General features: G+C 48.0%; 108 protein-coding genes, 2 pseudogenes, 1 riboswitch and 1 other annotated feature (1 of these 112 running past the window's edge). Of the genes and pseudogenes, 9 read left to right on the top strand and 101 right to left on the bottom strand.

Annotated elements, in window-relative coordinates:
- Window positions 1-677: 677 nt before the first annotated feature.
- Window positions 678-2,177 carry a serine hydrolase domain-containing protein gene (locus I2G42_RS10205; protein WP_055227711.1) on the top strand — a complete coding sequence of 500 codons (1,500 nt, stop codon included), beginning with the start codon at window positions 678-680 and terminating at the stop codon, window positions 2,175-2,177.
- Between the two features lie 144 nt (window positions 2,178-2,321).
- Here the strand turns inward: I2G42_RS10205 and I2G42_RS10210 are convergent, their stop codons facing one another.
- From I2G42_RS10210 to I2G42_RS10455, 50 genes and pseudogenes are all read right to left on the bottom strand, one after another.
- Window positions 2,322-2,501 (bottom strand): hypothetical protein, encoded by a 180-nt coding sequence (locus tag I2G42_RS10210; protein ID WP_055227713.1) that lies wholly within the window; start codon window positions 2,499-2,501, stop codon window positions 2,322-2,324.
- 13 nt (window positions 2,502-2,514) lie between these two features.
- Window positions 2,515-2,892 (bottom strand): annotated as a pseudogene (locus I2G42_RS10215) (IS1634 family transposase); the annotation flags it as partial.
- Window positions 2,893-3,036, bottom strand: a pseudogene (locus tag I2G42_RS10220) (transposase); the annotation flags it as partial.
- A gap of 64 nt (window positions 3,037-3,100) precedes the next feature.
- Window positions 3,101-5,176, bottom strand: a complete 2,076-nt coding sequence (locus I2G42_RS10225; RefSeq protein WP_055220731.1) for an efflux RND transporter permease subunit — start codon at window positions 5,174-5,176, stop codon at window positions 3,101-3,103.
- 228 nt (window positions 5,177-5,404) lie between these two features.
- The gene (locus tag I2G42_RS10230; protein WP_055227718.1) at window positions 5,405-6,283 is read right to left on the bottom strand and encodes a NifB/NifX family molybdenum-iron cluster-binding protein; all 879 of its coding nucleotides are present in this window, start codon (window positions 6,281-6,283) and stop codon (window positions 5,405-5,407) included.
- 121 nt (window positions 6,284-6,404) lie between these two features.
- Window positions 6,405-7,643: an aminopeptidase P N-terminal domain-containing protein gene (locus tag I2G42_RS10235; RefSeq protein WP_055227720.1), complete on the bottom strand. Its 1,239-nt coding sequence runs from the start codon at window positions 7,641-7,643 to the stop codon at window positions 6,405-6,407.
- A 119-nt stretch (window positions 7,644-7,762) separates the two neighbouring features.
- Window positions 7,763-9,022, bottom strand: a complete 1,260-nt coding sequence (locus tag I2G42_RS10240) for a S41 family peptidase (protein ID WP_055227722.1) — start codon at window positions 9,020-9,022, stop codon at window positions 7,763-7,765.
- Window positions 9,023-9,105: 83 nt separating this feature from the next.
- The gene (gene ftsX / locus I2G42_RS10245; protein ID WP_022461639.1) at window positions 9,106-10,020 is read right to left on the bottom strand and encodes a permease-like cell division protein FtsX; all 915 of its coding nucleotides are present in this window, start codon (window positions 10,018-10,020) and stop codon (window positions 9,106-9,108) included.
- Complete coding sequence (ftsE, locus tag I2G42_RS10250; RefSeq protein ID WP_022461638.1) at window positions 10,010-10,693, bottom strand: cell division ATP-binding protein FtsE; 684 nt, start codon at window positions 10,691-10,693, stop codon at window positions 10,010-10,012. Before ftsE ends, ftsX begins: the two co-directional genes overlap by 11 nt.
- Before the next feature lie 26 nt (window positions 10,694-10,719).
- Entirely contained in the window at window positions 10,720-11,808 is a 1,089-nt protein-coding gene (locus tag I2G42_RS10255) for a PucR family transcriptional regulator (protein ID WP_022461637.1), read from the bottom strand.
- A 185-nt stretch (window positions 11,809-11,993) separates the two neighbouring features.
- Window positions 11,994-12,863, bottom strand: coding sequence for a YitT family protein (locus I2G42_RS10260; protein ID WP_022461636.1), 870 nt, complete (start codon window positions 12,861-12,863; stop codon window positions 11,994-11,996).
- Between the two features lie 5 nt (window positions 12,864-12,868).
- Window positions 12,869-13,657: a WecB/TagA/CpsF family glycosyltransferase gene (locus I2G42_RS10265; protein WP_055220739.1), complete on the bottom strand. Its 789-nt coding sequence runs from the start codon at window positions 13,655-13,657 to the stop codon at window positions 12,869-12,871.
- 104 nt (window positions 13,658-13,761) lie between these two features.
- Window positions 13,762-15,876 carry a glutamine synthetase III family protein gene (locus tag I2G42_RS10270; RefSeq protein ID WP_055220741.1) on the bottom strand — a complete coding sequence of 705 codons (2,115 nt, stop codon included), beginning with the start codon at window positions 15,874-15,876 and terminating at the stop codon, window positions 13,762-13,764.
- Window positions 15,877-16,290: 414 nt separating this feature from the next.
- Window positions 16,291-17,154, bottom strand: a complete 864-nt coding sequence (fba, locus tag I2G42_RS10275; protein WP_022461579.1) for a class II fructose-1,6-bisphosphate aldolase — start codon at window positions 17,152-17,154, stop codon at window positions 16,291-16,293.
- 179 nt (window positions 17,155-17,333) lie between these two features.
- On the bottom strand, window positions 17,334-18,233 hold the full coding sequence (locus I2G42_RS10280) for a diacylglycerol/lipid kinase family protein (protein ID WP_055227725.1): 900 nt from the start codon (window positions 18,231-18,233) through the stop codon (window positions 17,334-17,336).
- A 186-nt stretch (window positions 18,234-18,419) separates the two neighbouring features.
- Window positions 18,420-18,956: a bL17 family ribosomal protein gene (locus I2G42_RS10285; RefSeq protein WP_022461577.1), complete on the bottom strand. Its 537-nt coding sequence runs from the start codon at window positions 18,954-18,956 to the stop codon at window positions 18,420-18,422.
- A 104-nt stretch (window positions 18,957-19,060) separates the two neighbouring features.
- Entirely contained in the window at window positions 19,061-20,023 is a 963-nt protein-coding gene (locus tag I2G42_RS10290) for a DNA-directed RNA polymerase subunit alpha (RefSeq protein WP_022461576.1), read from the bottom strand.
- A 72-nt stretch (window positions 20,024-20,095) separates the two neighbouring features.
- Window positions 20,096-20,689 carry a 30S ribosomal protein S4 gene (gene rpsD / locus I2G42_RS10295; protein ID WP_022461575.1) on the bottom strand — a complete coding sequence of 198 codons (594 nt, stop codon included), beginning with the start codon at window positions 20,687-20,689 and terminating at the stop codon, window positions 20,096-20,098.
- 16 nt (window positions 20,690-20,705) lie between these two features.
- The gene (gene rpsK / locus I2G42_RS10300) at window positions 20,706-21,098 is read right to left on the bottom strand and encodes a 30S ribosomal protein S11 (protein ID WP_022461574.1); all 393 of its coding nucleotides are present in this window, start codon (window positions 21,096-21,098) and stop codon (window positions 20,706-20,708) included.
- Window positions 21,099-21,148: 50 nt separating this feature from the next.
- Window positions 21,149-21,517, bottom strand: coding sequence for a 30S ribosomal protein S13 (rpsM, locus tag I2G42_RS10305; protein WP_022461573.1), 369 nt, complete (start codon window positions 21,515-21,517; stop codon window positions 21,149-21,151).
- Between the two features lie 295 nt (window positions 21,518-21,812).
- Complete coding sequence (gene rpmJ, locus I2G42_RS10310) at window positions 21,813-21,926, bottom strand: 50S ribosomal protein L36 (RefSeq protein ID WP_003022746.1); 114 nt, start codon at window positions 21,924-21,926, stop codon at window positions 21,813-21,815.
- Complete coding sequence (locus I2G42_RS10315; RefSeq protein ID WP_147398420.1) at window positions 21,916-22,209, bottom strand: hypothetical protein; 294 nt, start codon at window positions 22,207-22,209, stop codon at window positions 21,916-21,918. The genes rpmJ and I2G42_RS10315 overlap by 11 nt, the downstream gene beginning before the upstream one ends.
- 10 nt (window positions 22,210-22,219) lie before the next feature.
- Window positions 22,220-23,692 carry a VanW family protein gene (locus I2G42_RS10320; RefSeq protein WP_195531017.1) on the bottom strand — a complete coding sequence of 491 codons (1,473 nt, stop codon included), beginning with the start codon at window positions 23,690-23,692 and terminating at the stop codon, window positions 22,220-22,222.
- Window positions 23,693-24,376: 684 nt separating this feature from the next.
- A complete protein-coding gene (infA, locus tag I2G42_RS10325; protein ID WP_022461642.1) occupies window positions 24,377-24,595 on the bottom strand; it encodes a translation initiation factor IF-1 in 219 nt (72 codons plus the stop codon).
- Between the two features lie 3 nt (window positions 24,596-24,598).
- Complete coding sequence (locus I2G42_RS10330) at window positions 24,599-24,850, bottom strand: KOW domain-containing RNA-binding protein (protein ID WP_022461643.1); 252 nt, start codon at window positions 24,848-24,850, stop codon at window positions 24,599-24,601.
- Window positions 24,847-25,617, bottom strand: coding sequence for a type I methionyl aminopeptidase (gene map, locus I2G42_RS10335; RefSeq protein WP_022461644.1), 771 nt, complete (start codon window positions 25,615-25,617; stop codon window positions 24,847-24,849). Before map ends, I2G42_RS10330 begins: the two co-directional genes overlap by 4 nt.
- Window positions 25,618-25,620: 3 nt before the next feature.
- A complete protein-coding gene (locus I2G42_RS10340; RefSeq protein ID WP_022461645.1) occupies window positions 25,621-26,265 on the bottom strand; it encodes an adenylate kinase in 645 nt (214 codons plus the stop codon).
- Window positions 26,266-26,432: 167 nt separating this feature from the next.
- The gene (gene secY, locus I2G42_RS10345) at window positions 26,433-27,749 is read right to left on the bottom strand and encodes a preprotein translocase subunit SecY (protein WP_055220749.1); all 1,317 of its coding nucleotides are present in this window, start codon (window positions 27,747-27,749) and stop codon (window positions 26,433-26,435) included.
- Complete coding sequence (gene rplO / locus I2G42_RS10350) at window positions 27,749-28,189, bottom strand: 50S ribosomal protein L15 (protein ID WP_022461647.1); 441 nt, start codon at window positions 28,187-28,189, stop codon at window positions 27,749-27,751. Before rplO ends, secY begins: the two co-directional genes overlap by 1 nt.
- A 12-nt stretch (window positions 28,190-28,201) precedes the next feature.
- Window positions 28,202-28,384, bottom strand: coding sequence for a 50S ribosomal protein L30 (rpmD, locus tag I2G42_RS10355; protein WP_022461648.1), 183 nt, complete (start codon window positions 28,382-28,384; stop codon window positions 28,202-28,204).
- Window positions 28,385-28,398: 14 nt separating this feature from the next.
- A complete protein-coding gene (gene rpsE / locus I2G42_RS10360; RefSeq protein ID WP_022461649.1) occupies window positions 28,399-28,908 on the bottom strand; it encodes a 30S ribosomal protein S5 in 510 nt (169 codons plus the stop codon).
- A 20-nt stretch (window positions 28,909-28,928) separates the two neighbouring features.
- Window positions 28,929-29,297 carry a 50S ribosomal protein L18 gene (gene rplR / locus I2G42_RS10365; protein WP_055220751.1) on the bottom strand — a complete coding sequence of 123 codons (369 nt, stop codon included), beginning with the start codon at window positions 29,295-29,297 and terminating at the stop codon, window positions 28,929-28,931.
- 17 nt (window positions 29,298-29,314) lie between these two features.
- Entirely contained in the window at window positions 29,315-29,854 is a 540-nt protein-coding gene (gene rplF, locus I2G42_RS10370; RefSeq protein ID WP_173812638.1) for a 50S ribosomal protein L6, read from the bottom strand.
- An 81-nt stretch (window positions 29,855-29,935) separates the two neighbouring features.
- Window positions 29,936-30,337: a 30S ribosomal protein S8 gene (rpsH, locus tag I2G42_RS10375; RefSeq protein ID WP_022461652.1), complete on the bottom strand. Its 402-nt coding sequence runs from the start codon at window positions 30,335-30,337 to the stop codon at window positions 29,936-29,938.
- 24 nt (window positions 30,338-30,361) lie between these two features.
- Entirely contained in the window at window positions 30,362-30,547 is a 186-nt protein-coding gene (locus tag I2G42_RS10380; protein WP_022461653.1) for a type Z 30S ribosomal protein S14, read from the bottom strand.
- 16 nt (window positions 30,548-30,563) lie between these two features.
- Window positions 30,564-31,103, bottom strand: a complete 540-nt coding sequence (gene rplE / locus I2G42_RS10385; protein WP_022461654.1) for a 50S ribosomal protein L5 — start codon at window positions 31,101-31,103, stop codon at window positions 30,564-30,566.
- 20 nt (window positions 31,104-31,123) lie between these two features.
- Window positions 31,124-31,465, bottom strand: a complete 342-nt coding sequence (gene rplX, locus I2G42_RS10390) for a 50S ribosomal protein L24 (RefSeq protein ID WP_022461655.1) — start codon at window positions 31,463-31,465, stop codon at window positions 31,124-31,126.
- A gap of 10 nt (window positions 31,466-31,475) precedes the next feature.
- Window positions 31,476-31,844, bottom strand: a complete 369-nt coding sequence (rplN, locus tag I2G42_RS10395; RefSeq protein ID WP_022461656.1) for a 50S ribosomal protein L14 — start codon at window positions 31,842-31,844, stop codon at window positions 31,476-31,478.
- A 35-nt stretch (window positions 31,845-31,879) separates the two neighbouring features.
- Window positions 31,880-32,137, bottom strand: a complete 258-nt coding sequence (gene rpsQ / locus I2G42_RS10400; RefSeq protein WP_022461657.1) for a 30S ribosomal protein S17 — start codon at window positions 32,135-32,137, stop codon at window positions 31,880-31,882.
- Window positions 32,138-32,153: 16 nt separating this feature from the next.
- Complete coding sequence (gene rpmC, locus I2G42_RS10405) at window positions 32,154-32,363, bottom strand: 50S ribosomal protein L29 (RefSeq protein ID WP_022461658.1); 210 nt, start codon at window positions 32,361-32,363, stop codon at window positions 32,154-32,156.
- Entirely contained in the window at window positions 32,353-32,790 is a 438-nt protein-coding gene (gene rplP / locus I2G42_RS10410) for a 50S ribosomal protein L16 (protein ID WP_022461659.1), read from the bottom strand. Before rplP ends, rpmC begins: the two co-directional genes overlap by 11 nt.
- 2 nt (window positions 32,791-32,792) lie before the next feature.
- The gene (rpsC, locus tag I2G42_RS10415; RefSeq protein WP_022461660.1) at window positions 32,793-33,449 is read right to left on the bottom strand and encodes a 30S ribosomal protein S3; all 657 of its coding nucleotides are present in this window, start codon (window positions 33,447-33,449) and stop codon (window positions 32,793-32,795) included.
- 12 nt (window positions 33,450-33,461) lie between these two features.
- The gene (rplV, locus tag I2G42_RS10420; RefSeq protein WP_022461661.1) at window positions 33,462-33,848 is read right to left on the bottom strand and encodes a 50S ribosomal protein L22; all 387 of its coding nucleotides are present in this window, start codon (window positions 33,846-33,848) and stop codon (window positions 33,462-33,464) included.
- A gap of 33 nt (window positions 33,849-33,881) precedes the next feature.
- Entirely contained in the window at window positions 33,882-34,163 is a 282-nt protein-coding gene (rpsS, locus tag I2G42_RS10425; RefSeq protein WP_022461662.1) for a 30S ribosomal protein S19, read from the bottom strand.
- An 11-nt stretch (window positions 34,164-34,174) separates the two neighbouring features.
- Complete coding sequence (gene rplB / locus I2G42_RS10430) at window positions 34,175-35,020, bottom strand: 50S ribosomal protein L2 (protein ID WP_022461663.1); 846 nt, start codon at window positions 35,018-35,020, stop codon at window positions 34,175-34,177.
- A 61-nt stretch (window positions 35,021-35,081) separates the two neighbouring features.
- Window positions 35,082-35,381: a 50S ribosomal protein L23 gene (rplW, locus tag I2G42_RS10435; protein WP_022461664.1), complete on the bottom strand. Its 300-nt coding sequence runs from the start codon at window positions 35,379-35,381 to the stop codon at window positions 35,082-35,084.
- The gene (gene rplD / locus I2G42_RS10440) at window positions 35,381-36,001 is read right to left on the bottom strand and encodes a 50S ribosomal protein L4 (protein WP_022461665.1); all 621 of its coding nucleotides are present in this window, start codon (window positions 35,999-36,001) and stop codon (window positions 35,381-35,383) included. The genes rplW and rplD overlap by 1 nt, the downstream gene beginning before the upstream one ends.
- A gap of 26 nt (window positions 36,002-36,027) precedes the next feature.
- A complete protein-coding gene (gene rplC, locus I2G42_RS10445) occupies window positions 36,028-36,663 on the bottom strand; it encodes a 50S ribosomal protein L3 (RefSeq protein ID WP_022461666.1) in 636 nt (211 codons plus the stop codon).
- Window positions 36,664-36,856: 193 nt separating this feature from the next.
- Window positions 36,857-37,174 (bottom strand): 30S ribosomal protein S10, encoded by a 318-nt coding sequence (gene rpsJ / locus I2G42_RS10450; protein WP_022461667.1) that lies wholly within the window; start codon window positions 37,172-37,174, stop codon window positions 36,857-36,859.
- A gap of 509 nt (window positions 37,175-37,683) precedes the next feature.
- Window positions 37,684-38,730 (bottom strand): hypothetical protein, encoded by a 1,047-nt coding sequence (locus I2G42_RS10455; RefSeq protein WP_055227729.1) that lies wholly within the window; start codon window positions 38,728-38,730, stop codon window positions 37,684-37,686.
- A gap of 187 nt (window positions 38,731-38,917) precedes the next feature.
- Between I2G42_RS10455 and I2G42_RS10460 the strand changes: the two genes are divergently transcribed.
- Window positions 38,918-39,673, top strand: coding sequence for a GNAT family N-acetyltransferase (locus tag I2G42_RS10460; RefSeq protein ID WP_055227731.1), 756 nt, complete (start codon window positions 38,918-38,920; stop codon window positions 39,671-39,673).
- Between the two features lie 99 nt (window positions 39,674-39,772).
- On the opposite strand, the gene I2G42_RS10465 is transcribed toward I2G42_RS10460, so the two are convergent.
- From I2G42_RS10465 to mtaB, 5 genes are all read right to left on the bottom strand, one after another.
- A complete protein-coding gene (locus I2G42_RS10465) occupies window positions 39,773-40,036 on the bottom strand; it encodes an HPr family phosphocarrier protein (protein WP_055227733.1) in 264 nt (87 codons plus the stop codon).
- Complete coding sequence (gene whiA, locus I2G42_RS10470) at window positions 40,033-40,971, bottom strand: DNA-binding protein WhiA (protein WP_055227735.1); 939 nt, start codon at window positions 40,969-40,971, stop codon at window positions 40,033-40,035. Before whiA ends, I2G42_RS10465 begins: the two co-directional genes overlap by 4 nt.
- Window positions 40,972-40,981: 10 nt before the next feature.
- Window positions 40,982-41,863, bottom strand: a complete 882-nt coding sequence (gene rapZ / locus I2G42_RS10475) for an RNase adapter RapZ (protein WP_055227737.1) — start codon at window positions 41,861-41,863, stop codon at window positions 40,982-40,984.
- A gap of 29 nt (window positions 41,864-41,892) precedes the next feature.
- Window positions 41,893-42,804 (bottom strand): UDP-N-acetylmuramate dehydrogenase, encoded by a 912-nt coding sequence (gene murB, locus I2G42_RS10480; protein ID WP_373141650.1) that lies wholly within the window; start codon window positions 42,802-42,804, stop codon window positions 41,893-41,895.
- Window positions 42,805-43,064: 260 nt separating this feature from the next.
- On the bottom strand, window positions 43,065-44,399 hold the full coding sequence (mtaB, locus tag I2G42_RS10485; RefSeq protein WP_118741769.1) for a tRNA (N(6)-L-threonylcarbamoyladenosine(37)-C(2))-methylthiotransferase MtaB: 1,335 nt from the start codon (window positions 44,397-44,399) through the stop codon (window positions 43,065-43,067).
- Between the two features lie 162 nt (window positions 44,400-44,561).
- Between mtaB and I2G42_RS10490 the strand changes: the two genes are divergently transcribed.
- Window positions 44,562-44,795 (top strand): HPr family phosphocarrier protein, encoded by a 234-nt coding sequence (locus I2G42_RS10490; protein WP_022461844.1) that lies wholly within the window; start codon window positions 44,562-44,564, stop codon window positions 44,793-44,795.
- A 134-nt stretch (window positions 44,796-44,929) separates the two neighbouring features.
- On the opposite strand, the gene thiI is transcribed toward I2G42_RS10490, so the two are convergent.
- The 10 genes from thiI to I2G42_RS10540 all read right to left on the bottom strand — a co-directional run bounded on the left by thiI (window position 44,930) and on the right by I2G42_RS10540 (window position 55,365).
- Window positions 44,930-46,108 (bottom strand): tRNA uracil 4-sulfurtransferase ThiI, encoded by a 1,179-nt coding sequence (thiI, locus tag I2G42_RS10495; RefSeq protein WP_082424694.1) that lies wholly within the window; start codon window positions 46,106-46,108, stop codon window positions 44,930-44,932.
- A gap of 9 nt (window positions 46,109-46,117) precedes the next feature.
- Window positions 46,118-46,774, bottom strand: coding sequence for an FAD-dependent thymidylate synthase (gene thyX, locus I2G42_RS10500; protein WP_117813019.1), 657 nt, complete (start codon window positions 46,772-46,774; stop codon window positions 46,118-46,120).
- 16 nt (window positions 46,775-46,790) lie between these two features.
- Window positions 46,791-47,945, bottom strand: a complete 1,155-nt coding sequence (locus I2G42_RS10505) for a cysteine desulfurase family protein (protein ID WP_195531018.1) — start codon at window positions 47,943-47,945, stop codon at window positions 46,791-46,793.
- Window positions 47,945-48,697 (bottom strand): 16S rRNA (uracil(1498)-N(3))-methyltransferase, encoded by a 753-nt coding sequence (locus I2G42_RS10510; RefSeq protein ID WP_022461848.1) that lies wholly within the window; start codon window positions 48,695-48,697, stop codon window positions 47,945-47,947. Before I2G42_RS10510 ends, I2G42_RS10505 begins: the two co-directional genes overlap by 1 nt.
- 42 nt (window positions 48,698-48,739) lie before the next feature.
- Window positions 48,740-49,696: a 50S ribosomal protein L11 methyltransferase gene (gene prmA, locus I2G42_RS10515; protein WP_055227747.1), complete on the bottom strand. Its 957-nt coding sequence runs from the start codon at window positions 49,694-49,696 to the stop codon at window positions 48,740-48,742.
- 112 nt (window positions 49,697-49,808) lie between these two features.
- Entirely contained in the window at window positions 49,809-51,170 is a 1,362-nt protein-coding gene (locus I2G42_RS10520) for an MFS transporter (protein ID WP_243277171.1), read from the bottom strand.
- A gap of 494 nt (window positions 51,171-51,664) precedes the next feature.
- Entirely contained in the window at window positions 51,665-52,534 is an 870-nt protein-coding gene (rfbD, locus tag I2G42_RS10525; RefSeq protein ID WP_022461851.1) for a dTDP-4-dehydrorhamnose reductase, read from the bottom strand.
- Window positions 52,535-52,714: 180 nt separating this feature from the next.
- On the bottom strand, window positions 52,715-53,605 hold the full coding sequence (gene rfbA / locus I2G42_RS10530; RefSeq protein WP_022461852.1) for a glucose-1-phosphate thymidylyltransferase RfbA: 891 nt from the start codon (window positions 53,603-53,605) through the stop codon (window positions 52,715-52,717).
- Between the two features lie 265 nt (window positions 53,606-53,870).
- Window positions 53,871-55,094: a chloride channel protein gene (locus tag I2G42_RS10535; protein WP_022461853.1), complete on the bottom strand. Its 1,224-nt coding sequence runs from the start codon at window positions 55,092-55,094 to the stop codon at window positions 53,871-53,873.
- A gap of 37 nt (window positions 55,095-55,131) precedes the next feature.
- Complete coding sequence (locus I2G42_RS10540) at window positions 55,132-55,365, bottom strand: helix-turn-helix domain-containing protein (protein WP_022461854.1); 234 nt, start codon at window positions 55,363-55,365, stop codon at window positions 55,132-55,134.
- Window positions 55,366-55,532: 167 nt separating this feature from the next.
- On the opposite strand from I2G42_RS10540, the gene I2G42_RS10545 reads away from it, so the two are divergent.
- Window positions 55,533-55,961, top strand: coding sequence for a hypothetical protein (locus tag I2G42_RS10545; RefSeq protein ID WP_022461855.1), 429 nt, complete (start codon window positions 55,533-55,535; stop codon window positions 55,959-55,961).
- A gap of 131 nt (window positions 55,962-56,092) precedes the next feature.
- Here I2G42_RS10545 and I2G42_RS10550 read toward each other — a convergent pair whose 3' ends face one another.
- A complete protein-coding gene (locus I2G42_RS10550) occupies window positions 56,093-56,737 on the bottom strand; it encodes a DUF4317 family protein (RefSeq protein ID WP_195531020.1) in 645 nt (214 codons plus the stop codon).
- Between the two features lie 203 nt (window positions 56,738-56,940).
- On the opposite strand from I2G42_RS10550, the gene I2G42_RS10555 reads away from it, so the two are divergent.
- Window positions 56,941-57,858 (top strand): metallophosphoesterase family protein, encoded by a 918-nt coding sequence (locus I2G42_RS10555; RefSeq protein WP_022461857.1) that lies wholly within the window; start codon window positions 56,941-56,943, stop codon window positions 57,856-57,858.
- Window positions 57,859-57,927: 69 nt separating this feature from the next.
- On the opposite strand, the gene I2G42_RS10560 is transcribed toward I2G42_RS10555, so the two are convergent.
- The 10 genes from I2G42_RS10560 to I2G42_RS10605 all read right to left on the bottom strand — a co-directional run bounded on the left by I2G42_RS10560 (window position 57,928) and on the right by I2G42_RS10605 (window position 71,665).
- Window positions 57,928-59,946 (bottom strand): beta-galactosidase, encoded by a 2,019-nt coding sequence (locus I2G42_RS10560; protein ID WP_055266955.1) that lies wholly within the window; start codon window positions 59,944-59,946, stop codon window positions 57,928-57,930.
- Window positions 59,943-62,009 (bottom strand): beta-galactosidase, encoded by a 2,067-nt coding sequence (locus tag I2G42_RS10565; protein ID WP_022461859.1) that lies wholly within the window; start codon window positions 62,007-62,009, stop codon window positions 59,943-59,945. The genes I2G42_RS10560 and I2G42_RS10565 overlap by 4 nt, the downstream gene beginning before the upstream one ends.
- 4 nt (window positions 62,010-62,013) lie before the next feature.
- A complete protein-coding gene (locus tag I2G42_RS10570; protein ID WP_022461860.1) occupies window positions 62,014-63,735 on the bottom strand; it encodes a glycosyl hydrolase 53 family protein in 1,722 nt (573 codons plus the stop codon).
- A gap of 21 nt (window positions 63,736-63,756) precedes the next feature.
- On the bottom strand, window positions 63,757-64,731 hold the full coding sequence (locus tag I2G42_RS10575; protein ID WP_055227760.1) for a LacI family DNA-binding transcriptional regulator: 975 nt from the start codon (window positions 64,729-64,731) through the stop codon (window positions 63,757-63,759).
- A 188-nt stretch (window positions 64,732-64,919) separates the two neighbouring features.
- Window positions 64,920-66,503: an ABC transporter substrate-binding protein gene (locus tag I2G42_RS10580; RefSeq protein ID WP_022461862.1), complete on the bottom strand. Its 1,584-nt coding sequence runs from the start codon at window positions 66,501-66,503 to the stop codon at window positions 64,920-64,922.
- A gap of 210 nt (window positions 66,504-66,713) precedes the next feature.
- Window positions 66,714-67,634, bottom strand: coding sequence for a carbohydrate ABC transporter permease (locus I2G42_RS10585; protein WP_022461863.1), 921 nt, complete (start codon window positions 67,632-67,634; stop codon window positions 66,714-66,716).
- A 12-nt stretch (window positions 67,635-67,646) separates the two neighbouring features.
- Window positions 67,647-68,576 (bottom strand): ABC transporter permease, encoded by a 930-nt coding sequence (locus I2G42_RS10590; protein ID WP_022461864.1) that lies wholly within the window; start codon window positions 68,574-68,576, stop codon window positions 67,647-67,649.
- 390 nt (window positions 68,577-68,966) lie between these two features.
- Window positions 68,967-69,728 carry a 4-hydroxy-tetrahydrodipicolinate reductase gene (gene dapB, locus I2G42_RS10595; protein WP_022461865.1) on the bottom strand — a complete coding sequence of 254 codons (762 nt, stop codon included), beginning with the start codon at window positions 69,726-69,728 and terminating at the stop codon, window positions 68,967-68,969.
- A gap of 35 nt (window positions 69,729-69,763) precedes the next feature.
- Window positions 69,764-70,654: a 4-hydroxy-tetrahydrodipicolinate synthase gene (gene dapA / locus I2G42_RS10600; RefSeq protein ID WP_195531021.1), complete on the bottom strand. Its 891-nt coding sequence runs from the start codon at window positions 70,652-70,654 to the stop codon at window positions 69,764-69,766.
- Between the two features lie 151 nt (window positions 70,655-70,805).
- A riboswitch (Lysine riboswitch) is annotated at window positions 70,806-70,980 on the bottom strand.
- A 55-nt stretch (window positions 70,981-71,035) separates the two neighbouring features.
- On the bottom strand, window positions 71,036-71,665 hold the full coding sequence (locus I2G42_RS10605) for a single-stranded DNA-binding protein (RefSeq protein WP_055220802.1): 630 nt from the start codon (window positions 71,663-71,665) through the stop codon (window positions 71,036-71,038).
- Window positions 71,666-72,070: 405 nt separating this feature from the next.
- Here I2G42_RS10605 and typA point away from each other — a divergent pair, with 405 nt between their 5' ends.
- Window positions 72,071-73,900, top strand: a complete 1,830-nt coding sequence (typA, locus tag I2G42_RS10610) for a translational GTPase TypA (protein WP_055220803.1) — start codon at window positions 72,071-72,073, stop codon at window positions 73,898-73,900.
- Between the two features lie 87 nt (window positions 73,901-73,987).
- Here typA and I2G42_RS10615 read toward each other — a convergent pair whose 3' ends face one another.
- The 15 genes from I2G42_RS10615 to I2G42_RS10685 all read right to left on the bottom strand — a co-directional run bounded on the left by I2G42_RS10615 (window position 73,988) and on the right by I2G42_RS10685 (window position 98,639).
- Window positions 73,988-75,064 carry a polysaccharide deacetylase family protein gene (locus tag I2G42_RS10615; RefSeq protein WP_195531022.1) on the bottom strand — a complete coding sequence of 359 codons (1,077 nt, stop codon included), beginning with the start codon at window positions 75,062-75,064 and terminating at the stop codon, window positions 73,988-73,990.
- Between the two features lie 283 nt (window positions 75,065-75,347).
- Entirely contained in the window at window positions 75,348-76,562 is a 1,215-nt protein-coding gene (locus I2G42_RS10620) for a hypothetical protein (protein ID WP_195531023.1), read from the bottom strand.
- A gap of 21 nt (window positions 76,563-76,583) precedes the next feature.
- Window positions 76,584-76,820: a hypothetical protein gene (locus I2G42_RS10625; RefSeq protein ID WP_055266947.1), complete on the bottom strand. Its 237-nt coding sequence runs from the start codon at window positions 76,818-76,820 to the stop codon at window positions 76,584-76,586.
- Between the two features lie 308 nt (window positions 76,821-77,128).
- Entirely contained in the window at window positions 77,129-80,845 is a 3,717-nt protein-coding gene (gene rpoC / locus I2G42_RS10630) for a DNA-directed RNA polymerase subunit beta' (RefSeq protein ID WP_195531024.1), read from the bottom strand.
- Window positions 80,846-80,883: 38 nt separating this feature from the next.
- The gene (gene rpoB / locus I2G42_RS10635) at window positions 80,884-84,723 is read right to left on the bottom strand and encodes a DNA-directed RNA polymerase subunit beta (RefSeq protein WP_055266943.1); all 3,840 of its coding nucleotides are present in this window, start codon (window positions 84,721-84,723) and stop codon (window positions 80,884-80,886) included.
- 353 nt (window positions 84,724-85,076) lie between these two features.
- On the bottom strand, window positions 85,077-86,627 hold the full coding sequence (locus I2G42_RS10640) for a carboxylesterase/lipase family protein (protein ID WP_117761434.1): 1,551 nt from the start codon (window positions 86,625-86,627) through the stop codon (window positions 85,077-85,079).
- Window positions 86,628-86,792: 165 nt separating this feature from the next.
- A complete protein-coding gene (locus I2G42_RS10645) occupies window positions 86,793-89,291 on the bottom strand; it encodes a GH39 family glycosyl hydrolase (protein ID WP_195531025.1) in 2,499 nt (832 codons plus the stop codon).
- Window positions 89,292-89,403: 112 nt separating this feature from the next.
- Window positions 89,404-91,077 (bottom strand): alpha-glucosidase, encoded by a 1,674-nt coding sequence (locus I2G42_RS10650; protein WP_195531026.1) that lies wholly within the window; start codon window positions 91,075-91,077, stop codon window positions 89,404-89,406.
- 149 nt (window positions 91,078-91,226) lie between these two features.
- The gene (locus I2G42_RS10655) at window positions 91,227-92,921 is read right to left on the bottom strand and encodes a CocE/NonD family hydrolase (protein ID WP_195531027.1); all 1,695 of its coding nucleotides are present in this window, start codon (window positions 92,919-92,921) and stop codon (window positions 91,227-91,229) included.
- Between the two features lie 3 nt (window positions 92,922-92,924).
- Window positions 92,925-93,224, bottom strand: a complete 300-nt coding sequence (locus I2G42_RS10660; RefSeq protein ID WP_022462826.1) for an AtuA-related protein — start codon at window positions 93,222-93,224, stop codon at window positions 92,925-92,927.
- 4 nt (window positions 93,225-93,228) lie between these two features.
- A complete protein-coding gene (locus tag I2G42_RS10665) occupies window positions 93,229-94,581 on the bottom strand; it encodes an acyclic terpene utilization AtuA family protein (RefSeq protein WP_195531028.1) in 1,353 nt (450 codons plus the stop codon).
- 195 nt (window positions 94,582-94,776) lie between these two features.
- Window positions 94,777-95,259, bottom strand: coding sequence for a helix-turn-helix domain-containing protein (locus I2G42_RS10670; protein WP_055220827.1), 483 nt, complete (start codon window positions 95,257-95,259; stop codon window positions 94,777-94,779).
- 270 nt (window positions 95,260-95,529) lie between these two features.
- Window positions 95,530-95,904, bottom strand: coding sequence for a 50S ribosomal protein L7/L12 (gene rplL, locus I2G42_RS10675; protein ID WP_022462823.1), 375 nt, complete (start codon window positions 95,902-95,904; stop codon window positions 95,530-95,532).
- 71 nt (window positions 95,905-95,975) lie between these two features.
- Window positions 95,976-96,485, bottom strand: a complete 510-nt coding sequence (rplJ, locus tag I2G42_RS10680) for a 50S ribosomal protein L10 (protein WP_055227784.1) — start codon at window positions 96,483-96,485, stop codon at window positions 95,976-95,978.
- Window positions 96,486-96,522: 37 nt separating this feature from the next.
- Window positions 96,523-96,667 (bottom strand) — a sequence feature (ribosomal protein L10 leader region).
- Between the two features lie 415 nt (window positions 96,668-97,082).
- On the bottom strand, window positions 97,083-98,639 hold the full coding sequence (locus I2G42_RS10685) for a DUF5605 domain-containing protein (protein ID WP_195531029.1): 1,557 nt from the start codon (window positions 98,637-98,639) through the stop codon (window positions 97,083-97,085).
- A 298-nt stretch (window positions 98,640-98,937) separates the two neighbouring features.
- Between I2G42_RS10685 and I2G42_RS10690 the strand changes: the two genes are divergently transcribed.
- On the top strand, window positions 98,938-100,653 hold the full coding sequence (locus I2G42_RS10690) for a sensor histidine kinase (protein WP_195531030.1): 1,716 nt from the start codon (window positions 98,938-98,940) through the stop codon (window positions 100,651-100,653).
- Between the two features lie 35 nt (window positions 100,654-100,688).
- Window positions 100,689-102,269: a response regulator transcription factor gene (locus tag I2G42_RS10695; protein WP_195531031.1), complete on the top strand. Its 1,581-nt coding sequence runs from the start codon at window positions 100,689-100,691 to the stop codon at window positions 102,267-102,269.
- A gap of 63 nt (window positions 102,270-102,332) precedes the next feature.
- Here the strand turns inward: I2G42_RS10695 and I2G42_RS10700 are convergent, their stop codons facing one another.
- The 5 genes from I2G42_RS10700 to I2G42_RS10720 form a co-directional block, all read right to left on the bottom strand.
- The gene (locus I2G42_RS10700; protein ID WP_117761443.1) at window positions 102,333-103,232 is read right to left on the bottom strand and encodes a carbohydrate ABC transporter permease; all 900 of its coding nucleotides are present in this window, start codon (window positions 103,230-103,232) and stop codon (window positions 102,333-102,335) included.
- 10 nt (window positions 103,233-103,242) lie between these two features.
- Complete coding sequence (locus I2G42_RS10705; protein ID WP_195531032.1) at window positions 103,243-104,190, bottom strand: ABC transporter permease; 948 nt, start codon at window positions 104,188-104,190, stop codon at window positions 103,243-103,245.
- A 127-nt stretch (window positions 104,191-104,317) separates the two neighbouring features.
- Window positions 104,318-105,868 carry an ABC transporter substrate-binding protein gene (locus I2G42_RS10710; protein ID WP_195531033.1) on the bottom strand — a complete coding sequence of 517 codons (1,551 nt, stop codon included), beginning with the start codon at window positions 105,866-105,868 and terminating at the stop codon, window positions 104,318-104,320.
- Between the two features lie 166 nt (window positions 105,869-106,034).
- Window positions 106,035-107,648, bottom strand: coding sequence for a glycoside hydrolase family 140 protein (locus tag I2G42_RS10715; protein WP_195531034.1), 1,614 nt, complete (start codon window positions 107,646-107,648; stop codon window positions 106,035-106,037).
- A gap of 147 nt (window positions 107,649-107,795) precedes the next feature.
- Window positions 107,796-109,259, bottom strand: a complete 1,464-nt coding sequence (locus I2G42_RS10720; RefSeq protein ID WP_195531035.1) for an alpha/beta hydrolase domain-containing protein — start codon at window positions 109,257-109,259, stop codon at window positions 107,796-107,798.
- A gap of 388 nt (window positions 109,260-109,647) precedes the next feature.
- Here I2G42_RS10720 and I2G42_RS10725 point away from each other — a divergent pair, with 388 nt between their 5' ends.
- Window positions 109,648-110,919 carry a prolyl oligopeptidase family serine peptidase gene (locus I2G42_RS10725; RefSeq protein ID WP_195531036.1) on the top strand — a complete coding sequence of 424 codons (1,272 nt, stop codon included), beginning with the start codon at window positions 109,648-109,650 and terminating at the stop codon, window positions 110,917-110,919.
- Between the two features lie 116 nt (window positions 110,920-111,035).
- Here I2G42_RS10725 and I2G42_RS10730 read toward each other — a convergent pair whose 3' ends face one another.
- From I2G42_RS10730 to hisC, 5 genes are all read right to left on the bottom strand, one after another.
- The gene (locus tag I2G42_RS10730) at window positions 111,036-111,839 is read right to left on the bottom strand and encodes an alpha/beta hydrolase (RefSeq protein WP_118699798.1); all 804 of its coding nucleotides are present in this window, start codon (window positions 111,837-111,839) and stop codon (window positions 111,036-111,038) included.
- A 202-nt stretch (window positions 111,840-112,041) separates the two neighbouring features.
- Complete coding sequence (locus I2G42_RS10735; RefSeq protein WP_195531037.1) at window positions 112,042-112,242, bottom strand: small, acid-soluble spore protein, alpha/beta type; 201 nt, start codon at window positions 112,240-112,242, stop codon at window positions 112,042-112,044.
- 233 nt (window positions 112,243-112,475) lie between these two features.
- The gene (locus tag I2G42_RS10740; RefSeq protein WP_195531038.1) at window positions 112,476-112,763 is read right to left on the bottom strand and encodes an HPr family phosphocarrier protein; all 288 of its coding nucleotides are present in this window, start codon (window positions 112,761-112,763) and stop codon (window positions 112,476-112,478) included.
- 188 nt (window positions 112,764-112,951) lie between these two features.
- Window positions 112,952-114,328, bottom strand: coding sequence for an MATE family efflux transporter (locus I2G42_RS10745; RefSeq protein WP_173827095.1), 1,377 nt, complete (start codon window positions 114,326-114,328; stop codon window positions 112,952-112,954).
- A 160-nt stretch (window positions 114,329-114,488) separates the two neighbouring features.
- Window positions 114,489-115,343, bottom strand: partial view of a histidinol-phosphate transaminase gene (gene hisC / locus I2G42_RS10750; RefSeq protein ID WP_195531039.1) — the 3' portion only. The gene runs 225 nt beyond the window's last position; only the last 855 of its 1,080 coding nucleotides appear in the window; the start codon falls outside the window, past its right edge; it ends in the stop codon at window positions 114,489-114,491.

The following is a 115,343-nucleotide window of genomic DNA, read 5'->3' on the forward strand; positions in this document are numbered from 1 at the left end:
ATATTTTATCAATTAACACAATTGTTATTTTGTCCATCTTCAATTACTTGCGTAAATTCGATGGACGCGTCTTATATATCCCCATAGCTGAAGCAAGGGGTTTTACGACGCATTGGATAAAAATGACTAGTCAATATTACTAAATTCAAAGGTTAATTCTCCTATATCTTACAATATACTATCTATGATATCCTTCAGATAAGTAAAAGCGCGCGTAAAAAACTTAAAATAATCTTGGAGGATCATCACAATGAGAGATAAGAATAATGGAGAGATTGCAAAATCTCAAATGTTTGGATACGCACTTTTTGGCTGTGGAGCTAATTGTCTGGGTGGTATTTTTGGTTCTTTTTAACACTGTATCTGACCGACAATCTGCTGTTGTCCATGTCGTTTATTGCTTTTATGATGTCTGCCGGACGTATTATCAACGCAGTGACAGAATTTTCAAGCGGTTTTATCATTGACCAGACACACACTTTGTCTCTGTGTAAATATGACGCTCAAGCTGCAAATAATGGCATTGCACAATCTTCTGTCACCCTGTTTGCTGAAAGATGCGGATATGCAGTCGTTCCTTTGGTCTGTAGCATTTTGTTAGTTTTGATTAGTAACTTTATGAATCCAGATGAAGAAGTTATAAAATTGAGAAATACCCAATAAAGGAGAGAATTCTAATGACACAATTATTCAATAAATTTTATATTCCTGAAGATGTAGGCATTTCCTCTGTAGCTATTGCCCAGTTTCTGAAAGAATGTGATGCAATAAATTATAAATTGCGGACTCTTCATATTGTTCGCCATGATAAAGCGATAGCAGAAGTTTCCAAATATCCGTTTTGTGCACTTGATAAAAGATTGGTATATTCCGTAAGCAAAACATTTACATCCACGGCTATAGGGATTGCGGTAAAAGAAGGTTTGTTGCGGGTAGATGATTTCCTTCTTGATTATTTTCCGGAATGTCGAGATTTGGACATGGATGATGCAGCCCGTACCATAAAAATTTGCCATCTTTTGACTATGAGTACGGGTCATGGCGTGGATACAGTGGGAGATATGTGCAATGGCATAAGACCCTGGCCGGAAATCTTTTTTACCAGAAAAATAGTATATGAGCCAGGAACTCATTTTGTCTATAATTCCGGAGGAACTTATATGCTGTCAGAACTTATCAGCCGTGTGACTGGCATGTGCCTGAAAGATTGGTTACAGACGCATCTATTTGATCCTCTGGAGATTACAGATGTCAGTTGGGATAAACATGGAGATGTTAACACTGGAGCATGGGGGCTTTTGATTGCTCCACGTGATCTCACAAAACTGGGACTTTTGTACTTACATAAAGGTGTTTACAATGGCATACGCATTCTCACGGAAGAATGGGTTACGGAGGCATCATACCCCCACATTTCCACAAACGTGCAGGGATGTGCCGGATGGGGCCGCCACTATGGATATCAAATTTGGGAGAACAGTCCGGGGAGCTATCGTGCTGATGGAGCATTTGGCCAGTATTGCATGGTATTTCCGAAAATGGATATGGTTATCACAACTACTGCTGAAGAAACGGATGGAAGCAGAATTTTCCCTCTGCTTGAAAAGTATATCCTTAATAACATAACTGAGCAGCCGAAACCTCGTGATGCATGGTGTTACCAATACATGAAAAACGTAATGAACCAGTGGGAAACTCCTGTTGTATATTCGCCGAGTGCTTCTTATCTAATGCATATGCTTCAGGGAAAAGAATTTGATTTACGCAGTCGTACATCAGATGAAAAACATACTCTTCGCTTTGAGATTGGCAACAGCCGTATGGAGTTTGTAATCGATGAAATACAGACTATTCACAGTTCCTGTACTGTTGATTTGTTTGGAGAAACCACATATGCAATTGAAATTCCGTCAAATAGCCCACTTATTGGAGACGAACAGAGAAACCGTATTTGGAAATATGCTGCCCATCACAGTTGGGTAGACCAGAGTACCCTTATTTTGACTATATGCTGGCAGGAAACCGGGCATTCACAAACATGGAAATTCTATTTTCATGAAAATACCTTGACTTTGATTGTCACAGATAGTACTAAAGGAATGTTTGAATTGTCTGGTGCGGTGAGTGACCGGAATGTAAGATTTGCTGATATGATTTTTGATGGTGCTTTTAGATAGAAACACGTAAAAATACTCCGGGGATTTTTATTTTTCCCCGGAGTATTTCTGTCAATATAATGTTCATTATTTTAGAAACCCTTAATTTTCTCACCACACACAGAACACATTTCCAGAATATACTATATTTATCAAATGAAACAGTTACCTAGATTCTAATGCTTTTAGAAGTTCATCTCTCTGATATGCTTTTCGGATATCATATAACTTTTTCAGTTCATCCACCGCTTTTTCATGGGCTTCTCTTGTTCTTGCTACTTTTGCTTCAGCCTGTTCGATCTTAAATTCCAATGTCTGCTCACTGTTTCTACGTATTCTTGCCATTTTTTCTTCTCCTTTAGTCCTTGTCCGTCCTATCTTGCAGTGTCTTTCCGATTTCTTTTGCCTGATTCCGTACACTTCCTTCACTTAACCCGAATTCGTCCAGGATGGTCTTCTGTGTTGCTGTGACGGCATGATCCAGCCTATAAAAGCCGTCCAAATGCCTTATCATTACAATCTTTTCCAGTTCTTTCAGTGCTGCCGGTACCGTCATATAATTCGGTTTTTTCAGCATCTTTTCACATTTATCTTTTAACGCAGTATAGATTCTGCTTCGCAGAATCAGAGCAATAAACTGAATGAATATCTTGGAAGAAAGTGCTTCCTCTGAACAGACCCGCATGCTTTTATTTCCAAGATAAGACTTGTCACTTCGAAATAGTTTTTCTGATGCATAAGCAGCAAGCTTTCGGGTCACGCCATTATCCCTTACAGAATAATGGATTGCATCGATGTAGAGAATAGGATAGACCTCGTCCAGTGGCCGGTTCTACCAGTCTTCAATCCGTGGCAGAATCTTATCCGTCACATCAGAAATTTGAACGCAAAGCAAAAAAATTCCCCCGCACCAGCTACTTCCGGTACAGGGGATTTGTCATACTTTATTTTGTTTTCTTCTTTAAAAATCCAATCGATGTCTTACAGATCAGTTTATCGAAAATCATAAACATTGCCGGCAGAATCAGGATAACAACGACCATACTGATGATCGCGCCCCGCGCAAGCAGGGTACAGATGGAACCGATCATCTCAACCTGAGAGTAGCAGGCTACACCGAAGGTTGCGGCAAAGAAACTCAGGCCACTGCTGATGATGGACGGCATACTGGTCTTATGCGCAATACTGATAGCTTCTTTTTTGTCTTTTCCATTCTGGCGCTCTTTCTGATAACGGGTTGTCATCAAGATAGCGTAGTCCACGGTTGCACCGAGCTGAATCGCTCCGATTACGATGCTGGCCACGAATGGAAGGCTGGTTCCCTGATAATACGGGATTGCCATATTCAGCATAATTGCAAACTCGATGACTGCTACCAGAATAATCGGCAGAGAAATCGATTTGAAGATCAGCAGAATGATGATAAAGATTGCACCAATGGAAAGCACGTTTACGTTGACAAGGTCAGCATCGGTAACATCCTGCAGATCTTTCATCAACGGTGCTTCACCGATGACCATTCCATCTTTATCGTAGGATTTTACGATTTTGTCAATCGCTTTGACCTGTTCGTTTACTTCATCTGTTGCGGACTCATATTCAGAGCTCACAAATGCAAGCTCATACTCATCGCTCTGCAACATGCTTCGGAGATTTTCCGGGATCATGGATTCCGGAATCGTCGGTCCAAGCAGGGAACTCATGCTGATGGTCGATTTGACACCTTTTACGTTGCCGATCTCCTCCATCATTTTCTTTTTCTGTTTGGAATCCATATCGCGATCCATCATCACAATATGCATGTTGCTTACGTCAAACTGCGCTTTTACCTCATCATTTGCCACGTTGCAGTCCAGGGTAGCCGGAAGAGAACGCGCAATGTTGTAGTAAATCTGGGTATGATTGTTTCCGTAGATCGACGGGAACAGCAGGATCAGGAAGATCACAACCCACGCCTTATAATGTTTGGTGATAAAAGCGGATGGTTTATCCAGACTCTTTACCAGCGGTCTATGTCTCGTTTTCTCAATTGCCTTGTCAAATACCAGAACCATGGCCGGCAGGACGGTGACACAGCAGACAACGCCGATCAAAACACCTTTTGCCATAACGATACCAAGGTCGCGGCCAAGGGCAAAGGTCATAACACACAGTGCCAGGAAACCGGCTACGGTGGTAACGGAGCTTCCGGCTACGGATTTGAACGTGTTGGCGATTGCATGGCCCATCGCACGCTCTTTGTCATCCGGGAAACGCTTTTTATTCTCCTCGAAGCTGTTCAGCAGGAAGATGGAGTAGTCCATCGTAACACCAAGCTGCAGCACGGCGGTCAGCGCTTTTGTGATGTAGGAAGTCTCACCAAGGAACACGTTGCTTCCCAGGTTGTAAAGGATTGCAAGTCCGATACTTAACAGGAACAGGATCGGAACAACGAAGGAAGTCGATGTCAGCTCGATGACAACGAGGCTCAAAACTGCGGCGATGACAACGTAAACCGGCAGCTCTTTTAATGCTACGTTTTTGATATCGGTAACAACACCGGTCATACCGCCGATGAAGCACTGCTCGTTCGCAATTTTACGAAGATCCTCGATTGCCTCCATGGAGTCATCGGAAGAAGTCGTATTGTCGAACAGAACGAGCATCATGGTTGCATCCCCATTGTAGAATGCTTTCCGGAGTTTTTCCGGGATCATCTCAACCGGCACGCTGATGTCTGCCACATCGTCATACCATAAAACTTCTTTTACGTGGTTTACCTGCTCGAATTTTTCTTCGAGTTTCTGTACGTCCTTCATTTCCATGTTTTCCACGACAACCATGGAGAACGCACCCATGCCGTATTCATCTACCAGAATGTCCTGTCCTTTTACAGTTTCCAGATGCTCCGGCAGATAGCTGAGCAGATCATAGTTTACTTTCGTTGCTGCCATTCCGATGACTGACGGAATAATCAGCAGAAATCCAATGATCAGCATCAGAATCCTGTGCTTGGCAATCCATTTGCCAACTTTAACCATTTTCATTCATCTCCTCTGATTCATTTTTAACTTGTTTTTCTAGTACCACATCTTACAACTTAAATGACTATTAGTCAATATTTGAAATGGCAAAAAATGAATTTTGGTCATTTTTTGTTTACTTTTACAAAAAATAACGGAAATCGGAAATGGGAATCGTTGATTTTTCTGCGCATCAAAAAAGAGTGCCTGGCTCCTTCGTCCTGACACTCTTTTTTATGCATTTTTTTATTTCACTTCAACCAGCTCAATCTCAAAATTCAGCTCTTTTCCAGCCATCTCATGGTTGGCATCAAACGTGATATTGGTCTCGTCTTTTGCGGTAACTTTTACCGGGAACGGCTGGCCGTACTGGTTCTGCAGATAAACCTGCTGTCCGACCTCTACTTCCTCTGCTCCCGGAAGCTGTGCGATCGCAACGGTGAAAATTGCGTTCGGATCCGGCATTCCGTAAGCCTCCTCCGGCATCAGATGGATGTTGACTTTTTCGCCGACTTCCATCTCTGCAACGGCTGCATCGAAGCCGCGGATCATCTGGCCCACACCGCAGATGAACTCGAGCGGTTCGCCGCGGTCGTAGGAAGAATCAAACTGGGTTCCATCGTTGAAGGTTCCTCTGTAGTGGGTACGGCAGGTTTTTCCGACATTCTTACCTTCCATAACCGGAGTCGGTGCACCGCATCCGCCGCCGCAGGTTCCGCAGGAACCGCCGCAGGAGCTCTCCTCTTCCTCATGGCTTCCGCAGTGATCCCCGCAGGAATGACCTTCCTCGTGATCGTGATGATCACACGTTGCACCCGCAGATGTGAGGGTTCCATTTAAGTAAGCTTCAACTGCTGCATCCACATCTCCTTCCGCTCCGGAGCAAAGTTCCACGCCTGCCTCGGCAAGTGCCGCCTGTGCTCCGCCGCCAATGCCGCCGCAGATCAGAACATCCACGCCCTGCTCGGAAAGAAGGCCTGCCAGTGCGCCGTGGCCGGTTCCGTTGGATCCGATCACTTCGCTGGAAACCACTTTATTGTCTTCTACTTCATAAACTTTAAAGTTCTCTGTTTTTCCAAAGTGCTGGAAAATATTCCCGTTATCGTATGTGACTGCAATTTTCATCTTGTTTTCTCCTTTTCATCTGTTCCTGACCTTTTCCTGCTTTTCCGGAAAATTTTCAGGATTTTTTGCGCCTCTTTTCTTTGGGCTTTGTTTCGGTTTGGCATCTTCCGATGTCATTTTTTTACTTTTCCTGCATAAACGCTTCAATCTGATCCGGATCACGCATCACGGCTTCAGAAAGAACCTCGCTGCCGTTTTCTGTAATCAGAATATCGTCCTCAATCCGGATACCGATTTCCCATTCGTCAATATACAGACCCGGTTCGTCGGTAATAATGGCACCCGGACGCAGCTTATCATTCCATGCCGCGGTCACATCGTGTACATCGATGCCGAGGTGATGGGAAACGCCGTGCATGTAATAGGTTCCGACATCCTCTTTCTTCTCGATCAGGCCAAGTTTCACACAGCCCTCGCCGAGAACATCCTTTGCGATATCGTCGAGCTCTTTTAATGTCATACCCGGTTTTGCTGCTTTTGCAACGGCGCGGTTTGCTGCCAGAACAACGTCGTAAACCTGTCTCTGACGGTCCGTATATTTTCCGTTGACTGGATACGTTCTGGTGATATCTGCGCAGTAGCCCTGGAATTTTGCTCCGAGGTCCATCAGAAGCAGGGTCTCATCCTCGCACACGTCACGGTTGGTGTCGTAGTGCAGCATCGTTCCGTTTGCACCGCTTCCTGCGATCGTCGGGAATGCGGTTCCGTCTGCTCCCTCGTGGAAAATCTTGTACTCGAAATCAGCCTGTGCCTGATACTCGGTGCAGCCCGGTTTCAGATTCTTCATCACGAATTTCAGCGCGTCGTCGGTGATCTTGATTGCCTGGCGGACGAGAGCGATCTCATCCTCATCTTTCTGCATCCGCAGTGCTGCGATGACAGGAGCAATGTTTTTAATCGGTCTGCCTGGAAATTTCTTTGCGAACTCCTCTGCCTTTACCATGTTGTAATCCGGCAGATCCTCGACCTGATAGCGGTAGCAGTCGAAATACAGGGTTCCGATGTCCTCGCGTGCCATCAGACGGTTTACCATGCCCTCAAAGGAATCCAGGAAACGAACGTCATCGATTCCGGTGATCTCCTGTGCCTCGGATACGGTTACTTTTCTTCCAAACCATCTCTCCTGGTTCAGATCCACTTCCTCGATAAACAGAATGGATTTCTCCTCTTTTGCGGTCTTTTTCATCATCAGGATCATGTGATCTCTGCGAAGGCCGGTCAGATAGAAAAAGTTGCGGTTTGCTTCAAACGGCAGATATTCGTCTGCGCTGACATGCAGCTCGATTCCAGAAAACAAAAGCAGTGCAGAATCCTGGTCCATTTTATCAAAAACCTGTTTTCTTCTTTCTGTAAAGTTCATCTGTCTTTCCTCACTTTCTTTTAGAGCCTGCCAAGATCTGTTTTCGGCTCCTCTACTAAGATAACACGTTCGTGCTTTTTTTCCTACCTTTTTCCTGCTTTTCTGTGAAAATTCTTATTTTATTCCGCACTTTCCAGTCCTTTGACAACTTCCAGCGCTTTTTCGAGCTGCACATCGCTCGTCGCGTCATCCGGCAGCTCCACCTCGACATCCGGCGTAATGCCGACCTTGTGGATGTCGTTTCCGAGCGGCGTGTAATAATGAGCAATCGTCAGTTTCACCACGCTGCCGTCCGAGAGCTGGAATGTATTCTGGACAATGCCTTTTCCGAATGTCGTCGTTCCGACAATCGTTCCGATGCCGTAATCTTTGACTGCTCCCGTGAAGATTTCTGCCGCACTTGCCGTATTTTCATTGACCAGCACGACGAGTGGAATCGAGATCGGGGTATCGCCGTCGCAGGTATACTCTTCCCGTTTTCCATTTGTATCCTCGGTATACACGATGAGTCCCTCCGGCAGGATCTGGCGCAGGGTATCACAGACTGCCGTCACGAGGCCGCCCGGATTACCGCGCAGATCGATGATCAGGCGCTCCATGCCCTGATCCTGCAGTGACTGGTATGCTTTCTGGAACTGCTCGGAGGTAAGCCCTGTAAACTCGCTGATGGCCAGATAGCCGATCTTGTCGTCCAGCATTTTACCGTCTGCCACAATCGCCGCAAGCTTCTCTTTTGTGACTTCCGTTTCAATCAGACCCGCCTCGCCTTCCCGCTCGATGGAAAGCGTCACGGTATCGTTCTCGCTGTTTTTCAGAAGACCGACCGCATCGTTGAGGCTTAAGCCTTCGAGTGTCTGCCCGTCAATCTTTACAATGCGGTCATCCGCCTGAATACCGGCCTTCGCCGCCGGGGTATCGTCCTGTACGCCGGTGACCTGCAGCTTATCGCCGTCCAGCGTCACCGTAACACCGATGCCCTGATAGTAACCCTCCTGCGCTGTCTTGATCGCTTCGTATTCCTCTTTCGTGTAATACGTAGAATACTTGTCGCCGAGGCCGCTGATCAGCCCTTTATACATCGCATCCGACAGCTCTGTGTCATCCACATCGCCCGCGTAAAGCTGGCTGATCATCGCTTTGATCGCCGCCGTCTTCCGCCACGCCCAGAAGCCGCCGGGGTGGTCCGCACTGCTTCCCGGCCAAAGAAACGTTGTTCCGACAAGCACGATCATTACAATCGCCAGCATGGAAATCATGCCCGCAAAGTAGCTCTTCCGCATCTCATTTTTTCGGTTTTTCTTTCTGTTTCTGCGCTTTTTCGGTTTTTCCTGCTCTGCCGCTTTTACGCCCTCTTTTTCTTCCTTCATCAGTTCTTCCAAAATATGCCTCCCAATCGAAAGATCCCGGAATCTTTTGACGGATTCCGGGACTTATTTTTACTTTATTATATTGTCTAATCCTATCAGACTTTCAAGTGTTTTCGAATCGTAAAGATACTGCCGACAAGTCCGATTCCCATACCGAGAATGAGTCCGACCGGAAGCAGAATCCGGAATACGGCCGATACCGGCATGAATGCCATAAAGTTCGACAGTACGCTGAACTCCGTCATAACGTAGCTGATGACTCTGTTGTATACAACGTACAGCAACCCCAGCGGAATCGCTGCTCCGACAAGACCGATCAGGATACCCTCGATCAGGAACGGAGCCCTTACAAACAGGTTCGTCGCACCGATCAGCTTCATGATACCGATCTCCTCTTTCCGGACCGAAATACCGATCGTGACGGTATTGCTGATCAGGAAAACAGATACGGCAAGAAGAATCAGGATGATCGCGATGGAAACGTAGCCAATGACACGGTTCATCGTCGTCAACGTTGTTGTTGCACCCTCGGCCTGTTTAACCTCACGGACACCGTCCAGCGAGCGGATATACTCAGCCAGTGCATCCTGCGTCTCTACCTGGTATACGTAAACCTCGTAGTGAGCAGAAGTTGCGAGCGGGTTGTCGTTTGGCTTAAAGCCGTCCTTGTATTCCTCTTTTCCTTCGAAATACTGTTTTGCAAAGTTTTCCCACGTCTCATCCGCGGAAACATACTTACATTCCTTGACCACATCGGTCTTGGCCTTGATCTCCGTTCCGATCTCATCGATTGTCGCCTGATCCACATCTTCGTTGAAGAAGACGGTCATGGATACGTCTGTCTCGGCATTTTTTACGATGTAGTTAAAGTTGATGACAACCGCAAAGAAGATACCGAACAGAAAGATACAGGCTCCCATGGTTGCGATGGATGCCAGCGAGAACATCTTGTTTCTCCAGATGTTTTTGACACCCTGTTTGATGCTGTAGCCCAGTGTACTAAACCTCATGGTACTCGCCCTCCTTCTCATCGCTGACTACCACGCCTTTTCGCATGGTAATAACGCGTTTTTTCATGGAGTTGACGATCTCACGGTTGTGGGTTACCACAAGAACGGTCGTTCCTCTGTTGTTGATTTCCTCCAGGAGCTTCATAATCTCCATGGAGTTTCCCGGGTCCAGGTTTCCGGTCGGCTCGTCCGCCAGAAGAATGTCAGGCCGGTTGACAATGGCTCTTGCCACGGCAACTCGCTGCTGCTCTCCTCCGGAAAGCTCCTTCGGGAAGGATTTGTACTTCTCTGCCAGTCCGACCAGCGTCAGGACTTCCGGCACGCGCTTTTTGATGACGCGGTTCGGTTTCTCGATGACACGCTGTGCGAATGCTACGTTTTCATAGACATTCCGGTCTTTTAAAAGGCGGAAATCCTGGAATACGACGCCGACACCGCGGCGGTATTTCGGCACTCTCCAGCGTTTCATTTTATTTAAGATCTGTCCGTTTACCTTAATGGTACCGGATGTGGGCTCGAGTTCTTTCAAAAGGAGCTTGATCAGCGTCGATTTTCCAGAACCGCTGTTTCCCACGATAAAGACGAATTCCCCCTTCTCGATGTGTAAGGATACGTTGTTGACGGCCGGCTGGCCTTTCGCGTAACTCTTACTTACACTATCCAATGTTATCATGCAATTCCTCCTTCAAGGGTTCTCGCTTAATAATCGAGCGTTTCCATGTATTTCATGTACTGCACAACCATAAGCGCAATCTTGAATGTGATCGCATCTTCAAAAACTCTAAGATCGAGTCCCGTGCTCTTCTGCAGCTTATCCAGCCGATAGACAAGGGTATTTCGGTGTATATAAAGCTGTCTCGAGGTTTCCGAGACATTCAGAGAATTTTCAAAGAATTTATTGATCGTTGTCAGTGTCTCTTCATCAAAGTCATCCGGCGATTTGTTGCCAAAAATCTCTTTGATGAACATTTTGCACAGTGGGATCGGAAGCTGGTAAATCAGACGGCCGATACCCAGTGAGCTGTATGCATAGATATCATTCTCAGCGGAGAAGATTTTTCCGACGTCCATCGCCATTCTGGCTTCTTTGTAGGAACGCGATACTTCTTTGATCTCCTTGACAATGGTACCGTAAGCAACGTGGGTTTTCCCCTCCTCATCTCTTCCTGCTGCTTCCAGAATGGTGGCTGCCACTTTGTTCATCTGGGCATAATCCTCACCTGGAGCAAGTTCCTTGACGATGATAATGTTTTTCTCATCGACGGCAGTTATAAAGTCACCGGATTTGGTACCGAGCAGACTCTTGACGCTTTCCAGCGCCCCGCTGTTTTTATCCGGATTTGTCTCAAGAATAAATACAAGGCGGCGTGCTTCCACTTCAATATGTAACTTCTTCGCCCTGTTGTAGATGTCGACCAGCAGCAGGTTGTCGAGCAGCAGATTCTTGATAAAGTTGTCTTTATCGAAGCGCTCCTTGTAGGCGGTAAGGAGGCCCTGAATCTGGAAGGTAACCATTTTCCCGATCAGGTGAATGTCATCGTTTCCGCCTTTTACAACCAGAACGTACTCCAGCTGGTGTTCATCGTATACTTTAAAAAACTGATAATTTTTCATGGTCTGGGAATCTGCCTGAGACTGCGCAAACGTTACAATATCATTCTGGCTGATCTCAACCTCCGGAAACGTCGTTACCAGAACTTTTCCTTCTACATCAGTCACGCAGAGTTCGACACGCGAAATATTTTTGATTCCCTCAATGGTACTCTGTAAAATCTGATTTGAAATCATATTTTCTTCCCTCTTTCATCCTATAGTTTGTCTCCGGCTGCACCCGCTTTCATTGCCAGGCATATCCACACCCCTATGGTTCTGCGCCTGATGCAAAGTACCTCACAGATATAATTATTTTAATACAAAATAGACAAAAAAGGAAGAGAAAACACAACATTTATACCACAAAATACGTAAAAAGGTCAGGAGAAATCCGTCTGGAAGCCCTCTCCTAAGACCTCTCTTGCATCCGACACAACGACAAACGCGTCCGGATCGATCGTTCCTACGATCTGTTTGAGCTGCGGGATCTGTTTTTTGCCCACAACACAGAATACCATCATACGCTCTTCGCCCGTGTACATTCCCTTTATGTGGATGCCGGACGCGCCGCGGTCGAGTTCTTTCATGAGCTCATCGGCTACCTGCTCCGGATGCGCGGTAATGATAAACGCAGATTTCGCATAATTCATACCTTCCATCAGGGCATCCGTCACTTTCGTCGTCACGTAGATTGCCACGATCGCATAGAGCGAAGCGTGGATACCGAAGACAAAAATACCGGCGATGACGATGATTCCATCAAGCACCTGCATAACCTGTGCAACGGAATAGTGGCGCAGCTTTCTCTGGATCAGAGCCGCCATCATATCCGTTCCGCCCGTCGTACCGTTTCCGATGAAGACGAGCCCGATGCCTGCTCCCATCAGAACGCCGCCGAACAGTGCGGAAAGCATCCTGTCATCCGGCACCAGCTGCAGCACCGGGAGAACGGCAATCCAGAACGTATTCATCAGGGTTCCGAAGATGGTTTTCACCAGAAAATCGCGGCTCATGCGGATTCCGAACAGAAAGAGCGGAATGTTCAGCACAAGGTTCGTCACCCAGAGCGGAACTCCTTTTCCGAACAACATCTGGCTCAGTTGTTTGATGACGATTGCAAGACCGGAAAATCCTCCGGTAACAAGCCCCGCCGGGTCGTAAATCGAGCTGGTCGCAACCGCCATGACCGCGGTTCCCAGCGTAATCAGCAGATAATCTCTCCACTGCTGTTTGTTCCGTATCCAGTTCATGAACTTCAACCGTCCTTTTCGCTGTTATATTTTGTTACCATCCGCTTGAACGTATTCTTCTTTAGCAGAGTTCCCCACCAGCTCGTTTTTATACCGGCCTCGTTCTGCAGCGTCGAATGCTCGCCAAGGCTCAGCCAGATTTTTGCGCTGATTTTGCTGCTGTTTTCCAGAACGAAACGATCCTGCCGCGTTCCTGCAAGGCCGCTCACAATCACGTCCGTCGTCTGGCTGTTGATCTCGTTGACCAGGCTGTCAAACGCGGATTCCTCCAGCGTCTCGACAACAGCACCGCCTCCGATCTCAATGCCGGGATACGTTTCTGTCAGATATTTCTGCAGTGTCTGCAGTTCTTCCTCAGTGTCGCCCAGTACGAAAATCCGGCTTTTCGTCTGAATCAGTCCCCAGAAAAAACGGGCGATGAACTCGTTCGTCTCCACTTCCTCATAGGACGGCGTCTCCGGGTCAATTCCTGCTGCCTCCAGCACCTCGGTTTCCCCGATGACCGTCAGATCCAGATCTTCGATATACTGTTTCCACGTCGGTTCCTTGCTCGCCTGCATCAGCATCTGCATCGTAACAATCCCGATGGTGTTCAGCTTATCGTTCGAGAGGTATTCCTCTGCAATCTCCATTGCCGCATCGACGCGGTAATGTTTCAGCTTCACACCTAAAATTTCCAGTTCTGCATTCATAGTTCTGTATGCTTCTGTTTTTCTCCGAAATTCCAGAAGCGTTTCCTCCATGTTTTCCTGCCGCTTGTTCCGGCAGCGCTGTCCGCCCTTTTCTTCTGGCAACAACTAATCTCCATTATACTAAAAAAAGAGGCTGTTGTCAAAAACAGCCTCTTTTTCTGCCCTGTTTTCACAGAATTTTTACAATTTATCGGACCGTCTGCGGATTAAACCTCAAACATCAGATCGCCGTAAGACGGCATCGGCCACATCTCTTTGTCTACGATCATCTCCAGTTTGTCAACCGGTGCACGGAGTGCCTCCATAGCCGGAGTAACTTTCTCGTAGTAGTATTTTGCTTTTGCTTCGCCGTCTTCCATCTCGCATCCTGCATTCTCGATTGCGATCAGCTCGTCGAGTGCTTTCTGAGTTTCCTCAAGCAGTGCACTTGTCTCGTTCAGCAGATTCTTCTGTACACCAACTGCCGTAACACCTGCTGCGGTGATGGTGTTGATGGATCCAGCCAGGGAAGTCGCATATTTGATGACTGCCGGGATGATCTGTTTGCTTGCCATGTCGATCATGGTCTTTGCTTCGATGTTGATGGTCTTTGCATAGTTCTCGAATTTAACTTCTGCACGGGATACCAGCTCTGCCTCGGTGAATACTTTGAAATCGCCGAACAGTTTGATTGCGGTATCAGTGGTCAGTGCCGGGATTGCGTACACCATGGATTTGATGTTCGGAAGTCCTCTTCTCTCTGCCTCAGCTAACCACTCATCTGCATATCCGTCGCCATTGAAGATGATTCTCTGATGCTCACTTAAGTTCTTCTTGATCAGATCATGGACAGCGTCCTCGAAGTTTTCAGCGCCTTCCAGTACATCGCATGCATCGCGGAATGCTTCTGCAACGATGGTGTTCAGTACGATGTTCGGAGCTGCAACGGAGTCACGGGAACCAACCATACGGAACTCGAATTTGTTTCCGGTGAAGGCGAACGGTGAGGTTCTGTTACGGTCGGTAGCGTCTTTCTTGAGATCCGGAAGTGTCTTAACACCAGTCTCCAGAACGCCCTCTTTTTTACTCTTGGTTGCATTTCCGGTGCTGATCAGCTGCTCAACAACGTCCTCCAGCTGCTCGCCAAGGAATACGGAAATGATGGCCGGCGGTGCCTCGTTGGCTCCCAGTCTGTGATCGTTTCCTGGATCGGCTGCGGACTCACGGAGCAGATCTGCGTGAACATCAACAGCTTTCAGGACGCAGCTTAACACAAGCAGGAACTGAATGTTCTCGTGCGGTGTTTTGCCCGGCTCAAGAAGGTTGATGCCGTCATCTGTGGTGATGGACCAGTTGTTATGTTTTCCGGAACCGTTGACACCTGCGAACGGTTTCTCATGCAGCAGGCATTTCAGTCCGTGCTGGCATGCAATTCTCTTTAAGGTCTGCATTACGAGCTGGTTGTTGTCAACTGCTACATTTGCCTCGGAATAGATGGAAGCCAGCTCATGCTGTGCCGGTGCAACCTCATTGTGCTGTGTCTTTGCGGTAACGCCCATCTTCCACAGCTCAATGTTGACCTCCTTCATAAAGGAAGCAATTCTCTGACGGATGGTTCCGAAATAGTGATCGTCCATCTCCTGTCCTTTTGGAGGCATTGCGCCGAACAGGGTACGGCCGGTGTAGATCAGGTCTTTTCTCTGCAGGAATTTCTCTGCATCTACCAGGAAGTATTCCTGCTCCGGTCCTACAGAAGGAGTTACTTTCTTGGAAGTGGTGTTTCCGAACAGTTTTAACAGACGCAGGGACTGTACATTCAGAGCTTCCATGGAACGAAGAAGCGGTGTTTTCTGGTCAAGCGCCTCTCCTGTGTAGGAGCAGAATGCAGTCGGAATGCAGAGGGTTGCGCCTGCTGCGTCCTGACGAACGAAAGCCGGTGAGGTGCAGTCCCATGCTGTATATCCTCTTGCCTCAAAGGTAGCACGCAGTCCACCGGACGGGAAAGAAGATGCATCCGGCTCGCCTTTGATCAGCTCTTTACCGGAGAAGCTCATCAGTACTTTGCCGTTCGGCATCGGTGCTGTGATAAAAGAATCGTGCTTTTCTGCAGTTGTACCAGTCAGCGGCTGGAACCAGTGTGTATAGTGTGTTGCTCCTTTTTCAATTGCCCATTCTTTCATCTCATGTGCAATCGTATCTGCAGTAGCAAGATCCAGCTCACCGCCTTCTTCGATGATCTTTTTCAGCTTCTTGTAAACATTTTTTGGAAGACGTTCCTGCATTACAGTGTCATTGAATACATTTTCGCCAAAGATTTTGGCCGGATTTACATATTCTCCCATTTTCTTTCTTCCTTTCCATTTGTGAATTTTGCGATGCGACCTTCCCGCCGGACTCTAAAAAGGTCCTGATACAAGAAAAAGGGGTTCTCAAAAAGCAGCTAAGGAAAGCTAAGTTTTTGTAGAACGCCCTTGTTTTACATTCGCATATGGATTTGATTTCCAACTGATACTAAAATAACTCAAAAACTTAAAAAACGCAAGTGCTTTTTTGAACTCAGTCCCTTTTTCGTATTATTTTACAAAACTTTCCTAATTCAGGCGAAAAAATTAGCGGATTCGATGAAAGCTTTCGCGGCAGTCGTCAAGGTCTCGTGCAAGCACGGACTTTGACTCGTTGCTCGCGAAAAAAAATACTGTGCGGACCCTGAGGAGGAAGTCCCCCAGGAATCCTGCACAGCATTTTCGTGCTTAAACTCAGGCTTTGTTTGCAGAACCGAACAGTTCGATTTTCTCTCTTACAGTAGCTTTGATAGCTTCTGCGCCAGGAGCAAGCAGTTTACGAGGATCGAATCCTTTACCCTGCTGATCTTTTCCCTCTTCGATGTATTTACGTGTAGCTGCTGCGAATGCAAGCTGGCACTCTGTATTTACATTGATTTTGGAAACGCCAAGATCGATGGCTTTCTTGATCATGTCATCCGGGATACCTGTACCACCGTGAAGAACGAGCGGCATAGTTCCTGTCAGCTCCTGTACAGCTGCCAGAGTCTCAAAGCTCAGTCCCTGCCAGTTAGCCGGGTATACACCGTGGATATTGCCGATACCTGCTGCAAGCATATCTACACCGAGGTCTGCAATCATCTTGCACTCGTTCGGATCAGCGCATTCGCCCATACCTACAACACCATCTTCTTCTCCACCGATAGAACCAACTTCTGCTTCCAGAGACATTCCTTTCTCTTTGCAGACAGCTACCAGTTCTTTTGTTTTTGCAACGTTCTCTTCGATCGGATAGTGAGATCCGTCAAACATGATGGATGAAAAACCTGCTTCGATGCATTTGTAGCATCCTTCGTAGGTTCCGTGATCCAGATGCAGAGCAACCGGAACAGTGATGTTCAGCTCTTCGATCATAGCTTTTACCATGGCAGCTACAGTCTTGAAACCTGTCATGTATTTTCCTGCACCCTCAGATACGCCAAGGATAACCGGAGAATTCATCTCCTGTGCGGTAAGAAGGATGGATTTTGTCCACTCCAGGTTGTTGATGTTAAACTGACCAACTGCATAGTGGCCGGCTTTTGCTTTGTCCAACATTTCTTTTGCTGATACTAACATAGCTCAAATGACCTCCTGTGTCTGTAATTGTGCCGTGTACCGTTTTCAGGCTTACGGCATACTTGTTACTTTCATAACTGGTTTTATTATACAACATCTTTCTGCAAATGCCAAATGGTTTTCGTGGCGAAATCCATTTTTTTGCACTTTTTTGTGAAAAACTTATCAAAAAGCCGTGCCTACTTATTGTTCAGAACCAGTTCCATGGCATGTTTGTGCGCTTCGATGCAGACATAGCCGTGATCTCCGCCGTATTCGCCGTCCAGAGTCCAGGAAATCTCCTGGTTGGACTCGATGATGATGCGGTCGGTCTTGAACGAATCGATGAGGTCTGTGTGATCCTCCTGCATCAGCAGGGACGCAATGATCTCATTCAGTTCCAGCGGGTTTTTCGGGCGTTTGATCAGGGTTACCTCGAAGAGTCCGTCATCCAGGCGTACATCCTGTCCCGGCAGGTTTTTGAAGCCGCCGACGGACTTGGCATTCGTCACCATACCGTAGATATACTCTCCCTCAAAGGTTTCCCCGTTTGCCTCGACTTTAATCCAGTACGTCGGCACATTCCAGATCCGTTTGGATCCCTCCAGCAGGTATGCCAGATGGCCGAGAATGTTTTTCATGTGCTGGTCTGTCTCATAGGAAACATCCGTGAAAAGGCCGAATGCAGCGATGTAGACAAAGCTGTCGTTGTTGAACGCTCCCACATCACAGGAATACAGGTTTCCCTCGATGATATCCTTTGCCGCCTGTACCATATCTTTCGAAATAGAAAGACTGTTTGCAAAGTCATTGGTGCTTCCGGCCGGAATATAACCGATCGGAACGCGCTGATCCACTTCCATCAGACCGCTGACAACTTCATCCAGTGTTCCGTCGCCCCCGCTGCAGACAACGAGATCCACCTGCGGCGCAAGCTCCTTTGTCTTTTCGAAACCATCTCCGACTGCCTGCGTCGGGTGGACAATGACTTCATATCCGCCTTTTACAAAAACATCGATAATTTCAAACAGTTTACTTTTAATCTGTGCTTTTCCGGAAAACGGATTAAAAATAAACAACATTTTTTTCTTGCTCTCCATGCAAATGCTCTCCTTTGTATCCCATTTTAGCTGTTCTGTATTCTGTATTGTACCTTATTCGCAAAGCAGATGCAACCCCGTACATTGCCACAATTTCGCAATTGTGTCATATAAAATATGATATGCAACAAAACAGGAGCTACCTACTAAGAGGCAGCCCCTGCGAATTTCAAAACTATTTACAGATTAAACCAGCTCGATTACAACTTCCATAGCTGCATCACCTTTACGCGGTCCGATCTTGATGATACGGGTATATCCGCCGTTACGGTCTGCATATTTCGGAGCGATCTCATCGAACATTTTCTGTGGCATATCGATGGACTTGGTGTTTTTCTTGCGTCCTGCTGCTTCGGTCGGAACCTCTGTTACAGGATAGAAGAAGCTTGCCATCTGACGTCTAGCGTGAAGTCTGGACGGAAGATCTTTTTTGATCTCTTTCTGAACTTCATCGTATACGGTAACTTTTTTGCCGTCTTTTACTTCTTTCACACGTTTGCCATCAGCATCTTTGCGAGCTACTTTAGCAGTAACGGTAACGGTCTCAAAGTTATCTTTCTCTTTTACAGCCAGTGCGATCATGCTTTCAGCGATCTTGCGGATCTCTTTCGCTTTGGTCTCAGTGGTAACGATTTTTCCGTGATACAGAAGGTTGGTTACCTGGTTTCTTAATAATGCTTTTCTCTGGTCAGATGTTCTGCCAAGTTTTCTATATTTTGCCATTTTAAATTTTCCTCCATTTGTGGAACCCGCAAGTCATGCTGCCTCGGACTTACTGACAGGGGGTTTTCGTCTACAAATCAAACGGAAAGATAAATCGCTGTGATTTATTCTCCGTCCCCAGGACTCAGTGACAGTCCCAGTTCTTTCAGCTTTGCAAGTACCTCTTCCAGAGACTTGCGGCCCAGGTTACGAACCTTCATCATGTCTTCGGAAGTTTTGTTGCACAGCTCTTCTACGGTATTGATACCGGCACGTTTCAAGCAGTTATAGGAACGCACGGAAAGCTCAAGCTCGTCGATGTTCATCTCCAGAACTTTCTCTTTCTCATTGTCCTCTTTCTCGATCATAACTTCTGCTGTCTTCGCATTCTCAGACAGATCGATGAAGAGTTTCAGATGCTCGCTTAAAACCTTAGCTGCCAGGCTGACTGCCTCGTCCGGATCCAGTGTTCCTCTGGTGTAAACATCCAGTGTCAGTTTATCGTAATCGGTAATCTGACCTACACGGGTGTTCTCCACTTTGAGGTTTACACGCTCAACCGGTGTATAGATAGCATCCACAGCGAGAACGCCGATCGGCATGTCATCGCTCTTGCCTTTGTCAGCACTGATATAACCGCGGCCTTTTGTGATCGTCAGCTCCATGTACAGCTTGCTGTCCGGGCCGCCGTTCAGGGTTGCGATTACCTGATCCGGATTCATGATCTCAATATCCTGATCTACCTGAATATCGGATGCTCTTACAACTCCCTCGCCCTCGAACTCAATATAAGCAACTTTTGCTTCGTTGGTTTCGCTGTTATTGCGGATTGCAAGGCTCTTCAGGTTCATGATGATTTCTGTAACGTCTTCTTTTACTCCAGGGATGGAGCTGAATTCATGAAGAACGCCCTCGATTTTAACCTGGCTTACTGCTGCTCCAGGGAGGGAAGAAAGCATAATTCTGCGAAGAGAATTACCTAATGTGATACCGTAGCCTCTTTCCAGAGGTTCAACCACAAATCTGCCGTACTTCTTGTCATCAGAAATCTCAGTAATTTCAATTTTCGGTTTGTTAAAATCAAACACTCGAAAGCCCCTCCTTTTAAATTGGTTGGCTCATTACTCATGGGAATAAAGCCTTCCGCGTATGGCGATTCTTTATTTAGAATACAGCTCGACGATCTGCACTTCGTCAACCGGAACATCGATCATTTCGCGGGTAGGACGCTCTTTTACAACACCTTTGAGTGCCTCAAGATCAGCCTCGATCCATTCTGGAGTCAGACGGCCGCCTGTAACCTCTACGATGTCTTTATATCTCTGAGAGGATTTTTTACCCTCTTTGATTTCGATGGTATCACCAGCGCTTACAAGGTAAGACGGGATATTTACCTGTTTGCCGTTAACCAGAACGTGTTTGTGGTCAACGATCTGACGTGCTTCTTTTCTGGTTCTAGCCATTCCCATACGGAACAGAACGTTGTCCAGACGGAGTTCAAGAAGGATCATCAGGTTCTCACCAGTCTGTCCTTCCATTCTGTCAGCCTTTTTGTAATAGTTAACAAAAGGTTTCTCCAGAACGCCGTAGATGAATTTTGCTTTCTGTTTTTCTCTTAACTGAAGACCATACTCAGACATTTTTCTGTTTGCTCTTTTCAGCTGTCTTGTGGACTTCTTATCAATTCCAAGATATACAGGATCCATTCCGAGGGATCTGCATCTTTTCAGGACTGGTACTCTATTTACTGCCATGTTCTTAACCTCCTAATCAGACTCTTCTACGTTTTGGTGGGCGGCATCCGTTGTGCGGAACCGGTGTTACGTCGCGGATGCTTGTAACTTCAAGACCGCATGCCTGAAGGGCACGGATTGCAGCTTCACGACCTGATCCTGGTCCTTTTACCATAACGTCAACAGTCTTTAAGCCATGAACCAGCGCTGCTTTGGTAGCAGTTTCTGCAGCCATCTGAGCTGCGTATGGAGTAGATTTTCTTGAACCTCTAAATCCCAGACCGCCGGCACTTGCCCAAGAAAGAGCATTTCCTTCTGCATCAGTCAGTGTTACGATTGTATTATTGAAGGAAGACTGGATATGTGCCTGTCCGTGTTCAACGTTTTTTCTGACACGACGTTTTGTCGTTTTCTTTGTCACTTTTGCCATTTTAAAACTAACCTACACTTTCTTAATCTTATATTGGACTACTGGTTAAATTATTTCTTCTTATTTGCAACAGTTCTCTTAGGACCTTTGCGGGTTCTTGCGTTGGTCTTTGTTTTCTGACCACGAACCGGAAGGCCTTTACGATGACGGATACCTCTGTAGCATCCGATCTCCTGCAGACGTTTGATGTTCATAGCGATTTCTCTACGAAGATCTCCTTCTACAACCTGACTCTCATCGATAACTGCACTGAGTCTCTTTACTTCATCGTCTGTCAAATCTCTGCAGCGTGTGTCCGGATTTACTCCAGCTTCTTTTAAGATACGATCTGCACTTGTTCTACCGATTCCGTAGATATAGGTCAGACCAATCTCAACACGTTTGTCTCTTGGTAAGTCTACACCAGCTATACGAGCCATGTACTTTGTCCTCCATTTTTCTAAAACATTAATATTTTCCTAATTGGGATACAGGTATGCGTGTATCCAGCCGTGTTCGCACGACCTTTCTCCTTCTGCCACCTGACAGATCGGAGTATTAAGCAATATTATAAGGGATGTCTGCGCTCCGCGCGTCCACCCGCCGGAGGTGTCCTGGCTGCAACTTGCCAGGTGTCTCACTTTATAATATTAACAGCAGAACAACGCATTCACGCGCGTCCTCGCTGCAGCCGCACTTAAAATCTGCACAATTACGATCAAGCCTAATGACGGATTAGCCCTGGCGCTGTTTGTGCTTTGGATTCTCACAAATGATTCTGATGCTACCTTTTCTTTTGATAACTTTGCATTTCTCGCAGATCGGTTTTACAGAAGATCTAACCTTCATGATGAATCCTCCTTTCTTTGCTCCTAGCGCCCCGTGTAGGGGAATTTTCTGTTGTAAACTTTTGGAATGCGTTTTCTTTTTGTGGGTTAGAAAAAAGTCCACGCGCAAAAGTTCGTTTTATAGTATAGCATTTTGTTCCCGGAAATGCAAGAAATTTTTTACATATTTTTTCATTTTTTTTTGCTCTTTTTCTGTGCATTTTTTCATCTCTCCCACCGGTAAGAAAAAAAACAGGCGGGACAGATTTCTCTTCTCTGTCCCGCCTGTTTTTTACAGGTAACATCTTTTTTGCATCATGATCCTGAGTTCAGCGGTTTGTATTTGCTTGCGCATACGGATTCTGATTTTACTACATTTCCGCTTGCATCTTTATAATCACGATACGTTACATTACTCATCTCATCGATCTGCTCTACCCTTGGCTCAATGGTATAGTCGTTTTCTTTTGTTCCGAGAATTTTTACGGTCAGTGTATCACTGCTGTCCATATTCATCACAATTTTCACCGGATACTTATGATTATTTTCAAATTTGAAATCCGGTGAATCCCAGAATACGGTTGCATCCATTCCTGACGGCACATAATGTACCGGCATCGAATGGTTGGCTCTTTCCAACACATCAAGGTCTGTATACAAAATAGCGGAAAACAGTGTGGAAGACACCTGGCATTCGCCTCCTCCAAGTACCTGGACGACTTTGCCATCCTGATAGCCTGCTGCCTCCTGGTATCCTTTTTCTGCCGTTGTATCACCTACGACACCATTAAAAGAGAAGGTTTCTCCCGGCAGAACGATCTGTCCGTTGCAGATAGATGCCGTAAGTCCGACGTTGTGAATTCTTCCGCTCGTTCCACCTGCTGCGCTGGAGCTGTAACTTCCAAGCGTGTCTTTAAACAGATTTGCGTTCATCTTCTCGGTTGTAATCTCCGGCTCGGTAAAGGTAAACGGAATCGTGATATCCGTATTTTCTTCTGCACTCTCATACTCGGCTTTCGCACTGTCCGCATCCATTGAGGTTCCGTTTTTCGATGCCACAACGGAATATCCGTTGTCCGGATCCAGCGTCGCATTGACCGGCTCGGTATAAATCTGGCTTGCAATTCCGGCAAAATCCGGCTCCGTCAGCTGATTTTCTGCCGTCGGGCAGGAAATTACATCCTGGAAATTCATTGCTGTCACATTCGTCTGGATCTGCTGTTTTAAAGCATCCACATCCGGTCTGGTTCCGGAAATGCCTTTATGCACGATCAGGCCGGTATCTGTTACTTCATATGTAGTATCCTGCATGGAGTTGTAATCCTGAATGCCGGATGCCTGTACAATTCCTTCCACCTCATCTGGATGGGCCACAGTCGGCTGCACATCATAGGAAAGTTTCTCTGCCTTTCCCCGTTTCATCTCGACCCACTCCAGACCGCGAACCAGAAGATTTCCATGGCCTTTTTCATATGCTTTTTCAATTTCTGCGGAAGCATCCATCCCCAGCATTGGAAATACGTTCATCGTATACTGCTGACCATCCAGCTCAACGGTAACAGCTGTATCTTTATAATCTTCTTCAAACTTCTGTTCCACTGTCTGTGCAGCTTCTTTTTTGCTCATTCCCTGAATGTTTACTCCGTTAATAGAAGCATCTGCCCAGATTTTGTCATCCTCGATGATCAGACAGAAGATTCCATATGCAGCGGCAAGTAAAACAATCACTGCAATTACGCAGAGTGCTGCAACAAGGCCTTTTTTCTTTTTCTTTCCCATTTTTGTCATTGCACATTTTCCTTTCCTGTTATCTGTAAGGAACAGCGATGCCATTGCTGCAGATCCGAATTATTTTTCAGACTGCAGCCTGCTGTTTCATAAAATGTTTCCCTGATTTCTGCCGGTGCATGGATTTTACCGCACCGCCCAGGAGACCCTTCCCGGTAAAATTTCCCCGTAAAGTTTCTCTATTGCATTGTATCACATTATTTTGAGAATTCAACCAAATATTTCAACTTCACACAGAATTCACGAACATATATTCTTCTGTCGCTTTCGAGCCCTCATCTGTCATTTTCACGGTTTTCCGGCCGCTCTTTTCTCCTGTCTTTTCACTTTTTCTTTTTCTTCTGACGGTTTAAAAATTTTGTTTCAAAAGTGCACAAATTCTCCTGGTTTTCACAAAAAGTTTTCATAAAATTTTATACTTTTTTCATTGCTTTTTCTATTAAAATATTGCATAATACATCTGGAAGGTTTCAAAAGGGACTGAAAAGAAATTCAGATGCCCGCCGCCGCGGATGCTGCAGGGTTTGCAGACTGGTGCTTGCTTTGTGGCTGTCAGAAATCTGAAGGCCGGTGATCGAAATCTTTGTTCTGTAGAACGGTTACTGTTATTGGGGATGAATACAGAGAAACACATACAGAGAAAAAGCCATCCGGCATGCCGGATGGCTTTTTTTATCGTATTTCTTATTTATCTCTCCAGATAATACGTCCCTTGTCCAGATCGTATGGGGACAGCTCGATGGTTACTTTGTCTCCCGGGAGAATACGGATAAAGTTCATACGCAGCTTTCCACTGATATGAGCTAATACAACGTGTTTATTTTCCAGTTCTACTTTAAACATTGCGTTTGGTAATTTCTCGAGGACAGTTCCCTCTACCTCAATTACATCTGCCTTAGACATTGATTAATCCTCCTTCAACTCTTTGCAACTTTTTTCTTTTAATGCCTTACGGATATCTTCATCACGAACCGCATCCGTCATTTCGTAATCCGGCTGTACGTGAATCAGCTTCTTCTTTTTCGGCCGGTTGGCGGTACGGATTTTTCCGTCCACCAGGAATACGTATGGCTCCTGTACATCCGAAATCACATACAGCTTTCCTTTATCGTGGCCGGCCAGGCTTCTGGCAAACATTCCTTTCACAATCGGTTTCATAAATCCTCCTCCGTATGCGAAAGTGTCAGAATTTCCGGTTCTCCCTCCGTAATCAGAATCGTGTTCTCATAATGTGCGGCAAGAGAGCCGTCTTCTGTCACAACGGTCCAGTCATCATCCAGCCATCTGACTGCATAGCCTCCGGCTGTGATCATCGGCTCGATGGCGAGCGTCATGCCAGGCTGCAGGCGGACGCCGCGGCTTGGCTGTGCGAAGTTCGGCACTGCCGGATCTTCGTGCAGGTGCGTTCCGATGCCGTGGCCTACCAGGTCGCGGACAACGCCGTAGCCGAAGCTCTCTGCGTATGCACCGATCGCCGCCGAAATCTCATGAAGATGATGGCCTGCTTTTGCGTATTTGATTCCTTCAAAAAAGGCCTGGCGTGTTACTTCCACCAGTTTTCTTGCCTCCGGCGAGATCTCACCGACCGCGTGTGTGCGGGCTGCGTCGGAATGGTATCCTTCATAGATAAGTCCCGCATCCAGGCTGACAATGTCGCCCTCTTTCAGAATCCGTTTTTTACTTGGGATTCCGTGAACCACTTCTTCGTTCACAGAAACGCAGATCGAAGCCGGATACCCATTATAGTTTAAAAAGTTGGGAGTGCATCCGAAGCTGCGGATCATCTCTTCTCCGAGCTTGTTGATTTCCCAGGTTGACATTCCCGGATGGATGGCGCGGCCTAATTCATCGTGTACCTTCTCCAGCAGTTCACCGGCACGGCGCATTTTTTCAATTTCCCGGGCAGTTTTAATTGATATGGACATCCTTTACGCTCCTAAAATCTTTACTATATCCTGAAATACCACGTTGATATCCTGGGTTCCGTCAACTTCCACCAGAACATTGGCTTTCTTATAGTAGTCAATCAGAGGCTGTGTCTGAGCATGGTATACAGACAGTCTCTTCTGTACGGTCTCAGGTTTATCGTCATCACGAAGAACCAGCTCGCCGCCGCAGGTATCGCATACATCTTCTACCTTTGGTGCGTTAAATTCTACATGATACGTTGCTCCGCATCCGATGCAGGCACGGCGTCCGCCCATACGGTGAACGATATTTTCATCCGGTACTTCTACATTGATTGCGTAGTCAATTTTCTCTCCGCGTGCTTCCAGGGCTTTGGTCAGTGCCTCGGCCTGCGGAATCGTTCTTGGGAAGCCATCCAGCACGTAGCCCTTTGCTGCGTCCGGTTTGGAAATACGGTCTACAACAAGATCGCAGGTCAGCTCGTCCGGAACGAGTTCTCCCTTGTCCATGAATGCTTTCGCCTTCTTTCCAAGCTCGGTTCCCTCTTTGATATTTGCGCGGAAGATATCGCCGGTTGAAATATGAGGAATCTCATATTTTGCAGCGATCTGTTTTGCCTGTGTACCTTTTCCGGCACCAGGTGCCCCCAACATAATAATTTTCATGCGCTTTTCCTCCCATGTTTGAATTTGCAGCAATCCGCTGCGTGTAATTTACCTTATTATACCATAAAGTAAACCACAATAGCAAAAATTTTCTCTGCTAAAGCCTCTTTAAAAGCGCTTTAAACAAAAGAAAGGGCCTGTCTTATCCAGACAGTCCCTCTTATGCCTTAATCGTTTAAGAATCCTTTGTAATTGCGTACCAGCATCATGGATTCAATCTGTTTTAAGGTTTCCAGAATTACGCTGGCAATAATGATCAGAGAAGTACCTCCAAAGGATACATTCGCTTTGAAAAATCCATTAAAGAAAAATGGAATCACTGCAACAATGGTAAGACCTGCTGCACCGATAAAAATAATATAGCTGAGCAGATTGTTCAGATAATCTACCGTGGATTTACCCGGGCGGATGCCTGGGATAAAGCCGCCCTGTTTTTTCATGTTATCTGCAACTTCCATCGGGTTGAAGGTGATGGAGGTATAGAAATAAGCGAAGAAAACAACAAGGACAATGTAGAGAATCAGGCCCAGCGAAGCAACTGGATTGGTTTTGTCAAACCAGTTGTTGGAATTCAGCATCTTGATCAGCGTTCCGCCGATGCCTTTGATATCCGACTTTCCGACAAACGACAGGATAATCGATGGGAAAGACATGATGGATGATGCAAAGATGATCGGGATAACGCCCGCTGTATTTACCTTCAGCGGAATATTGGATGACTGTCCGCCAACCATTTTTCTTCCGGCCATTTTCTTGGAATACTGTACCGGAATTCTTCTCTCAGCGCCATTCAGGATCAGTACCAGCACAACAACAGCGATGATCACAACAGCGATGATAATCCACATCAGCAGACCACGCGCGATGGTTTTGCCTTTTACGAAGGTTTCGTAAAGGGTTACCATATCCTGCGGGATTCTGGAAAGGATGTTGATTAACAGGACCATAGAAATACCATTTCCAACGCCCTTGTCGTTGATCTGTTCTCCCACCCACATAAGGAAGGCAGAACCAGCTGTCAGAGCTGCCACTACAACAATCACATTAACTGCGTTAAAAGTGGTGAGGAGTCCCTGGCGTCCAAAGCCTACTGCCATGGCAACAGACTCAAACAATGCAAGACCTACTGTCACATAACGAGTAATCGCAGTCATTTTCTTTCTTCCCTCTTCGCCGTCACGCTGCATTTCCTCAAGTTGTGGAATTGCAATGGTGAGCAGCTGAATAATGATGGAAGAAGTAATGTACGGTGTAATACTCAGAGCAAAGATGGAGAAACGGTCGAAACCGCCGCCCGTGAATGCATTCAGGAAACTGAATGCCTCATTCGTATTATTTGCAAAATAATTCGCAAAAAAGCTTGTATTGACACCCGGTACAGGCATCTGAGAGCCTAACCGGATGACAACAAGCATCATAAGCACATAAAATATTTTGCGACGAACATCTTTGACCTTAAATGCATTGATAAAGGTCTTAAACATTAGATCACCTCGACTGTTCCACCTGCCGCTTCAATTTTTGCCTTTGCGCTCTCGCTGAAAGCATTTGCTTTTACAGTGAGTTTTTTGGTGACTTCACCGTTTCCAAGGATTTTTACGCCATCTCTCGGATTAGAAACAAGACCAGTCTCAATCATAGTTTCTACGGTTACAACAGCTCCGTCCTCATAACGATTCAGAGCATCTACATTGATTCCAACGATTTCCTTAGAGTTTCTGTTTTTGAAACCTCTCTTCGGAAGACGTCTGTATAAAGGCATCTGACCACCTTCAAATCCCGGTCTCGGTGCTCCGGAACGTGCTTTCTGTCCTTTGTGGCCTTTACCTGCTGTTTTACCATTTCCTGAACCATGTCCACGGCCTCTGCGGAAGTTATCGTTCTGTCTGGAACCTTCAGCCGGCTGTAAATTAGATAAGTCCATTACGGTACCTCCTTATGCTTCTTCTACTTTAACCAGGTAAGAAACCTGATTAACCATGCCGCGAACTGCTGCGTTATCCGGCAGTTCTACCGTCTTGTTAACTTTTTTCAGACCCAGTGCTTCCACGGTTCTTCTGTGTTTCGGAACACATCCGATCGGGGATTTCACCAGTGTTACTTTTAATTTATCTGCCATTTTTCACATCCTCCTTAAGCAAAGATCTCGTTTGTAGATTTGCCGCGAAGTCTTGCTACTTCTTCTGGAGTCTTCAGCTCAGACAGACCAGCGATGGTAGCCAGAACTACGTTCTGCTTATTTCTGGATCCAAGGGATTTTGTACGGATGTTCTTAATACCAGCTAACTCGATTACGGCACGGGCTGGGCCACCAGCGATGACACCAGTACCTTCAGGAGCTTTCTTTAACAGAACCTCTGCGCTTCCGAATTTACCTACGTAGTCATGAGTGATACTTCCGTTCTCATTGATTGCTACGCTTACCAGTTTCTTCATAGCGTCTTCTTTACCTTTGCGGATAGCTTCCGGAATCTCGGCTGCTTTTCCAAGGCCTGCGCCTACGTGTCCATTGCCGTCGCCGACAACTACTAAAGCTGTGAAACGGAAGTTACGACCACCTTTAACAACTTTTGTAACACGCTTAATTGATACGACTTTTTCTTCCAGTTCGAACTGGCTTGCATCAATAATTGTATGCTTCATGTGTTCTTTTCCTTCCTTTCTTAGAATACCAGCCCAGCTTCTCTAGCTGCGTCTGCGAATGCCTGGATTTTTCCCTGGTAGATGAATCCGCCACGGTCAAATACAACTTCAGTAATACCTGCTTCTACAGCTTTCTTTCCAAGAACGGTTCCAAGATATGCTGCTGCATCTACATTGTTGGTTTTCTCAAGCTCTGCTTTCACTTCTTTCTGAAGAGTAGAAGCAGAAACTAAAGTATTTCCAATCGTATCGTCGATAATCTGAGCATACATATGGTTATTGCTGCGGAATACACACAGACGCGGACGCTGTGCAGTACCTACGATATGATTACGTAATCTTCTATGCTTTTTCTGGCGCATCTGCGCTCTTGATACTTTACTAATCATGTTCACACTCTCCTTAATTATTTCTTACCAGTCTTACCAACTTTACGTCTGATCACTTCATCAGCATACTTGATTCCCTTGCCCTTGTATGGCTCAGGTCTTCTCTTGTCTCTGATTTCAGCAGCATACTGGCCAACTTTCTCTTTGCTGATACCGGAAACAATGATCTTGTTGCCGTCTACAGCGGAGGAGAGTCCTTCCGGATCGATCATCTCTACCGGATGGGAATATCCAAGAGACAGAACTAATTTGTTGCCCTGTTTTGCAGCTCTGTAACCTACACCGTTTACTTCCAGTGTTTTGGTATAGCCTTCGCTAACACCAACTACCATGTTGTGGATCAGAGTTCTGGTCAGACCATGAAGAGCTTTCATTTTCTTCAGATCGCTCGGTCTTGTAACTACTACATGTCCGTCTTCCAGTTTGATGCTCATTTCAGCCGGGAGAGTTCTCTCTAATGTTCCTTTTGGTCCTTTTACTACAACGTGGTTGTTTTCCTGGATGTCTACTGTTACACCTGCAGGAATTGCCACTGGCAGTCTTCCAATACGTGACATACCAATTTCCTCCTATTAACTTAGATTTTCGGAGAGAGCCTTACGCTCTCTCTGTTTTCAGTTGCTTTGTTTCGTTTCAGATTACCAAACGAATGCCAGAACCTCGCCGCCAACCTGCAGCTTGCGAGCTTCTTTATCGGTAATAACACCCTGGTTTGTGGAAAGAATAGCGATTCCAAGTCCGCCAAGTACTCTCGGCAGCTCATCTTTGCCAACATAGATTCTCAGACCCGGTTTGGAGATTCTCTTCAGACCGGTGATGATCTTCTCGTTTTTGTCAGCGCCGTATTTCAGGGTGATGTGCATATTCTGGAATGCACCCTCATCGCTGAGTTCATATTTTGCAATGTATCCCTCGTTTACCAGGATATCAGCGATTGCGATTTTCATTTTGGATGCCGGAACATCTACTGTATCATGTTTTGCAGTGTTAGCGTTACGGATTCTTGTAAGCATATCTGCAATCGGATCACTCATACTCATTTGAATTTGCCTCCTTCTAAAATTTTACCAACTAGCTTTCTTAACGCCAGGAATCTGGCCTTTGTATGCTAATTCACGGAAGCAGATTCTGCAGATTCCGTATTTTCTTAAATATGCGTGTGGACGGCCACAAATTCTGCAACGATTGTATTCTCTTGTAGAGAATTTAGCTTTGCGCTGCTGTTTGATTTTCATTGCTGTTTTAGCCATGAATCAATTCCTCCTATTACTTTGCGAATGGCATGTTGAATAATGTCAGTAATTCACGAGCTTCTTCATCTGTGTTAGCAGTGGTAACGAAGATAATGTCCATACCTCTGACTTTATCAACTTTATCATACTCGATCTCTGGGAAAATCAGCTGCTCTTTGATACCAAGAGCATAGTTTCCTCTGCCATCGAAAGCGTTCGGATTTACGCCGCGGAAGTCACGTACACGAGGCAGTGCCAGGTTGATCAGGCGGTCTGCGAACTCGTACATTTTCTCGCCACGAAGGGTAACTTTGCATCCGATCGGCATACCCTCACGGATTTTAAAGTTTGCTACGGAATTTTTCGCTTTGGTGGTAACTGCTTTCTGTCCGGTGATAGCTTCCATATCACTGATTGCAGCGTCCAGAAGTTTAGCGTTCTCCTTAGCTTCACCAACACCCATGTTGATTACGATTTTGGAGAGCTTCGGCACTTCCATCACGTTTTTGTATCCAAATTTTTTGGTCATTGCATCAACGATCTGCTCGTTGTAAAGATCTTTCAGTCTACTCACGGTTTTGCCTCCTCTCTTCCTTAATCAATTACTGCGCCGTTCAGCTCTTTTGCTTTTGCAACGCGGGTTCTAACAGCTTTTGTTTTGCCGTTTTTCTCAACCATCTCAACTTTGATTCCAACGCGGGTCGGAACTCCTTTTACAACCAGCATTACGTTGGATGCATCGATAGGAGCTTCTTTGTTAACGATTCCGCCCTGCTGATTGCTCATAGACGGTTTCTCATGCTTTGTAATCATGTTTACGCCTTCAACAACAACACGGTTGTTCTTTACGTCAACGCTGACTACTTTGCCGGTTTTGTCTTTATCTTTGCCGGCGATTACCTTTACGGTATCGCCTTTTTTAATCTTCATTGACATAGCTGTCCTCCTATAATACTTCCGGAGCTAAGGAAACAATCTTCATGAACTGTTTCTCACGAAGCTCTCTGGCTACTGGTCCAAAAATACGGGTTCCTTTTGGAGTTTTGTCATCTTTGATAATAACTGCTGCGTTCTCATCAAATTTGATGTAAGAACCGTCTTTACGACGAGCGCCTTTTACGCTTCTTACAACAACAGCTTTTACTACGTCACCTTTTTTAACAACGCCGCCTGGTGTTGCATCTTTGACCGAAGCAACGATTACATCACCAATGTTGGCATATCTTCTTGTAGAACCGCCCATAACACGAATGCATAAGATTTCTTTTGCACCGGTGTTGTCAGCGACTTTCAGTCTAGTTTCCTGCTGAATCATGCTGGTATTCCTCCTTTAGCATTCTGATCTCTTATTTATTTCGCTTTCTCAACGATCTCCACAAGTCTCCATCTCTTATCTTTGGATAAAGGTCTTGTTTCCATAACTCGTACGGTATCACCTACATGGCACTCGTTGTTTGCATCGTGTGCTTTCAGCTTATATGTGCTTTTTACAATTTTCTTGTACAGAGGATGTTTTACATGGTCTTCGATGGCAACCACGATAGTCTTATCCATCTTATCGCTGACAACTTTGCCCACGCGAGTTTTTCTAAGATTTCTTTCTTCCACGATATTTTCCTCCTAATTACTCAGCTGCGTTTGCCTTCTGGGCAATAACAGTCTGGATTCTTGCAATATTTTTGCGAACCTCTTTGATTCGGCTTGTATTGTCAAGCTGGTTGGTTGCATTCTGGAATCTTAAATTGAAGAGTTCCTTTTTAGCAGCTACTAATTCGTCATTCAGCTCAGCTGCGCTCTTTGTATTTAAATCTTTTACAAATTCGTTAGTTTTCACTGTTATCACCGCCTTCTAAGTCTGCACGAGAAACAACTTTGCATTTACATGGTAACTTATGCATGGCAAGACGTAATGCCTCGCGGGCTGTTTCTTCCGGAACACCTGCGATTTCGAACATTACACGGCCTGGTTTTACTACTGCTACCCAGTACTCCAGAGAACCTTTTCCGGAACCCATTCGGGTTTCAGCCGGCTGTGCGGTTACTGGTTTGTCCGGGAAAATTTTGATCCAAACTTTACCACCACGTTTGATGTAACGTGTCATGGCGATACGGGCTGCCTCGATCTGGTTGGATTTGATCCAGCATGGCTCAAGGGCTACGAGACCAAATTCACCGTAGTTAATTTTGTTTCCTCTGAGGGCTTTACCCTTCATGGAACCACGGAACTGTTTACGACGTTTTACTCTCTTCGGCATTAACATAATTAATTCTCGCTCCCTTCCTTTTTAGTTCTGGTTGGAAGTACTTCGCCATTGTAGATCCATGCTTTTACGCCAACTTTACCGTAAGTGGTATCTGCTTCAGCGAATCCATAATCGATATCGGCACGCAGGGTCTGCAGCGGAATAGTTCCCTCGCTGTAGAACTCGGTACGAGCCATATCAGCTCCACCAAGACGTCCGGATACAGATGTTTTGATTCCCTTAGCGCCAGCTCTCATCGTACGCTGCATGGTAGACTTCATAGCACGACGGAAGGAAATACGGTTTTCCAGCTGTAATGCAATGTTCTCAGCAACGAGCTGTGCATCGCGGTCCGGTCTTTTTACTTCTTTGATATCTACGATAAGCTTTTTGTCAGTCAGTTTCTGAACTTCAGCTTTTACTTTCTCGATCTCTGCTCCGCCTTTACCGATAACAACGCCCGGTTTTGCGGTGTAGATGATAACTTTTACTCTGTCAGATGCTCTTTCGATTTCGATCTTGGAAACACCTGCGCTGTACAGTTTCTTCTTCAGGTATGTGCGGATGTTGTAGTCCTCTACGAGGTTATCTGCGAAATCACCCTCGGCATACCATTTGGAATCCCAGTCTTTAATAACACCGACTCTCAGGCCGTGTGGATTAACTTTCTGTCCCATGACATGTCCTCCTTATTTCTCGTCTAACACAATCGTGATGTGGCTGTTTCTCTTCAGGATTCTGTAAGCTCTGCCCTGTGCTCTCGGATGAATTCTCTTCATGGTCGGAGCCTTGTTAGCGAAGCACTCAGCTACATACAGGTTTTCTCTGGAAAGACCGTTGTTGTTCTCAGCGTTTGCGATTGCGGACTCCAGCAGTTTTTTCACTACGCTGGAGGCATATCTCGGGTTATAAGTTACAATACCAAGTGCGGTTGTTACGTCTTTACCGCGGATTGCATCTAAAACAAATCCAGCTTTCTGCGCAGACATTCTAGCGTAGGATAACTTTGCAGACGGTCTGGTATCTTTGTTAGCATTTCTTGCTCTTTTAATCTGACTTCTATGTCCTTTAGCCATTGCTAAAAAACCTCCTCTCTCAAATCATTCTACTTAGCGGACGCCGGATTTCTTCTCGTCCTTGCCGTGACCTCTGTAGGTTCTGGTTGCTACGAACTCACCGAGTTTGTGTCCAACCATATCCTCTGTAACATATACCGGCACATGTTTTCTTCCGTCATGAACAGCGATTGTGTGTCCAACGAATGACGGGAAGATTGTAGAACGACGTGACCAGGTTTTAATGACTGTTTTATCTCCTGAAGCGTTTGCAGCGTCAACTTTCTTTAACAGGCTTTCATCTGCAAATGGTCCTTTTTTTAATGAACGAGACATCGTTTACCTCCTTATTTCGATAAAGCTTTTCCATCGCGTCTTCTTACGATGTACTTGTTAGACTGCTTGTTCTTTGCTCTGGTCTTCAGGCCAAGAGCCGGTTTTCCCCAAGGAGTAGACGGGCCCGGACGTCCGATACCGGTCTTTCCTTCTCCACCACCATGTGGATGGTCATTCGGGTTCATGACAGAACCACGTACAGTCGGGCGGATACCCATGTTACGTTTCCGTCCTGCTTTACCAATGTTGATCAGGCTGTGCTCGCCATTTCCAACAACACCGATGGATGCGCGGCAGTTGATCGGAACCATTCTCATCTCTCCAGACGGAAGACGAAGGGTTGCGTATTTGCCTTCTTTAGCCATCAGCTGAGCGCCATTACCAGCTGCACGAACAAGCTGTCCGCCTTTGCCTGCATGAAGCTCTACGTTGTGAACCATGGTACCAACCGGAATCTCGGACAGCGGCAGGCAGTTTCCAGGTCTTACCTCGGCGCTAGCGCCGCTCATAACCTTCATGCCAACTTTCAGTCCTTCCGGAGCCAGGATGTATGCTTTCTCGCCGTCTGCATAGCAGATCAGAGCGATGTTTGCTGTTCTGTTCGGATCGTACTCGATCGATTTAACGGTTGCCGGAACATCATCTTTTCTTCTCTTGAAGTCGATGATTCTGTATTTTCTTCTGCTTCCGCCTCCGCGGTGTCTTACAGTGATTTTACCCTGGTTGTTACGACCAGCGTTTTTCTTCAGGGACACTACCAGAGATTTCTCCGGTGTGCTCTTCGTGATTTCGTTGAAATCAGAGGAGGTCATGTGTCTTCTGGAAGGTGTATATGGGTTAAAGCTTTTGATTCCCATTACTTTGTTCTCCTTTCATTTCGTATCGCACTTATGTGTGCATATTTCGAACAGCTGCTAATTAAAGTCCTTCGAAGATTTCGATGTCTTTGCTGTCCTCGGTCAGAGCAACGATTGCTTTCTTGCTCTTTGCAGTTTTTCCAACTACCATTCCACGACGTTTGTTCTTTCCGTCCATGTTCATGGTGTTTACGCTTTTTACTTTTGTTCCTTCGAACATTTTCTCAACTGCTTCTTTAATCTGAGATTTGTTTGCTTCCGGGTGAACCATAAATGTGTATTTCTTCTCGCCCATAGCGTTCATGCTCTTCTCAGTTACGATTGGTTTCAGGATTACGTCGTAATATCTGATATCTGCCATTATGCGTACACCTCCTCGATAGATGCAACACTGCTCTTGGTTGCGATGATGGTGTTGTATTTCAGCATGTCGAATACATTGATGGTATTAACAGATGCAGTCTGAACGCCAGCAATATTTCTTGCGGAAAGTGCTACGTTTTCGCTGTCATCTCCGATGATTACCAGTGCGTTGTTTACTTTGAGGTTATCAAGCACTTTCTTCATCTCTTTTGTTTTAACCTCTGCAAGTTTCAGCTCATCAAGAACGATGAATTTGTTCTCCTGAACTTTGCTTGTCAGAACGGATTTTAATGCAGCTCTTTTCTCTTTCTTGTTCATTTTGAAAGAGTAATCTCTTGGTACTGGAGCGAATACAACTCCGCCGCCTGTCCACTGAGGAGCTCTTGTTGAACCCTGTCTTGCGTGACCTGTTCCTTTCTGTCTCCACGGTTTTCTTCCGCCACCGCTTACTTCGGAACGGGTTTTAGCTTTCTGAGTTCCCTGACGATTATTTGCAAGCTGAAGCACTACAGCCTGATGTACCAGATGTTCGTTGATTTCTACACCGAACACTGCATCATTAAGCTCCATGCTGCCAACTTCTTTGCCTTCCATATTTAATACAGATACGTTAGCCATTACGTGTGTTCCTCCTTTCAACGAACTTATTTACCGCATTTTACTGTCTCTTTGATGGTAACCATGGATTTCTTCGGTCCTGGTACAGCACCTTTGACTAACAGTAAATTGTTCTCTACGTCAACTTTTACGATTTCCAGGTTCTGTACGGTGATTTTCTTTCCGCCCATCTGTCCTGGCATTCTTTTTCCTTTGAATACCTTACTCGGATCGGAGCAAGCACCATTGGAACCTGCGTGACGATGATATTTGGAACCATGAGCCATAGGTCCTCTGGACTGACCATGTCTCTTGATGGCACCCTGGAATCCTTTACCTTTGCTTGTTGCAGTAGCGTCGATTTTGTCGCCTGCGCCAAAGATATCGGCCTTGATTTCCTGTCCTAATGTATAGGTTTCAGCATCTTCAAATCTGAACTCTTTCAGATATCTCTTGCAGGAAACACCTGCTTTTGCGAACTGACCTTTCATTGGTTTGTTCACACGGTTTTCTTTCTTCTCGCCGAAGCCTACCTGAATTGCACTGTACCCGTCGTTGTCTGCGGTTTTCACCTGTGTTACAACACACGGACCTGCCTGCAATACAGTTACCGGTACTAAAACACCGTTTTCGTCGAAGATCTGAGTCATTCCGACTTTTGTAGCTAAAATTGCTTTCTTCATTCCTTTTACCTCCTGTTTTATCTACAGCGGAACTTCCTATTATAAAGAAGTTCATTCTAGCGAACAGTTGATATAAGTGGAACACTATGACCCTTAGGGATGTTGATTCCTTCGAATGAGTGTTGCTTCTATATCATCTATTGCTTACTTAATTGATGGCCGGGGGCTGATCCCGGACTTTTTACAGCTGATCTTATTTGTTTTTCATCTTGATATCGATGTAAACACCAGCCGGCATTTCCAGTCTTGCTAATGCATCCACTGTTTTCTGGGTAGGTGCGATGATATCAATCAGTCTCTTGTGGGTTCTCTGCTCGAACTGCTCACGGGAATCTTTGTACTTGTGAACTGCACGAAGGATTGTTACTACCTCTTTCTTCGTTGGAAGCGGTACTGGTCCGCTCACCGTTGCTCCGTTCTTCTTTACAGTTTCGATAATTTTCTGTGCAGATGCATCTACTAACTGATGATCATACGCTTTCAGTGTAATTCTCATTACTTGACTTGCCATAAAAAAAGTCGCCTCCTTTTCGCACTTTTACGAGTACGACAAGCGGTGACTGTACACTTACCCGTGTGTGTCCTGATGTTTGCACACGGTCGTTTCCACTCTTACAGGTGGACTTAATTGTGGGTACAGTGACTTGTCGCCAGTTTCTTTAACTTGACATTCGCTCCACGGAAAACCCGCTGTTTCTCAGCGGCAACCTCGCGCTTCAACGCTATCAATGTCACAACAGTTGTTAGTATACAAGAAAGCACGCGAAAAATCAAGGTTTTTTTTTATTTTTTTCGATTTATCCGTTTTTATGCAAAAAGAGAAATACAGGGGTGCCGTGTTGTGCACTTTTCCTATATTTCTCTCTTTTTTGACGTTTTCCAACTATTCAGAGCCCCATCTCGATTCCGCTGCGATGCATCTCGATGTGGCTTCTTGCCATATGAACAAAAAGAAAAGAACGTTCATTCATGCAAGCATGATTCGCGTTCTTTTCTTTTCGTTCGCATGGCTCTGAATAGTTACAGAATGTCGGAATAATCTAAGATTGTGATGCCGGTTGCAGGATCTTCAATGACTTTCGGGTCATCTCCGGCTGCGTGGGCCTTCTGGAGGAGTTCTTCCGCCGTGTAAACCGGCATGGCAAGTTCGATCGGCTCGGACGGTTCCGGTTCCGGCTCTTCGATGGTTTCTTCAAACTCTTCGATTTCTTCCACAGTTCCCGGCTCTGCAGATTCCGTTTCTTCGGTTTCTTCTGTCACTTCTTCCGCTGTTTCTTCTGCGGCAGCTTCTTCGACAATTTCCGTTTCTTCCACGGCTTCCGGAATTTCTTCGGTTTCTTCTCCTCTTACAAGGTTCTGCAGATCGACGGTATGAAAGGACACCTGCTCCGTTCCTTCTTCTTCCAGATCCGGAATTTCAAATTCGTCCTGTTTCTCTTCTTCTGCCGTTTTCTGGTCGGCTGCTCTCAACTGTTCGGTCATTTCCTGTTCTTCCCGTTTCTTTTTTTCTTCCAGGGCAGCTTTCTTTCTGCTGCGAAGCTCTTCGGACGCTTTCTCATCGTCCTCGTCTTCGTCTTCTTCCTCTTCTTCCTCATCCTCTTCTTCATCACGTTTCCATACCTCGGAAAGGATGAACAGAATGACCAGAAACAGAATGGCAAGTCCGATGATCATGATTCCCTCTCTGCTCTGCGCCGCCATCGACAGAAAGCCGATCACCGGAATCGTGACGATCACTTTGCTCACGGTTGCTCTCACGGTAATTTCCGTCGTGTCTCCACTGATCACATTTTTTACGGATGCGGTTCCGGCAGCGGTGTCGAGGGACTGTATCGTATAGATATACTTTCCGGAATTGTCATCAACCAGGATTTTGTCTCCCGCCGCAACCGATGACGTATCTGTCTTCTTTGCGTACGTGACAGCGCCGCGGGAAATGTTGGTATTTCCCATCCCGTCTGAGACAAGTGTCGTGATGCCGGCAAACGGCGGAATCACCAGTGCGCCTGCTGACAGGATTGCAAGCAGAAGCAGCGTATTCACAATTACCTTCAGTAATTTTGACATATTCAATTCTCCTTGTATTCTCAGTCTTTGCCCCCTATTATAACCCCTTTTCTTCGATTATGCAAGAAAACGTTACGCATCGTGCCCCGGCCGCCCGGTTCCGCGTGCCGAATTTTTCGATTTTTTCTTGAAGATCCGTCCTGTTTCTTCTATACTATATACATAACCAAAGGGGGAATACTTTCATATGAATACACTGATCAAAACCATCGAAGATCTTTCCCTGAACGCATGGCCGTCTCACCAGATCGAGCTGTACGACGGATGGATTCTTCGTTTTTCTTATTTTTATACACACCGGACCAACAGCGTCGAGCAGATCGGGCCGTCCACGATTCCGGTGGAAGAAAAAGTGCAGTACTGTGAGGAGATCTACCGTCGCTGGGGTACACCGGCAATTTTCAAGATCAGTCCGCTTGTCAATCCCGGCTTTGATGCAATGCTCGCCGACCGCGGCTATGTAGTCCAGCACACGACGCACGTCATGACAATGGATCTGGCGAACTTTGCCAAAAAGGATCCTGCCATTGCCGTGACCGTCAGCAGCTTTATCCCGCCGAAATGGATTGACAGCCTCTTTGCTTTAAAGAGCACGACGAACGTGATGCACCGCATGGTCGTTCCTTCGATGTACCGCGCCATTCCAAAAGAAACCATCTGTACCTCCATCCAGGATGAAACCGGAACGATCGTTGCCACCGGCCTTGGCATCCGCGACCGCGATTACGTCGGTGTCTATGCCATCCATGTGCATCCTGCGTACCGCCACCGCCACTACGCTTCCTCGATCTGCCGCACAATCCTCTCCGAGGGAATCCGGCTCGGTGCAACGAAAGCGTATCTTCAGGTTGTCGAGGGAAACACGCCTGCGATCACACTGTATGAATCGCTCGGTTTTTCCTATCTCTATACCTACTGGTTCCGCGCGAAGAACGTGGTCTGATTTTCGTCTGTTTTCGCATAAAAAAGCATAGCAAAACGGCATGTCAAAATTTTCTGACATGCCGTTTTGCTCTATGTTTATGCTATAAGTGCAGTAAGATTATTCAGCAGAAGGACTGCTTAAATATTTTTCAACGCCGTCCATGGCTTCGCTCTCGTCTTTTCCGTTTGCGGTCACGGTAACTTCCTCGCCATTGTCCAGACCAAGTGTCATCATACCCATAATGCTCTTCGCATTTACTTTTTTTCTGCCGCTCTCGACGTAGATTTCACTTTCGTACTGGCTCGCTACCTGTACCAGCATGGCAACTGGTCTCGCCTCCAGGCCGCTTGAAAGACGAATTGTGATTGGTTTCTTAATCATAATACTTCTCCTCCTTGTTTCCTTCGCAAATCTTCTGCAATCTCTTTTAGTTTCCTTAATCTATGATTAACTCCGGATTTACCAACAACCGGCGTTAACATCTTGCCCAGTTCCAGAAGCGATGCTTCCGGGTATTGTAAGCGGAGCCTTGCCATCTGCTCCAGCGGTTCCGGCAGAGAAGAAAAGCCTGTGGTTTCTTCGATATACCGGATATCTTCGATCTGGCGGATCGCCGCGCTGACCGTTTTGTTGATGTTGGCAGTTTCACAGTTCACCTTTCGGTTGACACTGCCGCGCATTTCTTTTAAGATCCGCACGTTTTCCAGATTCATAAGTGCGATGTTGGCTTCCATGATGCCAAGCATCTCCACAATCTGTGCGCCTTCTTTCATATAAACCACATGGTGGTTTTTCCGGAGAACGATCCGTGCATCAATTCCAAAGCTTTTCAGAAGTTCCTGCACCTGTTCTGCTCTCGGCGCATCGGGGCAGACAATTTCGAGATGGTAAAACCGGTTGGGATCGCTGATGGAACCGGACGCTAAAAATGCGCCCCGCAGAAATGCCCGTTTGCAGCACTGACGCTGTACCACAACAGCCGGAATCGGCATTGTTAACTGCCGGTCTGTCTCGTGTAACTTCACTGCCTGCAGAATCTGACGGGTTTCTTCCCTGTCATTTGCGCGGATCAGATACGTATTTTCCTTCTGATTCAGCTTAACTGCAAGCTCTGCCTCTATATTAAATGTTTTTTTCAATAAAGTAAAGTACTTTCTTGCCACATACGCATTCTCTGTCTGAATCCGTATCGTCCCGTCCTTCTCGGAAATCTGTCCGCAGAGTGACAGGATCGCCGCTGTTTCCGCAATCTGGCAGTGGCGTGCCGTCGGAAGATGTCTCGATAATTCCTCTTTTACCTCGCTTGAGAATGACATCCTTCCACCTCTAAATTCCTTTTCGGATGGCGTCTTTTTCCAGATCCCGGTGCTCAATCCGGATTCCATAGTCCTTCGCGTTGGAAAGACGCCGGTACAGCTCGTTGGCAAGGGTTACGGAACGGTGTTTTCCGCCGGTGCAGCCGATGCTGATAATGAGCTGATGCTTGCCCTCGGAAATATAATTCGGAATCAGAAAACGGATCATATCCTCTAATTTTTCCGCAAACACCTGCGCTGTCTCAAATCCCATCACATAATCCCGCACCGGAGCATCGTTGCCGGAGAGCGGGCGCATGCCTTCTACGTAGTAGGGATTCGGCAGGAACCGCACATCGAAAACAAGGTCCGAATCCGCCGGGATTCCGTATTTGAATCCAAATGAGAGCACGGTGATCATCAGATTTTTGAATTTCTGATCCTGCACGAAAATCTTATCGAGCTCCGCTTTCAGCTCTCTTGTGAGAAGCTGGCTCGTATCGAGAATGTAGTCCGCATCTTTTTTCAGGAACTCAAGTGCTTTGCGCTCTTTTCTAATTCCCTCATCCACCCGTCCAAGACCTGCCAGCGGGTGCGTTCTTCTCGTCTCTTTGTATCGTTTGACCAGCACGTCATCGGACGCGTCCAGAAACAGGATCTCATAGCAGATTCCGTTGATGCTCATCCACTCCAGAACACTCTGCAGGTCCGGGAGCGCCTGGCCGCTTCGGATATCGATTCCGACTGCCACTTTCTGGATTTCTCCGGAAGTACCGTCGGCGGTAAGCTGTGCAAATTTTTCAACCAGCGGGATCGGAAGGTTATCGACGCAGAAATATTCCGCGTCCTCCAGCATTTTCAACGCTGTACTTTTTCCCGCACCGGACATGCCGGTCACAATTACAAAACGCATGTTTTTTCTCCTTTGGTGGATAACGAAAATCAGAATTCCCCGAGGAACTGGATTTCCGGCTCAAGCTGTACGCCAAACTGTTCTTTTACTTTTGCCTGGATCTGACGGATCAGTTCCATCACATCCGATGCGGTTGCACCGCCTGCATTGATCAGAAAGCCGCAGTGTTTTTCCGATACTTTTGCACCGCCGACTGCGTAGCCGGAAAATCCGGCATCCATCACAAGCTTGCCTGCAAAATAGCCTTCCGGCCGCTTGAATGCGCTGCCGGCGCTCGGATACTCGAGCGGCTGTTTCTCTACCCGCTTGTTTTTCAATTCCTGCATGCGGGCAAGAATTTCTTCTTTATCTCCCGGAACAAGCATAAGTTCTGCTCCAAGTACGACGTAGCCTCTGTCTTTGATGACGCTGGCACGGTAGCCGAAGCCGAGCTCTTCTTTTTCCAGTTCCCGGATCTCACCTTCTCTTGTGAGTACAGTGACATTCTGTACAATATCCTTCATCTCTCCGCCGTAGGCTCCCGCGTTCATACGGACGCCGCCGCCTAAAGTTCCAGGGATTCCGGAGGCAAACTCCATACCGGAAAGACCGGCTTCTCTTGCCGCCCGGCTGATGGATACGAGCATGCTTCCAGCTTTCGCCCGGATTCTGTTTCCTTCCACTTCGATTCCCTGAAAGTTTTTGTAAACCGAAAGAATCACACCGTGGTAGCCCTCGTCACTTACAACGAGATTGCTGCCGTTTCCGGTGACGAACCACGGGATCTCTTTTTCTTCGCAGAGAGCCACGATTTTTCTAATTTCTTCTTCTGTATGAGGAGCGACGAAATAATCTGCCGGACCGCCCACACGGAAGGTCGTATGATTTTTCATCGGTTCTGCGGTCTGTACCGCATCTTCCCCTGCAATTGCATAAAGTTCTCTGACAATCTCTTCTTTGATCACGATTTTTACCCTTTGCCGCATCTGCGGCCGAACATTTCATTACGAATTACTACGAATTACAGATTATACTTTTTAGACGCGAAAGCAGCCGACATCCCTCACTTCTTCGTTCGTTCTGCCAGCCGCTGTTTTTCTTCTTCGTCTGCCCGCCTTTTTGCAGGCTCACGGGGTATTCTACCACGAACCCTCAAAAAGTGCAACGAACTTTTTCGTTCCGGCTCTTTTTTCTATCAGATCTTCCGGATCAGTATCATTTCCTACATCAGACAGTCTTTTCCATGGATTCTCGCCGGGGTGACAAGCACCATCTGATTCATGAGATTTTCTTCTGAAAGAACAGCAACGCGCAGATATTCTCTCGTGTGTCCCGTCCAGTAACGGACGCCGTCGATCTCGACTTCTTCTTCCATGAGCACTTCCAGCTCTTTTCCGAGGAAGCCTTCCATATATTCCTGTCTCCGTCTCTCGTCCAGTTCCAGCAGAACGTGGCTGCGCTTCGTCTTCTCCTGCTCCGGAATCTGGCCTGCCATCGCTGCGGCGCGGGTGCCTTCTCTTCTCGAATACTTGAAGATGTGAGTCTCGAAGAAATGAATGTCCTCGACAAAGGCGCGCGACTCTTCAAACTCCTCCTCACTCTCCTGCGGGAAACCGACAATCACATCGGTCGTCAGCGCCGGATTTCCATATACCTTACGCAGCAGATCGCATTTGTGTTTGTATTCTTCTGCGGTATATTTCCGGTTCATCCGCTTCAGTGTTCCATTGCTTCCGCTCTGCAGCGAAAGATGGAAATGCGGGCACACCTTCGGCATTGCGGCGATCGCCTCTGCAAACTCTTCGGTGATGATGCCCGGCTCCAGGGATCCGAGACGGATTCTTCTGATGCCGTCCACTGCATCAACAGCGCGGATCAGGTCGAGCAGCGTCTCTTTTTCGCCCTCCGGGAAATCGAGTCCGTAGGAGGAAAGGTGGATACCGGTCAGCACGACTTCCTGGTATCCAGCCTCCACCAGACGTTTTACTTCTTCTACCACATCACTCTGGCGGCGGCTTCTGACTCTGCCGCGCGCGTACGGGATAATACAATAAGTACAGAACTGATTGCATCCATCCTGTACTTTCAGGAATGCTCGGGTGTGCTCCGCCGTTTTGCTGATCGAGAGTGTCTCGTACTCACGGTTGTGTGTCATATCCACGAGGAAGCTCTTACACTCCGCGTCGGATGGTTTTCCACCATCCTCACGTTCTGCCAGAAAGTTTTCCAGAATATCCACAAGATCTTTCTTCTTATTATTTCCGATGATCAGATCAATCGCCGTATCCTCTTCGAGTTTTTCCCCAGCCGCCTGCACATAACAGCCGCAGGCCACGACAACCGCATCGGGATTCATCTTTTTCGCTTTGTGCAGCATCTGCCGCGATTTCCGGTCCGCAATGTTCGTCACGGTACACGTATTGATAATGTAAACATCCGCTCCCGGTGCAAAAGGCACGATCTCGTACCCTCTGTCTTCGAGGAGCTGCTGGATGGCTTCCAGCTCATATGCGTTCACTTTACACCCAAGATTATGCAAAGCTACCGTTTTTTTCATGCCATACTCCTTTCTTCTTCATCTTTATTATTAAAAATCACGAAGATTCCACTTTATCTTTGTATGTTTTCGCATTGACTTTTTCCCCTCCAAACGGTAAGATAAAGCTGTTAAATGAGGGTAATAAATAATGTTAACCAAATAACAGGGAGGATTACAAACATGAAAACAGTACAGATTTCTCTTAATTCTATCGACAAAGTAAAATCTTTCGTCAACGACATTTCCAAATTCGATTTTGATTTCGATCTGGTATCCGGAAGATACGTAATCGACGCAAAATCCATCATGGGAATCTTCAGTCTCGACCTTTCCAAACCGATCGACCTGAACGTCCATGCTGATGGAGATGCTCTTCAGACCGTACTTGATGTTCTTGCTCCGTACATTGTATAATTACGATAGAACATAAGGGCCGCGCACTCGCCGCGGCTCTTTTTTTGTCTTTGTTTATCATCAGGACCGGATCTTGTTTTTCAGAACCCCCAAAACAAGATCCGGCCTTTTTTGTTCTTTAAAGCAAGTTTTCCTTAGCAGACCTCGATCGTCTCTGCGGTAGAAACTGCGCGTTCCATCATCTCATCGATCACGTCGTCCAGATGGCGCTCGGAGCATTTGATGACATTCAGGTTCGGTTTTGTCACCGGATGCTTTGCAACGAAGATCGTGCAGCAGTCCTCATACGGCAGAACGGATGTCTCGTACGTACCGATTTTTTCGGAAATATCGACGATCTCCTGTTTGTCGAAACCGATCAGCGGACGGAAGACCGGCATGGTGCAGACTTCGTTGGTAACGGCGAGGGAATGCATCGTCTGGCTTGCCACCTGTCCGATACTCTCTCCGGTGATCAGGCCAAGGCATTTGTCCTGACGTGCAAACGCTTCTGCGATCTTCATCATATAACGGCGCATGATGATGGTCAGCTCGTCGTGCGGGCATTTTTCGTAGATTGCAAGCTGGATCTCGGTGAAGTTGACCACATGCAGACGGATCGGGCCGCTGTAGCGTGCAACGAGTTTTGCAAGATCCACAACCTTCTGTTTGGCTCTCTCGCTGGTGTACGGCGGAGCGTGGAAGTAAACGGCATCAATCTTAACACCGCGTTTTGCGATCATGTATCCGGCAACCGGGCTGTCGATACCGCCGGAAAGCAGCAGCATGGCCTGTCCGTTTGTGCCGACCGGCATACCGCCAGGGCCTGCGATGCTCTCGCAGTACAAATAAATCTTCTGACGCAGCTCGACGTTCAAATAGATATCCGGCTCGTGAACGTCTACTTTGAGGTTCGGGCAGACATCGAGGATGCGGCCGCCCAGCTCGCAGTTGACTTCCATTGTGTGCATCGGATAGTTTTTGTTCGCACGGCGTGCGCATACCTTAAAGGTTTTCTCCTCGGTCGGGTACAGCTCTTTCACGTAGGAAACCACTGCCTCTGCCAGATCTTCAAAGCCGGTGTCCTCTAAAATGACAACCGGGCAGATCTCGGCGATACCGAAAACTCTTGTCAGCGCATCGACAGCGCCCTCGTAATCAAAGTCTCCTTCGGTGTTGACATAGATTCGTCCCATCTCACGGGTGACCTGGAAATTTCCGTCTACCGGGGCAAGCGCGTGCTCCATCTGTACGCAGAGCGCTTTCTCGAACAGATGACGGTTCTTTCCTTTAATGCCGATCTCGGCATATTTTACCAGAAATGCTTTGTACATCATCGTTTTTTATTCTCCTTTTTTCTCAGCCAGATCGCGGAAGAACAGAGGATATTTCTCAGAAAATTTCTTCAGGATCAGGTCAGATACCTGACGCATCTGCGGATGTGCGGCGTTGGCGCTTCGAAGCCGGATAAAGTGGCGCCACTCTCTTAAGTTCATGGTCATGACGATCTCGGTTTTCAGGGAGTTCGGAAGAATGCTTCTTGCCTCCTCCGGCTTTGCTCCGAGTTCGAGCATCTGGAAGTAATACTGCTCTGCAGCTTCCATTGCTTTCTGCCATACCTCGTATTTTTTACGGTCGTTCTCGTCGTCCAGATCATAGGAAAATCCGGTTGCCAGGTCGATACAGGTGATCTGGTTTCCAAATTTATCTTTCGAATAGTTGCAGTAGCGGGTGCTCTCCTGGCTGTAGCTTGCGATACGGTGACGGACGATCTCATGGGTCACGCCGCGGTCGCACGTTACTTTTACGGTGATGGAGCCGTGCTCAATGACGGATTCATGACCGCGTTTGATGATGCCTGCGATGAATTTCTCTGCAGTGCCTTCTCCAATGCGCTCCTCGCTCTTGTAGCAGACTCTTCCGATTTTCTCGATCCGGCGCAGCATATCCTCGTAGGATTCGGTGCTCAGGATTTCAATTTCCGGCTGTATTGTAATCATAATTTTCCTCTTTCTATTATTTCCTGGTAAATCTGCGCAGCATCGGCAGTACCTCGCACAGCGTATCCAGGGTGTAATCAATCTGTTCCAGTGTCGTAAATTCGCTGAAGCTGAACCGCACGGCAGACTCCATCTCGGCTTTCGATGCGCCGATAGCAGTCAGCGTCGGGCTTCCGGCTCTCTTGTGTGATGAGCAGGCGCTTCCGGCGGAAACGTAGATCTGGCGGTCCTCCAGCGTGTGCAGCAGCACTTCACTGCGCACATTTAAGAACGATGCATTGACAATCTGCGGCGCACCCTCTTCTTCCGGCATGCCATGGATGACCACATCGTCCAGCTCCCGTAAGCCTTCGATCAGACGGTGTTTGCAGGCACGCATCTGCGCGGTCTGCCCGTCAAAATGCTTGTAAACGATCTCAGCGGATTTCGCAAGGCCTGCGATGCCCGGCACATTGTCGGTTCCGGAACGCATACCGTTCTGCTGGCCGCCGCCTAAGATCAGCGGACGGATTTTTACTTTCTCATCAATATATAAAAAGCCGCTTCCCTTCGGTCCGTGGATCTTGTGGCCGCTCACGGAGAGCATGTCGATGCCCATCCGTTTCGGATAAATCCGGTATTTGCCGAACGCCTGGATCGCATCGACATGAAAATACGTTTTCGGATTTTTCGCCTTGATTCTGCGTCCGATCTCCTCGATTGGCTCAACAGCACCGATCTCATTGTTGACATACATAATCGAAACGAGAATCGTCTCCGGCGTGATCGCTTCTTCGAGTTCGTTCACATCCACAAGGCCTTCTTTATTTACCGGCAGGCGCGTAATACGGAATCCCTGCTCCTCCAGAAACGCCAGCGGTGCTGACACGGCCGGGTGCTCGATCGCGCTTGTGATGATGTGGTTTCCCGTTCTCTTATTTGCCATTGCTGTTCCGACGAGCGCCCAGTTGTCGGACTCTGTGCCACCGGAGGTAAAGAAAATTTCTTTTTCTTTGACTTTCAGAATCTTTGCCAGCGTTTCCTGGGCGGTTCTGATATATTGTTCTGCTTCTACCCCTTTTTGATGCATCGCAGACGGATTTCCATAATGATTTACCATCAGATCACAGACGAGATCTGCGGTTTCCTGATAAACACAGGTGGTTGCGGAATTGTCCAGATATGCTTCCATTATCTTGTTCGTTCCCTTCCTTCTAAAAGATACACCAGAATGGAAAGCACGGTCATTCCGGCCGTTTCCGTGCGCAGAATGCGCTTTCCGAGCGTAATCGGCTCTACCTTTTCCTTCATGGCCATTTCCACTTCCGCTTCGTCGATGCCGCCCTCCGGTCCGATCAGGATCGCAATAGATTCACCCGGTTCAATGGATTCCAGAATTCTTCTCGTTCCTTCCATCCCCTCTGCGTTCTCATACGGCATCAGGCGAACGTCTGATTCTGCCATCATTGCAAGCGCCTGCTGAAATGTAACAGGCATGTGTACCGTCGGAATCTGCATCCGTTTGGACTGCTTTGCCGCACCAAGCGCGATCGTCTGCCAACGCTCTGCTTTCTTTTCCGCCTTTTTCCGGTCCAGCTTCACAACGCAGCGTTTCATCTCCACCGGAACAATTTCCGTCGCACCAAGTTCCACTGCTTTTTGGATGATCAGTTCCATTTTGTCACCTTTTGGCAGACCCTGAAACAGTACAATTCCGGACGGGAGTTCTCTGTCTGCTGCTGTGACTTCTTCTACTGCGGCAAGAACCTCACCTTCCGGGAAATCCGAAACGGCACAATGATATTCCTTTTCGCCTCCGGTACTGACCAGTATTTTTTCGCCCGGCCGCATGCGGAGCACATTTTTGATGTGATTAACGTCACTGCCCGTGATGTGGACAGTGCCGTCATAAATCTGACTTTCTTCTACAAAAAAACGGTACATGAATCTGTTCTCTTTCTCTTCTGGTGTTTCGCTTTTCTTAATTTACATCGGTTTTCTTGCTGTAACAGAAACCCATTCGCCCTGATGTGTAACTTCAACTACTTCAAGTCCCGCTGCAACGACTGCCTCTTTGACAACTTCCTCTTTCACATCGAGAATGCCGGATGTGATATAAACAGCGCCCGGCTTCATCTGGTGTACGATTACCGGCGTCAGCGGAACAAGAACATCTGCAAGAATATTGGCGGTAACGATATCGTATTTCTCGTATCCGACTTTGTCCTGTACTTCTTTGTCATCAATGATATTTCCGATCATCATATCAAACGCTTCTACCGGAATTCCATTGACTTCTTTGTTTTCCTCAACCGCAGGAACCGCACACGGATCGAGATCTGTTCCGACCGCATGACGCGCACCAAGCTTCAGTGCAATAATCGAAAGAATACCGCTTCCGGTTCCGACATCAAGCAGCTCGGTATCCTTTGTCACATATTTCTTTAACTGACGGATGCAAAGCTGTGTTGTCTCATGCATACCCGTTCCAAAGGCTGTGCCCGGATCGATATGGATGATCATTTTATCCCGGTCTTCCGGCTTTACTTCCTCCCAGGACGGGATGATCAGAATGTCGTCCACATAGAACTGTTTGAAATACTGTTTCCAGTTGTTGATCCAGTCCTTGTCCTCTGTCTCAGACTCTGTGATGGTGCACTCTCCAAGGTCCAGGAACTCCTGCATTTCTGCAAGTGCCGCGCGGACATCTGCAAGAACCTTCTCCTTGTCCTCATCCACATCGAGGTAAAAATTCAGATAGGCAATGCCGTCGTCATCCGGAATATCCGGCATGATATCCACGAACATCTGCTGTTTGTCGCTCTCGGTCAAAGGCTGTTTGTCCTGAATTTCCACGCCTTCGATTCCCACATCGGCCAGAGTGGAGATCACAATGTCTTCCACTTCCGATCTTGTTTTTAATGTAAATTTATTCCATTTCATTGTTTAAACTCCTTTTTGCGCTTCTCTTTTCCATACGTGCAAAGAAAGCCACATTTATCATACACGATATCGTTCCTGTTGTAAATGTTATTTTCGGCTTTTACGGCCCGTCTCAATCCGAAATCTTTGTCAGAAAGCCATCTTTTTCCGCCTTCTGATAACGCCATATCAGCCCGAGTGTGGATAAAATGCGAACCCCAAGATCTATCAGGTTGAACCGGTACAGTGCCGTAAGATCTGCCCCAAGTGCCGTATACAGACGGACACCAAGCAACGGCAGAACACTGTTGGTCAGCGTCGTCATCATCGTAAAGAGGCCGATCAAAAGCGAACGGTTCTTTTCCGGTGCGGCATTTAAAAGAATCTGTACCGTGCAGAGTGCAACGGCACACTGTGGAGCGTTCAGAACCGTCATCAGAACAATAAAAGTAACCCCGCGGTACGCCAACGGTAAATGTGGAACCAAAATCATAATAACCGGGCAGAAGCAAAGACCGATCCCGGCGAAAATCAGTGCAAAATCCGGCGATTTTTTCCGGACAACCTTCGCGATCATTCCAACTGCCGCAAGCTGGCCGATATTGAAAACACCGTTGCAGATGGAAAGTGTCATCTCCGACATTTTGCAATATTTGACCTGTCCTAAATACCACATGCTCCAGTCAAGCTGCCAGGTGATATAGAAAAAGACCACCGGCACGAAAAACCAGCGCAATGCTTTATTTTTCCCCACGCTTGTGATCGCCTCCAGCAGATCAGAAACAGAAAAACGTGAGAATGCCTTCCCCGCTTCTGCCGGAGCTTTGCCCTCCTCCTGCTGTTCCACCGGAATTTTTTTGATTGCAGCGGCCTGCAGCAAAACACAGACAGCACACAGATAAAAGAAGCTTCGGAGTACCAGAAGCTTTCCATCGGCCGTGTGGCATCTTCCCATCAGAATCCCGCAGATCACCGGTGCAAGAATGCCAATCACAAACATGAACTGATTCCGAAAGGCATAGACATCGTTTCGCTGCCGCAGTGAAACCGCAGCACCGAACATTGCCTGCCACTGCGCATTGTAAATAGCAAGTGCCCCCGCAGTAAATGCCAGTGATACAAAAAACAGCTCCATACGTCTCTCGCCGAGTGCCGGTACACTTCCAAGAAATGCATAGCCGGCACACATCACAAGAAGCGTAAGCATCGGTATCGTCTTTGTCGACTTCAGACGATCCGCCAGAATTCCAAGCGGCAGCAGTGCTGCACACGCTACAATGTTCGGCACCATCTGGATAATGCCGATCTGACTGTCGGTTGCACCCATGTTTGTCGCATACAGATTCAGGCCGAAACCGTTGATCGATGTGATATATTGCAGAAATACACCCTCGACGGCAAACAGCAGCATGATCTGCGCAGATGGCGGCATCTTTTTTGCCCGGTAAAACAGACTCTTTTTCATTGCTTCATCCCCCATGCCTTCTTTTGTCATCTTCACGTTCCTGCCCCCTGCCGGATACGTAAAGATTCTGCTTTCATAATGGCAATTTCATGTTCAAATGTCAACAGAAATACCCGGATCCAATGTGAGAATTTTAACGGCATTTTCTGTCAATATTCACAAAAGAAAAAAGGGCATTCTCCCTGTTGAATGCATGGGTTTGGCATAAGAAAAAGGAGCCCCCGTTTTACCTGGGGCTCCGCCTATTGGAAATGTTTATAGCAATCTCAGAAACTATAGCAAGACCAGAAAATAACGCAAAAAAGGCAGTGCTGCAGGGCGCGAATTACAAGGAACGGATTTGAAGGCGTACCGGGGTACGACGAAAATCCGTGACGCAGTAATTCACGTTCTGCAGTGCTGAATTTTTTGCGTTATTTTCTGATCTTGCTATAAATTCATCTCCCACCGCAGAACGTGTCTTCTTGCCGGAAGAGGATAAAAAATTCAGCACTGCCTTTTTGCGTTATTTTCGGGGTTTGCTGTCAGAATTCGATCTCGCGCAGATATCTGTGCAGGGCATCCTGCCAGGTCGGCAGTTTCTCGAATCCGTTCTCGGTCAGTTTCTCTTTGCTCATACGGCTGTTGGACGGACGTTTTGCTTTTGCCGGGTACTGGTCAGAGCTTACCGGTGATACACTTACTTTTCCGTAAGCCGGATCGATCTCAGCGGCCTGTTTGAAAATCTCGCAGGCGAACTCATACCAGGAGCAGAGTCCCTCGTTTGTTGCATGGTAGCGGCCGTAGTTCTCTTTCTCTGCCATGTCGACAAGCAGGCGGGACAGGTCGTAGGTGTAGGTCGGGCTTCCTACCTGATCATCTACAACAGTCAGATGATCGTGTGTCTTTCCAAGATTCAGCATGGTCTTGATGAAGTTCTTTCCGTTCACGCCGAATACCCATGCGATGCGGACGATGTAGAATTTTTTCACCCATTTCTCTACCGCGAGCTCTCCCTCGTATTTCGTCTGGCCGTATACGTTCAGCGGATGACGCTCATCATCCGGCTCCCACGGGCGGGTACCCTGGCCGTCGAATACGTAGTCGGTGGAGATGTAGATCATTTTGCAGTCAAGGTCATGGCAGACTTTTGCGATGTTCTCGGTTCCGACTGCATTGACCTGATGTACTTTTTCTTTTTTGTCATCATCCTCAGCAAGGTCTACAGCGGTCCATGCTGCACAGTGGATTACGACATCCGGGTTTGCTTCGGTAATGACTTTTCTTACGCTTTCTGCATCGGTGATATCCATTTCTTCAATATCAACGCCGATTCCTTCATGACCGCGTTTTGCAAGTTCATTCATGACGTCATGGCCGAGCTGGCCTTTTACACCTGTTACAAATACTCTCATAATGGTTCTCCTTTTTTCTGATTTTGTTATCGTTATGTTTTGTCTGTCTCTTGTTTTTCAGTCTGATTTTCTGTTTGTACCATGAGTATAAAGGATGACGTTATGTCATGGTCAAGCACTTTTTTCAAAAACTGCCCCGGATTTTTCTTCCGGGGCAGTTTTCTTCAACGCTGTTCGCTTTTATTTGTCGATATATTTTCCGTTCATCACATCCATCAGATACTGGCCGTACTGGTTTTTCTTCAGCGGCTCGATGTCGGTCAGAAGCTGGTCTTTGCCGATCCAGCCGTTCAGGTAACCGATCTCCTCGAGGCACGCAATCTTGCGGTGCTGATGCGTCTCGATGGTTTTTACGAAGTTGGTTGCCTCTACCAGACTCTCATGTGTACCGGTATCCAGCCAGGTAAAGCCCTGTCCAAGAAGCTCAACGTTCAGGCTGCCGTCTTCCAGATAGATCCGGTTCAGGTCGGTGATCTCAAGTTCTCCGCGCGGTGACGGTTTCAGGTTCTTTGCATACTCTACGACTTTGTTGTCATAGAAGTACAGACCTGTAACACAATAGTTTGATTTCGGTTTCTCCGGTTTCTCTTCGATGGAGATGGCTTTTCCCTCGGAGTCAAATTCTACGATCCCGAAACGCTCCGGATCATCTACATAATAGCCGAATACGGTTGCGCCTTTTCCGGTCTCAGCGTTTTCTACTGCTGCTTTCAGGCGTTTGTTCAGACCGTGTCCGAAGAAGATGTTGTCGCCGAGCACCATGGCAACGGAATCATCCCCGATGAACTCCTCGCCGATGATGAAGGCCTGTGCCAGTCCGTCCGGGCTTGGCTGTACCTTGTAGGAAAGCTGTACACCGAACTGATGGCCGTCACCGAGCAGTGCCTCGAAACGCGGGGTGTCCTGCGGGGTGGAGATGATCAGGATGTCGCGGATGCCTGCATTCATAAGAACAGACAGCGGATAATAGATCATCGGCTTGTCATAGATCGGGAGAAGCTGTTTCGATGTTACCATAGTTAACGGATAAAGACGTGTGCCGGAACCTCCGGCAAGTACGATACCTTTCATAATTCGTTACTCCTTTTTCGTATATGATACCTCTAGTATAACCTCATTCCCGGAAACGCGTCAACCCGTATCGTAACGTAACCGTTACTGTTCACTCAGCAGTGAAACACTTGCTGTTTCGCTGCGTAAGAACATGTTTCAGGTGTGAGCAACCCTCCTTTTGCGAAGCAAAACTTTAAATGAGGGTTGCGAATGTTACAGTTCGCTGGGCACCAGTGAACTGTAACACGTAACGGTGTGTGATAACTTTGTGACGTTTCTGTTATCAGCAGCTGTATTTCGTCAGTTTCTGGCGGGAATAGATCGAGCTGTTGCGGTTGAATACGTAGGCCGCGGTGCAGACAATAAAGAAATATGGCAGATAATCGTAGCCAAAAATCTCGCCGCCGATGAAAATAGCCGCCAGTAAGGTATTGGTTCCGCCGCCGAAAACCGCCGCATAGCCAAGCGCCGCGGAAAGCTCCACCGGAATACCGAACAGATTGCCAAGGACTGCTCCCAGGGTTGCTCCGATGGTAAACAGCGGTGTTACCTCGCCGCCCTGAAACCCGGCGGACAGCGTCAGAATTGTCAGGATAAATTTCAGCGCCCAGTCATATGCATATACCTTTTCCCCATGAAATACCGCTTCCACCAGATTCGTTCCAAAGCCGCAATACCGTCCGCGGTACAGAAGCAGGAACAGAATGCTAAGGATAACACCGATGGAGAAAACACGCACCAGCGGATTTTTGATTTTTTCGCCGAGATATTTTTTCGTGTGCTTTAAGCACCAGGCGAAGAGGCCGCCTGTGATTCCAAAAATAATACCAAGTGTAATCAGACGCACCAGCAGGAACGGTGTCAGGCTTTCGCTGATGTGGACAGCCAGATTTTCTTTGCGGATTCCAAGCAGGGAAGCTACAGCGCTCGCAGAGAAAGATGCGGTAAACGCCGGAAGCAGTGCCTCGTACCGCATTTCACCCGCAGCGAGCACCTCTACCGCGAAGATCACAGCTGCAATCGGCGTTCCGAACATGCCCGCAAAGCCGGCGGCCATACCGGTTACCAGAAAGATACCGGGCGCGTTTTTAAACGGTAATTTTTTGCCGGCAAAATAGGAAAACACAGCACCGATCTGAACGGCAACGCCCTCGCGGCCGGCGCTTCCACCGAACAGATGCGTCAACGCCGTTGAGAGCATTGCCAGCGGAATCATGCAAAGCGGAAGCTCTGTCTCCTCCTCATACGCTACATCAAAAATCAGACTCATGCCTCCTTTTCCCCTGCCACCGAATTTCTGATTGACTGCCACGATCACAAGACCTGCCATAGCGAGAAACGGCAGACACCAGAAAAGATGTGCCACGCGAATAGCCGTGACTTTCAAAAGCAGACGGCAGAACAGCGCCTCAATCAGACCGACTGCCGCACCGAGCGGAACGCCGGTCACACCGAGCAGCAGCAGGGCGCCGTAGGTGCGAAGGGATTTCTTCAGTTCTTCTTTCATTCTCTTTCTCTCCTTTTCGAATTCTGCTGTTATCATATCACGAAGCGGACAGATTGTGAACTATGGATACCTTTTCCTCCATACTCTTTGCCAGTGCGTCGGCAAATTTTTCCTGCATCCGGATTGCTTCTGTCATCTCCTGCTCCGTAAACTGCGCCGCAGCTTCCTCCTCGGACTGAAACAGCGGAAGAACCAGCTCTCTCGCATACTGTTTTCCCGTTTCAGTCAGACTGATGATTTTTTCCCGCCGGTTTGCCGGATTGACTTCCATTTCGATATATCCTGTTTTCGTTTTTAGTCCGTTTTCGTACTTTTTGTTTTAGTGTTTTTTTCTTCCTTTGTCAAGATTTCCAAAAGCCTCTTTTTTCCGTATATTTTCCGGCATTTTTCAAATACTAGCAACTGTCCAGACACTGTTAGGGAAAGGAGATTTTGAAGATGAGAAAAATCAGAAGAGTGTATATGACGCTGGCATTGGCGGTATTACTGGCCGGGATGACGGCCTGTGGAAACAACACCACGAATGACACCGGAAATGGCAATACCAACACGGAGAGCGACATGGGACAGACGGATAACAGAAACGATGTCCATACGACAGAGATGCCGTCAAACGACAATGTAAATGATGTGACGGAGGGCACCGATGGGAATGCCAACGGTACGAACGGTACAAATACCGGGGATAGAAATACCCTTGGAGATGATGTCGGCGACGCCGCTGAAGATGTGACCCGTGGTGTCGGTGAGGGCGTTGAGGATGTCGGCCGCGCGGTGGACGATGTGGTAAGCGGCGGCGACAATGAGACGCAGAATCCGCAGGAAAACGGAGCAACTACACAGAATGGAGCGGGGATGGCACAGTAAATATGCACTTCTGCTGCTCCCGTATCTAAAAAACTTCCCTTGGCGAACGATATATGCAGGTTCGCCGGGAAGTTTTTTTACTGCCAGGCACATCAGCACCTGGTTTGATCCGTCAATTTTGATTTTTTCTTTTACAGATCGCATCTGAATTTTCTGCCCTTTGCGCCAAGAATGCTGGCCATCTGATCGCCCCACGCTGCACGCTCTGCATAAATATCAACCCGTTCCAGATCTCCGCTCCGGTCCACAAAGGCAGGGAACAGGAATCCACAGATAGGATTTCCCGGCTCGTATTCTCCAACCAGCGGGCAGACAGCGCAGATCAGATAGGGGAACATCTCCTCGGATTCCCCCAGGCGCTCTTTATCGGAAGCCTTTGCAGGAATATCATACCGGTCATAAAACATGTAAATGGCATAAGCCCCGTGAATCTGCAATCCTTCGATCAGGATATCATAGAACGTTTCCAACAGCGCATCGTTCTTCAGTCCGCATTCCCGCAGCGCCATCAGCATCTGCCAGATACTGCCCGGCCCCTGGGATGTTTCCGGAAAACGGTATTCCCGCAGCTTCTCATTCGATTCCGCAAACGGAATTTTCTTGGCAATCGCCAGATTCCTGGCCTTTTCCGAACCGGACAGTTTCAGAAAATGAATGTTGAAACTGCCGTCATACTCCCCATCCGAATCCGTATAGCAACCCGCCATCCGCACAAACGAAGTCCGCGCCGGCGTCATCCTCCTCGTCAGCTCCAGCATGTCTTCCCGATTAATCATACATTCCCTCCGACAGTAAAGATATTCGAAACTCTCTGCCTTTGATCTTATCATAACATGCTTTTTCTGTCAGCAGGTTTTTAAATTGCGTTCTTTCTCTCCATCTGATAAAATCGAAACAGTATCTCGCATTTTATAATTTTGATATAGAGAGATGTTGGGACAAAACACCTTTTGACTCAATATCACAGAAAGGACGACACATGAAATTAGCAGTAATCAGTGATCTTCACGGGAATTATTATGCGCTCGCAAAGGTGCTGGCATTTCTTCGCAGTCAGGAGATCGACGGTATCATCGGGCTGGGAGATTTTGTAACAGACGGGCCTTTTCCGCAACGGATGATGAGAGTGCTTCGCGAAATGCAGGAGGAGTTTCCCTGCTATCTGGTGCGGGGAAACAGGGAAGAATATCTGCTGGAAAATATCCGGCATCCGCAGAACTGGAAGGCAGGTTCCTCGACAAGCGGACTTTTGGATTATACGTTTCGGAATCTTACCGGACAGGATCTGGAATTTTTCGAACATCTGCCGACAGACGGTGTTCTGGTCGGAAAAATAAATGAATCAGGCCGGCTGATTCCTGTTTTTGTTCCGCAGGAAGAAATCACACCGGATACCTGCCGCGAATCTCTCTTCCCGGCACTTCGTCTCTGTCACGGCGCGCCCGGAGAACTCCGTGGGAATTTCGGTCTGCATCCGGAGCTTTTGCTGTCCCATCTGAAAAATCTCGATGCCGCAATCCTGCTCGGCGGGCACAGCCACAAGCAGGAGCAAAGAGAATATGCCGAAAAAACATACCTGAATCCCGGTTCCCTTGGGCTTGCGCTTGATGGAGTCGGCGGCCATGCCCATTTCGCGATTCTGACGCTGGAAAACAGCACATGGCAGATCGAATGTTTTCAGATTCCCTACGATCTCGAAGGCTACCTCGCCGAATTCGACCGCGCCGGGCTGGAAACGCATGGCAGTGTCCTTGCCCGTTCCTTAAAACGGACATTGACCTGCGGCGTGAATTATTTTTATCTCACCGTAAAACGAGTGCGTGAACTCGCCGATGCACTGGCACTGACCGATCTGGACGAAGAGGTCTGGAAAAAGGCGGAACAGGAACTGAAATAACCGTCCATTCAAAAGACGGCAGGCTGTGTACTCACACACAGCCTGCCGTCTGTTTCTATTCCCTAACTTCTATTTTTCTTTTCGAAACACAACCGTCTCAAATCTTCTGACCACTCCATCATACTCTCCCGTCATCGGCTGGTATGTTTCCGTATCCATCGGAAATGCAGCCGGTTCAGCTCCGTAGTTCTGTACAAACAGATACTTGTATTTCTCATCCTCCCTTGTTGCAACATCGAGCCCTTCCGGGATTTCGGCTGCCGCGCGTTCCAGGCCTTTTTCTTCTGCCAATTTCCGGCAGAAGTCATCGTAAAATGCCTGTTCAAAATCTGCGCAGACATAATACGCCTCGCCCTCTCCAAATACATTTTTCGTCAGTGCCGGATATCCCGCATAGAAATCGTCACGGTATGCCAGCAGCGTTTCGGCACCGTTCGTTTTTACCAGGTCGCAGAAATTTCGGATTTCATATGTCTTTCCTTCTCCCACACCCGCATTCACATCCTGATCATACAATGCGTCCAGCTCGGTGCTCCGCAGGCCGAATACATCCATCAGTCCGTGCGGGGTTCCGCCGAGGAAACAGAGGTCGTTTTCATCCACAACTCCCGACCAGTATGTCATCACAAAGGTGCCGCCGTCTGCCACGAAATTCCGGATTTTTTCCTCAATTCCGGCCCGAAACAGATACAGCATCGGTGCAAAGACAATCCGGTAGCCGGAAAGACTCTCCTCCATATCAAGGAAATCCACATTCACACCCAGTTTCCGAAGACCGCCATATACTTTCTTCACGGTATTCATGTAATGCAGTCCCATATTCCGTGGTCCCTGCGCATCCTCCATGGCCCAGCGGCTTTCGCAGTCATGCAAAATTGCAGCCTGTGCCTTCGTCGTGCTTCCCGCAATCTGCGCCAGATCCAAAAGCGCCTCGCCCGTCTCTGTCACCTCACGGAACACGCGCGTATCCTTTCCGCCGTAGTGGTCAATGACCGCCCCGTGGAACTTCTCGCTCGCACCGCGGCTCTGGCGGATCTGGAAATACTGGACACTGTCGGAACCATGCGCCACTGCCTGCAGCGATGCCGCCTTTAAAAGCCCAGGCCGTTTCAGCTTGCTGACACTCTGCCAGTTCGTGCTTGTCGGGCAGGACTCCATCAGAAGGAACGGTTTTTTCATCAAACTCCGCATAAAATCGTGCTGCAGTGCCGCATCAAGCGCAGTCACCTCTTCTGCTTCCTTGTGCCAGGTCGGATAATTATCCCATGACACCACATCAATCAGATCCTTGAACTTATGATAATTCAGTCCCTGGAAATCATACATCATGTTGATTGTCACCGGAAGTTCGGAACCGCCCGCGCGGATCGCTGCTTTTTCCCAGGCAACAAAGTCTGCTGTCTGATCTGTCACAAACCGTTTCCAGTCAAGATTCAGTCCGTGAAGCCCCATCTCACCCTTTGGGGACGGACTCTCAATCTGCTCAAAATTCTGATACGAATGGCTCCAGAACGTTGTATTCCACGACATATTCAATGCATCAATCGTCTCATATTTTTTCTTCAGCCACCCCTGAAATGCCTTCTGGCAGAGCGGGCAATGGCATTCTCCACTCAGTTCATTCGAAATGTGCCACATTTTTACCGCCGGGTGCTTTCCAAACTTCTCGCTCAGCAGGCGATCAATTTTCCCCACCTTTTCCCGGTAAACCGGCGAAGTATAACAGTGATTATGGCGTCCGCCGAACAGATTTTTCGTGCGGTCCGCGTTTACGCGCAGTACCTCCGGGTATTTGTCTGCAAGCCACTTCGGGCGTGCTGCAGACGGTGTCGAGAGAATTACTGAAATCTCATTCTTATACAGCTGATCCATGATCTTTTCCAGCCATTCCAGGTGGTATACACCCTCCTCCGGCTCGAGCACAGACCAGGAAAAGACACCAAGCGTCACCTCGTTGATATGCGCCTCCTTCATATATTCGATATCCTGCTCCAGAATTTCCGGCATCGCAAGCCACTGCTCCGGGTTATAATCCCCTCCATAGATAAATCCACTCTGGTTCATGTTCGTTTTCCTTTCTCTGTTCATCGAAATATCGTCTCCACGTGCAGCTTCTCAATTTTGCAGGCACATCCATCCGCTGCATCCGGCTGCTTTTCCAGAAAAATCGGATCACCCGGATGCAGAGGATAGACAACGAGTTTCAGTTTCTCCGGAAACTCAAAATAGCCAAGGCTTAACAGGGCCTCCTGACCGGTATAGAAATAATCGTTGATTTTCTCTTCCCCATCAAACACTTCCATACGGTTTCCGTACCAGGTCAGAAAAGCAAACGCATCGTGATAATTTTTTTCGCCCGGATAAGCAAGCTTCAGTTCGTATACTGCTTTCTCTTTATCCTGCTCTTTGCAGACAAGCTCTGCCTCCGGCTCCTGTGCTTTGTAAATACGCTCATACAGCGTAAAGTTTCCTCTTTTTCCACACTCTTTGAAATCCACAATGCCTTTTTCCACTGCCGGATACACAGCGATCATGGTTTTTCCACTGCCTGTCACAACAAGCTCACCGTTTTCTTCCCAGACATAATTTTCGGAAAGAACGAGATAATCCTGATCCAGATGCACCTTCCATGCATTCAGCGCCTCCTGCCGGGAAATCAGGCAGAGTTCTGCGCGCGCATCGCCCTCCCACTGAATCTGCGGGTCGAGATCACCGTAAAATACGAACGCATCTCCCTTTTTCGTATGTAAAACGCAGAGCGGTGTGGCAAGTGCCGTGTGAAGAACCGCATCGTTTAGTTTCATATTGTACGGAAAAAATCCATACATTCCCTCTTTCAGGTCAAATGCCGGAAATCCCACGCTCGCTTTTCCATCCAGGAGTCCCTCCAGTTTCACCTGTGGATGATCATCCATCTTCCATCTTCTCTGGTAATTGTTAAAAAAGACGTATCCATGGTCCGCATCGTGACGGCACGCTGTCCGAACCGTGTGCATATCTCCCGGCAGAATCCTTATCGTTGGAATTTCAGACCGAAGTGAGGCCATATCCTCGCCAAAATCATTCAAAAACAGCGCCAGCAGCTTGATCTCCCGATAGCTGTCCGAGATTGTTCCGTACTGCCGGATCGGCGCGTTGAAATCGTAATTGATCTCCGGCAGGTCGTTCAGATATCCTGTCGCGCGGCTCTCCTGCAGGGTGGACAGTTTTCCCTTCGGATTGCTGCCGCCGTGGTACATATAGTAGCCGAGCAGCCCTGCTCCACTTCCCATTTTTACGGTAGACATCGCTCCGACATCGCATCCCTTCGCCACCGGTCTTCTGTGCATGGTAACCTGAAGCCCGCCTCCAAGTTCTGCCGTCAAAAACGGAAAATCCTCCTCGTTGTAACTGTTTGCATTTTCCACATGATGATCACACGCAATCAGTGCATCGTTCCTTGTGTGGCTGAACACAAAGTTTGCGTTCGGCTCAATCTCGCACGTTCTCTGATCCCATGGTGCTTCACAGTAGCCGCCCATGACCGGAAGCAGATCGCCGATGCAGGCTCCGCCCCAACCGGTCGCCGTGTACAGCGGCACATCAAAGCCAATTTCCTTTGCCATTGCTGTCAATGTGCGGATATGCGCCTCGCCCTCCGGTCCCTGCAGACCGCCGACGTGGCCGTACTCATTCTCGATCTGAATACCGATCACCGGACCGCCGTCCTTTTCCATGCATCCATCGACCTGCGCATAAACCTTTTTCCAGAACCGTCTGACATAGCCAAGATATTCCTCGTTGTTACAGCGGATCGCCATGCCCTCTTTCTCTCTCTCGATGATCCAGTCCGGGAATCCGCCGTTCCGCACTTCCCCGTGCACAAACGGTCCGATACGCAAGAATACCGACAGTCCGACTTTCCGGCACAGTCTTACAAACGTTCCGATATCCCGGCATCCTTCAAAATCAAACACATTTTCCTCTTCCTCGTGGTGAATCCAGATCACATAGGCCGAGACGACAGAAACTCCGCCCGCCTTTATTTTGCGCAGTGATTCCTCCCACCACTCTTTGCGGTACCGACTGTAATGCATTTCGCCCATCACCGGAAACCACGGTTTTCCATTTTTAATCAGATAATCCCTGCAATAGCTGTACTCTGCTCTCATCGTCTTATTGTCCCTCTCTTTTTACTGTCTGCAGACAGAAATTCCGCATCATGCCGTACATCGGCGGCGATGAAATTCGGATTCCGGCAGTGACTTCCTGCGGTTTTCTGATTTCGCATGTCACTTTGTAGCCGGTCCATGCATGTTCTGTCGGATGAATCACAGTCTCTTCTTTTCCCTCTTCCGTATTGAGGAACAGCCGCACATCCACATTTGTTGTATCGGTTCCCTGAAAGGCAACAGATAATGTATACGTTCCTGCCTCCTGTACCTTTACCGTCTGGCAGATCGAAAACGTAAAGTTTTTCGGTGCTTCTACGCGTACCGCATTCACCGGCGGAGCTGGGAACGGATCGACAAACTCCGGAAACAGCTGTACTGCAACGGCATCCTCGGATTTTTCTACGTTCCAGCGCGCCAGGCCGTCTTCCCAGCCGACATCGAGCAACAGATTCTCCGCCTCCGGCAGCTCTTCCACCACGCAGATCTTCGCATGTGCAGCAAACGGAACACCTTCCACATTTCCTGTCACATCATATTCGCCTGTCACGCGTGTGTCCGGCACTTCGTTCCAGTTTACCCGCCGCTGCTCCACCATTCCGTCATACAGCAAAACCGGGAGCATCTCCGGCAGACCGCATGCTTCGTCTTTTACTACAGTCATTGGCTCCGGCTCGTAAATCTTGGCCGGTTTTTCCGGACAGGCATCATTCCGTGTAAACAGGAAAGAACGAATGCCCTCCATGATGGTTCCCTTCTCCTCCAGCAGACCCATATTTTCCGACCAGCCGCCCTCACCGTCTTTCGGAACACAGATCGGTTCCCAGTAATAGATACCCTGCCCCATTTCATCCGGCAGCGAAGCAACGATATTGGCAACCAGATCCAGCACCTGCTTCTGTCCGGCAGGCGTCGCCGGAAATCCTGCGATTTTTTCCTGCTGTTCATCGATAAACCCATGCGCACTCTTTCTCCATGCATGCGCCGTCTCAACGACCATAATCGGCTTTTTGTAATCCTGGATCAGCTTCGTCATTGTCTCTTTCAGATCCGTGAAAGTGCCGTGCCAGAATGGATAATAGGAAAGTCCGATCAGGTCAAAATCCTCGAGTCCTGCCTCAAAGGAACAGTCAAACCACTCTTTCAGATAGAAATACCGTCCGCCCTGGTCGAGATGGATCATAACCTGCATCTCATCTTTTCCGGCTGCAGCCCGCGCACCGCGGATTCCGGCATTTACAAGCTGTACCATTTTTGTATAATCCGGCAGCTCTCCGTCCGGAAACAGAAGGCCGCTTCGGATCTCATTTCCGATCTGAACAATATCCGGCAGAACGTCCTCCTCTTTTAATGCCGTCAGCGTATCTCTTGTATAAGAAAAAACAGCCTCTTTTAATTCTTTAAAGCTTAAGTTTTCCCAATCTTTCGGCTTTCTCTGCTGACCGGGATCCGCCCAGAAATCAGAATAATGGAAATCCAGCATAAAGCTCATGCCATGTGCCCGGATCCGTTTTGCCATCGCCAGTGTATGCGCATAGCTGCAGTATCCACCGGACTCCCTGACATGCTCCGGCGCATTCCAAATACGGAGCCGTACGGAATTTACCCCGTATTTCTGAACGAGATCCAGCGGATCCATAACAGTTCCGTCAAAGTCCTTCACCTGTACTCCGGCATCTTCCAGCTCCGGTATAAAAGATAGATCCATTCCCTTCTGAAATTCCATTGTTCTGTCCTCCCTGCTACGTTAGTTTGTCGATTTTCGGAATAAAATGTCGTAATCCAGCATCGTCTTCTTCTCATAATTTTCCCCTCGGAGCCGCTGGATCAGCTGACGCACGGCTGTGCCTCCCATCTGGGATGCTGCCACACTGACTGCTGTAACTGCAGGGGAATAGCAGTCCAGATTGGTGCTGTTGTAGAGCGAAGCAATCGCGACGTCCTTGGGAATTCGATAGCCTTCCGCCTGGAGCCGGGACATCACCATCGTACAAATCTCGTCGTCGCCACAGATGATGCATTCCACTTTTTTGGATATAATATTTTCAATGATCGCATCCAGAAACTCCATACGGATCGAACCATTGTAGAAAAGCTGATCCTTCTCGGAAATTCCATTTTTAATCAGCGCCCGGCAGAAACCTTCGTGACGCTTGCGGTCTACGTTATAGCTCATATCCTTGACAAGAAACGCAAATCTGCGGAATCCCTTTCCGATCAGCAGCGTTGTCATTTTCTCTGCCGCACCCTCATTGTCGGTATCCACCTGGATAATGTTGTCATACCGGCATGTTCCCGTCAGTGCTGTCGGGAAATTTGCCTGACTTAAATACTGCAGCGCACGGTCATCCTCAAGCGCACGTGTCAGGAGCATACCATCCACCCGGTTCGACTCCACCAGCGACTGCAGCTCTGAAATATCATGCGCGTTGCTCGTCGTAATCAGCACATTGTACCCGAGCATCGATGCCGATTCGCAGACGCCGAGCAGACAGTTCTGGAAATAAACACCGCTTCCATAATAAACGTCTGAAGGCAGTACCACGCCGATGTTGTGCGTCACCGTTCGGGTCCGCGCCATCTCCTCCCGCTCTTCTCCCCGTTTTGCCACCTCGAGAATCCGGTTTCTGGTCTTCTCTCCGATTCTGCCCTTACCGGACAGTGCACGGGAAACGGTACTTTTTGATACCCCTATCTCTTTTGCAATTTCCTCCAGTGTCATAAAAATACCCTGTCACTTTCTGTTAAATTTGAAAAATTCCTATATTTTTATATTTAATACGAATGCTGTTAGAAATCAAGTCATCCCTCAAAGCTTTTTGAACCATCACTTGATCTCTAAAAGAAGGAACGGCCGCGCCGGAGCTTCTGGCAGACCAGCGCGTCCATTCCCTGTTTTATTTTACTGTTTTATTTTTCTTCTTTCTCCGCTACATACTCTGCTGCCTGACGGTTCATCTCATCCAGAATATCCTGGATTCCGGCGCTGTCCATAGCTGCGTTCATGGCATCGATGGAAGCGTCCACATCGTCAACGAGACCGTTGATCAGCGGGTTATAATAATTGTCGATGGCTGCCTCTACTGCTGCAAACTGTGTACTTACATTGCTGGAATCAAAGTTAAATCCGTCGTAAACATGATCTTCTTTGATGTTGTTGTTGAAGGCATCTTTGATGCTTTCATACTTGTCGTCCAGAGCCGTTCTGTTCTCAAGATATTCCTCTCTCTGGATGGTGCAGTTGTTCCATCCCCAGTTGCAGTTACTTGCTACACCATAGCCGCTCTCATCAATAACTTTGTACTGATCATCACCGACTGCTTCCCAGTGCTTTCCTTCGATACCGAGCATAGCCAGATCGTAAACATCCGGGTTGGTGTAGAATTCATTTAATACCATCATGGCTCTCTCTTTGTTTTTACTGTTTGCGTTGATGGCAACACCGTTGTTGATGTAAGAGTTTACTTTTTTCGACAGGTTTTTGTTCGGGTCTACCATCGTTACATTCCAATCCGGATGTTCCTCATTTGCCTGTTTTCCGTAGGTAAGACAGGTTCCGAGATTCCAGCTCATGCTTGCTGTTCTTCCGGTCAGAAGTCCGGTCTGTCTCTCATCGCTGCTGTTTAATACGTCGCTGGACCATGCTCCGGCGTCTACCAGGTCTTTCATCTCCTGGCAGTACTCACGGAACGCATCCCATTCACCGATGTACTGGAATTCAAGATCTTTCGGATCCTGGGTATGATACAGAATCAGCTCGCCGCCCTTCGGTGCTCCGCCCGTTGTGGAATAGCCCTGGGACTGGAAGAATGGATACCACGGTCCGCCCTGACTTGCATAGATACCGTCTGCTGCACATGCTTTGTAGAACTTCATCAGGTCATCCCAGGATGTAATATCATCCATACCGTATTTTTCCATCAGGTCACCGCGCACTGCCAGAACTTCCTGACCAAACTCGTTGGCATAGCTCGGAACCATGTAGATTTGTCCGTCAATCTTTGCCTGCTCCCATGCCATTTCCGGAACAACCTCCCAGATATCCGGTGCATACGTTTTGATAAAGTCCTCAGAAAGCGGTGCAAATCCGCCGAGGGAAACGGTCTGCTCGTAATGGCACCAGCTCGATGCGGTAAAGATCAGGTCAAAATCTTCCTGTGAGGAGAACAGCAGGGAATATTTCGTGTCATGCTCGCCCCAGGAAAGGAATTCTACGTTCAGAGAGCAGTTCAGCTTCTCTTCCAGAATCTCATTGATTTTGGCGTAAACCTCATCAAAATCCGGGGTACGGTCGCCGATCAGATACATCGTCAGATCGACATGCTCCGAAGTGTCTGCACTCAGGTTGTCTCCCGATGTGCCGGAAGCTGCGGAGCTGCTTTTGCTGTCGCCCGTGCTTCCCTTTCCGTTGCCGGAACCGCATCCTGCCAGCATACCGGCTGCCATTGCGGATGCAAGTAATACAGATACCAGTTTTTTTGTGCTCTTTTTCATAAAGAACCTCCTTCATAAATATAATGTGTAATTCAAGCGGATATTCGCAATCCGCTTTGCTACTTGCTCATAACCGAATAACTGCTCCGCAGTTTATCAGAAGGAGCTTGCACTCCTCCTGATACAAGCAAGTCCCCACCCGCCTGCTTATTGCTTTTCGCAATGGAAACAGGGGACTTACTTGATTCAGTTAAATTAACATGATTTGTATCAGCCTTTGACTGCTCCGATTGTGATACCCTGTACAAAGTATTTCTGTACCAGCGGATATGCCAGAACGATCGGGCCGGTTACTACAATGGTAAGTGCCATTTTCAGGGACTGGGTCGGCAATGAGATTGCGCTGACGGCAGAGCCTGCGGCGTTGTTTGCAAGAAGCTTTTTATATGCCTCAATATCATTAACCTGCTGATACAGGAAATACTGCAGCGGATACTTGTTCGTGTCTTTGATATACAGCATCGCATTGTACCAGTCATTCCAATAAGCCAGTGCAATGAAGAGGCCCACGGTAGCAAGTGCCGGTTTGATCAGCGGCATTACAATCCGGAACAGAATACGGAACTCGCCGCAGCCATCAATCTTGGCCGCTTCAATCAGAGAATCCGGAAGTCCCACGATGTAACTCTTCATGATCAGAAGGTTGTATACGCTGAACAGCAGCGGAAGGAGCAGTGCAAGGTAGCTGTCCCGCAGATTCAGGGTCTGTGTCATCAGTACGTAGTACGGAACAAGACCGCCGGAAAACAAAGTGGTAAAGTAGAAGAAAAACGAAAACTGATTTCTCCACTCAAACTCCTTACGTGACAGTACATAAGCTGTCATAGTCTGCAGCAGCAGACCAAGTACCGTTCCGACGATGGTCAGACCGATGGTCGTGCCGTATGCGCGGAAGACAACCATAGGATCTTTAAATACGGTTTTGTATGCCTCCAGGCTGAAATCCTGCGGCAGAAGGCTGAAACCGTTCTGGATAATGGCCGATTCCGAAGAAAACGAGCCGGATACGATCATGATGAAAGGAACGAGGCAGACCAGCGCGATGATTCCGCAGAATCCGTACGCGATGATATCAAGTGCAACCGCATCTTTTCCTCTTTTGATTTTACTTGTATGACTGGAAGATCCCACTTTTCATCCCTCCTAGAATAAGGTGTAGTCTTTATCATAAAGACCAACCAGTTTGTTTACGATTACGACAGTGATAAAGCACAGTACCGACTGATACAGACCAACAGCTGCGGACATTCCGAAGTCGTTGCTGCTGATTAAGGCACGGAACGTCAGGGTATCAATTACATCGGTGTAGTTGTACAGAAGACCGTTACTTCCAACCAGGTTGTAGAACATATCAAAGTTTCCTTTGAAGATGCCTCCGACGGATAGCAGAAGCAGGATGATTGTGGTCGGCATGATCATCGGGATTGTTACTTTGAAAATTCGCTGGAACACGTTTGCTCCGTCGATGCGGGCTGCTTCATAAATCGAAGTGTCAATTCCCATAATCGCTGCCAGGTACATAACAGAACCGTATCCGATTCCCTTCCATACATTAAAGAAGACAAGGATAAACGGCCATGCCTTTGGTGTCGTGTAAAACTTGATTGGTGTTCCACCGAAGGTTTCAATCAGTCGGTTTAGAAAACCGTAGTCGGAACTGAAAATATTGAATGCCATAACTCCTACGATAACCCAGGAAATGAAATACGGCAGAAACATCAGCGACTGTGTGATCTTACGGTAATGTTTGTTGCGGATCTCGGTCAGAAGCACGGCAACGGCAATCTGCATCGTCGTGTTGATCGCAATAAATGCCAGATTATACAGCACGGTATTTCTGGTAACGAGTCCGGCCTGTCCTGATTTAAAGAAGAACTTGAAGTTATCAAATCCGTTCCACGGGCTTCCCCAGATACCTCCTGCGTAGGAGTATTTTTTGAATGCCATTACAATTCCTGTCATCGGGTAGTAGGAAAAAATCAGGGTATAAATTACTGCCGGTGCAAGCATCAGAAGAAATACCCGGTACTTGTAGAGCTTTTTGCAAAACCCTTTCCAACCATTCTTTTTCATCTTCTCATTCCCTTTCTTGTTTGCGCAACTTTTTTGTTGCTCAACTCTTTATTTTTCTTTGTGCCATTATCATATCATTTCGGCATATTGTTTACAATTCGCAGTTTTTATAAGATATTTCTTGTCGAAATATACTGTTTTACTATTTTTTGTGCAAAATGCGCAACTTTAGCGTTTTACCTTGTTGCGCATTGATTTTTCCATTACCGTTTGCGATTTTCACGTTCTCTTTTGATATTCCGTATTTTTTCTTGTGTATTCTGCCAAATATTCTGCAAAATAACTTCCTCAATTCCGAAAATCCCGTTGTAAGAAAAGAAAAAGTGCGCAACGTTTCGCATTTTCGTTGCGCACTTTCTGGTTTCTATTCACTTTTTCCCTGTTTCTGCCTTATTTCGCAGCAATGACATCCTGCATGTCATACATGCCAGCCGGTTTTCCAGCCAGGAATTTTGCAGCCTCTACAGCTCCTTTTCCGAAAACTCCTTTGGAATATGCCCTGTGGGAAAGGATAACAACCTCGTCCGGTCCTGCGAAGATGACGTCGTGATCTCCGACGATCGTGCCGCCGCGTACGGCAGAGATTCCGATTTCCTTCGGATCACGCTGCTCGTGGCGCTGGCTTCTGTCATAAACATAGTGGTACTGGTTGTCCATTGCCTCATTCAGGCTGTCAGCCAGGGCGATGGCGGTTCCGCTTGGAGCGTCGCATTTCAGTTTGTGGTGTTTCTCCACGATCTCCATATCAAAGCCTGCTTCGGCAAGCACTTTTGCAGCTGCCTGTACCAGTTTCATCAGCGTATTCACACCAAGGGACATATTTGCAGAGCGGAGAACCGGGATTTCTTTGCTGGTCTCCTGCACTTTTTTGAGCTGATCCTCGGTGAGGCCTGTGGTGCAGAGGACGAGTGGAAGTTTTTTCTCCTTGCAGGCATCGAGCAGTGCGTCGGCTGCCTTGTAGGAAGAAAAGTCAACGACTACGTCTGCCGGAACATCGCATTCTGCCAGGCTTTTGAATACCGGATAATCGTTCTGGCCGTTGTCGTTCATATCGATTCCGGCTATGATTTCTGCATTTGCATCTTCTTTTACCAGGCCGGTGATGACCTGTCCCATATGGCCGTTGCAGCCATGCATAATAATTTTAACCATTGTCTTTTTCCTTCTTTACTTCGTGTATTCTTAACTTAAGCCAGTTTGATTCCAAAATCTTTCATAGCCTTTGCCAGGCGCTCCTGGTTCTGCGGCTCCATCTCGGTCAGCGGCAGACGAAGCGGTCCAACCTCTTTGCCCATCAGGTTCAGCGCTGCTTTTACCGGAATCGGGTTTACTTCGCAGAACAGCGCATCGATGAGCGGCAGTGCTCTCAGCTGGATTTCTCTGGATCCGGCCACATCGCCGTCGAGGAATTTCTGTACCATGTCGTGGGTCTTGCGCGGTGCTACGTTGGAAAGAACGGAGATTACACCGCTTCCGCCAAGGGAAAGGATCGGCACAACCTGATCGTCGTTTCCGGAGTACAGATCGATCTTTCCATCGGTCAGCTGCATAATTTTTGCGACCTGGGAAATGTTTCCGGAAGCCTCTTTGACTGCAACGATATTCTCAACGTTGTTGAACAGATAGGCGATCGTTTCCGGTGCAATGTTTACGCCGGTTCTGCCCTGAATGTTGTAAAGGATGACCGGCACTTTGACGCTGTCTGCGATTGCGGTAAAGTGTGCAATCAGGCCCTTCTGTGTTGCTTTATTGTAATACGGAGAAACGAGAAGAAGTCCGTCCACGCCGTATTTTTCTGCTTCCTGAGACAGATAAATTGCTGTCTCCGTGCTGTTGGAGCCGGTTCCTGCAATTACCGGGATTCTGTGATTTACTTTTTCCACGGTATATTTGATGGCATCCAGATGCTCCTCATGGGACAGGGTCGAAGCCTCACCGGTGGTTCCGCAGATAACGATGGCGTCGGTTCCGCCGGCGATCTGCTCCTCAATCAGTTCTCCGAGTTTTTCGTAATTCACTTCCTGTGTTTCGGTCATCGGTGTGATAATTGCAACAGCTGCACCTTTAAAAATAGACATTCTCTTTTCCTCCTGTATGTTGTGTCAGATAAAACCATAAGAAATCAGTCGCCGGAGCTTATCTCTCACGGAAAATTTCACTTTCCGTTTAAAAAAGAGGCGCCTCATCCCCGATAAGATCGCCTCCAAATTCACACATACGCAGTATCTATGATCAGATAGCTCTCCATCTCTCGATGACAGTCGCAGATTTTTTCAACCTGCGCCCAGGAGCATACCGGTTCAGCGCCGGATGTCCTTCGGCATTCTTCCCTTTTCCTCTTCTTCTTTTGCTGCTGAGGCATCCGAAAAGGTACTCTTGAAGTAATGCGACCTCTATCCACTTCAGTTCTGCTTTTACTATAGCATCATTAAATTTTCTTGTCAACAGCGGATCGCGCTTTAACTCTCACTATATTCCAGCTTGCTCACCGAAACCTCATATGCGGTCCGCTTTTCCATTTCCGTCTCGCTCAGCCGCTTCATATATTCCCGGCTCTGGATCCGTCCCCAGATGAGAACGTGGCCGCCCACGGCAAACGCAGAGGCATACCGCGCATTCCGTCCCCAGCAGATGCACGGGATATAATCTGATTTTCCATACGGACGGTTGACCGCGATCAGAAGGTCGGCGATCTCTCTTCCCAGAGGTGTTTTCCGGTAGACCGGCGGTTTACATATGTATCCATCGAGGTAAATCTGGTTGGATTTGACGGAATCGTCCTCTTCCTCCACGAAGCTTAATTCCCGCGCAAATACGGAGAGTACCAGACGGTTCTTCTTCTCCTCGTGGCGGTTGTAGGACCGGAACTGACCGCTGATGCAGATCCACTCACCCTGGTAATCCTGTGATACGTCCACCAGCCGCTCGGAGACCATCACCGGAATGATGTCCTGCGATTCACTCAACCGCTTGACCATCACATCGACGAGGTAAAAGCCCTCTCCGAATACCTGATGGCTGAATGTAAACGGGGAGACAATCTCTCCCATGATAACCACCTGATTGTTTTCAATCATCTTGTCTGCCATAATGAAAATCCCCTTCCTTTGTCTTTTCTTTCTGAATATTGATTTCTGATCGGTACTTTGCTGATCTATAATCCTAATGTATGAACCACATTTCTTTTTCAGAACCACTTTTTTCCAGATTTTTTTATTTCTATTCAAATCAGCATTCTGCCCAATTTTTTGTATATGTTTCTGTAAAAACCGCACCACATGCTTCGTATTTTCTACCATTGCAATACAAAAAATGTCACATCTTCCCTGTTTTTTTTCTCTGTTCTGTGCTATAATAGTTCAGATAGGCAGGCATCCAGCAGAGACAAAACGGCAAGGCACCTGCCTTTGTGCTGTGATAAACATTCCCGGCCGGCTTGAAATTTTGAAAAATTGAACCCGGCAGGGTCAACCCATAGGAAGAGGAATGAAGAAATGAAAACAACGAGAGAAGATGTAAGAAACGTTGCCATCATCGCCCATGTCGATCATGGTAAAACTACACTGGTAGACGAGCTTCTGAAACAGAGCGGCGTTTTCCGTGCCAATCAGGAGGTTCAGGAACGTGTCATGGACTCGAACGATATCGAGCGTGAGCGTGGAATCACCATTCTTTCCAAAAATACAGCAGTTTACTACAAAGGAACGAAAATCAACATCATCGACACCCCAGGCCATGCGGACTTCGGCGGCGAGGTTGAGCGAGTTCTGAAAATGGTAGACGGCGTTATTCTGGTTGTAGACGCATTCGAGGGCGCTATGCCGCAGACCAAATTCGTGCTGAAAAAAGCACTCGAGCTGGATCTGTCCGTTATCGTCTGCATCAACAAGATCGACCGCCCGGAAGCACGCCCGGATGAAGTTATCGACGAAGTGCTCGAGCTTCTGATGGACCTCGATGCATCTGACGAACAGCTTGACTGTCCGTTTCTGTACGCATCCGCAAAGATGGGTCATGCGGTACTCGATCTGAACGATACCCCGAAGGATATGACTCCTCTGTTCGAGACCATCCTGAAATACATCCCGGCTCCGACCGGCGATCCGGAAGCTGGCACACAGCTTCTGATCAGTACCATCGATTACAACGAATACGTTGGACGTATCGGTGTCGGCAAAGTTGAAAACGGAACGATCCGCGTGAACCAGGACGTTATGCTGGTCAACCACCACGATCTGACCAAGAAGAAAAAAGTAAAGGTCAGCAAACTGTATGAATTTGACGGACTGAAAAAAGTAGAGGTTACTGAGGCAGGCATCGGTTCTATCGTTGCTGTTTCCGGTATCCCGGATATCCACATCGGAGATACTCTCTGCGGCGATCTGGACAACCCGGTTTCCATCCCGTTCCAGAAAATCTCCGAGCCGACTATTTCCATGAACTTCATCGTAAACGACAGCCCGCTGGCCGGTAAAGAAGGTAAATACGTAACTTCCCGCCACCTGCGTGACCGTCTGATGCGTGAGCTGAACACTGACGTTTCTCTCCGCGTCGAGGAGACTGATTCCGCAGACTGCTTCAAGGTTTCCGGCCGTGGTGAGCTGCATCTGTCCGTCCTGATCGAAAACATGCGCCGTGAGGGATATGAGTTCGCAGTAAGTAAGGCAGAGGTTATCTACAAAGAGGACGAGCGCGGACGCAAACTCGAGCCAATGGAAATCGCATACGTTGACGTTCCGGATGAGTTCTCCGGTACTGTCATCCAGCTCCTCAGCGAGCGTAAAGGCGAGCTTCACGGCATGAGCCGCGCAAGCGATGGTTCCACCCGTCTGGAGTTCGAAATCCCGGCACGAGGCCTGATTGGTTTCCGTGGAATCTTCATGACCTCCACCAAAGGAACTGGTATCCTGAACACCGAGTTTGAAGATTACGCACCGTACAAGGGCGACATCGAATACCGCAAACAGGGTTCCCTGATCGCTTTCGAGGCAGGCGAGTCCGTTACCTACGGTCTGTACTCCGCACAGGAGCGCGGTACTCTGTTCATCGGACCTGGCGAGAAGGTTTACGCCGGTATGGTTATCGGACAGAACGGTAAGGCCGAGGATATCGAGCTGAACGTCTGCAAGACGAAACACCTGACCAACACCCGTACTTCTTCCTCCGACGAGGCACTGCGTCTGACTCCGCCGAGAATCCTTTCCCTGGAGCAGGCTCTGGACTTCATCGACAAGGACGAGCTTCTTGAGGTTACTCCGGTTTCCTTACGTATCCGTAAGAAAGAGCTGGATTCCAGACTTCGTAAGAGAGCGGCAATGAAATAAATTTTTATAAAACGACATAAGAACCGCCGGTTCACTCTTGATTTGAGAGTAAACCGGCGGTTCTTTGTCGTTTTTCTATTCTGTTTTCTATTCGTTTGTCGTTCCGCCATGGAAGCCGTAATACGTCTCTCCCGCTGCAAGATCCACGCCGTTTGCCGCTGCAAGAGTATGAATCGTGACAAGCTCATACCCGCGGTTGATCAGCTCCGGCACAATCGTTGCACACGATTCTACGGTCGTCTCGTGGATATCATGCATCAGGATAATGTCTCCCGGGCTTACACTGTCGAGAACGGCGCTGATGTTTGCCTGTACATTTTTCGTCTGCCAGTCCAGGGTATCGACATCCCACATGATGCTCGGGCGGCCGATAGATGCGAGCAGTTCATCAGTGCTGTTTCCATACGGGAAACGGATGACAGTTGCACCCTGTCCGTTGTTGTACTGGGCGATCAGATCATCCGTCATCTGGAACTGGGCAAGGCCGTCGTCGAGGCTCAGTTCTTTCATATTCGGATGCGCATAAGAATGGTTTCCAAGCTCACAGCCGATTGCCGCCATGCGCGGGATCACATCTGCACCGTATTTTTCCACATTGCTGCCGAGCATAAAGAACGTCGCCTGTGCCCCGTACTGCTCCAGCGTATCGAGAAGCGTACTGGTATAGACGTCTGGGCCGTCATCAAAGGTCAGGGCTACCATCATCGAGCCGTTGCGGTCTGGCTGGTAAACACCCTGGTCATCAAAGTAACAGCCTTTTCCGCCGATCGGTTTCCAGCCGGTCGCCATGTAACCATTGGAATCAAAATGGTACTGGTTTCCGTCGATATCTGCCCAGCCGTTGACGTAGTACGTTGTGGCATCCGTTGCGTACCACCAGCCCGACGAGCTGTACTGCCATCCCGGCGTCTCATTCGGCGGCGTGGTCTCCGCAAGCTTCTTAATTCCCGCATTTCCCGATCCGTCCTCCGCCTCCGGCGCCGTCTCGCTCACCGTCTTTGCGGCTGTGTCATTACTCAGTACAATTCCTTTTTTCGCAAGCTGCGCTCCCGCAAATTTCCAGATAAGCGCAAGAAAAAGAAGGCCGATTACCACACACAGGGAAATCCGTGATACTTTCTGCATCATCTGTCTGCGGCGCATCTGCTTTCTTCTCTGTTTCAATGATTTTCTTTCCATATGATCTGTTTATACTCCATCGTCCCGCCCCTTTGCGGAACTTTCTTCCATCGTAACGCAAACGTTTTTCGACATTTTTCTACTTACTATCATAACGTGATCTGACCTAAGATGCAAGGCACAAATTCTTACATTTTTCCACTTCTGGTAAATTTAAGTTCATGGTTTCTTAACATCTTCATCGCAGCAAAGAAGAGTGACTCTGTTCCCGGAAAATCGGATGCAGAATCACTCTTTTTCGCGTAGTTCTTATTCAATTTCAGCCCGTCTATTTTCCCAGATCGACGCCCTTCAGGAAGTCACTTCCCATGACCCAGGTTTCCTTCTCCAGCGTTACGGCGGATTCGATTTTCCAGGTGATCGTCTCTGTTTTGGTTTTCCGGAAGAAATGGAGGAAACGGGTTCGTCGCTCGATCGCAGCGGTCACGTTAGTTTCAATCTTCATCTGCTTGGATTCGTTGGTTACGGTTGTGGAGACGCTGCTCACGGTGATACTGGTGATTCCGGTGTTGGTGTCGCTGTTTAGGTAGGCATCGCAGAGCTGCTGGTACTGTTCTTTGGCGTTTTTCTGTACGGCGGTGTCGGCGGAAAATTCGTTTTTGATGGTGCTGAAGGATTTTCCGGCGGCTGCGGCTGTGAATACCTTGTCCAGGGACTCTTCTACACGGTCGGCGATGGTTTTGCCGGTGGAATCGTTGAGTTTTAAATCCGGCAGGAATTCCATGCTGCTGTTGTCCTGCACGAGGATGATCTCGCGGTATGGGTCTTTCTGTTTTTCGGTCAGTTCAATGGTGTGGCCGCCGAGGAAGAGATACGGGATTTTGTAGATGCTGACGTTATCTGCTGTCTCTTTTAAATACTTTTTCCCGACCTGCACGCCGTCCAGATAGAACGAGGCATCCGCCGGGACGGTGATTTCGACATCCGTCACGCAGCTGTCTTTCGGCACAACGTACCACTCTTTGAAGTTCCATTTTACGGTATCCCCGACGGCGATCTCCAATGTTTCTTCCTGCGAGTCGCTCATGCCTTTTAACGTGTACCGCACAGTATAAATCCTGTTTTCCCCGGTCTCAAGATTCTGTTTTCTGCGCATGAAAAAGCTCTTGATCTCCGGTGTTTCCTGCCCGTCAGTGCCGTCCTGTTTTGCTTTCCAGGTCATTGCATTGACGTAGTTCTTCCGCGACAGAAACGTGCTGTCCGGGAACTGACATACATCGTATGCACTGTTCCAGTCTCCTGCCAGACATGCTTCCACGTAATTCCGTCCTGCCGCCTGCGGCGCATACAGATACGCGCCTGCCATAAAAAATGCGGCGCACAGAATCAGAAACAGACTGAGATTCACGATCAGAATCCGCAGACTCATCGGCAGATCACGAAATTTTGCCGCCCGTATTTTCACAGAAAGCTCCGTCGTCTCTTCTCCGTCTTTTTCCACATGGCGGAATCTTTTTCCTTTTCTTTTCCACTTCTGGAGCATAGTTTACCTCATCTTTTCCTCTTATTTAGACTGTTCTTTCACCGCATACGTATGCACCCGGTCGCTCTTCTGGCTGTATGCCTCTCCCTCGGAATAATACTCCTCCGATGTCGTGGAAAAACGCGTAATCGTCTCTTTCACACGCTCTCCCGCCGTTTGCTGGTGGAGAAACAGCGCTGCAATCATCAGAATCACAAATATATCCAGAATCAGTACCGCCGCATTTGCCACGATGCCAGGTAATTTTTTTATCCACATAGGCTTCCCTCTTTTCTGTCTCCATTGTAACAAAATGCTCCCGAAAACACAAGGAAAGCAGAGACCCCGGCGAACCGAAAATTCTCTGCTTTTCACAAATGACATATTTATTTTTTAACCTTGTTTCAATCCACAGTCGGTAATTTCACAGAGTCTGACATGTCAGCAGAATGCTGACTGTGGTTTGCCTCATGTCAGTGGGGGATACCGATTTCTCTCCGCCCGCCACTGCCGTTAACTTTCTTATTTGCAATTCATCTCACCACCTATAGAGGTGGGAGAATCCTTGCTATTATTTGTTGAAGGGTTTACTCCTCGGTATCATCCTTTGACGGAATCATTTCCTCAAAGTCGAAGTCGAGCATCGGCTCTTCCTCTTCAGCTGACGGTTCTTCAACCGGAGCTTCTGCTGCCGGAATTTCGTCCTCAAGATCTTCGGTCAGAATCAGATCCTCGTCCTCTTCTTCCTCGATCATGCTGTCGGTATTCAGATGAATGTTGCTGTAGCACTTCATACCGGTACCGGCCGGGATCGGTTTACCGATGATAACGTTCTCTTTCAGGCCTACCAGATGGTCAACCTTACCCTTGATAGCAGCGTCGGTCAGAACCTTGGTGGTCTCCTGGAAGGATGCTGCAGACAGGAAGGAATCGGATGCCAGGGATGCTTTGGTAATACCAAGCAGAACCTGTTTTCCTTCTGCCGGCTCTTTGCCTTCTGCGATCAGCGCTTTGTTGGTCTCATCATACTCCAGGAAGTCTACCATGTCGCCCGGAAGGAATTCGGTATCTCCGTTTTCCTCGATGCGGATCTTCTTCAGCATCTGGCGAACGATAACCTCGATGTGCTTATCGTTGATTTCTACACCCTGCAGACGGTAAACTCGCTGTACCTCGCGGAGCATGTAATCCTGAACGGCACGTACGCCTTTGATCTTCAGGATATCGTGCGGGTTTACAGAACCTTCGGTCAGCTCGTCTCCGGCTTCCAGAACCGTTCCGTCAGCGATCTTGATACGGGATCCGTAAGGGATCAGGTATGTCTTGGATACGCCATCGTCCGGATTGGTAACCACGATTTCGCGTTTTTTCTTGGTGTCTTTGATCTGTGCAACACCAGGGATCTCGGTGATGATAGCAAGTCCTTTCGGCTTTCTTGCCTCGAAAAGCTCCTCGACACGAGGAAGACCCTGTGTGATATCTCCACCGGCAACACCACCGGTATGGAAGGTACGCATGGTCAGCTGTGTACCAGGCTCACCGATCGACTGTGCTGCGATGATTCCGACAGACTCACCAACCTGTACTGCCTCGCCGGTTGCCATGTTGGCACCATAGCATTTTGCGCAGATTCCGTTACCGGAACGGCAGGTAAGAATGGTACGGATTTTTACTTTTGTATAATGCTCACCGTTCTCGTTGATGCCGTCTTTGATGACACGGGCAGCACGTTTCGGGGTGATCATATGGTTTGCTTTTACAATGACGTTGCCGTCCTTGTCTTTGATCGTCTCGCAGGAGAAACGGCCTGTGATACGATCCTGCAGACTCTCGATCTGCTCTTTTCCGTCTGTGAACTCGCTGACCCACATACCCGGAATTTCGTCCTTGCCCTCGGCACAGTCGATTTCACGGATGATCAGGTCCTGAGAAACGTCTACCAGACGACGGGTCAGGTAACCGGAGTCGGCGGTACGAAGCGCGGTATCGGACATACCTTTTCGTGCTCCATGTGCGGACATGAAGTATTCCAGTACCTGAAGACCTTCACGGAAGTTTGACTTGATCGGCAGCTCGATGGTGTGTCCGGTTGTATCGGCCATCAGTCCTCGCATACCGGCCAGCTGTTTGATCTGCTTATCGGAACCACGGGCTCCGGAGTCAGCCATCATGAAGATGTTGTTGTATTTATCCAGTCCGTCGAGCAGTGCTTTTGTCAGCGCATCGTCGGTCTTCTTCCAGGTATCTACAACCTCTTTGTAACGCTCTTCGTCTGTAATCAGACCACGTTTGAAGTTTCTTGTAATCTTGTCTACCGTTGCCTGTGCTTCTGAGAGCATCTCCGGCTTCTGCGGCGGCACGGTCATATCGGAAATGGATACGGTCATGGCTGCACGGGTGGAGTATTTATATCCGGTTGCCTTGATATAGTCCAGAACCTCTGCGGTTTTGGTAGCTCCGTGTGTATTGATGACTTTTTCCAGAATCTGTTTCAGCTGTTTCTTTGCAACGAGGAAATCAACCTCAAGCGCAAGCTCGTTACCCGGAACCGTACGGTCTACGTATCCCAGATCCTGCGGCAGAATCTCATTGAAGAGGAATCTTCCGAGTGTGGAGCTTACGTTCTGCTGCATTACAGTACCATCTTCCATCTCTTTTTCGCAGCGGATGGTAATCTTGGTCTGCAGGGTAATGTATCCGTTCTCGTATGCCAGGATGGCTTCGTTCATATCGCGGAAGAAGCTTCCTTCGCCCTTCTCGCCCGGACGCTCCTGTGTCAGATAGTAGATACCAAGAACCATATCCTGGGAAGGAACGGCTACCGGACCACCATCGGACGGTTTCAGCAGGTTGTTCGGAGAAAGAAGCATGAAACGGCACTCTGCCTGCGCTTCTACAGACAGCGGCAGATGGACAGCCATCTGGTCACCGTCGAAGTCGGCGTTGAATGCGGTACAAACCAGCGGGTGCAGCTTAATCGCTTTACCTTCTACCAGAATCGGCTCGAACGCCTGGATACCCAGACGATGCAGGGTAGGGGCACGGTTCAGCATAACCGGATGCTCTTTGATGACGTCCTCGAGAACGTCCCATACCTGCGGCTCGAGTTTCTCGACCATTTTCTTTGCATTTTTGATGTTATGTGCAGTGCCGTTGGAAACCAGCTCTTTCATAACGAACGGTTTAAACAGCTCGATTGCCATTTCTTTCGGCAGACCGCACTGGTAAATCTTCAGTTCCGGTCCTACGACGATAACAGAACGGCCGGAGTAGTCAACACGTTTACCAAGAAGGTTCTGACGGAAACGGCCGGATTTACCTTTCAGCATGTCGGACAGAGATTTCAGAGGACGGTTTCCAGGACCGGTTACCGGACGGCCGCGGCGGCCGTTGTCGATCAGGGCATCAACTGCCTCCTGGAGCATACGTTTCTCGTTGCGCACGATGATATCCGGTGCACCGAGCTCCAGCAGTCTCTTCAGACGGTTGTTACGGTTGATGATACGGCGGTACAGATCATTCAGGTCGGATGTTGCAAAACGTCCTCCGTCAAGCTGTACCATAGGACGCAGATCCGGCGGAATAACCGGAACCGCATCAAGAATCATCCACTCCGGACGGTTTCCGGACTCACGGAATGCCTCAACAACCTCAAGTCTCTTGATGATGCGGGCTCTCTTCTGTCCGGTAGAATCTTTAAGACCTGCCTTTAATTCAGCAGACTCTTTTTCCAGATCGATTGCCATCAGAAGCTCTTTGATGGATTCCGCACCCATACCTGCACGGAAGCTGTTTCCGAACTCCTCTCTGGCATCCTGGTATTCTTTCTCGGTCAGAACCTGTTTGTACTGTAATTTGGTATCGCCTGCATCAAGAACGATGTAGTTTGCGAAATACAGAACCTTTTCCAGAGTTCTCGGAGACAGATCCAGGATCAGTCCCATACGGGACGGAATTCCTTTGAAATACCAGATGTGGGATACCGGAGCTGCCAGCTCAATGTGTCCCATACGCTCACGGCGCACACTGGATTTTGTTACTTCTACGCCGCATCGGTCGCAGATTACGCCTTTGTAGCGAATTTTCTTATATTTACCGCAATGGCACTCCCAGTCTTTGCTTGGTCCGAAGATTCTTTCACAGAACAGACCGTCTTTTTCCGGTTTCAGCGTTCTATAGTTGATGGTCTCCGGTTTTTTTACCTCGCCATGGGACCACTCCCGGATTTTCTCCGGGGAGGCAAGTCCTATTTTGATGGCATCAAAGCTCATCTGGTAATTTTCTTTTTTTGCTGTTTCTGGCATTTGATTACCCCTTTCCTCGCAAAGCGAAGATCTACAAGTTACATGTCATCATCTGAACTTTCATCCAGATCAAGATAAGAGTCTTCTTCTTCATCCTCTTCCACATCTACCATTTCTTCTCCGTCAAATTCTTTCTTGGAGAATCCATAGTCACCAAATCTCTCGTCCTCTCTGTCAGAGTAACGGTCTCCCTCGATGATGTGGTTCAGGTTGGTATCACCGTAATCAACTGATTCCATAATTTTAACTTCGGTATTGTCATCACGCAGTACGCGGACATCGAGTGCCAGGGACTGCAGCTCTTTCAACAATACTTTGAAGGATTCCGGAATACCAGGCTCCGGAATATTGTCGCCCTTGATGATGGCTTCGTATGTCTTCACACGGCCAACCACATCGTCAGACTTCACAGTCAGGATCTCCTGCAGCGTGTAGGATGCACCGTACGCCTCAAGAGCCCAAACCTCCATCTCTCCGAAACGCTGTCCACCGAACTGAGCTTTACCACCCAGAGGCTGCTGTGTAACGAGGGAGTATGGGCCGGTAGAACGTGCATGGATCTTATCGTCTACCAGGTGATGCAGTTTCAGGTAATGCATGTGTCCGATGGTGGTTCTTCCATCAAACGGCTCACCGGTACGTCCGTCGCGGAGCTGTACCTTACCGTCTCTTGCGATATCAACGCCCTTCCACAGTTCTCTGTGATCCAGGTGCTCTTCCAAGTACTGATATACTTCCGGAAGCAGAACATCTTTATATTTCTCGGAGAATGCATCCCATTCCATGTTTACATAATCGTTTGCCAGTTCCAGGGTATCCTGAATATCTTTCTCGTTTGCGCCGTCGAAAATCGGGGTGGATACGTTAAATCCAAGCGCTGCTGCTGCAAGGCTTAAGTGGATCTCCAGCACCTGTCCGATGTTCATACGGGACGGCACACCCAGAGGGTTCAGCACGATGTCCAGCGGACGTCCGTTCGGCAGGAACGGCATATCCTCTACAGGAAGTACACGGGAAACGACACCCTTGTTTCCGTGACGACCAGCCATCTTATCGCCGACAGAGATTTTTCTCTTCTGTGCGATGTAGATGCGGACTGCCTGGTTTACTCCAGGAGAAAGTTCGTCGCCGTTTTCACGGGTAAATACTTTGGCGTCCACGATGATACCATACTCACCGTGCGGTACTTTCAGGGAAGTATCACGTACTTCTCTTGCTTTCTCGCCAAAGATGGCACGGAGCAGACGCTCCTCTGCGGTCAGCTCAGTCTCTCCCTTCGGAGTTACTTTTCCGACCAGAATATCACCGGCACGTACCTCTGCACCGATGCGGATGATTCCACGCTCGTCCAGGTCTTTTAAGGCTTCATCGCCGACTCCCGGAACGTCTTTTGTGATCTCTTCCGGTCCAAGCTTGGTGTCACGGGCCTCTGCCTCGTACTCCTCGATGTGGATGGAAGTGTAAACATCATCCTGTACCAGACGCTCGCTAAGAAGAACGGCGTCCTCGTAGTTATATCCTTCCCAGGTCATAAATCCGATCAGCGGGTTTTTACCAAGTGCAAGCTCGCCCTGGTAAGTAGACGGACCGTCTGCGATTACTTCGCCGGCCTCTACATGGTCACCTTTAAATACGATCGGTTTCTGGTTGTAGCAGTTGCTCTGGTTGCTTCGCATGAATTTGGTCAGATGGTAAACATCTTTTGTTCCGTCATCATTGTTCATGCGGATCTCGTTGGAGCAGGAGTAGGAAATGGTTCCTGCTTTCTTTGCAACGACGCAGACACCGGAGTCTACGGCTGCTTTTGCTTCGATACCGGTTCCTACTACAGGAGCATCGGTGATCATCAGCGGTACGGCCTGACGCTGCATGTTGGATCCCATCAGCGCACGGTTCGCATCGTCGTTCTGAAGGAACGGGATCAGCGCCGTAGCAACGGAGAATACCATCTTCGGAGACACGTCCATGTAATCAAACATGTGCGGCTCGTAGGACTGGGTCTCATCCAGATAACGTCCGGAAACGTTCTTGTTGATGAAGTGTCCTTCTGCATCCAGCGGCTCATTTGCCTGTGCTACATGGTAATTATCCTCTTCATCTGCGGTCATGTAGACTACTTCGTCTGTAACACGCGGATTTTTCGGATCTGATTTGTCAATTCTTCTGTATGGAGCCTCAACGAAGCCATACTCGTTGATGCGCGCATACGATGCCAGAGAGTTGATAAGACCGATGTTCGGTCCCTCAGGAGTCTCGATCGGGCACATTCTTCCGTAATGGGAGTAGTGAACGTCTCGAACCTCGAATCCGGCACGGTCACGGGACAGACCGCCAGGTCCAAGGGCGGAAAGACGTCTCTTGTGCGTCAGCTCTCCAAGCGGGTTGTTCTGATCCATGAACTGGGACAGCTGGGAAGATCCGAAGAACTCTTTGATTGCAGCTGTAACCGGTTTGATATTGATCAGGGACTGCGGAGAAATTCCGTCGATGTCCTGTGTTGTCATACGCTCACGTACCACACGCTCCATACGGGACAGACCGATGCGGTACTGGTTCTGAAGCAGCTCACCTACGGCACGGATTCTACGGTTGCCCAGGTGGTCGATATCATCGGCATTTCCTGCGCCGTATTCCAGATGCATGTTGTAGTTGATGGAAGCGAAAATATCTTCCTTTGTGATATGTTTCGGAATCAGGTCGTGGATGTCACGTTTGATCGCCTGTTTGATCTCTTCGATATCGGTATTTTCCTCCAGGATCTTTTCCAGAACCGGATAGTATACTTTCTCGTTGATGCCAAGCTCTTCCTCGTCAACATCTACCCATGCTTTCAGATCTACCATTAAGTTGGAAAGAACTTTTACGTTTCTCTCCTCGGTCTGGATCCATACATACGGTACTGCTGCGTTCTGAATCTTGTCTGCGAGTTCCAGAGTAACGGTGGTGCCTTTTTCTGCAAGGATTTCACCGGTGGACGGATCTACAACATCCTCAGCGAGGATCTGGTTGCGGATACGGCTGCGCAGCGCAAGTTTCTTGTTGAATTTATAACGGCCTACCTTTGCCAGGTCATAGCGACGCGGGTCAAAGAACATGCTCATGATGAGGCTCTCTGCATTTTCTACTGCGAGAGGCTCGCCCGGACGAATTTTCTTGTACAGCTCGAGAAGACCTTCCTGATAGTTGGTGGAAGTATCTTTGGTGAAGCTTGCAAGAATCTTCGGCTCTTCACCGAACAGCTCTACGATCTCTGCATTGGAGCTTACTCCAAGTGCACGGATGAGGACTGTGATCGGAACTTTTCTGGTACGGTCTACGCGGACATAGAAGACGTCGTTGGAATCGGTCTCGTACTCCAGCCATGCTCCACGGTTCGGGATTACGGTACAGGAGAACAGTCTCTTTCCGAGCTTATCATGTGCGATACCGTAATAAATACCAGGGGAACGTACCAGCTGGCTGACGATTACTCGCTCTGCACCATTGATAACGAATGTTCCTGTTGCTGTCATCAACGGCAGATCACCCATGAAAATTTCGTGCTCTGTGATCTCGTCTTTTTCCTTATTATATAATCTTACTTTTACCTTTAACGGTGCCGCATAAGTAGCGTCACGCTGTTTACACTCTTCGATTGAGTATTTTACGTCATCTTCACACAGTGTAAAGTCTACGAATTCAAGGCTCAGCCGTCCGCCGTAGTCGGAGATTGGTGAAATGTCATCAAAGACTTCCTTGAGTCCGCTTCTCAGGAACCAGTCATAGGAATCCTTCTGGACTTCAATCAAGTTGGGCATTTCCAATACTTCTTTTTGTCTCTGGTAACTCATTCGCATACTTTTTCCGGTAGGTATCGGACGTATTCTGTTTTTCTCCATTGACGTTGTCACCCCTTGTGTTATAATATATTTATTACCGCTCATGCCTGAACAAAAGGTTTTAGGCATATCTTGCCATAATAGTGCATTTTCTAGATTATCATGTTTTTTCAAGTGTGTCAACAAAACAGATTGTATTTTTTTCAGTACAATCTGTTTTTTACTGGTTTTTCCGCCAGGACCCTGTTAGAATAGTACTTTAGATGTGATTGAAAACACTGAATTTTCAGAAAAAAGCCGCCTGTTTGATTTTATTTGTCAAATCAAACAGGCGGCTTTTTTTATTTTATTTGTCAAAGCGGATATTCTCAATCCGATCCAGATTCCGCTTATGCCGCATTGAACTGTTCCTTTTAATGCTGAATATTGTCAGCCATCATGTCCATAAAGCTCCATGGTTTCAGAACTTTGTTGATCTCTGCAAACACTTTATCATCGTAGTTGTGTTTTACTTCCGTTTTGCGGTCAAACACCATGGTATCCGCATCCTCTGCTTCTACTTCCGGCCAGTGCGGGAGTCCGGCATGATCCGGGGTGCCGTTCTTTGCGAAGGCAAGAAGTGCTCCGAAGATTTCGCTTTCCAGTTTATCGCTGACATCCGGGATGCCACAAATTTCTACGAGATCTGCGTTTCCGAAGAAATATGGGATATCGGAGCAGTGCCATGCCGGCTTGCCGTGCTGGAACGGGAATTCCAGAGCGAAGTTGTAGAGATATGCTTTGCCGCCGCCTTTTGCGAACAGTTTGGCAAGTTTTACGGTCGGCTCACGCATTGCACGGTCGATGGCAAGAACATCTACGCCGTTCTTCTCCGGATATGCTTCTTTGAAAGCGTCCAGAACCTTTTCGGCATTGTCTCCATAAACCTTTTTGAGGATTTCCAGAATCTCTTCCGCTGTCAGTTTGTTCTTATCATAAGCTGCCGGTGCAAACGTTGCGAACTCGCCGTATACGGTTCCGATCATCATCGGAATCTGATGTGCATGCTCACGGAAGCCTGCGTCGAATGGATTTCCATAGAAGTAATCGCCCTTTTTCGGGCCGCCGCCGATGTAGCCGCCACTCTGTGCAATCGCCGGAGCCACTTTTGCATATGCAGCAGCAAGCTGCGGATACGGTACAGTTTCCAGCTGAGCCACATCGTCAAAGCCGAGCGCTTTCATCATTGCCGTAATAATCTCCGTGCCGTCTTTCTCTCCTGCGCCGAGCGGATCGTCCTCCATAACACCGCTCATGACAAGGCCTTTCTGGAACAGGCCGTCTGCTGATGGAATCTGCATCAGGTCAATCACCTTCATTCCGCCGCCGGACTGGCCGAAAATGGTTACATTCTCCGGATCGCCGCCGAACAGGGCAATATTGTCATGTACCCACTGCAGGGCTGCCACCATATCGGCGTGGCCTGCGTTTGCGGAGTTTTTGTATTTTTCCCCAAACGGAGACAGATCCAGATATCCTAAAATATTCAGTCTGTGGTTGACAGAAACAAGAATCGAATCACCTTTCTTTGCGATGCTGACGCCGTCATACGCAACCTGCTCGATGGAAGATCCCGCTGCGTATCCACCGCCGTGGAACCATACGAGAACCGGTTTTTTGGCTTCCGGATCAAGTTTGTTTGTCCAGATATTTAAGGACTGGCAGTGCTCATCCTGCGGCCAGTAGCGGTGCGGAACCATAAGCTCGCCGTTCGGTGTATCTTGGTTCTGAAGCGGGCATACAAAGCCGTAGTTTGTCGCATCCTTCACGCCATCCCATTTGGACGGAACCGGCATCTGGAAACGGTCTGCGTATGCATACGGAATTCCTTTGTAAATGTAAACACCGTCATAAAAATAACCTTTTAAATCGCCGGATGTGGTATGCAGCACCGGCACGCCATCGTAATCAAATATTTTCCCCATTTTGAAATACCTCTTTTCTGTAGAATTTAGCATTTATGTTGTTTTCAGTATAAACAATATTTTCGTCCTTTTCTACTCGAATTGTCGCAAGATCTTCTTATATTGTTGCTTTTTTTCCACTCTTTCTCTGTATTCTCCCACCGCGAGTGCAATTTTTTGAAGATTTTACAGAATCTGCTCCACCTCAATCAGCGCCGTCTCGTGCGGCTCCAGGCGTTCCTGCACCGTGAGGCTGCCTTCCGGGTCGGTTTCCTGCTCCCAGACACGGTATTCCGGGTCCGCACTGTGGCACAGCATCGCGCGCTCCATCCGGTTCATCCGCTCCGGAGCTCCCATCCGCACCCACGCATCGTAGCTGCTGCCGTGCTCTTTTGTCACTTTATACAGCCGCAGGCAATATTTTCCCGGTTCCAGTCCGGTCAGTTTCACTGAAAAGGTCCGGATTTCCCCCATATTGAATACGCGGTAACGGTCCGTGCGGGAAATATTCACGGCATGGCGGTAGCGGTACAGCATATCGTAGTGAACATAGTTGTACAGGTAAATCTGGCTTTGGTTTTTCTCCGGCTCCGTGCTGATAAAATAGCCGTCCCCACGCTTCACCAGACGAGATCCCATTCTGCCGAGCAGCCGCAGCGCAGTGCAGACCGCCTTTGGAATGCCGTTCATCGTGAACAGCCCAAAACCTCCATGATACGTTTCCCGCGCCGGAAATACTTCATCCAAACGGTCATTGACCGAGAAATACGCAATTCCCTGCAGCGCCTCTTCATTTTCCAGAAGATTTTTAAACAGCCATGCCGCTTTATAACAGGTATCGTTGCACAGATCCCTCTGCCAGATGTTGCTGCTGCACTCATCCACCAGAACCGGCAGTGCACCAAGCCCAGCCTTCTGCAGCAGACCTTTTACCTTCTCCCCGCGGTTCCGCAGAAAATCCGGGTCGCGGCTCACAATCATATTGACGCTCTCGTTGTTCTGGATCAGATTCATTTTCTCCTCTTCCTCTCCATAGATCACCGTGCCAAACGAGCGGAATGCAAAAATTTCCGGCACACATTCCTTTTCCTTCATAGTTTCGATAAAGGCTTTGAGATGTTCCTCCGGTCCAAGACCAAAGGAAAGACATGTTACAAGATCCGGGCTCACACGTTTCATCTCCTCGTACGATGCTTTCCACGTCTCAAAGAACTCATCTCCTCCATCAATCGTGATCACGTCTCCGCTGATCCACGGGTTGAAAATCCAGCGCCGCATCTGGTTGATTCCATACCGTTCCCTTAGATGTTCCATCAGGTTTTTGATCAGCATGCGCCACTCAGCCAGATCTCGCGGAGAGCTGCTTAGCGCCGGACGCATCGTTCTTCCCGGGTCTGTTTTTGCCAGCAGCAACGGCATATGGCCGAATTCCAGCAACGGCTTCGCTCCCGTGGAAAGGATGAAATCGATCACCTCATCAATATAGTTCCAGCAGAACTGAATCTCGCCCCACATATTCTGCCGAAGTACGCACATATCATCATCAAGAATTCCTTTTACGCGGATCAGCTCATAGCCGAGCTCCTGCACCAGCTGTTCCAGCTCATCCTGCACCTCGCGGTTCAGCACACTTGCCGCATAGCCAGCATTGATCACGCGCTTCCAGTGGCCTGCCACTCTTGGTTTCCGTCCGTTTACTGCCGCTGTCACGGAAACGGCACTCTCATTTATCGTCTCAATCTCCTGCTCCGTGACCGCTGCATACTGCAGGAGACTCTGGAAAATATCATGGTCTCCCGCCGCCTCTTCCCGCTCTTTTCCTTTCTTTTCACGCTGTTTTACTGTATATTCCATCTGCTTCCGGTATTCGCTCGGTGTCATACCGCGGTATTTGCGGAATGCGCGGATCATCGCCGTCTCATTGACAAATCCATTGTGATAGGCAATCTCCGTCAGCGTTGCGCCGCTGTGCATTTCCTGTACGGCATGCGCCAGGCGCACCTGCGTCACGTACTCCCGAAATGATACACCGAAATACTGCGGAAAGCTCCGTGAAATATAGGCACGGCTCAGATAAAGATGATCCGCCAGATCCCCCAGCGTAATCTCTTCCCGGCAATGCTGCAGAATATAGTCTGATGCCCGCTGAATGCGTTCCCTTCCGCCCCGGCCCTGTTCCACCTTTTCCCCGGATGTAAAGTAAAAAAGCAGATCCTCCAGAAGCGCCGTCACACGGCTTTTCATATAGATCGGTTGTTCCTCATTATTCTTGTACATCTCAAGAAAGATCCGTGCCATATCCCGCCGGATCAAATCAAATTTTTCCTGCTGATCTTCCATATAAAAAAACGACTGACATTTGACTTCACATTTCAGCAGCTTAATGTGAAATGAATCAATCGTCTCCGCTGAAACGCAGAGCGACAGAGCAAGTCCGTCTTCGTCCAGATCCAGGTCACAGATCTGAAACCGGTTGATCGCAAAGATAGATCCCATCGGGAGATTGTGAACTTCCCCGTCCTCGTAGCTGACTCTTCCACTCCCACGAAGCAGAAATAAAAGTTCAAAATCCGGATTCCACAGTTCCCGTTTCTTCTCCGGCCGGAGTAGCCGAAAACGGAATCCCGGCATTTCCTGTTTTGTTCCTTTCAGCATCATGTCTTCGTCTCTGTTGTCTCTTTCCATTTCACACCTCATGATAGATTTTTTTGTTGTATTGTACCACAAAAAAGGTCCCGCAAAAAGATCTTCTCCTTTTGTGGGACCAATTTTTCGGTTTTTGTTTTAGTTTTTGCAATTATTCCTTCACCTTCAGCACCAGACACTGATACGGTTGCAGACGGATCGTTTCCTCGCCTGCCTCGCAGGTGTCATAGTTATTCAGAAGTACTTCTTCGATTGTGTCTGTAAATGGCAATGTAATGCCATCCGCAAGAGAAGTAGTAAGGATCAGAATATTATTCTTCTCATCCTTCCTGCGGTACGCCAAAACGCCGCTTACCGTCTCGTATTCCGGAATCAGCGTTCCGTAGAGGAAGGTTTCTTCCAGATCTTCACGTCGTCTTACCGCCACCATTTTGCGGTAGAACCACAGCAGGGAATCAGGATCTTTTTCCTCGGCCTCATAGTTCAGTTCCGTATAGTTTTGATTCACCGGGAACCACGGCGTACCTGTTGTGAATCCCGCCTCAGCAGATGCATCCCACTGCATTGGGGTTCTGCTGTGCTCGCGGCTCTCACGGTTGATCTGCCCGAGCGCTTCCGCATCTGTTTTTCCTTCGGCAATCAGACGGTCGTAAATAGCAAAGGTCGGTTTGTCGACGAATCCCTGAATCGACTGTTTCGGGTTGTCGCGCATGCCGAGCTCCTGTCCCTGATACAGAAATACAATACCCGGCAGGAAAAAATTGGTGACCGGAAGCATCTTTTCGCTGTAGCGGTTCTGGTCCTCCGGCATCAGGAAGCGGTCAATACTGCGCGGTTTGTCATGATTTTCGAGGAAGTTGCAGAGCATACCGCGGCCATCCACGATTTTCTGCGCCGCAAAAAGCTGATCGCGATAATCGTCAAACAACGCCACGGTATTGCCCCATTTCGGGTTACGCACATTGTCGAGGGTGTGACAAAAATCGAAAACGGACGAGAAACTGCCGTTTTCCCCAATCACATCCTCCACATCCTCCGGTCCCATGTGATCGTACTCTCCGATCGTCAGCGCATCGGTCGGCGCAAAGGTGCGCTCCTTCATTTCACGCAGAATGTCAGCAAGACCGTCTACGTTGTTAAAATACTCGAACGCCATATTGTACTCATCCGGTCCATCCGGCGGAAGGTTGGTGTACTGATAATTCTTTTTCAGATGGCTGATCGCATCAAGACGGAATCCGCCAAGTCCCAGATCCATCCATTTTAAAATCATCTCATAAATTTCTTCCCGCAGCTCCTGGTTTTCCCAATTGAGATCCGGCTGCTCTTTTGTGAAGATGTGGAGGTAATACAGGTTATCATATCCCGGTACCTTCTCCCATGCACTGCCGCCGAAAATCGACCGCCAGTTATTCGGCTCTTTGCCGTCTTTTCCTTCCCGGAACACATAATACTTTCCGTACTTTCCAAACGGATCCTTAAGTGCCGCCTGAAACCACGCATGCCGGTCAGAGGAATGATTCACGACAAGGTCCATCAGAATACGGATGCCGCGTTTTTTTGCCTCCTCGATCAGCTCCTTCATGTCCTCCATCGTTCCAAACGACGGGTCGATATCCATGTAATCGGAAATATCGTATCCGTTATCCACCATCGGGGATGCAAACACCGGGCAGAGCCAGATGACATTGGCTCCCAGCTTTTCTATTTTGTCAAGATGACGGATCACGCCTTTCAGATCTCCGATGCCGTCCCCGTTGGTATCCTGAAAACTCTTCGGATAAATCTGGTATCCAACCGTTTTGTGCCACCACTTTTTCTCCATTGCTTTTCTCCTGTTCATTTTGTTTTTATAATGCGGGCCGTTCTTTAGGTTTACCGCAAAACCTATAGTGTTTTCACTATATCACAAAAGAATGGATTATGCTACTTTTTCTTTTTGATTTTTCCCGATGTCCGCTTTACCGTTACGGCTCACTGTTTTTTCATCAGCGGCAAAATCACGCAGGAAGCAGCTTTTCCGCCCATATGAATGGTCTGATGTGCAATTTTATTCTCCGTTTTTTCCGACCACAGCCCTTTCTGATTGCTGTGAACATGATACTGCGGGAAGTCGGAGGAGGAAACATCTACACGAATGCGGGAACCCTTTGGAATCGTGTATACAATATTCCACATAGTAATCTGTACCTCTGCCACGCTGCCCGGTTCATAGGCTCCGGCCTCCGTTTTTCCCTGCTCCAATGTTGCAATCGAGGAACGAATGTTGTACGCTTTTCCTTCCGGCGTTACCTCCATGATTTTAGCGGTAAATGCCGTATCCTCGCAATCACTTTCCACGAACAGACGGACGGAAGCTTTTCCGTTCAGCGTGAAAGTTTCTTCCAGCGGTTCTGATACAAAACTCAGGACATCCTCACGATAGTCCGGTTCCGGCTGGAGATGGCTGCCGATCTGCGGTATCGTATGCAGAAGGGCTTCTCCTCCGATGCTCTCGACGGGAGTGGCCGGGTCAAACGTGTAGTTCCTCGTTTTTTCCTGTTCCGGCGCGTCTACCCGCAATGCTTTTTCATCCAGATACAGCGTCATGCTTCCCGCACTTCCTTTTTCTCCCAGTCCGTCGGATACGATGTCAATCCACCGGTCCGCTCCGATTTCATAGGCACGGATTCGCTGTGTCGGGATTTCTTTTTGTTTCAGCGTCAGCTCAAACCATTCCAGCATCTTTGGAATTTCTTCATTCTGCGGATGCAGCACCTCTTTGCCCTCGAGGCAGATCTGGAAAAAGTGGTTCCAGGCGCCGATTTCGAGCCAGCTGTGCTGTTTTGTTTCCTCGTTCAGCCGCTCCCACGTTTTCATACTGCTGCCGTGGTGATGATCGTACCAGCCGCTTAAAAGATAAATCGGAACCTTCGTTTTTGATGGAATTTCCCGCAACTGTTTCCACCAGCCCGTCTGCCAGAGTGCCGCATCCGGGCTCGGGCTTGTGATGTATTCGCGGTAGGACGGAACACGCTGTCCCCACAGCGCCTCGTCCACTTCAATCTGCGGCAGGTAACGGCAGCTTTCGCGATAGTCAGCATTCACTGGTTTTTCCGCATTTTCCATCGACCATGCGGTCAGGATATCGTGGCGGAAGCAGCCCTTCTCGTAGGCTGATACAAAACGATCCGTTCCATAGTCCTCCAGAAACATTGCGGCAACTTTCCCCTCCGCGGCATCAGCGAACGCCCAGCCGGTCATGCTTGTGTAGGAATGGCCCCAGTAGCCTAAGATTTCGCACCATGGCTGCTCCACAAGGTAATCCATGGTGTCAATGCCATCGTTTCGCTCATTGATGTTTGGCTCCCATTTTCCTTCTGAATTCTCCCGGCCACGGCAGTACTGGTACACATATACGTAACCTCTGCGTGCCAGACCCTCGCCGTAGGCACGATGAATGCGGTCATTGCCCGGATAGCAGGTGCGGGTCAGAATGACGGGATATGTTTTTTCTTCCGCAGTTCCATCTTCCTTCGGGAAATAATAGATCGTGTGAAGCTTCACGCCGTCACGCATCTCGATCTGGTTTTCTTTTCTTTCAAAGGCTGCACAGCTTTCGGAAACGCCGCTTTTCGCAAACTGTTCTTCCACGCGTTTTACCGCAGCCTTCAAAAAATCTTCTGCCATTGCCTATACCTCCATTTCCAGCAGTGCCATGCCGAGTGTCTTTCCATGTTTGTCCAGCGCCAGCGATCTTGTGACACCGCCGCCGAGTGTCTTGTCGAGGACAAAGTTCAGCGCATGGATTCCATCCAGTTCGTAGCGGGTTACTTTTCCGTGGCAGATTTCGCGGAAGTATTCTGCTACGCGTGCTTCTGTTACTTTTTCTTTCAGCATTTCATAATTGTTCTCATCATATGGGATCACCGAAATATTGGAGATCTCGCCTTTATCGCCTGTTCTTGCATGTGCAATCTCTTTTAATTTCATCGCCTTATACCTCCCGGAATGTAACTTTTGCTTCTACTGCATCGCGCGGCACAAAAATTGAGCAGACCGAGACAATCTCGGACACCCGTTTCACTGCTCCGCCGCCTCCTGCGGGACCGTTGGTATAGAGAGCCTCCACCTCGTTTGCCAGCAGAACGGCATTTTTCCGGTCTTTCGTTCTGCCTGCGGCGCGGAGACGCACTTCACACGGAGTTCCACTTCCGATCTTCTTGGAAATTGCATCACGATACAGGGAATTGCATCCGATAAAATCAGTACGGTACTCTTCCAGTTCGATGCCTGTCAGTTCAATCCGCTTCTCCAGAATCTCTGCCGCCAGCTCCGCCCGTGCCATACAGTTGCTTCCGCCGTAGGAAATTTCACCCTCACCGATAAAGCAGTCCTTGTAGCCGACACTCACTTTCAAAGTTTCCGGTCTTCCATGCGTTGTCGCATGCTCGGCGCGAACCTGGTTTTCCCCGATCTGCCGGAACGTCACCTTTGAAAAGTCCGCTGTTGCATCCGGGGTCAGGTAAGCCTTTGGGTTGTGGATTTCGTAGATCATCTGCTCTTTACAGGTATCCACACTCACCAGTCCGCCACTTCCCTCGACCTTTGTCACGGTAAATGCGCCTGTCTCGTCAATCTCAATGAGCGGAAATCCAAGTTTCCACAGATCCGGCACATCCTTGTAGCCCGGATCCGCAAAATAGCCGCCTGTCACCTGTCCGGCACACTCCAGCAGATGGCCTGCCAGAACCGCCTGTCCCATCTGATCCGGGTTGTCGTCAATGTTCCATCCAAATTCATATACCAGCGGTCCGATCGTCAGTGCAGGATCGGAAACGCGACCGGTAATGACAAGATTGGCACCCTCTTCCAACGCTTTTGTGATGCCCTCCGCACCCATATAGACGTTCGCAGAAATCAGAACATCTTTTTTCTCTTTTAACAGCGTGCCATCCTCCAGCACTTTTTCATTTTCATACTTATCCAGTTCGTCTGTAATATCATCGCCGGTCACACAGGCAATCTTCAATCCACTGACACCCAGTTTTCTGGCAATTTCACACGTCCGTTCTGCAGCAGATACCGGGTTGGCAGCTCCCATATTGGTAATAACTTTTACTTTGTTTTTCGCCATCAGCGGGAGAATTTTTTCCATTCGGTAGTCGAGCAGCTGGTTGTATCCCTTCGACGGATCTTTCTCTTTGTCCTGCTGCCCGATCGCAACGGTGCGTTCCGCCAGACACTCGAAAATAATGTAGTCCAGATTTCCTTTTTCCATCAGCTCCACTGCCGGCTCAATGCGGTCTCCCGCATAGCCTGCGCCGCTTCCGATTCTGATTTTTTTCATGTTCTATGGCCTCGCTTTCTTTGATCTGAGATCATTGTAATGCGATATCCGGGCAGATACTACAAAAGGGATCGTAATTTCTAAAATTTTAGAAATCATGATCCCTCTTTTATGTGAGTTCTGTTACAGCAAAGACAGAAAATACCACAAAGCCCCAAAGCTGCAGAAATTCCGGCATTTCATTCTCCTTCTGTCTTATTCTTTGATTTTATTATATAACGTTGCCAGCGAAATTCCGAGTTCCTTTGCCGCTTTTTGCTTCCCTTCCATATCCCGTCCGTACAGCAACAACGTATTTTGGATCTCCTGCCGTTCAAAGCGGCGCACCCGCTCTTCCAGCGTCATGTGAGCCTCTGATTCCCGTTTTTCAAACTGTACGAGACTCGTCACAATTGAGATGCTTCCGCGGATCTGATGCTCTTCCCAGATCGGATAAACACTTGCAAAGTATTCCTGCGTTCCCTCTCTCCGCACCATTCCCTCGACCGGGATGCCGCTCCAAATGACTTCCGGAGCAATGGCAGATTTGCGGTAATCCGTGATTTTATGACCTTTCGCGGTTTCAAGCGGAACGCCGATGAAATCGCTGTAGACTTGATTAAAGAACACAATCCTGCTGTGCTGATCGCAGATCAGGATTCCCTGCTGTAGAGATTCCAGAACGGAATGTACCTGCATTTTTCGTTCCTCCCGTTTTCTCTTTCTGTACTCTCGGAGTCTTTCTGTCATGAGGATATTTAGCCCTTATACTCCTCCGTAAATGTCTTGTATAAATAGATCACATTCTCAATTTTATCTCCACGGTCGCAATTACATTTTGATACCACATGGCACCACCATACCTTCCGGCAATTTTTAACTTTATTGCCACAAAGTATGGACTCAGTTCAAAAAAACGCACGGCAGGAAATCCCGCCGTGCGTCCATAGATTCTGATTTACACTTAAATTATTTAAGAGTAACTTTAGCGCCTTCAGCCTCAAGTTTAGTTTTGAGCTCTTCAGCTTCTGCTTTGGAAGCACCCTCTTTGAGGACTTTCGGAGCACCGTCAACTACTTCTTTAGCTTCTTTCAGGCCAAGTCCTGTAGCTTCACGTACAACTTTGATAACTTTAACTTTGTTCGGGCCAACCTCTGTCAGCTCTACGTCGAACTCGTCTTTCTCCTCAGCTGCTGCTGCATCGCCTGCTGCTGCTGCAACTACAACGCCTGCTGCTGCGGATACGCCGAACTCTTCCTCACATGCTTTTACAAGATCGTTTAACTCTAATACAGATAACTCTTTGATAGCGTCAATAAACTCTGCGGTTGTTAACTTTGCCATTTTATTTTCCTCCTTGGATATTTTCTGAATAATGTTCTCAGGCTGCGTATTTCACGCTGCCCGCTTGAGGCTTAGGCCTCTGCTGCGCCACCTTTGGACTCTGCGATCTGGTTGAGGACGCGAGCCAGGTTTGCGATCGGGGACTGGATGCTTCCAAGCAGTTTGCCAAGAAGTTCTTCTCTTGACGGAACGTTTGCCAGTGCTTCCATTCCAGCTTTGTCGTAGTAGTTTCCTTCTACAACACCAGAAACCATCTCCAGCTTCGGAGCGGTTTTTGCAAATTTAGCGATGATTCTTGCCGGAGCTGTTGCATCGTCCTTGCTGATTGCGATAGCGTTTGTGCCATCCAGGTCTTTGGTAAGAGACTCGAAAGCAGTACCAGCGAATGCACGTTTCATCATTGTATTTTTGTATACTTTGTAATGAACGCCTGCTTCTCTTAACTCTTTACGCAGCTGAGTATCCTGAGCAACGGTTAATCCGCTGTAGTTTACCAGCAGCACGCACTGTGCGCCTTCTACCTGTGCGCTGATCTCTTCCAGGACCGGCTTCTTCAGATCGATTTTTGCATTGATTGCCATGATTGCACCTCCTTGTAGTATTTCGTACCTACGCTTTGGAAGTATAAAAAAAGCTCTTCGCGAAGATTGGCGAAGAGATCTCAAAATTCCATAACATGAACCTTGTGTAACTTCTCCTCGGCAGGCGTTTGAAACTTACGCCTTGCGGCACCTGCTGTCTTCGGCGTGATACAGGTGGTATGATAGCATATGTGAGGCGAGTTGTCAAGATCAAAATAAACTTTTTTCATATTTGTGCAACTTCATCAAAATATGCGTTCTATTTTTTCAAACCGTTTCTTCCTATACCATGTTATACTTACGTTGTTGTCGCCTCCCAAACTGGCAACAGGAAGGGGGTGAGCGCATGTCTATACTTATTTCTCTTATCGTTTCCGTTGTAGCAGGTGTAATCAGCTACTATATCTGCAAGTGGCTAGACGGAAAACATGGTGACAATTAGCCCAGGCGGATGCCCTTCCGTAAAATAGGGAAGAACCCCCAGCAGTTGCCGCTGCTGGGGGTTCGCTTTGTGAACACATGTCACTTATTTCTCTTATCAGCTACATATACTATATCATATGCAGAACCGAATTTCAAGATTCCTCTCCCACATTTTTATTTCACTTTCACCAGTCGCACAGCCATATACGGTCTTGACGGCATGTCGATCGTAAATTCTCCGCTGTGGCGGCCTGCCGGGGTGATGGTCATGTTCCAGGTGTCGATGACTTCCACATCAAACTCCTGGCCTTCCGGCATGTGGAACGGGCGACGGCATGGGCGGTTGGCTCCGAAATAGTACATGATACAGTCTTTTCTCGGATGGCTTGCGCCGTTCGTGCAGCAAGTCTCATCAAAGAATGCCGGAAGCGGCTCCATATAGCCTCCGTTTTCTTCCATAATGTCCAGCAGGAACTGAATACGCGCCGGGCTGCCGCCCCTCAGCTCTCCGCCGTGTGACCACCAGATCACACCGTTTTCATTTTCATACGTCTCGCCGTGCTGGCCATATCCACCTCTGGTATATGCCTCCCAGAACCGGCGTGTCATCTCCTCGCCGCTGATATTTCCCCAGCCGAACGGAAGATTTCCTTCATATGCAATCTCATCGAGTACGCACGGTTTTCCATACTGCGGGCGCCAGATTTCCACATTCTCTGCGGTACGGTACAGATCGATTCTCTGCAGACTGCAGTGCGTGATCCATCCCCTGGAATGATCGTACATGGTCATACAGTTGTGAATGGAGCGCAGATGGCGGTACGGATCCTGACGGCAGACGGTTTCTGCATTGGACTCCCACTCGGATACCGGTTTCCAGCGGAACAGGTCAAATTCATTTGCCATAGCCCACCAGACATTGTGGTATGCGCTGAAACGGTTGACAACGTATCTTAAATAAAAGTTCTGCTGCTCCAGATTCATGCGGGAATAGCCCCAGCGGTCGTACGGATGGAACAGAATCAGATCGGCCTGGATTCCCATGGTGCCAAGGCGTGCGATCGTGTTTTCAATGTGTTCAAAATAAGAAGGATTCGGACGGGTATAATCCCATACTTCATCCGGGTTTTCGATCATGGCATCAATGCCGCCGAACATATTGCGCGGCGCTTTTTCCAGCTTCTCTGTCTCAAAGTCAGACGGAGACCACGGAGAATTTTCACGAATTTCAAACGGATACTGTGCCGGCTCTTTTAAATTGTAGACATAGTGCTTCGGGAAAACGCAGAAGCGGATCTTATTAAACGGAGAAGCAGCAAGGCTTTCATACGTTTTCTCCTGAGTCTCCTTACTCTGCAGCTCCCACACATAGCAGGTCGTACCGCACGGGTAGTATTCCTTTCCGTCATCGTAAGCAAAATGGTAGGTGTTTGCTACCCGAACCGGACCGTGGCAGTTTTCATCGGCTGCGCTGACCTCCACCGTCACCTTCGCCTCATCGCCCCAGCTTGTTACTGCGGTAATCTCATACGTTCCTTCGCAGGATGGCATAAAGCGCAGTTTGTATACGCCGTTTCCATCATAAAAGCCCTCGGCACGCTTTTCCTCTGCCTGGCCTGCCATCGTTCCTTTCACCCACTGCTCCGCAAACGGATTTCCCTCGGACGGTCCCCGGAAAACCAGTTCTGCAATTCCATATCGTTTTACATATTCGGTATAAGACTGTAACATACGTTCCACCTTTCTAAAATAAGTATTGCTTCGTATCGTGATAATTTAATTTTACTAAATGTATTTTGAATAGTCAATCTTTTTAAATTAAATTTTTAAACAATAATTCAGTTATTTTTTTATCACTTTTGCCGATATCTATTTCTTTTTTCCTTGTATTTATTGACGTTTTTTCACTTTTATTGTAAACTTTCCCATAGAGTCTGCCGGACCTTTTGCTGAACAGTTCCGGCATTTTCTTTTTATCTGGCTCAAAATTCAGCATATATCTAACATGTACAGGAGAGGAGATGGTCCTTTGAAAAAACGCTTTTCCAAAATTTCCATACACTCACTTGGTTTTCGTATTTTTGTTCTGCTTGCAGTCATGATCGTCCTTTTTTGCGCGCTTGTCGCGTACAACAACACAGCCGCTTTCGGTCTGATGCTGGAGCGGATCCATGAGAACTCGGAAAATACACTGGTTCTGTACCAGAAAAGCCTGGATGAAAATCTTTCCCGCACGGAAACCTACCTCTATGTTTTCGCATTAAATGATGCCGATCTTCTTTCCCTCCGCGCAGCAGAACCACAGACAACCAACTGGTATATCACATTAAACCGAATCAAAAAAAGCTTTGAAAACGCAACGCCAAACTATACCGTAGACGGCTTTTTCTGCTATCAGGAAGCCACAGATGCCCTGGTCCTCTATGACCAGACCACCAACCCGACACCGTTCCTCTGGAACTATATCCGTGAAATCGCCAAAACAGAGGATCCGTCCTCTGTATGGAATCTCAACGAAATCAACGGGAAATATTACCTTGTCCGTATTCTGAACCTGAACGGATATCTGCTCGGCGCGTACATTTCCACGGATACACTCCTTGGCACTCTGGTCGATACAAAAACGCAGGACAGTCTTCTGTATTTTTCCGATGGTCCCCTTCTTCTGCGCACCCCGTCAAACGATGTCTGCCTGGAGGCTCCCCGCTTGAAATGGCGACGATATCCTTCCTACGACATTGATGGAACCTCCTGGATGGCTGTTTCACATGAACTGAACGAAACACCGCTGTCGCTGACCCTGCTTTTAAAGGCTTCGGAATACACCAAATATCAGAGCAGCTTTTATCTTCTCGCCCTGATCGTTTCGCTCGGTCTGTTCGTAATCTGGCTGCTCCTGTCTGCTTCCCTGCACCGCTGGGTTCTTCACCCGGTTCACATGCTGACGCATGCGCTGGAACAGCTCCGCGGCGGTGATCTCAAGGTGCGGATTCCGGATGACGCTATGCTCGACGAATTCCGGAAAATGACGACCGCTTTCAACGATATGGTCGAAGAGATCGATGATCTGAAAATCGCGAATTACGAAAAACAGCTCGCCCGTCAGAAGCTGGAAGCGCTTTACCTGAAGCAGCAGATCACGCCGCATTTTATGATCAACTGCCTGAACACCATTTATCAGCTGACTGAAAATAACCATGCGGACCTGGCACGGCAGATGCTTCAGAACCTGAGTGTACATCTGCGCTATACGCTTTCCTCCGGCCAGACCGTCTCGCTTTTAGAAGAGCTAAACCTTGTAAAAAACTACGTGGAGCTTTCCTCCATCCGCTATCCCGGCGCGCTGCGCCTGCTCCCTTCCTGCGAAGAATCGCTGCACAATGCAACGGTTGTGCCGCTTATGCTCCTGAACTTTGTGGAAAACACGATCAAATATGAGGTCGTTATGGGGAAAGTGCTGGACATGCATATCGATATCACCGCGCAGGAAGAAAATCAGTGCACCCGTCTTCATATCTGTATCTGGGATACCGGATGCGGTTTTTCCGAGGATATACTTGCCGTGCTGCAAAAGCTTGATACCTATGTAAACTCCGAGCAGGAACACATCGGCATCACAAACGTGGTGCTCCGCCTCCGCCAGATTTTTCCCGACGCAGCTTTTGCTTTTGGCAACCGCCCCGGCGCAGGCGCTCAGATTACCATTGATTTTCCTTACGTTCCCTTTTTCCGCATCGACGGATAACCGGAACAGCTAAAAATATGTTTTGGGAGGTTATTATGAACCTGTTAATTGTAGACGATGAATATTATACCGTCGAAAGCATTTCCAACAAAATCCGCACACTACGCCCGGACTTTTTTGAGATTTTCTGTGCCTACAATCTGACACAGGCATTGGAAGCCTTTTCCGCGCATCCGATTGATCTGATGATTTGTGATATCGAGATGCCCGGCGGTTCCGGCCTCGAACTGCTTGACCAGATCCGCCAGGCACACTACGAAACCGTCTGCATTTTTCTGACCGCCTATGCAAAATTTGAATATATTTCCCGCGCTATGAAGCTTTCCAGCAGTGACTATCTGTTGAAGCCGCTGGACGACCATGCTCTTCTGGAAGCTCTTGACAAAGCCTGTGCGCAATGTGAAAAGCAGCAGAAGGACCACGTCAACACCCTTCATGCCAATTACTGGAAGGAAAGTGAGCTCCCGCTTGCGGAACAGTTTTTCCTCGACCTGTTAAATGGCAGTATTTCCTCTGCTCCTTCCGAAGTGATGGATGAAATCCGCTATCGCCGTCTGAATGTCGAACTGATTCATCAGCCCCTCTGTCCGCTTCTGATCCAGACCGGACAGACGAACTCCTTTTCTCCGACCGACAACCGTACCCTGTATGAATTTGCCTTAAAAAATATTGCCCGGGAATATTTTTTTGAACCCGGCGAGCTGCCGCTGACGATCCGTGTGCTTGATGGTTTTTATCTTCTGCTTCTCCCGGCCTCCACACACTCTCGGGACGCCGTGATTGGCCGATGCCGTCAGGCCCTGACCGACTTTGTGACACACTTTCCGTTCTCGATCAACTTTTTCGTTGATCAGAAGGTCTGTCTCCCGGAAGACCTGCGAAAAGCTTTTCTTTCCATGAAAGCCTTCGCCGGAAAGAACGTCACCTACGAAAATCACGTTTTCGATCTTGCCGCTGAAACCGAAGCTCCTGTTCAGACGCCTTTTCAGCCGATTCCATCTGACCGCTGGTCCGATCTTCTCACATCCGGAAGAACGGAACAGCTTCAGATTGAGGTTTTCGCTTTCTTAAATCAGACGAAAAGCTCCGGCACTGCTACACGGGAATTTCTGACCGGCTTTTACTATCAGTTCCTGCAGCTGCTGTTTCGCCAGATGGATCATCCGGGCAGCGAAGACGAAGCCTTCCGCCGCCAGATTACCGTTGCTTCCCCGGAGCAGACCTTCTCCTCGTTTGGTGCTTTACGAGAATGGATTTCCAACAGTCTTCTGCTGTTCACACAAAGCCGTCAGGCAGCCGCTTCCCAGGACACGGCTGTTGCCACCGTGAAGGCATATATCGAATCGCACCTCTCCGACGAGCTGGATCGCGATACGCTTGCGGCCATGGTATACCTGAACGCCGATTATCTGTCCCATCTCTTCAAAAAAGACACGGGAAGTTCTCTCATCAACTACATCATCGACCGCCGGATTGCTCGCTCCAAGGAGCTTCTCGCAAAGGGCGAAATGAGCATCCGCGACATTGCCATCACCTGCGGCTTCCAGAATATTTCGTACTTCTCCCGCCAGTTTAAAAAATCGACGGGCATGACACCACGGCAGTTTAGAAATTAAAAAAATCCGGCCTTCCTTTTGCATATCGGAAAGCCGGATTTTTTGGATTCACTTACTTTTTTATCAGCCCTTCACGCCGCCAAGGGTAATACCTTTTACAAAGTTTTTCTGGATGAACGGATAAATGATCATGATCGGCAGAATACCAAGTGCTGCCATCGCCATACGAACCGTTCCGGATGGGATCTGGGAGAGGCCTTCGCCTGCCTGCGCCATGTTGTTGGCGTTCTGCGTCAGCGCCTGAATATTCTGCATCAGACGGTTCAGCAGGTTCTGGATACTGTAGAGATCCGTTCTCTTTGTCAGATAGATATAACCATTGTTCCAGTCATTCCAGTAAGCGATACCGGAGAACATGGCAACCGTTGTGATAATCGGTTTGGACAGCGGAATTGCAATTTTCCACATGGTCTGGAATTCGTTTGCACCGTCAATGTAGGCAGCCTCGAGAATTTCATCCGGCACACCGGTGACAAAGTAGCTCTTCATCAGGAGAACGTTAAATGCGCTCATCATCAGAGACGGAACCAGCAGTCCAAAGAACGTATCTTTCACATGAAATACGGTCGTGTAATTGATATAAGTCGGTACAAGGCCTCCATTGAACAACATGGTAAAGAATACCAGGAAAGTCAGGACATTTCGTCCCGGCAGCCCCTTTTTCGAAAGGCCGTAGGCCAGACAGGTTGTCAATGCAAGGCTGCATACAACGCCGGTTGCGGTCAGGATAAAGGACATTCCATAGGCTTTGATTACCATGGAGCTGCTGGATGTGAATACCCACTCATAAGCGTAGGTACTCCACTTTTCCGGCAGAAAAGAGTATCCATTCTGTAACAGAGTTGCATTGTCAGTCAATGAGGAAATGAACATCAACAGAATCGGAATGATCGCGAGCAGTGTCAGAATTGTCATGACCAGATGACCGAAAAAGCTATAAATTTTATCTTCTCTTGTTTTCATACCGTTCCTCCTAGATCAGCGCGCTGTCGCGGTCAATTTTACGTACCAGCAGGTTTGCGCCAAGCACCAGAATAAATCCTACGATAGACTGGTAAACACCGGCTGCGGCAGACATCGAAACGTTGCCCATCTGAAGCAGTCCGCGGTATACGTAGGTATCAATTGTGTTTGTTGTGGAATACAGGGCTCCCTGGTTCATCGGCACCTGATAAAAGAGTCCGAAGTCAGAGTAGAAAATTCTTCCGATTGCCATCATGGTCAGCATGATAATGGTCGGACGCAGAAGCGGCAGGGTGATATATTTGATCTGCTGCCATCTCGTCGCACCATCGATTTTGGCTGACTCATAGAAGGATTTATCAAATCCCATCAGTGTTGCCAGATATACAATACAGTTGTAACCAACCGACTTCCATGCACTGACAAAAATCAGGATAAACGGCCAGTATTTCGGCTCTGAATACCAGGAAACCGGATCTTTTCCCAGTGCCTTTAAAATCGTATTGTTGATAAATCCGTTTTCTACACTGAAGAACGCGAAAACGAGATATCCGATGATAACGGTGGAGAGGAGGTTCGGAAGAAGGATGGCGCTCTGGTAAACTTTTTTCCGTTTTCCTTCCAGCTCACTCAAGACAATAGCTACTGCGATTGCCAGTGTTGTGTTGATTACGATAAATGCCACATTGTAGAGAATGGTATTTCGTGTAATAACAAAGGCATCGCTTGTCGTAAACAGATATTCAAAGTTTTTCAGTCCTACCCATGGACTTCCGTAGATGCCCTTTCCGGCATTGTACTGTTTGAATGCAATTACGAGGCCCGGCAGAGGCATGTAATTGTTGATAAACAGATAAATGAGGCCCGGCAGCATCAGAATATAGATCGGCAGAAAGCGTACAAATGTTTTTCGTCTTTTCTGGCTCTTCTGACTTTTCACTCTTGCCATGTTTTTCATTCTCCTTTTTTCTTATCCGCAGCCGGTCCTGAAGCGTTCCGGTTTTGACAGATTTTTCTCTTCTTACAACCTGCGCCGTCCTGTTTTTGGGACGGCGCAGTCATTTTTTGGTCTAAATTCTTAAACTTTATTTGTTTGCTTCCTGCCATGCTGCAAGCTGTGCCTTTTTCTCGTCGATAATCTTCTGGAGGCCTGCAGTCATCATCTTATCATTCATCTCAGCAATTCCGGTCTCCGGGTCTACAAAGCCGTACTCTACGCTGGTCTGATACTCGTTGTATACGTTCTGTACTGCTGTGAGCTCGTTTGCCACATTTGTGCTGTCAAAGGAGAAACCGCTTGCCTTAGAAACCTTTGCATTGGTGTTAAACTCTTTCATCTTTGTCCACAGATCCGGGTCATTTCCTTCCCATACGTGGGTCAGGAACTGGTTCGGCATCATCCATCCCATGGAATGGTTCCATCCGGAGTTGGATGCGGCTACACCGTCTGCGTAAGTAGCAAGTCCGTCATCGCCAATTTTATAATGTGTTCCCTCAATGCCCCATGCCAGAAGATTTGCAACATCAGCATTCGTGTAGCACTCGTTCAGGAATTTCATAGCTGCTTCTTTGTGCTGTGCAGAAATCGGAATAGTCCAAGGCATACCAGCCACTGAAGTAGAACTGATATAGTCATCCAAGGTCTGGAAAATCGTCATATCGCGTCCGGTCAGGGTGGTCTCCTGCGCTTTGATGCCAGGCTTTCCACCTGTGGTATAGCTCATCAGAGTTCCGGCTTTTACCAGCTCACCAACTGCTGTTGTATCGGTCGATGCATCGGCACTGATATAGCCTTTCTGATTGTAATCATACAGTCTCGCGCAATAATTCTTGTAGAAATCGCTCTCGAAGAGATTGACAACATCAAGGTTCTGGCCATAGTCAAGCAAAACACCAAACACATTTCCACCAAGGGAGTCTACGTTGGAGAACTGAGACATAGAACCTGTTGTCGGACGATAAACCTCTTTGTCCGGATATTTTTCATGCAGCTGCGCATAAATATCATTTAATTCATCCAGACTGATTTTTACAATCTCATCATCACTTTTTACTTCGTAGCCAATTCCATCAAGATACTCTGTTGCGATCGCAGCACATCCACGTCCCTGTGCAATGTCCCGGTTGCTTGGAAGGCCATAGAGAACTCCGTTTACACGGCAGGCATCAATGTTATCCTGTCCAACTGCTTCTGCGATGTCCGGTCCGTAGGTTGCAAGAAGATCGTTCTCATCCAGATCGGAAAGGTATCCCTGCTGAATTCCGGTCTGATACGAGAATCCTACGCATGCAAGCACATCGATTTCCTCGTTTGCGGAAAGCGCCAGCGTCGTATTCTGATTAAAAGATCCAAAATCGGTAATAGAAAGCTCAACTTCAACGCCAATCTTATCTCTTGTAATATCATTGATTGCTTCCTGTACTTTCTCAGTGTCTGCCGGAGCACCCGTCCAGGTCGGGAAGCTTACGATGATTTTCTCTACTTCTCCGCTTCCGTTCTCTGCTGTGCTGGATGCGGTACTCTTATCCTTGGAATCTGTCTTACTGGAATCCGAGCTTCCGCCGCTGCTTCCGCATGCAGCCATGGAGCATGCCATGATCGATGCCATGAAAATCGCTGCTACTTTCTTTTTCATTCTTTCATCCTCACTTTTATCTTTTTGTTTTGTTTCGTTTTTGAGTTTCGGCCGTGACTCATTTGATGATCTTATTATATCTGCTTTCCCACCTCCAAAAAAGAACAATTCTGCGATGAATTTGCACTTTTCTGCGGTTTCTTTCCACATTTTGTATGGTTTTTTATCACTTTCCGGTTTTTTCTATGCATTCTGCTATCAGCATCCAGTCTCCATCCGCCGGTTTCTTTGGCATAATGCACGACTCTTCACGCACTTCCACCTGGGTTTCTGCTTTTTCTGTCTGTCCCGTTCTCGGATCAAACCAGGAAATTGCATAAATTCCGTCGCAAAGGCCTGCGAGCGGTGTACTCATGCCATCCATCTCTCCGTAATAAATCAGTGCTCTCGTTTTATCCCAGCTGATCGTGGCAGCCGCAAGTTTATTGGCAAACGGACTGATACTCTCTTCCATTTCTGCCGGATCGTACGGCACCATCTCCTCAAAATGATGTTCCTCATAGAAACGTTTCAGATATCCCATCTGTGCGCCTCCGGGACCGTCAATGGCTTTTGCCCAGGTGATACCAAACTTGTTGAATGCATTAAAATCCGGGTTGATGTCGCTTACCTCCCAGATATTATCCCAGATTCCCTGCGCACCGTACGTATAGCCGCAGCCGCCGGTCTGGACTGCCATGTATGCCACGCGGCGCAGCATTGCATCGGTGCAGAGCCGGGTTCCGTTTTCTTCCAGTGTGGAACAGTATTCATACAGCGACTCGCCTTCAATGAACGGTTTTGTTCCGTGCTTCTTCCGATAGGTCCGGTACCAGGACGGATTGATCGGAAAATCGCCGTGTCCGGCCTGATTCAGTACAAAATCAAACCACGATTCGTCATAATAGTAATCTGCAAACGGGCGTTCATTCGTGTAATGTGCGGTCTGCAGTGTTCCATAGCCGTCCATTTTTTCCACATACTTTGCGACCTCACGCCAGCCTTTGATGGCTGTTTCCCGCGGTTTTCCCGGAAAGTAGCCTGCCACTTCGCCTGCCAGCGTCCACACAACCGGAAGGGCGCCATAACGGGCAATGATGTAGCGTGCCAGATGTTTCTGGTGCTCTACGCCCTGTTCGATCGATCCGGACCAGGCAAAGCCGAGTGCATTGATAAAGCCGAGATCAGCGAGATACTGCATGCGGCGGTCAAGTTCCTTCTGATAAAATGCCACATTTGGCACATCATCCGTGGCATCTGTTTCCCAGTAACGACTCTTCTGTTCCTTCCAGCTGTCGCTTCGAAGGTTCGTCTGATAAACGTTATAGCCCTGTTCCTTCCTGCGATCCGCCATGCCACGGAACATGCTTGTCATCTGCGGATGGTTCGACTCATCCCACCGCTCACCAAAAGCAAATTCCCAGTGCGTATCGCCGAGCCAGAAAAACGGTGTTCCGTCTGCATACGTCAGATATTTTCCTGATGGATGCACTTTCAGAAATCCGTGCTGATAGATAGCAAGATTTCCTTCGTATGGAATACATTCGATTGTTCCCTGCACTCCGGAAAGTCCCGTCTCCTCCGGTGCTTCCAGTCTATAGCTCCACATTCCGGTTTCGGTCGGCGCAAAGGCAATCCGATAGGTATTTCCGCCGTCCCAGTACGCTTCTCTTCTGATCTTTCGGCCGGAAGGCCCTGTAAAAATTCCCAGGACCGAAACATCGAGGAATGGATTGTCGTATGTTTTCTCACTTTGAAACGATAAAATAATTTGTCTCCACTGTTCTGCTTTCATCCCCATTTTGTTTTCTCCTTTATCTGCACAGAGCGCGCCCGGCTTTTCTTTCGGGTACGCTCCTCGAATCTGATTTTATGGTTGTCGTTCACTTCCGGTGAACGGCAACCTTTATTCTGTTCAAAAGCCGGCTGTATCTGTTTGTTATTTTTTTTATTCCAGCCCGCGTTTTTTTGCAAGCTCCACGGCAATCTCAACCAGCTCCGCCGCATCCTCGCGGCAGACAAAGCCTTTCGTTACCTGCTCTTTTGTGTTTTTCTCTGCCATTTCCCGGTAATGTGCCAGTGTTCCGTACAGCTCTTTTATCATTTCTTTCGAAAACGCCTGCTGATAACCGAACAATCCTTCCTTTTCCGATTCCGGATCCAGGAAATTCTGGCCTTTTTCAATATCGCTGGTATTGCTGTATCTTCCGGTTGGATAGTCAAGGAGGCAGGTACGCAGTCCACCGATTGTATTTCCGAAAGCATCCTTTTTGTTTTCTCCGTCGCTGTCAACCGCAATCCGGTCACAGTGCGCCGGAGCTGCGCCTGTCCGTACCCAGGTAAAGAGATTCCGAAATGCTGCCGCAAAAAGAATCTGGGACGGATAGTCGTTTCCTTCCTCATTTTTTCCCATATAGAATGGCAGATGGTTGATCCGCACCAGATCCGGATCGTTCTGATAGTAGTCCACATAGCTATAGGAAGTGTCATGGCTTGCACCCGTCACATCATACTGGCGGAACAGGAACTCCGGATCATCGCTGTCCGGCTGGGCAATGCGCCATGCTTCCATTCTTCCGTTTTCACTCTCCGTCTGCACAGCGATAAACGGCTCGCGCGCCTTTTCCACACGTGTCAGACTGTAATGGTACGGAGCCATGGTTTCATACTGGTTGACCGGAATACCAAGGGAATGGACTCCTCCTCCGGAAAGGTAGCCATCAAATACACACGCACCGCGTGCCACCTCCGGACGATACGCAAAGCTGTTCAGATAGCGGAACAGATACGAACCCGACTGTGACCAGCCCGTCAAATAGACGTATTCTCTCTTATATTCCCGAATCGGATTCTGCTCCTCATCACCGCGCAGCAGCCACGCCAGGTCTGTCAGCATGTCCCAGAAAAGACCCGTTTCGTAATCATGATTCAGATCGCCGAGTCCGCCCGTGGCCTGCAGTCGCTCCGAGAACGGCACATCCGGCGTCGGGTTGGCCCAGGAAAGACAGCCGTAACGCTTTTCATCAAACTCTACCATTTTTGCGATCGTATTCGGTTTGCTTGTGATTCCCACATAGATATCTCCGTCCCGCACAAATTTCTTCCAGCCGAGAATCCACATGCGGTCAATCTCCATAAAACTCGTTGGGTTGATAATCTCCACTACAACGTTTCCGCTGCATTTTGCAGTGTCCTGCGGTGCACGGACGATGATGCGGTTTGTATACGGCGCATCCACAGTGCGCACACGGACGCCGCCGCGCTCGTCTGCAGTCTCATAGACATTGGCCGTTCCATACATATAATATTCCTTCTCCACATAACCGCGCTCCGACAGCTTCAGGTAACGCTCCGCACTGGCAAACGGATAGCTTTCTTTCGTTACCGGAATCTCCTCTAGTCTTGTAATCATCTCGTAAAACCTCCCTTTTACCTTGTATAATTTTATTATTCCATATCGCTTCAACGCGGAAAACAACGATTCTGCGGTTTTTTGACACTTTTCTGCGGTTTCTGTTTCGATCAGACTTTTTCCGTTCCGGAAACAAAAACACAGAAAAAGCATCTCCGTGCAACTTTATCTCTGATTTGTACTTTTTCTTTCGGAATGTCTGTAGTAGACTGGTATTGTAGGGCAGAAAAAATCTATCATTCCCAATACCGTCTTTTCTGCCCATGCAAACAACTGTACTCTCAAGCTTTTTCTGTACCTGATTTTGTGAGATGATTTTTGTCAGTCGCAAAAGCAAGTGCAGAAAGACTCTGAGCGTACATTCCGTACCAAAGGAGGGTTTTTACAAATGAACGGAACTTATTATACCATTACCGAAGTTTTTGATTTCGGTCCGCATATTTCGAAAGTAATTCTGGATTATGGCAAAAGCATGAAGGGTGCGGTCCCATCTCCGGAGCAGTTTACGGTACACGTTACCCGTACATCCACCGAGGGCGAGGATTTTGTATGGCCGAATTTTATGGGCGACAAACCGGATGACTCGATGGACGGAACCCGCCGCGTTTCGAACGTTTACGTTTCTGACAAAACCGGTGCACCGTGCGAGGACGGTACCTGTCTGACGCTGGAGCTGCCGTGTTTCATCATGGAAGGAATCGGCTCGATCATCAAATTCAATGGTAATTTTAATGTATTTGTCAATGTTGCTTACGATGTAGCACAAGTCTCTGAAATTGCAACAGACGATGGTGCCATTTCTCCGCAGACGTTCGACGTAGACGGCGGAAACCGCGTCATCTACGGTGAATGGCTCAAAGAAGACCGCTACGAGGATCCGCAGATTCCGCTCTCTTACGTTTACTACGAGCCGGAAATGGATGCGGATGAAAAAATCCCGCTGATCATCTGGCTGCACGGCGCAGGTGAGGGCGGACAGGAACCGCCGATTGCAGCAATCGGAAATAAAGTTGTAAACCTGATTTCCCCAAAGGTTCAGAAAATTTTCGGCGGCAAGACCTACCTGCTCGCTCCACAGGCGCCAACCATGTGGATGGATGACGGAAGCGGAGAATATACCAAAGACGGTTCTTCCAAATATACCGAAGTTCTCGATGCCCTGATCGGTGCTTTCGTGGATGCCCATCCGCAGATCGACCGCTCCCGCATTTACATCGGCGGCTGCTCCAACGGCGGCTTTATGACCATGAAACAGATCATTTTCAACCCGTCCCGCTACGCTGCCGCATATCCGGTCTGCGAGGCTCTGGCGGATGCATTTATCTCCGATGAAGACATCCTGAAGCTCAAAGATCTGCCGATCTGGTTTACACACGCAAAAACCGACCCGGTTGTCGTTCCGGATGATTTTGTCGTTCCGACCTATGAACGTCTGGCAAAGGTCAATCCGAATGCACACTTCACCTACTGGGACAAGGTACTCGATCACACTGGAACACAGAAAAACGCGGATGGCACCCCATTCGAATACATCGGCCACTGGTCCTGGATTCCGATGCTGAACGATGAGTGTGTCCTCGATTACGACGGAAAACCGGTTATAACAGACGGAAAAGAGACTCCGATTCTGGAGTGGATGGCTGCACAGAAAAAAGCATAATTTTATAAAACTGCATGGCACACTTCAATGAAGTTTCCTGTGAAGTCAAAAAAATGGTGCGGAGACGCCTCCAAAGAGGTTGTCTCCACACCATTTTTCTGTTTTCATCGGCCTTATCAGATCTGTCGCGTTCCGGCAGACACATATCCGTCGGTTCTCGGAATCCATTTTAGAAACTTCTCGACTGCCAGATTCCAGAATCTCCACTCATGGGTGTATCCCGGTACGGATACCCAGGTGACATCCACTCCATTTTCTTTCAGATAATCCTTAAACTCTGTATTAATCTCATACAGCATATCCTCTTCGCCGCAGGTCACATACAGTGGCGGAATCTTTTTTCCGTCCGCAATAGCTTTTTTCACCAGCCATTTCACATCGAGAGGACCGTCAATCAGACCTTCCACTTTTTCCGGATCGCCCACCGGCATGACTGCGCCGGAGAAGGAACCAATCGCTGCAAACCGTTCCGGATTAGAAAGGCCATGCAGCAGTGCGCCGTAACCACCCATCGATAATCCTGCGATATAGCTGTGTTCCGGCTCCGCGGAAATCGGGAAATAATTGGTCACGAATTCCGGAACCTCTTTGGCTACGAAATCGAAAAACGGTTCGCCGTCCAGAGAATCATGATAGAATTTGTTTTCCCCCGAAATCATCACAACTGCCATGTTTCTCTCTTCTGCAAACATTTCCACATTAGTATAACCTGTCCACTGCGCGTGGTTGTTTCCCATACCGTGCAGTAAGTACAGCACCGGATATTTTTCTTTCACCTCATGTGTCGGCGGCACCGGGTTCTCTTTTCCCGGCATCGGAAGCTGCATTGCCTCCGGAATCGTCACACTCGGAAGAACGACCGTGATATCCACGGTTCTCTTTAACGCATAAGAAATAAAGTTACATACAAGTTTTGCCATTTCCCCATTTTTCTCCTGTCTTTTGATATTGAATCGACCTTTGTAGTCTCATAAATTCAGTATAAACCTTTTGTTCCGATATTCCAATAGACAGAATCTAAAAAGCTTGTATCACTCCTGATACAAGCAAGTCCCAACCCACTGCTGATTGCTTCTCGCAATTGAAGTAGAGGACTTGCTTGATTCGGTTAAACTGTAACGATTACCTCTCTTTCTGTCCTTCCGCCGCCTGCCGCTTCCGCCGTGTCACAAGGCCGCCGATCCGTCCTGTCTCTTTTGCCGTGAGCGACCGCCAGCCATCATTCAGCACGCGGTCTAAAAGTCCCAGTTCGTCCGCGATTTCGTATTTCATTTTTTCCTTCTCAGCCATATGCTCCAGATCGATTTTTTTCTGCTTCGCCATTTTGTTCTGCACTCCTTTTCTCTGCATTCTTTCTTTATTCAGAGTGTAGACACTTTTTCCGGCCTTATACCCCCTGTTTGGGAAACTCTTCTATCGATGTGTCCGCGAAACCGCCTGCCGGCAGCTTTCCCGAAAGCGTATTTGAAAAAGACCTCCTTTTTGGTGGTGCTGTCTGGTTTTTCCTTCAGCTCCCCCAAAAAAGAGGTCCTTTTTCCTTTTATATTCTGTTTTCTTTATTTTTCCGGCGTCTCTCCGAGCCCGCTTTTAATTGCGGCAACAGCCGCCCGAAGTGCTTCCTCTTCATCCTCTCCGCTGCTGCAGATCTCAATAGTGTCTCCCTGCCTGATTCCTGCGGCAACGATACTCAAAATACTCTTTAAATTAACCGTTCCCTGCATCCCGTTGTTTTCATAGGTAAACGACATGGAAGATTTGTACCGGCTTACACTGTTTGACAAATTTACCGCGTTTAAAAGATGCAGACCTGACGGATTGACAATCGTTACTTTTTCACTTACCATCTTACGTTCCACCTGTCTTTCCTTTGTAATCCGCTCATTTTTCTTTGAAAAATGGCTACTTACTCATTTTTTGCCGTGTCCCGAGTTCAAAAATCCTCCTGCAAGCTTTGCCTGCATCGGTTTTTTGACCTTTTGACACTGATATTTTCATGATAGCACAGTTTTGTTAATACAGTTTGAACATTCTGTTAGATACTCCTCAATTCTTTCCGCTTACTCAGCTGACTGAAGAACAAGTAATAAATAAAGTATGCAATCGTTGTGATTACCCACGACAGCGGATAGCAGAAGGCAGCTCCTTTTAAGGAGTGGAAATGCGGCAGAACCGCCGTCATCCACACGATACGTACTCCACAGATTCCTATTCCGGTGATAAACATCGGAATCCATGCATCTCCGACACCGCGGAGTGCACCGGAAAGGATTTCGATGGAAATGTAGGTAAAGAAGGTCGGAACCAGGAAATGGATCAGTCCGTGACAGATTTCACGCACCGCCGTATCTGTGGTAAACAGAGAAATCAGTGTATCACCGATAAACCACATAAACACAACCATCAGACCCGTCATCAGGAATGCCATGATCATGCTGGTGCGCACACCGCGGTGTACACGATCCATCTTTTTCGCACCGTAGTTCTGACCGACAAAGGTTGTCGCCGCAATACCGAGCGCATTGATCATCATCCAGAAAAGACCGTCCACCTTTCCGTAAGCCGCCCACGCAGCCACATTGTTGGTTCCCAGCGAATTGACAGCAGACTGAATAATCACGTTCGATACCGAGTACAGAATCGACTGTACGCCTGCCGGAAAGCCAATGCGGATAATTCGTTTGAGCATAATCCAGTCGATGCTGATTTTCCGCAGATGAAGCCGGTAAATATCTCTGGTCCGCATCAGAGAGCCCATAACAAGAACCGCACTGATGATCTGCGACAGAATGGTCGCAAGCGCCGCGCCCATAACACCCATCTGCAAACCGACAACAAATAAAAAGTCAAGCGCGATATTGGTCATACAGCAGATGATCAGATACAGCAGCGGACGTTTCGAGTCGCCGACCGCACGCAGGATACCGGAACCCATATTGTAAATCAGGTTTCCGATGGTTCCAAGGAAATAGACACGCATATAAATCAACGCATAGTTTACAACGTCATCCGGCGTGTTCATCAGCTCGAGCATCCATCTCGAGCATCCAATGCCGACTACCGTCAGCACAATACCTCCGAGAATGGAAAAGGCAATGGACGTGTGCACTGCCCACTGAACCTTGTCCTCTTTATTGGCTCCGTAATGCTGTGAAATAACAACTGTCGCACCACTCGAAAGGCCGACGAAAAATCCGACCAGCAGATTGATCAGCGTACCTGTCGTTCCGCCGACCGCCGCAAGTGCCTGTTTTCCGAGAAAGTGTCCGACAATCATGGCATCTGCCGTGTTGTAAAGCTGTTGGAAAAACGTTCCGAACAGAATCGGCAGGAAAAAGATCAGAATCTGCTGCCAGATAACACCTTCCGTAATCTGATTTACCTTTACTACTTCTTTCTTCTCTTTGTTCATACCCAAATACCTTCTAAAACTGCCGCCGGATCTCATGGCTGATTCCGACAGCAGTCCCCCTTTAAAATTTTCTTCTGCTCCTCTGCAGATACTCTTCTTCTGTTTTATATTTTCAGCTGCTTCATCCCTCTTGGCAAGCGGATATTTGCAATCCGCTTCGCTACTTGCTTGATTCGGTTAAGTAATCTTTCAAAAAATCAAACAGCGTCTGCATTTCTTCCCGCGTGCCAATCGTAATACGCAGATAATTGTCAATGCGGGGTTTCTCAAAATACCGCACATAGATGTGTCGTTCCCGGAGTGCCTGAAAAATCTTCCCGGCCGGTACGCTTTTGTGCGTTGCGAAAATAAAGTTCGATTTCGAATCTTCGAAAGAAAATCCCAGCTTTTTCAGCTCCTCCTTCGACCACTCTCTCGTTTCCATCACTTTTTTCACCGTCTTGCGGAAATATTCCACATCACGGATCGCTGCGGCTCCGGCTGCGATCGTGGTCTGATTCATGGTATACGAATTGAAAGAATATTTCACATCATTCAGATACGAAATCATCTTCTCATTTCCGATTGCATAGCCGATGCGCATGCCGGCAAGCGAACGGGATTTTGATGTTGTCTGCACAACCAGCAGGTTTTCATATTTTTCCAGCAGCGGCTGCGCAGTGGCTGCTCCGAAATCCACATATGCCTCATCTACGATCACAACCACATCCGGGTTATGCTGCAATATCGATTCGATCGCAGAAAGCGAAAGCTCCACACCCGTCGGTGCATTCGGGTTCGGGAACACAATTCCGCCATTTGGATGGTTCTCTGCAAAATACTGCTCCGGCACAATGCAGAAATTTTCATCGAGCGGGATCTGCTCGTACGGAATACGGAATTCCTCCGCCCAGACATCGTAGAAGGAATACGTAATGTCCGGGAAAAGAATCGGTTTATCAGAGTTAAAATACGTCATAAAAGCCATTGCCAGAACGTCATCCGAACCGACGCCGACAAAAATCTGTTTCGGACT

The organism is Fusicatenibacter saccharivorans, assembly GCF_015557635.1.
Classification (GTDB): domain Bacteria; phylum Bacillota; class Clostridia; order Lachnospirales; family Lachnospiraceae; genus Fusicatenibacter; species Fusicatenibacter saccharivorans.

What these genes read in the sequence shown, in the direction of transcription:
- rplW (WP_022461664.1), bottom strand. Translation starts at nt 35,381, where the DNA reads ATGGCAGATATCAGATATTACGACGTAATCCTGAAACCAATCGTAACT.
- I2G42_RS10465 (WP_055227733.1), bottom strand. Translation starts at nt 40,036, where the DNA reads ATGATTAAGAAACCAATCACAATTCGTCTTTCAAGCGGCCTGGAGGCG.
- I2G42_RS10590 (WP_022461864.1), bottom strand. Translation starts at nt 68,576, where the DNA reads ATGAAAAAGAATGGTTGGAAAGGGTTTTGCAAAAAGCTCTACAAGTAC.
- I2G42_RS10640 (WP_117761434.1), bottom strand. Translation starts at nt 86,627, where the DNA reads ATGGGGAAAATATTTGATTACGATGGCGTGCCGGTGCTGCATACCACA.
- thyX (WP_117813019.1), bottom strand. Translation starts at nt 46,774, where the DNA reads ATGATTACAATACAGCCGGAAATTGAAATCCTGAGCACCGAATCCTAC.
- rpsH (WP_022461652.1), bottom strand. Translation starts at nt 30,337, where the DNA reads ATGAGTATGAGTGATCCGATTGCAGATATGCTTACAAGAATCCGTAAC.
- rplJ (WP_055227784.1), bottom strand. Translation starts at nt 96,485, where the DNA reads ATGGCAATCAATGCAAAAATCGATCTGAAGAAGCCGGTCCTGGAAGAG.
- rpsM (WP_022461573.1), bottom strand. Translation starts at nt 21,517, where the DNA reads ATGGCTCGTATAGCTGGTGTAGACTTACCAAGAGACAAACGTGTTGAG.
- rapZ (WP_055227737.1), bottom strand. Translation starts at nt 41,863, where the DNA reads ATGCGTTTTGTAATTGTGACCGGCATGTCCGGTGCGGGAAAAAGTACA.
- map (WP_022461644.1), bottom strand. Translation starts at nt 25,617, where the DNA reads ATGTCCATATCAATTAAAACTGCCCGGGAAATTGAAAAAATGCGCCGT.
- rplP (WP_022461659.1), bottom strand. Translation starts at nt 32,790, where the DNA reads ATGTTAATGCCGAAGAGAGTAAAACGTCGTAAACAGTTCCGTGGTTCC.
- I2G42_RS10225 (WP_055220731.1), bottom strand. Translation starts at nt 5,176, where the DNA reads ATGGTTAAAGTTGGCAAATGGATTGCCAAGCACAGGATTCTGATGCTG.
- I2G42_RS10235 (WP_055227720.1), bottom strand. Translation starts at nt 7,643, where the DNA reads ATGAACTTTACAGAAAGAAGAAAACAGGTTTTTGATAAAATGGACCAG.
- I2G42_RS10685 (WP_195531029.1), bottom strand. Translation starts at nt 98,639, where the DNA reads ATGTTACAGTCTTATACCGAATATGTAAAACGATATGGAATTGCAGAA.
- I2G42_RS10560 (WP_055266955.1), bottom strand. Translation starts at nt 59,946, where the DNA reads ATGAACAGAGAAAGGAAAACGAACATGAACCAGAGTGGATTTATCTAT.
- I2G42_RS10255 (WP_022461637.1), bottom strand. Translation starts at nt 11,808, where the DNA reads ATGATTTCAAATCAGATTTTACAGAGTACCATTGAGGGAATCAAAAAT.
- I2G42_RS10270 (WP_055220741.1), bottom strand. Translation starts at nt 15,876, where the DNA reads ATGGGAGAATATGTAAATCCGGCCAAAATCTTTGGCGAAAATGTATTC.
- I2G42_RS10570 (WP_022461860.1), bottom strand. Translation starts at nt 63,735, where the DNA reads ATGGAATTTCAGAAGGGAATGGATCTATCTTTTATACCGGAGCTGGAA.
- I2G42_RS10490 (WP_022461844.1), top strand. Translation starts at nt 44,562, where the DNA reads ATGAAAACAGTACAGATTTCTCTTAATTCTATCGACAAAGTAAAATCT.
- I2G42_RS10505 (WP_195531018.1), bottom strand. Translation starts at nt 47,945, where the DNA reads ATGGAAGCATATCTGGACAATTCCGCAACCACCTGTGTTTATCAGGAA.
- I2G42_RS10330 (WP_022461643.1), bottom strand. Translation starts at nt 24,850, where the DNA reads ATGAAACCGATTGTGAAAGGAATGTTTGCCAGAAGCCTGGCCGGCCAC.
- I2G42_RS10320 (WP_195531017.1), bottom strand. Translation starts at nt 23,692, where the DNA reads ATGACAAAAATGGGAAAGAAAAAGAAAAAAGGCCTTGTTGCAGCACTC.
- rplD (WP_022461665.1), bottom strand. Translation starts at nt 36,001, where the DNA reads ATGGCTAACGTATCTGTATTAAATATGGAAGGCAAAGAAGTTGGCAGC.
- rpsD (WP_022461575.1), bottom strand. Translation starts at nt 20,689, where the DNA reads ATGGCAGTAAATAGAGTACCAGTCCTGAAAAGATGCAGATCCCTCGGA.
- rplV (WP_022461661.1), bottom strand. Translation starts at nt 33,848, where the DNA reads ATGGCTAAAGGACATAGAAGTCAGATTAAAAGAGCAAGAAATGCTAAC.
- rplN (WP_022461656.1), bottom strand. Translation starts at nt 31,844, where the DNA reads ATGATTCAGCAGGAAACTAGACTGAAAGTCGCTGACAACACCGGTGCA.
- rpsE (WP_022461649.1), bottom strand. Translation starts at nt 28,908, where the DNA reads ATGAAGCATACAATTATTGATGCAAGCCAGTTCGAACTGGAAGAAAAA.
- ftsE (WP_022461638.1), bottom strand. Translation starts at nt 10,693, where the DNA reads ATGATAACATTGGATAGTGTAAGTAAGAGTTACGCGAAAGGCCAGCCG.
- I2G42_RS10205 (WP_055227711.1), top strand. Translation starts at nt 678, where the DNA reads ATGACACAATTATTCAATAAATTTTATATTCCTGAAGATGTAGGCATT.
- I2G42_RS10695 (WP_195531031.1), top strand. Translation starts at nt 100,689, where the DNA reads ATGAACCTGTTAATTGTAGACGATGAATATTATACCGTCGAAAGCATT.
- I2G42_RS10740 (WP_195531038.1), bottom strand. Translation starts at nt 112,763, where the DNA reads ATGGTAAGTGAAAAAGTAACGATTGTCAATCCGTCAGGTCTGCATCTT.
- whiA (WP_055227735.1), bottom strand. Translation starts at nt 40,971, where the DNA reads ATGTCATTCTCAAGCGAGGTAAAAGAGGAATTATCGAGACATCTTCCG.
- I2G42_RS10285 (WP_022461577.1), bottom strand. Translation starts at nt 18,956, where the DNA reads ATGGCAAAATATAGAAAACTTGGCAGAACATCTGACCAGAGAAAAGCA.
- rplR (WP_055220751.1), bottom strand. Translation starts at nt 29,297, where the DNA reads ATGATTAGTAAAGTATCAAGAGCGCAGATGCGCCAGAAAAAGCATAGA.
- rpmJ (WP_003022746.1), bottom strand. Translation starts at nt 21,926, where the DNA reads ATGAAGGTTAGATCTTCTGTAAAACCGATCTGCGAGAAATGCAAAGTT.
- I2G42_RS10315 (WP_147398420.1), bottom strand. Translation starts at nt 22,209, where the DNA reads ATGTTACCTGTAAAAAACAGGCGGGACAGAGAAGAGAAATCTGTCCCG.
- I2G42_RS10620 (WP_195531023.1), bottom strand. Translation starts at nt 76,562, where the DNA reads ATGCTCCAGAAGTGGAAAAGAAAAGGAAAAAGATTCCGCCATGTGGAA.
- I2G42_RS10520 (WP_243277171.1), bottom strand. Translation starts at nt 51,170, where the DNA reads ATGACAAAAGAAGGCATGGGGGATGAAGCAATGAAAAAGAGTCTGTTT.
- rfbA (WP_022461852.1), bottom strand. Translation starts at nt 53,605, where the DNA reads ATGAAAGGTATCGTACTTGCCGGAGGTTCCGGCACACGTCTTTATCCG.
- secY (WP_055220749.1), bottom strand. Translation starts at nt 27,749, where the DNA reads ATGTTTAAGACCTTTATCAATGCATTTAAGGTCAAAGATGTTCGTCGC.
- I2G42_RS10645 (WP_195531025.1), bottom strand. Translation starts at nt 89,291, where the DNA reads ATGGAAAGAGACAACAGAGACGAAGACATGATGCTGAAAGGAACAAAA.
- rpoC (WP_195531024.1), bottom strand. Translation starts at nt 80,845, where the DNA reads ATGCCAGAAACAGCAAAAAAAGAAAATTACCAGATGAGCTTTGATGCC.
- rplL (WP_022462823.1), bottom strand. Translation starts at nt 95,904, where the DNA reads ATGGCAAAGTTAACAACCGCAGAGTTTATTGACGCTATCAAAGAGTTA.
- I2G42_RS10545 (WP_022461855.1), top strand. Translation starts at nt 55,533, where the DNA reads ATGAGAAAAATCAGAAGAGTGTATATGACGCTGGCATTGGCGGTATTA.
- rplB (WP_022461663.1), bottom strand. Translation starts at nt 35,020, where the DNA reads ATGGGAATCAAAAGCTTTAACCCATATACACCTTCCAGAAGACACATG.
- dapA (WP_195531021.1), bottom strand. Translation starts at nt 70,654, where the DNA reads ATGTCTATTTTTAAAGGTGCAGCTGTTGCAATTATCACACCGATGACC.
- infA (WP_022461642.1), bottom strand. Translation starts at nt 24,595, where the DNA reads ATGTCTAAGGCAGATGTAATTGAGGTAGAGGGAACTGTCCTCGAGAAA.
- fba (WP_022461579.1), bottom strand. Translation starts at nt 17,154, where the DNA reads ATGTTAGTATCAGCAAAAGAAATGTTGGACAAAGCAAAAGCCGGCCAC.
- I2G42_RS10540 (WP_022461854.1), bottom strand. Translation starts at nt 55,365, where the DNA reads ATGGAAGTCAATCCGGCAAACCGGCGGGAAAAAATCATCAGTCTGACT.
- I2G42_RS10605 (WP_055220802.1), bottom strand. Translation starts at nt 71,665, where the DNA reads ATGGCAGACAAGATGATTGAAAACAATCAGGTGGTTATCATGGGAGAG.
- I2G42_RS10655 (WP_195531027.1), bottom strand. Translation starts at nt 92,921, where the DNA reads ATGGCAGAAGATTTTTTGAAGGCTGCGGTAAAACGCGTGGAAGAACAG.
- I2G42_RS10550 (WP_195531020.1), bottom strand. Translation starts at nt 56,737, where the DNA reads ATGATTAATCGGGAAGACATGCTGGAGCTGACGAGGAGGATGACGCCG.
- I2G42_RS10260 (WP_022461636.1), bottom strand. Translation starts at nt 12,863, where the DNA reads ATGAACTGGATACGGAACAAACAGCAGTGGAGAGATTATCTGCTGATT.
- I2G42_RS10580 (WP_022461862.1), bottom strand. Translation starts at nt 66,503, where the DNA reads ATGAAAAAGAGCACAAAAAAACTGGTATCTGTATTACTTGCATCCGCA.
- I2G42_RS10535 (WP_022461853.1), bottom strand. Translation starts at nt 55,094, where the DNA reads ATGAAAGAAGAACTGAAGAAATCCCTTCGCACCTACGGCGCCCTGCTG.
- I2G42_RS10665 (WP_195531028.1), bottom strand. Translation starts at nt 94,581, where the DNA reads ATGAAAAAAATCAGAATCGGAAGCGGCGCAGGCTATGCGGGAGACCGC.
- I2G42_RS10230 (WP_055227718.1), bottom strand. Translation starts at nt 6,283, where the DNA reads ATGAAAATTGCAGTCACATACGATAACGGGAATATTTTCCAGCACTTT.
- I2G42_RS10380 (WP_022461653.1), bottom strand. Translation starts at nt 30,547, where the DNA reads ATGGCTAAAACAGCAATGAAAATCAAACAGCAGCGCAAAGCTAAATTC.
- rplO (WP_022461647.1), bottom strand. Translation starts at nt 28,189, where the DNA reads ATGGACTTATCTAATTTACAGCCGGCTGAAGGTTCCAGACAGAACGAT.
- rplX (WP_022461655.1), bottom strand. Translation starts at nt 31,465, where the DNA reads ATGTCAATGAAGATTAAAAAAGGCGATACCGTAAAGGTAATCGCCGGC.
- I2G42_RS10670 (WP_055220827.1), bottom strand. Translation starts at nt 95,259, where the DNA reads ATGCAGGTACATTCCGTTCTGGAATCTCTACAGCAGGGAATCCTGATC.
- I2G42_RS10725 (WP_195531036.1), top strand. Translation starts at nt 109,648, where the DNA reads ATGAACGGAACTTATTATACCATTACCGAAGTTTTTGATTTCGGTCCG.
- ftsX (WP_022461639.1), bottom strand. Translation starts at nt 10,020, where the DNA reads ATGAGGTTTAGTACACTGGGCTACAGCATCAAACAGGGTGTCAAAAAC.
- mtaB (WP_118741769.1), bottom strand. Translation starts at nt 44,399, where the DNA reads ATGAAAAAAACGGTAGCTTTGCATAATCTTGGGTGTAAAGTGAACGCA.
- typA (WP_055220803.1), top strand. Translation starts at nt 72,071, where the DNA reads ATGAAAACAACGAGAGAAGATGTAAGAAACGTTGCCATCATCGCCCAT.
- I2G42_RS10455 (WP_055227729.1), bottom strand. Translation starts at nt 38,730, where the DNA reads ATGTCAAAATTACTGAAGGTAATTGTGAATACGCTGCTTCTGCTTGCA.
- rpsJ (WP_022461667.1), bottom strand. Translation starts at nt 37,174, where the DNA reads ATGGCAAGTCAAGTAATGAGAATTACACTGAAAGCGTATGATCATCAG.
- rpsS (WP_022461662.1), bottom strand. Translation starts at nt 34,163, where the DNA reads ATGTCTCGTTCATTAAAAAAAGGACCATTTGCAGATGAAAGCCTGTTA.
- I2G42_RS10730 (WP_118699798.1), bottom strand. Translation starts at nt 111,839, where the DNA reads ATGGCAAAACTTGTATGTAACTTTATTTCTTATGCGTTAAAGAGAACC.
- I2G42_RS10700 (WP_117761443.1), bottom strand. Translation starts at nt 103,232, where the DNA reads ATGAAAACAAGAGAAGATAAAATTTATAGCTTTTTCGGTCATCTGGTC.
- I2G42_RS10720 (WP_195531035.1), bottom strand. Translation starts at nt 109,259, where the DNA reads ATGATTACAAGACTAGAGGAGATTCCGGTAACGAAAGAAAGCTATCCG.
- I2G42_RS10735 (WP_195531037.1), bottom strand. Translation starts at nt 112,242, where the DNA reads ATGGCGAAGCAGAAAAAAATCGATCTGGAGCATATGGCTGAGAAGGAA.
- I2G42_RS10555 (WP_022461857.1), top strand. Translation starts at nt 56,941, where the DNA reads ATGAAATTAGCAGTAATCAGTGATCTTCACGGGAATTATTATGCGCTC.
- rpoB (WP_055266943.1), bottom strand. Translation starts at nt 84,723, where the DNA reads ATGGAGAAAAACAGAATACGTCCGATACCTACCGGAAAAAGTATGCGA.
- thiI (WP_082424694.1), bottom strand. Translation starts at nt 46,108, where the DNA reads ATGTACAAAGCATTTCTGGTAAAATATGCCGAGATCGGCATTAAAGGA.
- I2G42_RS10575 (WP_055227760.1), bottom strand. Translation starts at nt 64,731, where the DNA reads ATGACACTGGAGGAAATTGCAAAAGAGATAGGGGTATCAAAAAGTACC.
- I2G42_RS10710 (WP_195531033.1), bottom strand. Translation starts at nt 105,868, where the DNA reads ATGAAAAAGAAAGTAGCAGCGATTTTCATGGCATCGATCATGGCATGC.
- I2G42_RS10715 (WP_195531034.1), bottom strand. Translation starts at nt 107,648, where the DNA reads ATGGGGATGAAAGCAGAACAGTGGAGACAAATTATTTTATCGTTTCAA.
- rpmD (WP_022461648.1), bottom strand. Translation starts at nt 28,384, where the DNA reads ATGGCAGATAAATTAAAAGTAACACTGGTGAAATCCCCGATCGGATGT.
- I2G42_RS10510 (WP_022461848.1), bottom strand. Translation starts at nt 48,697, where the DNA reads ATGTACCGTTTTTTTGTAGAAGAAAGTCAGATTTATGACGGCACTGTC.
- I2G42_RS10210 (WP_055227713.1), bottom strand. Translation starts at nt 2,501, where the DNA reads ATGGCAAGAATACGTAGAAACAGTGAGCAGACATTGGAATTTAAGATC.
- prmA (WP_055227747.1), bottom strand. Translation starts at nt 49,696, where the DNA reads ATGAAATGGAATAAATTTACATTAAAAACAAGATCGGAAGTGGAAGAC.
- I2G42_RS10280 (WP_055227725.1), bottom strand. Translation starts at nt 18,233, where the DNA reads ATGGAGAGCAAGAAAAAAATGTTGTTTATTTTTAATCCGTTTTCCGGA.
- I2G42_RS10565 (WP_022461859.1), bottom strand. Translation starts at nt 62,009, where the DNA reads ATGAGAGCAGAGTACAGCTATTGCAGGGATTATCTGATTAAAAATGGA.
- rplF (WP_173812638.1), bottom strand. Translation starts at nt 29,854, where the DNA reads ATGTCACGTATTGGAAGACTGCCAGTGGCAATTCCTGCAGGTGTAACA.
- I2G42_RS10745 (WP_173827095.1), bottom strand. Translation starts at nt 114,328, where the DNA reads ATGAACAAAGAGAAGAAAGAAGTAGTAAAGGTAAATCAGATTACGGAA.
- I2G42_RS10705 (WP_195531032.1), bottom strand. Translation starts at nt 104,190, where the DNA reads ATGAAAAACATGGCAAGAGTGAAAAGTCAGAAGAGCCAGAAAAGACGA.
- rplC (WP_022461666.1), bottom strand. Translation starts at nt 36,663, where the DNA reads ATGAAGAAAGCAATTTTAGCTACAAAAGTCGGAATGACTCAGATCTTC.
- I2G42_RS10340 (WP_022461645.1), bottom strand. Translation starts at nt 26,265, where the DNA reads ATGAAAATTATTATGTTGGGGGCACCTGGTGCCGGAAAAGGTACACAG.
- I2G42_RS10650 (WP_195531026.1), bottom strand. Translation starts at nt 91,077, where the DNA reads ATGGAGAAAAAGTGGTGGCACAAAACGGTTGGATACCAGATTTATCCG.
- I2G42_RS10625 (WP_055266947.1), bottom strand. Translation starts at nt 76,820, where the DNA reads ATGTGGATAAAAAAATTACCTGGCATCGTGGCAAATGCGGCGGTACTG.
- I2G42_RS10660 (WP_022462826.1), bottom strand. Translation starts at nt 93,224, where the DNA reads ATGAAATTAAAAGAGATTGCACATGCAAGAACAGGCGATAAAGGCGAG.
- rfbD (WP_022461851.1), bottom strand. Translation starts at nt 52,534, where the DNA reads ATGAGAGTATTTGTAACAGGTGTAAAAGGCCAGCTCGGCCATGACGTC.
- rpsC (WP_022461660.1), bottom strand. Translation starts at nt 33,449, where the DNA reads ATGGGACAGAAAGTTAATCCACACGGCCTGAGAGTCGGTGTTATTAAA.
- I2G42_RS10460 (WP_055227731.1), top strand. Translation starts at nt 38,918, where the DNA reads ATGAATACACTGATCAAAACCATCGAAGATCTTTCCCTGAACGCATGG.
- rpsK (WP_022461574.1), bottom strand. Translation starts at nt 21,098, where the DNA reads ATGGCAAAAGTGACAAAGAAAACGACAAAACGTCGTGTCAGAAAAAAC.
- dapB (WP_022461865.1), bottom strand. Translation starts at nt 69,728, where the DNA reads ATGGTTAAAATTATTATGCATGGCTGCAACGGCCATATGGGACAGGTC.